A 108,031-nucleotide genomic window follows, 5' to 3' on the forward strand; every position below is an offset into this window, starting at 1 on the left:
CTCCCACACCTGAAGTGGGAGCGGGCTTGCCCCGCGATGCGATTCAAATCCCCGCGCGCATTACCGTCTCAGGCAAGGCCTCGCCCTTCTCCACACAAGCTTTTACCGCCGCGATCAATCCCTGCAACTGATACCCCTGCCCCGCCAGCCAGTCCTGGTCGTAATAACTGGTCGCGTAGCGATCGCCCCCATCGCACAAGATCGCCACAATCGAACCCGACTCTCCTGCGTTTTGCATCTGCAGCGCCGCCATCAGCGCGCCGATCAGGTTTGTCCCGCTCGAACCCCCTACCCGCCGCCCGAGGCATTCAGCCAGATAGTGCATGGCCGCCAGCGACAGCGCATCCGGCACCTTGATCATCGCATCGATCACTTGTGGCAGGAACGAGGCCTCAACCCGTGGCCGACCAATCCCCTCGATCCGTGAGCCACAGTCCAGGCGCAAGCTACGGTCACCACTTTGGTAACTGTCGAAGAACACCGAATGCTCTGCATCGGCACAGAGCACCCGGGTGGCATGCTGGCGATAGCGAACATAGCGCCCAAGGGTAGCCGTAGTGCCGCCGGTGCCTGGGCTGGAGATCAGCCAGGCAGGTTCCGGATGCCGCTCAAAGCGCATCTGGGTAAAGATCGATTCGGCAATATTGTTGTTGGCGCGCCAGTCGGTTGCGCGCTCGGCATAGGTGAACTGGTCCATGAAGTGACCACCTGTTTCCCGCGCCAGGCGCTCAGACTCCGCATAGAGCTGGGTCGGGTCCTCCACCAGGTGACTCTGGCCACCGTAGAACGCAATCTGGGCAATCTTCTCTTGCGAGGTACTGGCCGGCACCACGGCAATGAAGGGTATTCCGAGCAGACGGGCAAAGTAGGCCTCGGATATTGCCGTCGAACCGCTGGACGCCTCGATCACTGGCGCCCCCGGACGCAACCAGCCATTACACAAGGCATACAGAAACAGCGACCGGGCCAGGCGGTGCTTGAGGCTCCCGGTGGGGTGACTGGACTCATCCTTGAAATACAGCTCAACCTCGGGAAAACCCAGCATGGGTAGCGGGATCAGGTGCGTGTCGGCACTGCGTTGGAAGTCGGCTTCGATGATGCGGATAGCTTCACGTGCCCACTGGCGGTGATCGTTCATGGTCCAGTCCCGAAAAATTCGACATACAGGGGAGCATGTTAAGAAAGTCCCTACATACCCGACAGGTACAGCCAGACAAAATATTCCCACTCAACTGCTAGGCTGCGGTAGCCGGGATCGTCACAGCTTATAACAAAAAAGAATATAGTTTTTGTTTTAATGCATATCATCACAGGGTAGGGTGTGCCCTTATCAGAACCCTCAGGATGGAGAGCGCCCTTGCTGCGTAGCACTTTCACACGTTTCTTTCAGTTGGAAGCTGCCAGCGGTCTATTACTGATTGCTGCAGCCGCCCTGGCTTTGATCATCAACAACTCGCCCTTATCGTACCTGTACAACGGCCTGCTGGATGTTCCTGTGGTCGCCCAGATCGGCGCGCTGAAAATCGCCAAGCCGTTGCTGCTGTGGATCAACGATGGGCTGATGGCCCTGTTCTTCCTGCTGATCGGCCTTGAGGTCAAGCGCGAGATCATCGAAGGCCATTTGTCCAAACCTTCGCAAATCGTCCTGCCCGGTGCTGCGGCCATCGGCGGTATGGTGGTGCCTGCCCTGGTCTACTGGTTCTTCAACAAGGACAACCCTGCCGCCGTCGCTGGCTGGGCCATCCCCATGGCCACTGACATCGCCTTTGCCCTGGGCGTGCTGGCACTGCTGGGCACACGTATACCGGTGTCGCTCAAGTTGTTCCTGATGACCCTGGCGATCATCGATGACCTGGGCGCAATCATTGTCATTGCCCTGTTCTACTCGGGCGAGCTATCGAGCCTGTCGCTGATGCTGGCCGCTGCCTGCTTGCTGGCCCTGATTGCCATGAACCGGCTCGGCGTGGTCAAACTCGGCCCGTACATGGTAATCGGCCTGATCCTCTGGGTCTGTGTGCTCAAGAGCGGCGTGCACGCTACGCTTGCCGGGGTCACCCTGGCGCTGTGTATCCCGTTGCGCACACGCAATGCCGAGTCCTCTCCCCTGCTGAGCCTGGAGCATGCCCTGCACCCCTGGGTGGCTTACGGCATCCTGCCGCTTTTCGCGTTCGCCAACGCTGGCGTTTCACTGGCCGGGGTCAATCTGGAAAGCTTCACCCACCACGTGCCCATGGGCATTGCCATCGGCCTGCTGTTGGGCAAGACCGTGGGTGTGTTCGGCCTCACCTGGATCGCGATCAAGCTTGGCCTCGCCGCCCTGCCCGCCGGCGCCAACTGGGGCCAGGTGCTGGGTGTGGCGATCCTCTGCGGCATTGGCTTTACCATGAGCCTGTTCGTCGGCTCGCTGGCTTTTGTTCCTGGCAGCAGCGAGTACGCCGGTATGGACCGCATGGGTATTCTCACCGGTTCCATCCTCGCAGCAGTGATTGGCTATGGCATCACCGCACTGGCGAGCCGCAAGGCAGCCGTCGCCTGATCCAGCCCAGGCAGTAAAAAACCCCGACTGGCACTGCCGAGTCGGGGTTTTTTATTGATGCTGAAGTATCAGTGGGTGACCCGGCTGGTACCGTCAACGGTCATGATACGGACACGCTCGCCGACGCGGAAAATCTCGTTTTCCTGGACCGCCTGCACATAGGCACGCATGCTGCCGTCTTCTTCACGCACGGTAATCTCGACGCCTTGAGTGCGGGTCAGACCTTCTTCAGCAGCGGAACCCGCCAGGCCACCGGCCACGGCACCAATGACCGCGGCAACAATGCTGCCGCGTCCACCACCAATGGCACTGCCCGCTACACCACCGACAACGGCGCCAGCACCACCACCGATAGGCGTTTTAGTGCCTTCGATTTTCACCGGCCGCAACGACTCGATGGTCCCCATGCGCACGGTTTGTACGCGGCGAGCTTCGTCGCGCGAGTAGGAGTCACCGGTCAGGCTCGAGGCACAGCCACTGAGCAGCAGCGACATCGTGGTGAAGCTGGCAACCAGCAAAACAGATTTACGCATGGGATGATCTCCATAAGACAGGTGTTCATTAGACTCCGCGCATTGACGACTGTCACGACAGATGCGGGGTAAAATTGCTTCCATTCAGCTTCCATACAGCCTGTGTCATCGATGCAGCCTGAAAAACGTTTAGCGCAAGGATAGACATGGATTACTTCATCGTCGTCATTACGACTCTGGCAGGGCTGTATTTTCACGGGTGGCTGTACGTGCGCATCCGCCGCTGGATGGACCGCGACCTGGCGCTTTCACTGGCCGGCGCGGACGCAGGCAAGAAAGCCTACATGCTTGAATGTCTGGACAACGCCAAGGCGCAAAAGGTCAAACGCGCCGAGCTGGCGACCTGGTTGGAACGCCAGGCCGCCGGCTACCAGGCCGATTAAGGCGCCAGGCGCTCGCGCAACCAGGCACCTTGTTGCAGACGGTAATTGAGGCGGTCATGCAGGCGGCTGGCACGCCCTTGCCAGAACTCGATGCGCTCTGGCAACAGACGATAACCTCCCCAATGCTCCGGGCAATGCGGCTGGGTATCACTGAAACGCTGTTCGGTGGACTTGACCAATCCCTCCAGCTCAGCACGATCAGCAATCACCTGACTCTGCGGCGAAGCCCAAGCGCCCAGGCGGCTACCCAACGGACGTACCTGGTAGTACTCATCCGACTCCTCGGCCGTAACCTTGACTACCTTGCCTTCGATCCGCACCTGACGCTCCAGGGCCGGCCAGAAGAACGTCATGGCCGCAAACGGATTGACCTGCAGCTGCTGTCCCTTGGCACTGTCGTAGTTGGTGAAGAAGGTGAAACCTTGCTCATCAAGCCCCTTGAGCAAGAGGATCCGACAGTGCGGACGACCATCAGCATCCACCGTTGCCAAGGTCATGGCGTTAGCCTCCACCGGCGGCTGTTCGGTCTTCAGCGCATCATCGAACCATTGGCGAAACAACGCGAAAGGCTCGTCCGGGGCCTGGGCTTCTGCCAGGCCATCCCGGGTGTAATCGCGGCGCATATCAGCCAGGGTCTTGGTCATTGCTGCGTTCCTTGACGATCAGTTGGTCTTCGCAGGGCTAGCGTTAGCAGCCACTTTCTTGGCCGCTGGCGCAGGCTTTTTAGCCGCAGCTTTAGCTGCCGGGGCTTTCTTCTTGGCCGGGGCGGCTTTTTTGCTGGCGTTGGCTTTTTTCACCGGTGCCTTGGCGGCAGGCTTCACCGCTGCCTTGACCGGGGCTTTGGCATCTTGCACTGCGACCAGCTCGGCCGGGCTCGGCGTCGGCTGCTTGTACTTGGCGAGCAAGGCGACCATGGTGTTTTGCGGGGTCAGGACCAGTTCCACCCGACGATTCAGGGCACGCCCTTGCAGACTGTCATTGGCCGCACGCGGCATTTCCGAGCCCATGCCGCGCAGCATCAGGCGATCACGCTCCAGGCCGCTGAGGCGGAAGATCGCGGCAATCGACTGCGCACGCTCCTGGCTGAGTTTCTGGTTACCGGCGGCGGCGCCGCTGGTGTCGGCATGACCCAGAACCAAAACGGCGGTCTGCTTGTCGGTTTCTACCGCTTTGGCCACGCGGGTGATCGGCCCCAGCGTGACAGGCAGGAGCATGGCCGGACGATCAGGGTTATAGGAGCTGTCCACCGGCACGGTGACTACCAGCACGTCTTCACGGCGCTCCAGTTCGAACTTGCTGTCCTTGATGGCTTCACGCAGGCGCGGTTCGTAGCTGTCGAGCCAGGCCTGGGTGGCCTTGTGGTCAATCTTCGGCACGGCCGCTGTCTTTGCCTTGTCACTCTCGCCGAACGGCCACCACCAGCGGCTGCTACTGTCGGACTTGGCATCGGCCTTGGCGACTTTCTCGGCAACCACCTGCTTCACTTCCTGGTCGGCAACCTTGTCCGAACCGAAGGGCCACCAGTCGATCCCGCTGTCGGCTGCGCCTTTCTGAGAATGCTGCGCGCAACCGGTCATGGCCAGGCACAGGGCGAGGGCTAAGGTTTTATGTGAAGACATCAAGGATACACCATGAAAATGAAAGAAATTCTGCCCAATTGTGCTAATCGTTTGAATCCAGAATAGACAAAGGGTTCAGGTAACATCGGGGTTAACCGATCAAAGGCAAGTTGCCAGGACGCGCACAAGCTTCTGCGCGCGAGGGTCCATCAACACATAAGGGCCCAGAGTATTGGTGACAAATCCAAAGGCCACATCGTACTCCGGATCAGCAAAACCAACCGATCCTCCGGCGCCTGGATGACCAAAGGCCTTGCTGCCCAGACCAAAGGTGGCATTGGCCACTGTCGGCTGGTCGAGCATGCAACCCAAGCCGAAGCGGGTCTGGGTCAACAGTGTCCTGTCTTCGCCCAGGCTGTGTTCACGGGTCAGTTCATCGAGCAGTTCGGACTCCAGCAGGCTGCCGTCGAGCAAACCAGCATAGAAACCGGCCAGGCTACGGGCGTTGCCGTGACCGTTGGCTGCCGGTTGTTGCATTCGTCGCCACTCGGGTTTGTTGGTGCTGGTGAGCATTCCCGGCGGGTTGGTAAAGGCACGGGTGGACAGCGCCTGGGGCTCACGCAGGGTTACCTGGAGCAGACGCTGAGCGGCTTCATCGCCCATGTTGCCCTTGCCTCGGGCGATATGCGCAACCCGGTAAAACTCCTCATCGGCCAGGCCGATGTGAAAGTCCAGGCCCAAGGGGCGAGCCGTACGAGCGACGATGGCATCGCCAGGATTGCGACCGTCAGCACGACGAATCAACTCACCAATCAGCCAACCGTAGGTGATAGCCGCATAGCCATGTGCCGTGCCGGGCGTCCACCAGGGTGCCTCGGCAGCTAGTGCCTGGACCATGGTTTGCCAATCGTAAAAGGCTTCTGCGGGCATGAGCTGGCGAAGCGCGGGCACCCCGGCGCGATGGCTGAGCAACTGGCGCAGGGTAATCGTCTGCTTGTCAGCCTGGGCAAACTCCGGCCAATAACGCGCAACGGGAACATCCAGGGCCAGCTTGCCCTCTCCCACCAGTTGCAAGGCGGCCACGGCGGTGAGCATCTTGGTACAGGAAAACAGGTTGGCAATGGTGTCGCTGTGCCAAGCCTCGACACCGTCCTTGTCGGCGGTACCGGACCAGAGGTCCACGACAGTCTCCCCGCCGACCTGAATGCATAGCGCTGCGCCACGCTCCTGGGGATCGTCGAACAGCGCGGCAAAGGCTTCGCGCACGGCTTCGAACTTAAGCTCGTAATGACCCTGAATCTGCACCCAGCCGCTCCCCGCGCCCACCGCTATCGAAAATGGCGTGCATTGTTTCAGCCTGCGAAGGTTTTGGGAACAGACAGTGGTCAGGCAGTCGTCTCGCCCGGCAGCCTGGCGACCTGATGCTGTTATCGCGCATCAAGCCGCCAAGTCACTGCTACTGGGCTTTTGAGGACTTTTCAGTGACGAGTGTCTTAGCGATCTGCTCCTGGGTTTGCAGATTGCTCTTACGCACGCTGTCGACAAATCCCTGGAACGGCACGTCGGTGATTCCCACCAGACCAAAGTGACCGTTCTCTCCATCCAGCAAGCGGCCGCTGGCAGGCTGGTCCAGGTACTGGAACCAGTGCACGCCGACAATCGACGGTTCAGCCAGCGCCGCCTTGACGAAGGCAGCATAGGCCGGGCCCCGCGCTTCTTCCTTGGCCACTTCCATCGGGCCTGGCCAGAACGGCCCGCGGTCACGCGAACCGAACTGGAATTCCGATACCAGCACCGGCTTGTCCAAGGCATTGAGCTGGCTGAAGTCGTAGCCGTTCTGGGGTTTGGGTGTGTAGAAGTTGAAACTCAGGACATCACAGAACTCGGCACAGGCTGCCACCGCTTCAGGCGTGCTGACAGCGTAGCGGCCTCCCAACAACAAGTGATTGGGCGCATGCCACTTGAGCGAATCAGCGATGGTCTTGAAGTAGGTTTCGGCAAAGACCTTCTGGAAGTATTTGAAGTCGGCTTCGATCTCAGGATAGTCGGCGCTCGGCAGCGGCGGCTCGAAACCAGGATCTTCCATCAACTCCCAGGCTGGCAGGTCGATTCCCCAGGCTTTGGACAACCCGGCCTGGTTGCGGTATTTGTCGCGCAACTGCTTGAGAAAAGCGCGCTTGGCCGGCACGTCAGTGGTCAAGCGCAAGGTACCGTAGGCCAGGGCGTAACGGGCCTTGGGATCATCACCCGGAGCGGCCCAGGCCAGTTCGTTGTCGGCGAAATAGCCGATCAACCATGGATCATCACGGTGGTCACGGGTAGCGATGGCCACGGCACGCTCGGTGGCCATGGCAAAGCGCGGGTCGAACGGGTCGGGCATCCGGCCCCACCAGTCCATACCCGTGCTGATGCTGGCGTAGTCGCCGACAATCGACAAAGGCAGGGTGTAAGGCAGGCGGTTGGCCTGTCCCAAAGCGGGTTCGCTCCAGTTGCCCAGGGTATTGAAGCCCCAGGCCTGCAGACGGTCGAGGGTATGCCCCTGCCAACGCTGAAGGTCCAGAACCACTGCCGGGCATTCCACGGCCGCCATGGTGCTGGTCGCGGCGACCGGGATACAGGGTTTGCCATGGCTACGCTCAAGGTTGGCGGCATAGAAGTCGAACCAGCGCCCCTGCTTGAAATTACGACCACTGGACGAGCCATTGCCGTCGTTGTTGTTACCCTCGCCATAGAACTGCGCCAGTGGCTCGCCTGCTTGCGGCAGTGCAGTAAACATCGACTCGCGCCCGGCAACGTAGGTCCGGCCACCGTCGGCTGCCACGGTGTTGACGCCCAGCGAATAGAACGGATGGCCTTCAGGGGTGACCAGGTACCAGCGCCCGTCACGTTTTTCGGTACGGAAGAAGCCCTTGGCATCGAAACTTGGCCCTGTGGTCACACCGCCAAACTTGTCGCGCGGCAACTGGCTGCGCTCGGCCAACCAGCCCTTGAGTTGCTGTTGCTCACGGGTCGCAGCAGCCTTGAGCTGGTCATCGCTGACAATCTTTTCCGGCCAGCGGCCACGTGTGGACTGGCCATAGCCATCGATCAAGCCGGTATACACAGCCTTTTGCAACTGGTCGTCATCCTGGATGCCAACGCGTTCAATCATTAGACTCTGGGCGACATTGGGCTTGTTCATCGACAAGGTCACCGACACCACTTGCTTCAAGTCCACCTCACCGCTGCTGCTGGTCAGCACCCAGCGCTGGCCTTCATGCACCCAGGGCATCGGTGGCCCGGCACGCATGCCCTGGCTCAGCGGCGAGCTGGCCGTGAGCGGCACCAGCACCGTCTGCGCCGGTCCTGCTGGCAGGTCGATACGACTGCTGAGGGTCTTGCCGTCGCTGCTTAACACCGTGACATCCACGGTCAGGGGCCAGTCCATGCCACTTTGCAGGCGCAAGGTCATGGCCGTGGCTGCGGACCAGTCCCAGGTGCCGGTTTGCGGGCTCAATTGCAGGTTTGGCCGCTGCACCGGGTTGAACACCACACGACGCAATACCTCGCCCTCGGCCGTCTGTTCTGCGTTGTATTGCGGCAAGCTGGCATCTTCGGTCACCACGTTGACCACGGCGGCCGGGCGCACGAAGCTGAACAGCGTCTGTTGCCCGGCCAGCAGCGGTGTGCTGAACAACAGTGCGAAGACAGCAGGCAAGGTACGGCGAATCATAGGGCTGGAGCTCTCCTTGAGGGCCCTTGCGGGCCTTGAACTGAGTCATAGACAACGCCCCGGCGCATTGATCCCCGGGGGTCAGGAAATTTCCCGTCGAAACGGCGGCAACGCATTGAGAATAGCCTTGCCGTAGCGCTGGGTGACCACACGTCGATCCAGCAGGGTGATGGTGCCGCGGTCTTCTTCGGTACGCAGCAGGCGACCGCAGGCCTGGATCAGGCGCAAGGAGGCGTCCGGCACGGCGATTTCCATGAACGGATTGCCTCCACGCGCTTCGATCCACTCGGCCAGGGCCGCCTCGACCGGATCATCCGGCACCGCGAAGGGGATCTTGGCGATCACCACGTGCTCACAGTAGGCACCCGGCAAGTCAACCCCTTCGGCAAAGCTCGCCAGACCGAACAGTACGCTGGAATCGCCGCCATCGACTCTTGCCTTGTGCTTGTTCAGGGTTTCCTGCTTGGACAGGTTGCCCTGGATGAACACCTGCTTGCGCCAGTCCCGATCCAGACCATCGAACACGTCCTGCATCTGCTTACGCGAAGAGAACAGCACCAGAGAACCACGCGATCCCTCAACCAGGTCAGGCAGATCACGAATGATCGCCGCCGTGTGGGCAGCGGCATCCCGGGGATCGGCGCGCAGGTCCGGCACGCGCAACACGCCGGCATCGACATGATGGAAGGGGCTGGGCACAACACTGGTGACAGCCGTCTTGGGCAGCCCGGCGCGCATACGGAAACGATCGAACTTGCCCAGCGCGGTCAGCGTTGCCGAGGTAACCAGCGCGCCATGGGCAACGTTCCACAAATTGCGCCGTAACATCTCGGCCGCCAGGATCGGGCTTGCGTTGACCTCGATGTCGAACAGCGCCCCGCTCTCCGCCAGAGTCAACCAGCGGGCCATGGGTGGACTGTCCTCAGGATCTTCAGCAGTGAAGGCGGTCCACAATTCCCAGTTACCCTGGGCGCGCATCAACAGGCTGCCGAACAGCGGGTACCATTCTTCGGCCTGATGGCTGGCGATGCCGATATTCACCTCGGCATCCATACCTTCCTTGAGCAACTCGGTCAGGCGGGTGAACAGATCCGTCAGGCGTGAGAAGCCCTTTTTCAGCTCGACGCCCATCTCGCGCATGTGCTCGGGCACCACGCCGCCCTCGAAGCGGTGACGCGGCCGCTCGCGGCCTTCGGTATCTTCACCGGGACGGAAATCAGCCACCTGCTCACAGGCGCTGAACATGAACTGTTGTTGCGCCTTGATCTCCCGAGCCAGTTCCGGCACCTGCTCGATCAGCTTGCCCAGATCCCCTGGCAAGGGGTGCTGGGCCAGCAGCTTGGTCAGGTTCTTGGCGGTTTGCTCGAGCCAGTCGGCGGTAGAGCGCAGGCGAGTGTAGTGAGCGAAATGGCCAATGGCCTTGTCCGGCAGGTGATGGCCTTCGTCGAATACATAGATGGTGTCGCGCGGATCAGGCAATACTGCACCACCGCCCAGGGCCAGGTCGGCCAGGACCATATCGTGGTTGGTGACGATGACATCGACCTTGCCCATGCCCTCACGGGCCTTGTAGAAGGTGCACTGGCCAAAATTCGGGCAATGGCGCCCGGTGCACTGGCTATGGTCGGTGGTCAGACGAGCCCAGTCCTGGTCTTCCAGGGCCTGGGGCCAGCTGTCACGGTCGCCGTCCCAACGGTTGCCGGCGAGCTTCTCGATCATGCTGGTGAACAACTTCTGGCTGGCCTCGTCAACCTCGATCCTGAAGCCTTCCTCTTCGAACAACTGCGCGGTGGCCGATTGTGCGTGGCCTTCCTGCAGCAACAGGTCGAGCTTGGACAGGCACAAATAGCGACCACGGCCCTTGGCCAGGGCGAAGCTGAAATTCAGGCCGCTGTTGCGCATCAGGTCGGGCAGGTCCTTGAAGACGATCTGCTCCTGCAGGGCCACCGTGGCAGTGGCGATCACCAGCCGCTTGCCAGCGGCCTTGGCGGCTGGAATCGAGGCCAGGCTATAGGCAACCGTCTTGCCGGTACCGGTACCGGCCTCGACCGCCACCACGGCGGGCTCACCGGCACGTCGACCTTCATCGTCGCAGTCGATATCGCCAAGCACCTTGGCCACTTCGGCAATCATCAGGCGCTGGCCGTAGCGAGGCTTGAGGCTCTTGGCTTCGAGAAAACGCGAATAGGCGCCCTGAATCGTGGTTTTGAGTTCGTTGCTGATCATGGTGTCAGGGCGCCCGAAGGGCTGGATAAATTTTCAGTGTTTCGATTGGGTCGCTATCATACCCCGCTATTGCCCTTTGCGCCGAATGGAGATCCTGATGAGCGCCTTTGCCCTTCCTTATAGCCTGCACGTCCTGGCCGCCCTGGTATGGGTCGGCGGGATGTTCTTCGCCTGGCTGATCCTGCGGCCTGCGGCGGTTGCAGCCCTTCAAGGGCCTGACCGTCTACGCCTCTGGGTAGAAGTGTTTCAGCGTTTTTTCGTGTGGGTCTGGGTCGCGATCGCGGTCCTGGCGATCAGCGGCATAGGCATGCTGCACCTGCGTTTCGCCGGCTTCGACGCGGCGCCACGCTATGTGCAAGTGATGATGGGCGGCGCCATCGCCATGATCGCACTGTTCATTCGTGTCCAGTCATTGCTGCTGCCGGAACTGCGCAAAGCGGTGCAAGCGCAAGACTGGCCGACGGGCGCGGCGGTGCTGGGCAAGATTCGCCGCCTGGTGGGTATTAATTTGTTGCTCGGCATCTCAGTAGTGCTGGTAGCGACTACGCGCCTGATGATGTGATTACTAATACCCTGCAAGTTCGGGGTTGCCCGGATAGCGACCGCTTCGCAGTCGATCGCAGGCTATCGCCAGCGCCCACAGATCGACAGTTGCACCTACAAGCGCTGCAGAATCAGCTCACCTGTAGTCCCTGCCAACCCTGGCTGGCCGGGAACTCCAGGCTTCCCGGGCTTACCCGCCGCCGTACGATAAACCAGACAGCCTTTGCTTACGCCCCCCGCTCCCGGCTTGCCAGCAGCGCCGGCCACGCCTGGTGCCCCGCCGTCGAGCTGCACCTTGATCCGCTCAGCGGGAAAGCCTGCTGGCAACGCCAACCGAACCCGACCACCGGCCGCACCGTCATGCCCATCGCCACCATTGTCACCGTTGGCACCGCGACTTGCCTGGCCCCACGTGCATCCGCCGGCTTTGCCATTGGCACCATCGAGCCCGACATACCCCGGCGCACCGGCCCCTCCTCGGGCATCAATAGCCAGCAACGGCGCCTGTACGGCATGCAACTGCAAATCAAGATCACGTCCGGCCTTTGCAGCGCGCTCATACGTACCCGGAGCACCACGTGCGGCGATCTGGCTACCTTCCCCCAACTGCGCTCGCGCCACATCCACCCGCAACGTGCTCTCTGCAGGCGCAATCGCTATACGTGCTTCCTGCCCCAGCCGCAGCTCGTCCACCTTCAACTCGACCAGACTGGCCGGCAGCAACAGCGTTGCAGCATCAGCGACTTCAAGGCGCTGCAAGTGCACGACACTGGATTTGTTCGGCAAACGCAGCACCGAGTGCGGCGCAACACTGATCGACTCAGCCAACGCCAAGGGGCTGAACAACGCCACCAGCAAAACCAACTTACGCATGAGCACTCTCCTGGCGTGGCGCCGGAATCGAAAGGACATGAAAGATACCGACCAGCAGGATTTGCAAGCGGTCAAACCAGCGATGACTACGCCCGCGCAAGCAGCCATTGAAAAACAGCACTTCCAGCAGGTGCAAACCGAACAGCGCCGCACCGGCCAGACCGATCAAACGATTGAAGGGGAACTCCTGGGGAATCAGCAGATTCACTAGCACCACCCACCAGAACACCACCGTCAAAGCCTTGCCCAGCGCCAGTAAACCCTTCATGCGCGCCCCTGCTGTTATTGTTGGTAGGCGATGCCAACGCAATGACATCACCTGCAACAGTAACGGCTGGCACTGCTGCGCACCAGATGCTTGATCAATTGAGGTGCAGTTCTACCCTGCGGTTTTGCGCGCGCCCGGCGTCGGTCTCATTGTCGGCAATGGCTTCGCTCTCGCCGCGGCCCTGGCTGGTCACTTTCGACGGTGTCAGTCCCTGACTGATCAGGTATTCGGCGACGCTGCTGGCTCGCCGCTCGGAAAGCCCCTGGTTATAGGCATCGGTGCCTTGGCTATCGGTATGACCGATCACCTTGACGCTGACCACACTGGGCGCATTGAGCTTACTCATCAACGCCTGCAACTGGGTGTGGGCGCTGCTGGTCAGTTCGGCAGAGTCAAAGGCGAACATGACCAAGCCCTGGTCATTCAAGGTGATGACTTCAGACACGACCGCCGCTTTTTCTGCCACCGGATACTGAGGTAACGGGCAGCCCGTGTGGCTGACCGGCGTGTTGACCGGAGTGTCCGGACAACGATCGCGGCGATCAAATACGCTATCCTCATCCTCGTCACCATCCTGGGTATAGCAGATCAGGCCGCCGGCAATGGCCCCGGCAGCGCCGGCACCGGCCGCCCAGGCAGAACTTTCGATTGCCCCCAGTCCGCCCCCTACCAGACCACCAAGCAGGCTGCAGATAGGCCAGGTCCTTTGATTGAGTGTTGCACTGCCATCACTGTGGGTGGCGCAACCGGAGAGCAGGCTTGCAGCCACCAACACCGGCACTGCGGCCTTGGAGAGTACACTCATGGGAATTGCTCCTGTGTCACCGGCGTCTACCGGTCACACAGGAGTAAAGACTGGCCTGCGGCACTTCTCAAGCCGCAGGCCGCTTGTGCTTCAGCGCTCGATGCGAATCTCCACACGGCGGTTCATTGCCCGGCCTCCAGCGGTCGCATTGTCGGCTTCCGGCCGCGACTCGCCTGCTCCCTGCACCGAGACAAAACTGGCTTGCGGCACACCGCTGCTGATCAGGTAGTCGGTGACCGACTGGGCACGTTGCTCCGAGAGTTTCTGGTTATAGGCATCGCGGCCGACGCTGTCGGTGTGTCCGGTCACGCTCAGCCTGGCCGTTGACGCCTCGTTTTTCAGACGGGTCGCGATGGTGCTCAGGCGCTCCTTGTCTGCAGGTGTCAGCCTGGCAGAGTCGAACTCGAAGTGAACATCGCGAATCACGATGACCTCTTCCTTGACCACGACCACTTCTTCGACCACCGGCGCCGGCTCAGGTGGGCAGCCATTGGCATCGACCTGTACGCCACGCGGGGTACCCGGGCACTTGTCACGGCTGTCCGGCACGCCATCGCCGTCTTCATCGCCATCGCCATGGGCCCAGCAGTAGCCCGCCGCCATGCCCGCGCCAAGCAACGCGCCCCAGCCAGCCCAGCTCGAGCTTTCTATGGCGCCCAGGGCTGCGCCGCCTACACCCCCGACGGCAGCACATTTCGGCCAGTCGGTTTTTTGCAAACCTGCACAACCAGTCAACACACTGGTTAGCAGAACCAGAGGTAATGCTGTGCGTACTATGCTCATTTTGTTGCACCTCCTAGGGGGAATCGGTTCAAAACCGATGCTCTGGGAGTAAAGACCGCGCACACCATCTCCGCCAGCAATAAGCCATGATGCGGCCGTCAGCCACTATGCCTGAGGGCCCGAGATCGTTAGTCTTGACGCATCTGACCGAGGATTCCCGATGATTGACGGATTTTCCCAACGAACGCCACAACAAGCCCTGGCGGCGCTGCTTGAACGCTATACCCCGCAACGCCTGCTGCTGGTCGGTACGCGTTTCCCAGCCCTGGAAGCCTTTGCCCAGGCGCACCCGCAGGTCGAGATTGCCCAGGCCCAACCGGGTCCCCTGCCTGAGCATTTGGCAGCTCAGCGCTTTGACCTGGCCTTGCTGGTCGATTGCCTGGAGCATCTGCCCAAGCGCAAGGGCCTGGAATTGCTCGGTGGCATCCGCAACCTCAATGCCAGCCGCGTGGCGGTGCTGGCCGACCTGAGCGCCTGTGGCTGGCAAGACACCGATTTCTTCGCCTTGGCCCTGCAGGCCAACGAAAAGTTTCAGCGCGATGATCAGGTACTGAGCCTGTTCACCTATGATCTACGTGAATACAAACAGGTCCCGGACTGGCTGAATGCCAAGTTCTGGGCCAATCCGCAAAATTTTGGCAAGTACTGGTGGTGAAACAATGAGTGTCTCGGTTTGTCCCTGCGGCAGCGGTAACCTGCTCGACGCCTGTTGCGGACACTATCACGCCGGGCATCCGGCCCCCGACGCGCAGACCCTGATGCGTTCACGGTACAGCGCCTACGTGCTGGGGCTGATTGACTACCTGGTGCAAACCACCCTGCCCGTACAACAAGCCGGCCTTGACCGCGCCGCGATTGCCGCCTGGAGCGCGCAAAGCACCTGGCTGGGCCTTGAAGTGGAAAGCGCCGAAGTATTCGGCGGCAAGCCCGAGCATGCCTTCGTCACCTTCACTGCCCGCTGGCACGACAATGACGGCGAACATAGCCACCGTGAGCGTTCGGCCTTTGTGCAAAATGACGGGCACTGGTATTTCATCGACCCGACAGTCGGCCTGAAGGCCGGGCGCAACGATGCCTGCCCCTGCGCCAGCGGGCAGAAATTCAAGAAGTGCTGTGCCAGTTACCTGGGGAGCTAACGCCAATGACCCGTCTGTTGCTGTTCAGCTTTCTGATACTGCAACTGACCGGGTGTGCCAGTTGGTTGAGCAGTGACTACCGCGACCCCGAGGTTCACCTGGTCAAGGTCGAAGCGGTCAAGGTGCGTCTGCTGGAACAAGAATTCGTCCTTCATATACGCGTCGACAACCCCAACGACGGACGCTTGTTCATCCGCAACCTGAGTTATGCCGTGCGCCTGAACGATCTGTTACTGGCCGAGGGCGAGGAAAGCCTTTGGCGCAGTGTCGGCGGACATGCCCGGCGAACCTTCAAAATCCCCGTGCGCACCAACCTCTGGCAACAGCTCAAACCGCTGGCGAAAATGCTCAGAAACACCGATCGCCCCTTGCGCTACCGCCTCGATGGCGAGCTCAACAGCGGATTAATCTTCACCCGCGAACTGCACTTATCGCGCAGTGGTGAGATAATTCCCGGCGATCTTTTACCGGAGTAACCCGCAATGACCCAACAACCCCATGTCCATGGCCCTGACTGCAACCACGATCATGATCATCACGACCATGACCACGGCCATGTTCACGGTCCGCACTGCAACCACGGCCACCAGGAGCCGGTGCGCAACGCCCTGAAGGACGTCGGCCGCAACGATCCGTGCCCGTGCGGTAGCAACAAGAAGTTCAAGAAGTGCCACGGGGCCTGATAACCGCGTCTTAACAGCCTGGAAAATAAAGGCTGTGCCCCGCTTGCATGGCGTGGTCGGGCTCACTAACGTAGCGCCTTTTAGACGCCACGCCCTGCAGGAGCCCAACCATGGCCGCGCCAGCCTTTCCCCCTTTTCTCCCCCGGTTCGGCGTAGCCGCAGCGATGTTCGGCTTGCTTGCCCTGGGCGGCTGCCAGATGGGCGGCTATCGCGACAGCGTGCCACCGGTCAGCGGCGTGCAACCGCTCAAGGGCCTGGCCCAGAACGTGTCAGTAAGGCGCAATGCCCAAGGCATGCCGTTGATCGAAAGCAGCAACTTCCACGACGCCCTGTTCGCGCTGGGCTATGTGCATGCCGGCGACCGCATTGAGCAAATGGTCGGCATGCGCTTGTTGGCCCAGGGTCGTCTGGCCGAGATAGCGGGCCCTGATGTCCTGGAAGTCGACCGCCTGATGCGCGGCGCCAACCTGAAACAGACCGCCAACCAGCTCTACGCCGATGCCTCACCACGACTCAAGCGCTTCTTTGAAGTCTATGCCCGTGGCGTCAACGCCTACCTGTTCCGTTACCGCGACCGGCTACCGGCGCCCTTGGCTCAAACCGGCTACCGTGCGGAGTACTGGAAGCCTGAAGACTCGGCGTTGATCTTCACCCTGTACAACTTCAGCCAGTCGGTCAACCTGCAGGAAGAGCTCGCCGCCTTGACCCTGGCGCAGAAAGTCGGCAGCGACAAACTGCCCTGGCTGTTGCCCAGCTACCCCGACGAGCCCCTGCCAATGGCCGAGGCTGACAAGCTCAAGGGTCTGAACCTGGCTAGCCAACTGGCCGGGCTGGCACCCTTGACCGCTGCCAGCGAGCAACTGGCGGCCTTGAATCTGCTGGGCACAGCCGGTTCCAGCAACTGGGCCATTGCCCCGCAACGCAGCCGTAGCGGCAAGAGCCTGCTGGCCAGCGACACCCTGGGTGCCTGGGCCATGACCCCGGTGCAGATTCGGACGCCCAAGTACCAGGCCGCCGGTGTATCGATTGCCGGCCTACCGCTGCTGCTCTCCGGGTACAACGGCAAGCTGGCCTGGAGTGCCAGCGCGGTCATGGCCGATAACCAGGACCTGTACCTGGAGCGGCTCAAGCGTGAAGGCAGCCGCCTGATGTACCAGGCCGACGGCAAATGGCTACCGGCCCTGGCGCGCAACGAGACCTTCTTCATCAAGGGCCAGCGCCCACAGCGCGAAACCCTGTACGACACCCGTCATGGCACCTTGCTCGGACAGGCGCAGAACGCCAGCCTGGGCCTGGCCTTGCAATTGCCCCAGCTCAAGGGTGACAAAAGCCTGGACGCGTTCTTCAACCTGTCACGGGCGCAGAACGTCGAGCGCGCCTTCGACAACACCCGGGAGATCGGCGCCGCAGCGCTGAACTTGGTCTTCGCCGACGCCAGCAACATCGGCTGGCAGGTCAGCGGGCGCTTCCCCAATCGTCGCGAAGGCCAAGGGCTGTTGCCCTCGCCGGGCTGGGAGGGACGCTATGACTGGGATGGCTATGCCGACCCGATGCTCCACCCTTACGACCAGGATCCGCTCCAGGGCTGGCTCGGCAATGCCAACCAGCGCAGCGTGCCCAAAGGCTATGGCATGCAGTTATCCAACAGCTGGTACTACCCCGAGCGCGCCGAACGCCTGGGGCAGCTGGCTGCTAACGGCAAGCATGACAGCCGCAGCCTGATCACCATGCAAAACGATCAGACCACGCTGTTCGCCGGCAAACTCAAGCAGATGCTCGAAGCGCCCGGCATGGCCCAACCGCTCAAACAGGCAATCGAAGCCTTGCCAAGCGAGCAGCGTACCAAGGCCCGCGAAGCCTACACTCGCCTGATGGCCTTCGATGGTCGACTGAGCACCACCTCGGCCGACGCCGCCCTGTATGAACTGTTCCTGCAGGAAAGCGCGAAACAGACCTTCCTCGATGAGCTGGGCCCGGAAAACTCGGCGAGCTGGCAGGCCTTTGTCGGCAATGCGCGGTTGTCATACTCGGCTCAGGCCGACCATTTGCTGGGTCGTGAAGACAGCCCGTTCTGGGATGACCTGCGCACCGCGCAGAAAGAAGACAAACCGGCGATCCTCGCCCGCAGCCTGGCCGCTGCGGTCAGTGCCGGTGAAGCGCAACTGGGCAACGACCGTCGGGCCTGGCAATGGGGCAAGCTGCACCAGTTGCGCTGGCCGACGCCGACCTTCCATGGCCTGGGTGACGCCGTCAACCGTGGCCCCCAGGCCAGTGGCGGCGACCACAGCACCCTGAACCTTACAGCGTATGCCTGGGGCAAGGACTTCAACGCCCAACTGGCGCCATCCCTACGCATGGTGGTGGACTTCGGCCAGATCGAACCGCTGCAACTGCAGAGCAGCAGCGGCCAGTCCGGCAACCCGGCCAGCCCACACTTTGCCGATGGTCTGGATGCCTGGTTCAAGGGCCGTTACATGAGCTTGCCTCTGCAACCGCAGAACTTCGATCGCGCCTACGGTAGCAAGCGGCTGACGCTGGTACCTGGCAAGTAACCTCCACGCTCCCCGCAGCCGGTGCAATGCCGGCTGCGCTGATCCATATCAACTGTTGCCGCCAACAATTCCTCTACAACGAAACTGGGACGAGCTTCGTCCCCAGTGCTGCCTGATGAACCATAAAAACGATTGCAACCTGCGCCCAAGGGATCACCCAGGCCCGGTGACTAAAGGAATATGCAATGGCTTCTGTACTTTCACGCCTGGCCCTGTGCGCCACGACGTTGCTGCTGATCCCCGTCCTTCACGCCAGTGAGCCAACAACGGCAGCGGCTGAGCCTGCCAACAAGCCTCTGCTCGAACGTGGCCAATACGTTGCCCAACTCGGTGACTGCATTGCTTGCCACACAGCCCCGCAAGGTCCGCCCATGGCCGGTGGGCTACAGCTGAAGACGCCCATGGGCACCCTCTACTCAAGCAACATCACCCCCGACCCGGAGACCGGTATCGGTCGTTACAGCTTCGAACAGTTTGACAAGGCCATGCGCGAAGGGGTGAGTGCCGACGGCACCCATCTGTATCCAGCCATGCCTTACCCGTCCTACGCAAAAATGAGCGAAGAGGACATGCGCGCGCTCTACGCCTACCTGATGCAAGGGGTAACGCCAATCAGCCAGTCCAACCAGGCCGCCGACATGAGCTGGCCATTCAACATGCGCTGGGGACTGGCGTTGTGGAACTGGGCTTTTGTCGACAACCAGCCGTTCGACCCCGACCCGAACCGCGACCCGCTCATCAACCGCGGCGCTTATCTGGTGCAGGGTCTGGGCCACTGTGGCGCTTGTCATACCCCGCGAGGCCTCGCCTTTCAGGAAAAGGCCATGAGTGACGCCGGTAGCGGCGGCAAGCACTTCCTCGCCGGGGAAACCGTGGAGCACTGGCGCGCCCTGAGCCTGCGCAATCTGTGGACGGTTCCAGACACAGTTCAACTGCTCAAAACCGGGCAAAACCGCTTCGCCACGGTCTCCGGGAACATGGCTGCTGTGATTCACCACAGCACTCAGCACTTCAGCGATACCGACCTGACAGCCATCGCCAGCTACCTCAAATCCTTGCCACCGAGCGATAACGACCTGCCTATGCCAGCCGTTGCACTGACGCCGGCCGCGCCACCGGCCGATCTGTTCAGCAGCCGTGGTGGCCTGGGCTACACCCAGTTTTGCAGCGACTGCCACCGCAGCGATGGTGCAGGCGTGCCAGGCATTTTTCCACCACTGGCCGGCAATCCGAGCATTGCCTCCAGCGACCCGACGTCCCTCCTGCACATCACCCTGACCGGCTGGGAAACTGCGCAGACCGCCAGCCATTCGCGGGTCTACACCATGCCCGGTTTCGCGCGTTTAGCGGATCAGGAAATCGCCGAGATCCTCAGTTTCGTGCGCAGCCGCTGGGGCAACGACAGTTCGGCAGTCACCCCAGAGCAAGTGAAAAAACTGCGTGGCCAGCTCAACCCGCAGACCACCGACTCCACAGCCTTCGAGACCCCGCGTCTGGCCGACTTGCTCGCCGCCGCCAACGCCGACCAGGTAATCCGCGGCATGCGCCTGCACCTGCAGACCAAAGCACTGCTGCCGGACAACGTCGGCAATGCACTGAACTGCACCAGTTGTCACCTCAACGCCGGCACCGTCGCCGACGGTTCGCCCTTTGTTGGAGTGTCAGCCTTTTTCCCCGGCTACGCGCCGCGGGCCGGCAAGATCATTACTCTGGAAGAGCGCATCAACGGCTGCTTCCGGCGTTCCATGAATGGCAAACCGATTCCGCCGCAATCAGCAGACATGCAGGCCATGGTCGCCTACTTCGAGTGGATGAAGAACAACACCCAGCCCGGCGACAAGGTAGCCGGACGCGGAGTTGGCAAGATCGATCCAGCGATCAAGCCTGACCTTGCCAATGGCGAGCAGGTATATGTCAAGCAGTGCGCGGTGTGCCATGGCGCCAACGGCGAAGGTCTGAGTCGCGAGGATGGCAGCCTGGTGTTCCCCCCACTTTGGGGCGATCAATCCTTCAACATCGGCGCCGGCATGGCTCGCACCTACACCGCTGCGGCGTTCGTCAAACGCAACATGCCTATCGGTTTTCATGAACGCTTTCCCCTGGGTCAGGGCGGTCTGAGCGATCAGGAAGCGGTGGATGTTGCTGCCTGGTTCTCGCAACAACCACGGCCGGACTTCCCGGACAAGGTCAAGGACTGGCCCAACGGCGGCAAGCCGGTGGATGCGCGGTACTGACATCGCGGGGCAAGCCCGCTCCTACAACATGGTGTGAAAATTGCTGTCATTGTGATGTCGGGCACTGACCGGTAACGGCTCAGTGCCACCCTACTAGGTTGCGAATCCAGGGACACACAATGAAAAAAGCATGGCTGACGTTTTCTGCACTTGCGCTGTGTCTGGCTGCGGGCAATGCCCTGGCCAAGGAATACAAGGAACTGCGCTTCGGCGTCGATCCGTCGTATGCCCCGTTTGAATCCAAAGCTGCCGATGGCAGCCTGGTGGGCTTCGACATCGACCTGGGCAACGCCATCTGCGCCGAACTGAAGGTCAAATGCAAATGGGTCGAGAGCGATTTCGACGGCATGATCCCGGGGCTCAAAGCCAACAAGTTCGACGGGGTGATCTCATCCATGACCGTCACTCCAGCGCGCGAGAAGGTCATCGACTTCTCCAACGAACTGTTCTCCGGCCCGACTTCGCTGGTGTACAAAAAAGGTTCAGGGCTGAGCGCTGATCCGGCTTCGCTCAAGGGCAAGACGGTCGGCTATGAGCAAGGCACTATCCAGGAGGTCTACGCCAAAGCCGTGCTGGATAAGGCCGGGGTCAAGACCCAGGCCTACCAGAACCAGGACCAGGTCTATGCCGACCTGACCTCCGGCCGTCTGGACGCCTCGATCCAGGACATGCTCCAGGCTGAACTGGGCTTTCTCAAGTCGCCCCAGGGCGCAGGCTATGAAGTCAGCGCACCGGTAGAAAGCGAACTGCTACCGTCCAAGACCGCCGTGGGTATCAAAAAAGGTAACAAAGAGCTCCAGGACCTGATCAACAAAGGTATCAAAGCGTTACACGATGACGGCACCTACGCCCAGATCCAGAAAAAACACTTCGGTGCTCTGAACCTCTACAGCGGCAAGTAACGGGTAGGAGCGGCGGTGCGACTTGCCCCGCTCCCACAGTTCCTGGCATAGGTTGCTTACATGTTCGAAGACCTGCTGCAGTACCTGGGACTCTCGGCATTCAGCCTGAAGGGCTTCGGCCCCTTGCTACTGCAGGGCACCTGGATGACCATCAAATTATCCCTCATGTCGCTGCTGCTCAGCGTTGGCCTGGGCCTGCTCGGCGCCAGCGCCAAGCTTTCGCCAGCGCGCCCGCTGCGCCTGATCGCCCAGGCCTACACCACGCTGATTCGCGGCGTGCCCGACCTGGTGCTGATGTTGCTGATTTTCTACACCCTGCAAACCTGGCTGACCATTCTGACCGACTACATGGAATGGGAATACATCGAGATCGACCCGTTCGCCGCAGGTGTCATTACCCTGGGGTTCATCTACGGCGCCTACTTTACCGAGACCTTCCGCGGCGCGATCCTTGCCGTACCCCGCGGTCAGGTCGAGGCCGCCACCGCCTATGGCCTCAAACGCCTGCAGCGCTTTCGCTTCGTGGTCTTCCCGCAAATGATGCGCTACGCCCTGCCCGGCATCGGCAACAACTGGATGGTCATGCTCAAGGCCACTGCCCTGGTATCGATCATCGGCCTGGCCGACTTGGTCAAGGCCGCCCAGGACGCAGGCAAAAGCAGCTATCAACTGTTCTATTTCCTGATGGTCGCAGCGTTCATCTATCTGCTCATTACCAGCGCCTCGAACATCGCCCTGCGCTGGCTGGAACGACGCTATAACGTCGGCACCCGGGAGGCCGTCCGATGATCGAACTGCTGCAGGAATACTGGCGCGCGTTTCTCTATACCGATGGCACGCATATCACCGGCCTGGCCATGACCATGTGGCTGCTCAGCGCTGCGCTGGCGATCGGCTTCGTGGCCTCGATACCGCTGTCCATCGCCCGCGTCTCGCCGCGCTTCTGGATCCGCTGGCCAGTGCAGTTTTACACCTACCTGTTCCGCGGCACACCGCTGTATATCCAGCTGCTGATCTTCTACACCGGGATCTACAGCCTGGCTGCAGTGCGTGCACAACCGTTGCTCGACAGTTTCTTTCGTGACGCGATGAACTGCACCATCCTCGCCTTCGCCCTGAACACCTGTGCCTACACCACGGAAATCTTCGCCGGAGCGATCCGCAGCATGAACCATGGTGAAGTGGAGGCGGCCAAAGCTTATGGCCTGCGCGGCTGGAAACTTTATGCTTATCTCATCATGCCGTCGGCGCTGCGGCGCTCGTTGCCCTACTACAGCAACGAAGTGATCCTGATGCTGCACTCCACCACGGTTGCCTTCACCGCAACCGTGCCGGATGTTCTCAAGGTCGCCCGCGACGCCAACTCGGCCACGTTTCTGACCTTCCAGTCATTCGGTATCGCCGCACTGATCTACCTGTGCGTGACCTTTGCGCTGGTTGGCCTGTTCCGCCTCGCCGAACGGCGCTGGCTGGCTTTTCTAGGACCGACTCACTAGGACTGATATGCATCACTCGACCCACGACATTCTGGCACCGGTTCCCGGTATCGCCCGCCAGATCCACAGCTTTCATTTCGGCCCACGAGGCGCCGGCAAGATCTACATTCAGGCCTCGCTGCACGCCGACGAACTGCCCGGCATGCTGGTGGCCTGGCACCTCAAGCAACGCCTGGGCGACCTCGAAGCCCAGGGTTTGCTGCATCGCGAGATCGTACTGGTGCCGATTGCCAACCCGGTCGGCCTGGAACAGGTGCTGCTGGATATGCCGCTGGGCCGCTTCGAGCTGCAGAGCGGCGAGAATTTCAACCGCAACTTTGTCGACCTCAGCGACCTGATCGGCGACCAGATCGAAGCCCAGCTCAACCAGGACCCGGCGCACAATCTCACCCTGATCCGCGAATGCCTGCACCGCGCCCTGGACGCCCAACCGGCGCACACGCCGCTGCAGTCGCAACGCCTGACCCTGCAACGACTGGCCTGCGATGCCGAGATGGTGCTGGACCTGCATTGCGACTTCGAGGCCGTGGCCCACCTGTACACGACCCCCGAGGCCTGGCCGCAGGTCGAGCCGCTGTCGCGCTACCTCGGTGCCCAGGCCAGCCTGCTGGCCACCGATTCGGGCGGACAATCCTTCGACGAGTGCTTCACCCTGGTCTGGTGGCAGCTGCAGCAGCGTTTCGGCAAGCAGTTCCCGATCCCCCAGGGCAGCGTCTCGGTTACGGTCGAGTTGCGCGGCCAGGGCGATGTCAGCCACCCGCTGGCGGAGCAGGACTGCGCGGCGATTATCGCCTACCTGACCCATTACGGCGCCATCGAAGGCCAAGCAGCCACCCTTCCTGCGCTGGCATACCCGGCAACCCCGCTGGCGGGTGTGGAGCCTGTGAGCACACCGTTGGGCGGCCTACTGGTGTTTCACGTCAAACCGGGCCAGTACCTGGAGGCTGACCAGTTGATCGCCGAGGTCATCGACCCGCTCAGTGACCGGGTGACCCCGGTGCGCAACACCCAGGCCGGCCTCATGTATGCCCGCTCACTACGGCGCATGGCCACGGCCGGCATGGTTATCGCTCATGTGGCCGGCCGCCAGCCCTACCGCAGCGGCTATCTGTTATCGCCTTGAGTCGTCACCGTTGAGAACATGCGCATGTACAAACTGACCATCGAAGACCTGCACAAGCGCTACGGCGAGCACCATGTGCTCAAGGGTGTCTCGCTCAAGGCGAAGACGGGAGACGTGATCTGCCTGATCGGCGCCAGCGGCTCGGGCAAGAGTACCTTCCTGCGCTGTATAAACTTTCTCGAACAACCCAACGAGGGCAGCATGACCCTCGATGGCAAGCCGGTGCATATGACCCATGACCACCTCGGTCTGCGGGTCACCGACCCGGACGAACTGCAGCGCCTGCGCACGCGCCTGGCCATGGTCTTCCAGCACTTCAACCTGTGGAGTCACTTGAGCGTGCTGGACAACATCAGCATGGCGCCAAGACGGGTTCTGGGCGTCAGCAAGCAGGAAGCCGAAGCCCGCGCCCGGCGTTACCTGGACAAGGTCGGCCTGGCCGCCCGCGTGGCCGAGCAGTACCCGGCATTCCTCTCCGGTGGGCAGCAACAGCGCGTGGCCATTGCCCGGGCCCTGGCCATGGAACCGGAAGTCATGCTGTTCGACGAGCCGACCTCGGCGCTGGACCCGGAGCTGGTCGGGGAAGTGTTACGAGTGATTCAAGGCCTGGCCGAAGAAGGTCGGACCATGATCATGGTGACCCACGAAATGGCCTTCGCGCGCAAAGTTGCGACCCAGGTCATGTTCCTTCATCAGGGCCTGGTCGAGGAGCAAGGGCCACCCGCCGAAGTACTCGGAAATCCGAAAAGCGAACGCCTGCGTCAGTTCTTGAGCGGCAACCTGAAGTAATCCTCAGGCGACGGGCGCAGGAGGTGGTTCATCCGGCAAGGTCGGTTCACCCGGCTCCATGGGCTGGGTTTCGCCCGGTTGCGGACTATCGGGGGTGTCCGGATCGGGTTGACCGGGCACGCCACCGGCCTGGGCGATGTGCGGATGCGGATGGGCCAGCAGCGTCCAGGCCAGTACTCCGACGTGATTGGGCTGCAACACGGCCAGCTTGGCGCTGATGGTCGGGTCGAGTTTCATGGGCGGCTCCTTGGCAAAGTTCGCCAGGCCTGTTGCCTGGCGAAACAGTTCACTGCATTGGAGTCCGCAGGGAGCAAGGAATTCCCTCGCTTTGTCGGCTCAGGTGCGTGGCAGGGTGACGCCGCGCTGGCCCTGATACTTGCCACCACGGTCCTTGTAGGACACTTCGCACTCTTCATCGGATTCAAGGAAGAGCATCTGCGCCACGCCTTCATTGGCATAGATTTTCGCCGGCAAGGTGGTGGTGTTGGAGAACTCCAGGGTCACGTGCCCTTCCCACTCGGGTTCCAACGGGGTGACATTGACGATGATGCCGCAACGGGCGTAGGTGCTTTTACCCAGGCAGATGGTCAGGACGTTACGCGGAATACGGAAGTACTCCACGGTGCGGGCCAGGGCGAAGGAATTCGGCGGGATAATACAGACGTCGCTCTTGACGTCGACAAAGCTGCCGGCGTCGAAGTTCTTCGGATCGACGGTCGCCGAATTGATGTTGGTAAACACCTTGAACTCGTCGGCGCAGCGTACGTCGTAGCCGTAGCTGGAGACACCGAAGGAGATCAGCCGGTTGTCGCTCTCGCCGCGCACCTGGCGCTCGACGAACGGCTCGATCATGCCGTGTTCCTGCGCCATGCGGCGAATCCACTTGTCCGATTTGATGCTCATGGCGGGTGTCCTGAAGTAACGAGGTGAAGAAATTCTGTGGCGCATCTTACCGGGCCCGGCGCCCGGTTCAAAGTTTCATCCACCGTCAGGCGTCGAATCCCCGTGCGGCGGGCCCTTCAGGGAGGCTTGCCGCACCGTCAGTCATGATTTGCGCGAAAGCTGTACAAGACCATTGGCACGTTCTGGAAAAACGGTTAAGGTGACGCCACTGTGCTGCACGTGTCACTGAGAATATCTACCTGATGCAAGATTTCGATCAACCCATCTTCATGAATTTTCTGCCTCTTTGCACTCAGTCTCGGCCAGGGCGTTTCCTGAGTCGTAGTTAACTTTGTCCAAGGAGACAGACCATGTCCAATCGCCAAACCGGTACCGTTAAGTGGTTCAACGATGAAAAAGGCTTCGGCTTCATCACCCCACAATCCGGTGACGACCTGTTCGTACACTTCAAAGCCATCAAGGCTGACGGCTTCAAGAGCCTGAAAGAAGGCCAAGCGGTCTCTTTCATCGCTACCCGCGGTCAGAAAGGCATGCAGGCTGAAGAAGTAGAAGTTATCTAACTTCCGCTTTACAGCTTGAAAAAGCCCCGCCCTTAACCGGCGGGGTTTTTTTTGCCCTTGATTCGGGCCTCATCGCGGGGCAAGCCCGCTCCCACCGGTTCAGTGGGAGCGGGCTTGCCCCGCGATGCATTCAAATCAATCTTCGCTAATAGTGATATTCGGCATGGCAGGCGCCGCAGCCTCCTGCAACACGATCCGCGCACCGACCTGACGAGCCAGTTCCTGGTAAACCATGGCAATCTGGCTCTCCGGCTCGGCAATAGCCGTTGGCTTGCCACTGTCGGCTTGTTCACGAATCAGCATCGACAGCGGTAGCGAGGCCAGCAGCTCCACACCATATTGGCTGGCCAACTTCTCACCACCCCCTTCACCGAACAGATGCTCGGCATGGCCACAGTTGGAGCAGATATGCACGGCCATGTTCTCGACCACGCCCAGCACCGGGATATTGACCTTGCGGAACATTTCCACGCCTTTCTTGGCGTCGATCAGAGCCAGGTCTTGCGGGGTGGTGACGATCACAGAACCTGCAACCGGGACTTTCTGCGCCAGGGTCAACTGGATGTCGCCGGTGCCTGGTGGCATGTCGATCACCAGGTAGTCGAGGTTGTCCCAGGCGGTCTGGGTCACCAGTTGCAGTAAAGCGCCGGAGACCATCGGGCCACGCCAGACCATCGGCGTATTGTCATCCGTGAGGAAGGCCATGGACATGACTTCGACGCCATAGGCCTTGAGCGGAACGAACCACTTCTGGTCGCGGATCTGCGGCCGGGTACGCTCGGGGATGCCGAACATCACACCTTGGCTCGGGCCATAGATGTCGGCATCAAGAATACCCACTCGCGCCCCTTCACGGGCCAGGGCCAGGGCCAGGTTGGCGGCGGTCGTGGACTTGCCCACCCCACCCTTGCCCGAGGCCACGGCAATGATGTTCTTGACGTTGGCCATACCCGGAATCTGCGCCTGGGACTTATGCGCGGCGATCACGCAGTTGATTTCGACCTGTGCCGAGACGACCCCGTCGATACCTTCGATGGCGGTCTGCAGGACTTGCGCCCAGCCATTCTTGAACAGACCGGCAGCGTAACCCAGTTGCAACTGGACACTGACCCGCTCGCCCTGGATATCGATGGCCTGCACACAGCCGGCGCTGACCGGATCCTGGTTCAGGTAAGGGTCGGTGTACTGGCGAAGAACGGCTTCGACGGCTGCGCGAGTGACGGCACTCATGGAGACTCCCGTTAAAAAGACTGAGTAAAACAGACCACTATGCTAACCCGCGAAACATCCACAGACGTCCATGGGGTGAAATAAATTTCCCGGCGTTTTATAGTGGCCGATCACCGTTTCATCTCAAGTAGCCGAAAAAAGTAGCCGAGCCCCCATGTCCGAGCCACGTCAGATTCTCGTCACCAGCGCCCTGCCCTATGCCAACGGGTCGATCCACCTTGGCCACATGCTCGAGTACATCCAGACAGACATGTGGGTGCGCTTCCAGAAGCACCGCGGCAACCAGTGCACCTACGTCTGCGCTGACGATGCGCATGGTTCTGCCATCATGCTGCGCGCCGAGAAGGAAGGCATCACGCCGGAACAGCTGATCGCCGCCGTCCAGGCCGAACACAGCAGCGACTTCGCCGACTTCCTGGTGGAGTTCGACAACTTCCACTCGACCCACGCCGAAGAAAACCGCGAACTGTCGAGCCAGATCTACCTCAAGCTGCGTGACGCCGGGCACATCGCTACCCGTTCGATCACCCAGTATTTCGACCCGGACAAGCAGATGTTCCTGGCCGACCGCTTCATCAAGGGCACTTGCCCAAAATGTGCGGCCGACGACCAGTACGGCGACAACTGCGAAAAGTGCGGTGCCACCTACGCGCCCACCGAGCTGAAGAACCCCAAGTCGGCGATTTCCGGCGCGACCCCGGTACTCAAGGACTCCCAGCACTTCTTCTTCAAGCTGCCCGACTTCCAGGCCATGCTCCAGCAGTGGACCCGCAGCGGCACCCTGCAGGACGCCGTGGCCAACAAGATCGCCGAGTGGCTGGATGCCGGCCTGCAGGAATGGGACATCTCCCGTGACGCCCCGTATTTCGGTTTCGAAATCCCTGACGAGCCGGGCAAATACTTCTATGTCTGGCTGGACGCGCCGATCGGCTACATGGCCAGCTTCAAGAACCTCTGCGCCCGTCGCCCCGACCTGGACTTCGATGCGTTCTGGAACAAGGACTCCAAGGCCGAGCTGTACCATTTCATCGGCAAGGACATCGTCAACTTCCACGCCCTGTTCTGGCCAGCCATGCTCGAAGGCGCCGGCTACCGCAAGCCGACCGGCATCAATGTGCACGGCTACCTGACCGTCAACGGTTCGAAGATGTCCAAGTCGCGCGGCACCTTCATCAAGGCCCGCACCTACCTGGACCACCTGGCGCCGGAATACCTGCGTTACTACTACGCCTCCAAACTCGGCCGCGGCGTCGATGACCTCGACCTGAACCTCGAAGACTTCGTGCAGAAAGTCAATTCCGACCTGGTCGGCAAGGTCGTCAACATTGCCAGCCGTTGCGCCGGGTTCATTCAAAAGGGCAACGATGGCGTGATGGTGGCCGGCGATGCCGCTCCAGAGCTGACCGAAGCCTTCCTGGCCGCCGCACCGGGCATCGCCGAGGCCTATGAAGGTCGCGACTTCGCCCGTGCCATGCGTGAAATCATGGCCCTGGCCGACCGCGCCAACGCCTGGATCGCCGACAAGGCCCCATGGTCCCTGGCCAAGCAGGAAGGCAAGCAGGACGAAGTTCAAGCGATCTGCGCCCAGGGCATCAACCTGTTCCGCCAACTGGTGATCTTCCTCAAACCGGTACTGCCGTTGCTGGCCGCCGATGCAGAGGCGTTCCTCAATGTTGCGCCGCTGACCTGGGACGACCATCAGACCCGCCTGAGCAATCACCAGCTGAACCCGTTCAAGGCGCTGATGAGCCGTATCGACCCGGCCAAGGTCGAAGCCATGACCGCCGCCAGCAAGGAAGACCTGGCCGCCAGCCAGACCTCTGTTGTCAGCGGCAATGGCGAGCTGAGCAAAGACCCGCTGTCGGCCGAGATCGACTTCGATACCTTCGCTGCCGTAGACCTGCGTGTGGCCCTGATCCTCAAGGCCGAAGCCGTGGAGGGTGCCGACAAGCTGCTGCGCCTGACCCTGGACATCGGTGACGAGCAACGCAACGTGTTCTCCGGCATCAAGTCGGCCTACCCGGATCCGGCCAAGCTCGAGGGTCGTCTGACCATGATGATCGCCAACCTCAAGCCGCGCAAAATGCGCTTCGGTATCTCCGAAGGCATGGTTATGGCTGCAGGTCCCGGCGGTGAAGAAATCTACCTGCTCAGCCCCGACAGCGGCGCCAAGCCCGGTCAACGCATCAAGTAAGGCCCATGCCCCGGACGATTGCGTCCGGGGCGCTCTCATCCTCGCGTCATTGCCGGATAATGGCGAACAGCCCTGGCATTGTGCACCTCCATGAGCGAATTCATTCTGGCCCTGATCAGCACCGCGCTGGTCAACAACCTGATCCTGCATCAGGGGCTGGCCATCGACCCAGCCTTGCACCCTTCGGCTGGCCACGACCGCCGTCGACTGCATGCCCTGGGGCTGGCTACGCTGGCGTTGCTGGTATTGACCACCACGCTGGGGCAGCTGCTTTACCGCTTCGTCCTGCAACCCTTGCAGCTTGACTACCTGCGTCTGTTCGTCCTTTTACCCCTGTGTGTACTGCTGATTGAACCGCTGCTTGGACTGTTGTCTCGAGTACTGCCGACTCTGCCCTTCAATGGGCTGATGCCGTTACTGCTGGGTAATGTGGCACTGCTAGGCTTGAGCCTGCAGGTCACTGAAGGCGGCTACGGCGCACTGCAGACCCTGGCCTGGAGCCTGGGCGGCGGCCTGGGTTTCTGGTTGGCCTTGGGCCTGTTCGCCGACCTGCGTCAACGCAGCGACAACAAGGCTATACCCCGGAGCTTTCGCGGCCTGCCTGTAGAGCTGATCGGAGCTGGCGTGATGGCCTTGGCGTTTCTCGGCTTCAACGGATTATTTACATCATGAGCCTGATTCAACGCATCGACGCCCTGCTGCCGCAAACCCAATGCGGCAAGTGTGGTCACCCTGGCTGCAAGCCCTATGCAGAGGGCCTGGCCAAAGGCGAGGCGATCAACAAATGTCCGCCCGGGGGCAACGAAACCATCGCCGCCCTGGCCAACCTCTTGCAGGTGCCAATCATCGCCCTGGACCCGGAACGCGGCACCGCGCCGCCTCAGGTCGCCTTTATCCGCGAAGCCGAGTGCATTGGCTGCACCAAATGCATCCAGGCCTGCCCAGTGGATGCCATTGTCGGTGCAGCCAAGTTGATGCACACCGTCATCAGCGCCGAGTGCACAGGCTGCGACCTGTGCGTGGCACCCTGCCCGGTAGACTGCATCGATCTACTGCCCCTGAGCGCAACCAGCAACATCGTACCGATTGTCGGCGGGATGGCCCCAGACCGCGAGGCACTGGCGGCACGCAGCAACAAACGCAACCACGCACGCCGTCGCTTTGAATTGCGCAACAGCCGCCTGCAGCGCGAAGAGGCGCGCAAGCAAACCGAGCGTGCAGCTCGCAGTCAACGTACCGCAATGGCCAACAGCACAGACCAGCCCGCTGCGAGTGATGACCCGATCAAAGCTGCCATCGAGCGGATCAAGGCGCAGAAAGCCGCTGCTGCCGATGCAGCCCTGAAAAAGGCCAAAATCGCAGCGACCATGAGCCGGGCACAGCTGAACAAAGCCAGAAGCGCCTTCGGTGAGGCACCGAGCGATGCTCAGCGGGCTCAGCTGGCTGAGTTGGCGCAGGAGGCCGAACAGGCCCAGGCGCACCTGCAGGCCTTGCAAGCGGCCACCGTCCATGCCAGCCGTTGACACCAGCGACCGCCTGCGCAGCGCCATGATGCTGGTGCTACTGGCATGCCTGCCGGGTGTGCTGACGCTGCTCTGGCAGCACGGCTGGGGGCTACTGTTCAATCTGTTATTGTGTGCGGCTTCAGCCCTGGCGAGCGAAGCGCTGCTGCTCAAACTCCAGCAACGCCCTGTGCTGCCGTCACTCAATGACGGCAGCGCCCTGGTCAGCGCAACCCTGCTTGCCGTTGCCCTGCCTGCCTACGCGCCCTGGTGGGTACCGGTAATCGCCACGGCAAGCGCCATCACCCTCGGCAAGCAACTTTACGGCGGCGTCGGCAAAAACCCGTTCAACCCGGCCATGCTCGGCTATGCCGTGGTTTTGGTGGCCTTTCCGCTGCACATGACCCAATGGCCCGGCGTACAACTGTTGGACCTGGGGACCAGCCTGCAGCATGTCTTGGACATGAGCAGCAACGAACGACCCGACGCCTGGGCGCAGGCCACAATCCTTGATGGCCTGCGCAACAACCGCAGCCTGACCCTGGACGAACTGTTCAGCAGCCATCCAGGATTCGGTCATTTCGGGGGTGAGGGCAGCGAATGGGTCAATCTTGCCTTCCTGCTTGGCGGCTTGCTGCTGTTGCAACGCAAAGTCTTCAGTTGGCATGCCCCAGTCGGCTTGCTGGCGAGTCTGTCGGTAATCAGCCTGTTGTTCTGGAATGGATCTGGCTCGGACTCCAATGGCTCACCGCTACTCCATTTGTTCAGCGGCTCAACCATGCTGGCAGCATTCTTTATCGCCACAGAACCCGTTTCCGGCCCCAAGTCAGCGCAGGCAAGGTTGCTGTTTGGCATAGGTATGGGCTTGTTGATTTACCTGATCCGCACATGGGGCAGCTATCCCGATGGCACAGCGTTCGCAGTGCTGTTGATGAACCTCTGCGTACCGGCGCTGGAGCGCTTGGCCGATCGACGCCAAGCGGTGTCATCATGAACCACTCTTCGATACGCAGTGCCATGTTGCTCTTGCTCATTGCGCTGTTGAGCCTCGGTAGCAGCGTGATCTGGCAGCACTTCAGCGCCCGGGATATTGCCCTGGCGGAGCAGAAGCTCAAAGCGCAGACCTGGCTCAGTGTCCTGCCAGAAAAGATCTATGACAACCAGCCGTTGCAATCCCCCTTGGCATTGACCACGCCCACCCTCGCCCACAGCCAGTTGTTGGCAGGCTATCGCGCCACCCTTGCGGGCCGCCCCAGCGCGGTGGTGCTGCACAGTCAGGTCCAAGGCTACGCAGGCCAACTCGAACTGCTGATCGCCATCGATCCGCAGGGTCGCCTGATCGGCACCAAGGTACTACGCCAGCAGGAAACGCCAGGTTTGGGTGGCGAACTGGTAGAGCCGGGCAACCACTGGCTGCAGGCCTTTAGCGGCGCCAGTCGCCAAAGCACACCCGATGCAGCCTGGGCCCTCAAGCGCGACAGGGGTCAGTTCGATCAACTGGCAGGCGCCACGGTGACTTCGCGCGCAGTGATCCACGCCATGCATGACGCCCTGCGCTACTTCGACGAACATCGTCAGCTATTATTTGAGGAAGGTAGCGATGAGTAGACAATGGCTGGCCGCGGTGAGCCTGACGCCGTTACTGGGTGCCACCCAGACACTGCTCAACGCTTGCGCCATTGCCGGCTTCGGCGTGTTACTGATCGCCATGCATCACTTGCTCATGAGGCCGTTGCACCACTGGTTTACGGCCAGCAGCAGGATGCTGGCCAGCGTGCTGCTGGCAGCCGCGTTAGTCACCTGCCTGGAACTGACGCTGCGCGCTTGGGCCCTCCCCCTCTATCAGGCGTTGAGCCCCTATCCGGCGTTGATCGCCGTACAATGCCTGGTGTTCGAATACGCTCAAGGCGAGAACCGCCGCTGGCGGGACGTCGCTCTGTTGCTATGCGGATTCGCCGCTCTGTGCATTGCCCTGGGAGTTTGTCGCGAACTGTTGGCTGGATGGGTTGGATTGCGTCTGGCCGCACTGCTGCCTGGTGCGTTTTTTCTGTTGGGCCTGTTGTTGGCCCTGTACAACTGGGTTTGCCTGCGGCGAGCCCCCTCACGTCGTCAAGGAAAGCGTTGACCCCATGAATGCTGCCAAACGCCTGGAAATATTTCGCAGGCTGCACGAAGACAACCCTGAGCCCAAGACAGAACTGGCCTATACCTCCCCCTTCGAGTTGCTGATTGCGGTAATTCTTTCGGCCCAAGCCACCGACGTCAGCGTGAACAAGGCGACCGCCAAGCTGTACCCGGTCGCCAATACTCCCGAAACCATCTATGCCCTGGGCGTCGACGGGCTATCGCAATACATCAAGACCATTGGCCTGTACAACAGCAAGGCCCGCAACGTGATCGAGACCTGCCGCCTGCTGATCGAACAGCATGATAGTCAGGTACCGCAAACCCGCGAGGCACTCGAAGCATTGCCCGGCGTGGGTCGCAAGACCGCCAACGTGGTCCTCAACACAGCATTCCGGCAACTGGCAATGGCTGTGGATACGCATATCTTCCGGGTCAGCAACCGCACTGGGATCGCCCCCGGCAAGACGGTGCTTGAGGTTGAGAAGGCACTGATGAAGTTCGTGCCCAAGGCCTACCTGCTCGATGCCCACCACTGGCTGATCCTGCACGGACGCTATGTGTGTCTGGCACGCAAACCCCGTTGCGGAAGTTGTCGGATCGAAGACCTGTGTGAATACAAGCAGAAAACCTCCGACGATTGAGAGGATTGTGAGAAACGCGCCTTCTCGATTGAAAAAATCTTTTTTACCCACTCAAGAATTCTCGCTATAAGGTGCGCCAATGGCCTCTTGGCTGGGAGTGACATATGAGCACCGTAAAAGAAGACCTGGATGTAGATGAAGAACTCTCTCCTGTTGACTCAGACGATGTCGAGCCGGCTGTTGAAACAGCGAAGACCAACCTGAGCAAGCGCCGCACCATTGATAACCTGCTGGAAGAGCGTCGCTTGCAGAAACAATTGGCCGATTACGATTTCGACCTCTGACACCTCGACACCGGACAGCCGGACAACCCCTGGCTGTTCGGTACCGACTTCACTAACAAAGCCTCCTGAATGGAGGCTTTGTTGCTTTTGGCTTCATCAAACCAGAGCGTTGCGCTGGGCCAGCTCGATCAGGTCAACCAATGATCGCGCATTGAGCTTGAGCAGTAGACGGGTCTTGTAAGTACTGACGGTCTTGTTGCTCAGAAACATACCGTCCGCAATTTCCTTGTTGGTCTTGCCTCGCGCCAGTTGCTGCAGGACCATCATCTCTCGGCCCGACAGGCGCTCGACCATGTCGGCCTCGCTGACGCCACCCAGGTTGCTGCGCACCGAGTGCAACGCTTGATTCGGGAAATAACTGTAGCCAGACAGCACCGCCTTGATTGCACTGAGCAGCTCGGTAAGATCCTGCTGCTTGCAGACGTAACCGGCTGCACCTGCCTGCATGCAGCGCATCGAGAAGTGCCCGGGCGCCTGCGAAGTCAGGACCAGCACCTTGGCAGCCGGGCAGGTGGACGCGAGCCGGGCGATGACTTCGAGGCCGTCGAGCTTGGGGATACCGATGTCCAGAATGACGATATCAGGATCATACTCTCGTGCCAGTTGTAACGCGTCCACGCCATTATCCGTCTCCGCGATGACTTCATAACCATGCCGCTCCATCAGCATACGTACCGCCAGGCGAATGACCGGATGATCATCCACGATCAGCACTTTATTCATGGGCAGATCCAATTGTTCGCTGTTCGATTTTTTGAGCCCGCACAATAACCTAATTGTGCGACATATTGTATTTCGGTACCCGCGAGCAAATGCATATAAGGATGAAACCTACACACATGGAGGATTAGTCCTACAAAAAATTTGCGCCCACACACGCTCACACTTAAAACAGTGCCTCCGAGCAAAACAGCGCTAACCTCCACAACTAAAAGTAGCACCAGAGCGCATTGACAATCCAGCCAACATCACCTTAATAATTGCAGGAAAAATCCTATACTTCTGCTTGATATGTACCAACACCTATAAGACTTTATACAAAGTGCAAGGTAACAAGTTCCCCGATCAGAAATCCCACCCAGTGCCATCCAAGTTAATTACCCCGAACAATTACCACTCGACTGGGTGATACCGAAAGCGAGGACACGGCAATGAGCAACGCTGAGCCGAGAAGCCCATTGACCATCATCGCGATATTTGCCGGCATTATCGAGGCCTCGGCACTGGCTTCGTTGCCTTTTCTAAGCGAGGGCAGTCAGAACACCTACACATGGTTCCTGGTAGGCTTTCCATTTTTCCTGACAGTCTTGTTCTTCCTCACGCTGAACTTCAACTACAAATCTCTGTACTCACCCCCTGTAGTCGAATCCACAGCCGACTCCGATACCCCTACTTCGCCACAGTCATCCACAATAGTGGACACCTTGATAAGCGACGTAATACAGGCACCTGTAGAAGTGCAAGCCGGCAATGAGTTGGCCAACATCCCGACGGACTATGGCATTGCACCTACTCATACGCCTGGCAATCCATTGCAGAATGCACAAACAAGCGTAACCATTACCATGAGCGGAGCCCGCGCCAGCCAACTGCTCGAACACTTTGCTGTACACGCACTGAACCAGCCCCAGCCACTGTGCAACACTTGGATACTATACAACCTGGAGACAGGCACCCAGACAACCCTGGCAACCCAGCCGATCGACAAGTAAAAAAAACCCCGGACCAGGCCGGGGTTTTCATTCAAGACGCCGTTCAGATCAGCGAACGGCCCTTGTTTGCAGCAATACGCATACGCAGGGCATTGAGCTTGATGAAACCCGCAGCGTCGGCCTGGTTGTAAGCACCACCATCTTCCTCGAAGGTCGCGATGTTGGCGTCGAACAGCGAGTCATCGGATTTGCGGCCGGTGACGATCACGTTGCCCTTGTACAGCTTCAGGCGAACCACACCGTTCACATTGACCTGGGAGGCGTCGATCATCTGTTGCAGCATCAGACGCTCCGGGCTCCACCAGTAGCCGGTGTAGATCAGGCTGGCATACTTGACCATCAGCTCATCTTTCAGGTGAGCGACTTCACGATCCAGGGTGATCGACTCGATCGCCCGGTGGGCGCGCAGCATGATGGTGCCGCCCGGGGTCTCGTAGCAGCCACGGGACTTCATGCCGACATAGCGGTTCTCGACGATGTCCAGACGACCGATGCCATTTTCGCCGCCAATGCGGTTGAGGGTAGCCAGCACGGTGGCCGGCGACATTTCAACGCCGTCCAGGGCGACGATGTCACCGTTGCGGTAGGTCAGTTCCAGATAGGTAGGAACGTCCGGCGCGGTTTCCGGCGACTTGGTCCACTTCCACATGTCTTCTTCGTGTTCGGTCCAGGTATCCTCCAGCACGCCGCCCTCATAAGAGATGTGCAGCAGGTTGGCGTCCATCGAATAAGGCGACTTCTTCTTGCCGTGACGCTCGATCGGGATACCGTGTTTCTCGGCATAGTCCATGAGTTTTTCGCGGGACAGCAGGTCCCACTCACGCCATGGTGCGATAACCTTGACGCCTGGCTTGAGTGCGTACGCACCCAGTTCGAAACGCACCTGGTCGTTACCCTTGCCGGTTGCACCATGGGAAATGGCGTCGGCGCCGGTTTCATTGGCGATTTCGATCAAGCGCTTGGCGATCAGCGGACGAGCGATGGAAGTACCCAGCAGGTACTCGCCTTCGTAAACGGTGTTGGCGCGGAACATCGGGAATACGAAGTCGCGCACGAACTCTTCGCGCAGGTCATCGATGTAGATTTCTTTCACGCCCATGGCCTGAGCCTTGGCGCGGGCCGGTTCGACCTCCTCGCCCTGCCCCAGGTCGGCGGTGAAAGTCACCACTTCACAGTTGTAGGTATCCTGCAGCCACTTGAGAATCACCGAAGTATCAAGGCCGCCGGAATACGCCAGAACGACCTTTTTTACGTCCGCCATGCCATCACTCCACGGGGTTGTACGGAAAGCCGTTGATTCTACCGGCCTTGCGGCAAAAATTACAGTGGGGCGACAGCTTGTGACGACAAAGCGACAGGAACTGTCGAGAGCGCGACGGACGGTCGCAGCTCAGGACTTGACCAACGGTTGCTTGGTAGCCGTTTGTGCAGCAGGCGCTGGTGCCAATTCTGGCGCTTTCTCTACTGCTTTCTCTACCGGTGTTTCCACTGGCGTCACGCGGTCCAACTGAATATTCACCCGGCGATTGCGCGCGCGGTTGGCGGCCGAGTTGTTGGCGGCCAACGGATAGCGCTCACCGTGGAACCGCATGCTGATCCGATCTTCAGGAATGCCGTGAGCCTTGAAGTACTCCATCACCGCCAGGGCCCGGCGCCGGGACAGGTCACGGTTGGTCAGGCGATTGCCACTGTTGTCGGAGTGACCATCGAGTTCAATGTGATTGACCGTCGGATCGGCCTTGAGGAAGTCCAGAATCACATCTAGCCGCGCCTTGGCATCGGCGTCCAGATCGATGCCGCCACCGGGAAAGCCGACCCGCGCCTGGCGAACCTGGTCATAGTTCATTGGCAGCAGCTTGGCGGCGCAGACCTGATAATCCCCATAGGCCTTGCTGAATTTCACTGGCAACAGGCGCACTTCCATCGCCCGCCCGGCTTCGCCGGCATAGTTGCGAACCACGGTACTGCGGCCATCGAGCAGGCCATTGATCAGGCGGCTGGCCTGACCCTGGGAGCTGGTAAACAGCACGCCGCTGCGTGCCATGCGCACCGACCCCAGGTTGATATCCGCGCGGCCAGGCTGCCAAGGCGCCGCCGCGGCAAGCAGGGTCGCTGAACCATTGCCCAGGGCATTGCTGCTCGATCGCAATTGAAAGGTGGCCTGTTCACCGGCACGGCGCACAAACTCACCGCTGCCGAAATCGGCAATCGGCTGAACCAGGCGGCATTCGAACTGATCGCCTTCGACCTTCCACTCAATATTCTCCAGACGGGTCTGGAAGGTGAGTGCTGTCGCTGGCAGGCAGGCAAACACACTGAGCAGGGCTAGATAACGCTGGCGCACGGGCGGCTCCACAGATTTTCACGGTATACCCGCAGGCTATCGGTCAGGTACGGCAAAACTTGATAGCGAGTGCTAGGTCCCAGCTTTTCCGGTAGCATTTACCTTGAGTTCGACCCGCCTGGAATCCCCAATGTCCGACCACCTGACCCTCCTGCGTCCCGATGACTGGCACATCCATCTTCGTGATGGCGCCGTCCTGCCCCACACCGTTGGCGACGTTGCGCGCACCTTTGCTCGCGCAATCATCATGCCCAACCTGGTACCTCCAGTGCGCAATGCCGCCGAAGCTGGCGCCTATCGCGAGCGGATTCTGGCCGCACGTCCGGCCGGTAGCCGCTTCGAACCGCTGATGGTGCTGTACCTCACTGACCGCACCCAGCCCGAGGACGTCCGCGCAGCCAAGGCCACTGGCTTCGTGCATGCCGCCAAGCTGTATCCGGCCGGCGCCACGACCAACTCCGATTCCGGCGTCAGCAGCATCGACACTATTTTCCCGGTGCTTGAAGCCATGGCCGAAATCGGCATGCCGCTGCTGGTGCACGGTGAAGTGACCCGCAGCGAGATCGACGTGTTCGACCGCGAGAAGCTGTTCATCGACGAACACCTGCGCCGTGTCGTCGAGCGCTTCCCGACCCTGAAAGTGGTCTTCGAACACATCACCACCAGCGATGCCGTGCAGTTCGTCAACGAGGCCCCGGCCAACGTCGGCGCGACCATCACCGCCCAGCACCTGCTGTACAACCGCAACCACATGCTGGTTGGCGGTATTCGCCCGCACTTCTATTGCCTGCCGATCCTCAAGCGCAACACCCACCAGGTGGCCTTGCTGGACGCCGCCACCAGCGGCAGCAGCAAGTTCTTCCTCGGCACCGACTCGGCACCGCACGCCCGTCACGCCAAGGAAGCGGCCTGTGGTTGCGCCGGCTGCTACACCGCCTATGCGGCCATCGAGATGTACGCCGAGGCGTTCGAGCAGCGTAACGCCCTGGACAAGCTCGAGGGTTTTGCCAGCAAGCACGGCCCTGACTTCTATGGCCTGGCGCGCAACACCGACACTATTACCCTGGTTCGCGAAAGCTGGACCGCCCCAAGCAGCTTGCCGTTCGGCGAGCAGACCGTTATCCCGCTGCGCGCCGGTGAGCAAATGCGCTGGCGCCTGCTGGAGAAAACTGCGTGAGTGAAGATCTGTACGACGACCAGGACGGTCCAAGCGGTGGCCCTCGCCACCCAATGGCGGAACGATTTCGTGGCTACCTGCCGGTTGTAGTGGATGTAGAGACTGGCGGCTTCAACAGCGCTACCGATGCCCTGCTGGAAATCGCAGCGGTCACCATCGGCATGGATGAAAAGGGCTTTCTGTTCCCGGAGCACACCTACTTCTTCCGCGTCGAACCCTTCGAAGGCGCCAACATCGAGCAGGCGGCCCTGGAGTTCACCGGCATCAAGCTGGATCACCCGTTGCGCATGGCTGTCAGTGAAGAGTCGGCGTTGACCGATATCTTCCGTGGCGTACGCAAGGCACTGAAGGCCAATGGCTGCAAGCGGGCGATCCTGGTCGGCCACAACAGCAGCTTCGACCTGAGTTTCCTTAACGCGGCCGTGACCCGCAACGACATGAAGCGCAACCCGTTTCATCCGTTCTCCAGCTTCGACACCGCGACCCTGGCCGGTCTTGCTTACGGCCAGACCGTGTTGGCCCGGGCCTGCCAGAGTGCCGACATCGATTTCGACGGTCGTGAGGCCCACTCGGCCCGCTATGACACCGAAAAGACTGCCGAGCTGTTCTGCGGCATCGTCAACCGCTGGAAGGAAATGGGCGGCTGGCAGGACTTCAACGACTGAAACCTGGCTGTACCCAGAAAAAAACCGGCCATCAAGGCCGGTTTTTTTTGTGGCTAGCTATTACAGCTTGCCAGCGTTCTCGCTCAGGTATGCAGCAACGCCTTCTGGCGAAGCGGTCATGCCCTTGTCGCCTTTTTTCCAGTTGGCAGGGCAGACTTCGCCGTGCTCTTCAACGAATTGCAGGGCGTCGACCAGACGCAGCAACTCGTCCATGTTGCGGCCCAGTGGCAGGTCGTTGACGATCTGCGAACGGACAACGCCTTTGTCGTCGATCAGGAACGCGCCACGCAAAGCAACACCCCCTCCGGACTCGACATCGTAAGCCTTGGCAATTTCGTGCTTCATGTCAGCAGCCATGATGTACTGCACCTGACCAATGCCGCCGGCATTGATCGGGGTGTTGCGCCAGGCGTTGTGGGTGAAGTGCGAGTCGATCGAAACAGCGATCACTTCAACATTGCGGTCGCGGAATTCTGCCATGCGGTGATCCAGAGCGATCAGCTCGGACGGGCAGACGAAGGTGAAGTCCAGCGGGTAGAAGAACACCAGGCCGTACTTGCCCTTGATGGCCGCAGCCAGGTTGAAGCTGTCGACGATTTCGCCATTGCCCAGTACGGCTGGAACAGTGAAGTCCGGGGCAGTTTTGCCAACGAGTACGCTCATTCGATATCTCCTGATGGTTTGAAACACGCTGTACAGGCAGGCATAAGCCCCCTGACAGTGCAAAGGTCGGCCATGATACACCGCCAGACGCTGCTCGCCGAATTTCAGGTCCTCGACGCTCGACACCTGCCGTTGGTCGCTCGAACCCATGATCTGGAATATTGCGCTTTGACAAGCATTCTCATTAACATTAAGCTTCTTCGCATTGAGCCTTTACCAGCGATGGTCTGCCCTATGTATGTGTGTCTTTGTGTTGGTGTAACCGACGGACAGATCCGCGATGCGATCTATGAAGGATGCTGCAGCTACAAGGAAGTCAGAACCGCCACCAACGTGGCGAGCCAGTGTGGCAAATGTGCCTGCCTGGCCAAGCAGGTGGTGCGTGAAACACTGACCCAATTACAGGTCAGCCAGGCCGCCTTGCCCTACCCTGTGGAATTTACTGCAGCGTAAAAACAGCCGATTCCAAGAACCGGACCTCGCGTCCGGTTTTTTTATGCCTGTAATTCAACAAGTTAGGATTAAAACGCGGAACACAAACATTCTTATTCCGATTAATTTTCACTTACTATTCAATAACTTAGGTTTGACAGTCGAAGTTACGGGGCTCAAACTCTTGCTTATAGGCACACTTATAGGGCAGGACCCCATCATGAAAGGCGACGTTAGCGTCATCCAGCATCTCAACAAGATCCTCGGAAACGAGCTGGTCGCAATCAACCAATACTTCCTGCATGCGCGCATGTATGAAGACTGGGGTCTGGATAAGCTCGGCAAGCACGAGTACAAGGAATCCATCGATGAAATGAAACACGCTGACAAACTGATCAAGCGTATTCTTTTTCTCGAAGGCCTCCCCAACGTCCAGGACCTGGGCAAGCTGCTGATTGGTGAACACACCAAGGAAATGCTCGAATGTGACCTGAAGATCGAGCAAAAAGGCCTGATCGACCTCAAAGCCGCTATCGCCCACTGTGAAACGGTTGGCGACTTCGGTAGCCGTGAACTGCTCGAAGACATCCTCGAGTCCGAGGAAGAGCATATCGACTGGCTGGAAACCCAGCTGAGCCTGATCGACAAAGTCGGTCTGGAAAACTACCTGCAGTCGCAGATGGGCGAGTAATCTCGTCAATCACGCTGCACAAAAAAGCCCCGCACTGCGGGGCTTTTTATTGACCAAACCTGTAATCAGGCCTTGGTCGCCTCAGCCTTGGCTGCAGCGTCCTTGATCAGGGTCTGCAGTTCGCCGTTGGCAAACATCTCAGCCATGATGTCGGAACCGCCAACCAGCTCACCGGCAACCCACAGTTGTGGGAAGGTCGGCCAGTTCGCATATTTTGGCAGGTTGGCGCGGATTTCCGGATTCTGCAGGATATCCACGTAAGCGAATTTCTCGCCACACCCCATCACGGCTTGCGCCGCCTTGGCCGAAAAACCGCACTGCGGGGCATTCGGCGAGCCTTTCATGTAAAGCAGAATGGTGTTGTTGGCAATCTGCTCTTTGATTGTTTCAATGATATCCATGAAGCACCTCGCGGCTGAACTTTCCGACCTGGTTGTCGGCACGGTGACGCATTGTATCGGAAAGCCGAGCTTGACGCTCGGCCTTGCCGATATCAGGCCGCAACCACCTGCACTGGCACGCCATTGAGGGCAGCGTTGCCAGAAACCGCATCGCGATGAAGCTCATCAGTGAGGTCATTGGCACTGGCCCCGGGTAGGTCGCGGGCGATTTCCATATGCACCCCGGCACGGGCATGACCAAAGCCATGGGGCAGGCTGACCACCCCGGGCATCATGTCGCTGCAGGCCTGCACCTCGACCTCGATGCTGCCGACCCGCGAACTGACCCTTACCCGCTGCCCATCCTGCAACTGCCGCCCTGTCAGGTCATCGGGGTGCATGAGCAACTGATGGCGCGGCTTGCCCTTCACCAGGCGGTGATAGTTGTGCATCCAGGAGTTGTTACTGCGCACATGCCGACGACCGATCAGCAGCAGTTGCTCAGGACCGGCAGCCTGCTGGGCGGCAAATCGCTGCAAATCACCAAGAATCTCCGCCGGCGCAGTCTGGATGCGCTGGTTGGCGGTCTTCAGGCGTGCAGCGAGGTTCGGCTGCAGCGGCCCCAGGTCAATGCCGTGAGGGTGCTGAGCCAGTGTCTTTATCGACAGATTGAAGGAAGAGTTGTCGCCATAACGCCCCTGACGCAAGCCGAGGTCAATCATCTGCGCCGGAGATACAGTCGGCTTCAACGGTTTGTCGCTGAGCGCGGCGCAGGCCCTGGCCAAGCCAACAAAGATTTCCCAGTCGTGCAGGGCCCCTTGCGGCTTGGGCAGGATCGCCCGATTGAAACGGCTGACGTTGCGCACCGCCAAGAGGTTGAAGGTGGTGTCGTAGTGATCGTTCTCCAGCGCCGAGGTGGACGGCAGGATCAGGTCGGCGTAACGCGTAGTTTCGTTGATGTAGAGATCGATACTGAGCATGAACTCAAGCCCGTCCAGCGCACGCTCCAGCTGCCGTCCGTTGGGCGTGGACAGCACCGGGTTGCCGGCCACGGTCACCAGGGCGCGCACCTGCCCTTCCCCTTCGCACAGCATTTCTTCAGCCAGCGCCGCTACCGGCAGCTCGCCGCCGTATTCCGGCAAGCCAGAGACCCGACTCTGCCAGGCATTGAAATGCCCACCTGAAGTACTCGCGACAAGATCCACCGCCGGTTGCGTGCACAGCGCACCGCCAACCCGGTCAAGGTTGCCACTGACCAGGTTGATCAGTTGCACCAGCCAATGGCAAAGCGTGCCGAACGCCTGTGTCGAAACGCCCATTCGGCCGTAGCACACTGCTTTGTCGGCAGCAGCGAAATCACGCGCCAACTGACGGATGACAAGCCCATCGACGCCGCAAAGGGGCGCCATCAATTCAGCGGGGAACGGGGCAATGGCGCCACGCACCTGGTCCAGGCCATCGACCGGCAACCCCGACCCACGCTCCAGGCCTTCGCTGAACAAGGTGTTGAGCACGCCGCAAAGCAATGCGGCATCCCCTCCAGGGCGGACAAATACATGCTGGTCAGCCATGGCCGCGGTTTCGCTGCGCCGCGGGTCGACCACCACCAGTTTACCGCCCCGGGCCTGGATCGCCTTAAGGCGTTTTTCGACATCCGGCACGGTCATGATGCTGCCATTGGAAGCCAAGGGATTGCCGCCCAGGATCAGCATGAAGTCGGTGTGGTCGATGTCCGGAATCGGTAGCAACAAGCCATGGCCATACATCAGGTAGCTGGTCAGGTGCTGGGGCAGTTGGTCGACCGAGGTGGCGGAAAAACGATTGCGGGTCTTGAGTAGGCCGAGGAAGTAGTTGCTGTGGGTCATCAACCCGTAATTGTGCACGCTGGGGTTGCCTTGATAGACCGCCACGGCGTCCTGCCCATGGGCCTGCTGGATAGCCCAGAGCTTGCGGGCGGCCAGCGCGAAGGCTTCGTCCCAGCCAATCGCCTGCCAACTGTCACCAACCCGTTTGTGCGGCGCGCGCAGGCGGTCAGGGTCATTCTGGATGTCTTGCAGGGCCACAGCCTTGGGGCAGATATGGCCGCGGCTGAAGCTGTCCTGGGGGTCCCCCTTGATCGAGCTGATCTGCGGCCCAGCACCAGGCTCCTGTGTAGTTTCGATGGTCAAGCCACAGATGGCTTCGCACAGGTGACAGGCACGGTGATGCAAGGTCTTGCTCATGGCCACCTCTTTCGGGTGTCTGGTAATCAGCCTGACTATGGGCCTGTGCTTGCGTGGCGACCAGCGAGTTTCGCCCTGTGAATCTACCGGCATCAGGCACAGCGATTCACTCGGGTGTTTGCCAAGGCGCCAGCAGGCAGTGTAAAACCTTGTGCAGCAAACAAAAAAAGCAGCCGCCCAATGGGTTACGACACTGCCTGCACGACAGACTGTGCACGCCCCACTTGGTATGACGCGACATTTAATTATAGTATTGCGTCTCCCCTTATTTCGTCGCCCCGTGCGGCTTTCGCCGCAGGTCACCTCCGTTGTTTCTGAAAACCGGCATTGTTGACCTGTGGTCTGTTGCAAAAAGGTAGTCAAACATGAGCGCTAGGCACTTTCTCTCCCTGATGGACTTCACACCCGACGAACTGCTCAGTGTGATCCGTCGAGGTATCGAGCTGAAGGACCTGCGTAACCGCGGCGTACTGTTCGAGCCCCTGAAGAATCGCGTACTGGGGATGATCTTCGAAAAATCCTCGACCCGTACCCGGCTGTCGTTCGAAGCCGGCATGATCCAGCTCGGCGGCCAGGCCATCTTCCTGTCCCCGCGCGACACCCAGCTGGGACGCGGCGAGCCGATCGGCGACTGCGCCATTGTCATGTCGCGCATGCTCGATGCGGTGATGATCCGTACCTTTGCCCATAGCACCCTGACCGAATTCGCCGCCAACTCCCGCGTGCCGGTGATCAATGGCCTGTCGGACGACCTGCACCCCTGCCAGCTGCTGGCCGACATGCAAACCTTCCTTGAGCATCGCGGTGCGATCCAGGGCAAGACCGTGGCCTGGATCGGTGATGGCAACAATATGTGCAACAGCTATATAGAAGCGGCGATCCGTTTCGACTTCCAGCTGCGTATCGCCTGCCCGGCCGAATTCGAGCCCAACCCACAGTTCCTGGCCAAGGCCGGCGACCGCGTGCAGATCTTCCGCGAACCCAAAGATGCAGTGCGCGGAGCGCACCTGGTGAGCACCGATGTCTGGACTTCCATGGGTCAGGAGGAGGAAACTGCACGGCGTCTGGCCTTGTTCGCGCCTTACCAGGTAACGCGCGAACTGCTCGACCTGGCAGCACCCGATGCCCTGTTCATGCACTGCCTGCCCGCCCACCGTGGCGAGGAGATCAGCCTGGACCTGCTCGACGACCCACGCTCGGTCGCCTGGGATCAAGCTGAAAACCGTCTGCATGCACAGAAGGCACTTCTCGAATTTCTTGTTGAACCGGCCTATCACCACGCATGAGTCAGCCTTTACTGCTTAACCTGCGCAACCTCGCCTGCGGCTATGGCGAGCAGCGCATCGTCCAGAAACTCAACCTGCACCTCAACGCCGGCGACATCGGTTGCCTGCTGGGCTCGTCGGGGTGCGGCAAAACCACTACCTTGCGAGCGATCGCCGGTTTCGAGCCGGTGCACGAAGGTGAGATCCAGTTGGGCGGCGCAGTCATCTCCAAGGCCGGGTTTACCCTGGCTCCGGAAAAACGCCGGATCGGCATGGTGTTCCAGGACTACGCGCTGTTCCCGCATCTGACCGTGGCCGAGAACATCGCCTTCGGTATCGGCAAGCACCCACAGCAGCAACACGTCGTGGCGGAGATGCTCGAACTGGTCAAGCTTGGCGGGCTCGGCAAACGCTACCCGCACGAGCTCTCCGGCGGCCAGCAGCAGCGTGTGGCCTTGGCCCGCGCATTAGCCCCCGAGCCGCAACTACTGCTGCTCGACGAGCCCTTCTCCAACCTCGACGTAGAACTGCGCCGGCGCCTGAGCCATGAGGTCCGCGATATTCTCAAAAGCCGTGGCACCAGTGCCATTCTGGTCACCCACGACCAGGAAGAAGCCTTTGCCGTCAGTGATCACGTCGGCGTCTTCAAAGAAGGCCGCCTGGAGCAATGGGATACCCCCTACAACCTCTATCACGAACCCCTGACGCCATTCGTAGCCAGCTTCATTGGCCAGGGCTACTTCATTCGTGGCCAGTTGACCAGCCCGGAGTCGGTGCAAACCGAACTGGGCGAGCTGCGTGGCAACCGCGCCTATACCTTCACCCCTGGCTGCGCGGTCGATGTCCTGCTGCGTCCGGACGACATCATTCATGCACCACACAGCGCACTCAAGGCGCTGATCATCGGCAAGAGTTTCCTCGGTGCATCGACCCTCTATCGCCTGCAACTGCCGACCGGCAGCCAGCTCGAAGCGATTTTCCCTAGCCATATCGACCATCAGGTCGGCGCTGAGGTAGGCATCGAAGTGGCCGCGGATCATCTGGTGCTGTTTGCAGTACCGGGCAGTGTTGCTGCGCAGTTGCCAGTACCGGAGAACGGTGTTCGGCGCTATAGCTCGGCGGTCTGACACGCCCATCGCGGGCTTACACCCGCGATGCTTTCAGCTACGGGCAATTTCGGCGAACTTCGCCTGAGTGTGCTCAGCCAGCACGGCCGCAGACAACTCAACTTCCAGCCCACGCCGGCCAGCGCTGACAAAAATAGTTCCAAAAGATCGAGCTGACTGATCAATAAACGTGCGCAGACGCTTCTTCTGCCCCAGTGGGCTGATCCCGCCCAATAGATACCCCGTCGAACGCTGGGCTGCAGCCGGATCGGCCATTTCGCACTTTTTCACCCCAGCGGCATGGGCCAGCCCCTTCAGATCCAGACTACCGACCACCGGGACCACGGCCACTAGCAACTCGCCTTTTTCGCTGCTCGCCAACAAGGTCTTGAACACCCGCACCGGCTCAAGGTCGAGTTTCTCAGCCGCTTCGAGCCCGTAGGACGCAGCTTTGGGATCATGTTCATAACTGTGGATGTGATGTTCGGCGCGAACCTTCTTCAGCAGATCCAGGGCAGGGGTCATGCAGGACTCCAAACAGAAAGTGAATGCCATTTCGCCAGCTACTTTAGGGCAAAACCCCAGCAGCAACCAATACCCACAACCGCCACCAATAGTCAGTTTGTGAACGCCGGTTCACTTTCGACCTTTGACATAAGCGTTTCTTGTCTATATTTTTTCGAATATGAATATAGCAATGCCCCGATAAGGTGCATTCTTTGCAGCCTGCCCGACCGAAATGGGGATTTCTGTCGGGCTTTTGTCGAGCGCTGACTGCGCCTCACAACAACAAAAACCGAGGTAACCGATGACGACAGCTCTGCAACAACCAACATTATCCAGCCAATGCCTGGCCGAGTTTCTCGGCACCGCCCTGCTGATATTTTTCGGCACTGGCTGCGTGGCTGCGCTCAAAGTCGCAGGTGCCAGCTTTGGCCTGTGGGAAATCAGCATCATCTGGGGCGTCGGCGTAAGCATGGCGATCTACCTGACCGCCGGGGTTTCCGGCGCTCACCTGAACCCTGCAGTAAGCATCGCCTTGTGGTTGTTCGCCGGATTCGAGAAGCACAAACTGCCGTTCTATATCGTCGCCCAGATTGCCGGGGCCTTCTGTGGCGCCGCCCTGGTCTATACGCTGTACAGCAACCTGTTCTTCGATTACGAACAAGCCCATGAAATGATTCGCGGCAGCCAGGCCAGCCTCGAGTTGGCTTCGGTGTTCTCCACCTACCCACACCCGGCGCTGTCCACCGGCCAGGCATTCCTGGTCGAGGTGATCATCACCGCCGTACTGATGGCGGTGATCATGGCCCTGACCGACGACAACAACGGTCTGCCCCGCGGAGCCATGGCACCGTTGCTGATCGGCCTGCTGATCGCCGTGATCGGTAGCGCCATGGGCCCGCTGACCGGCTTTGCGATGAACCCGGCCCGCGACTTGGGGCCCAAGCTGATGACATTCCTCGCCGGATGGGGCGAAGTCGCCTTTACTGGCGGTCGTGATATTCCCTATTTCCTGATTCCGATTTTTGCGCCGATCATAGGGGCGAGCCTTGGTGCCGCCCTGTACCGCGGCGTGATCGCCCGCAACCTGCCGGTTGCCGAGAGCGAGAACGCCCAGACCGACGCCAACCCTCAGGGCAAGACCCAGGCATCCTGATGCCGAACTGGCGAGCCAGGCTCGCCCTGCCCTGATAACTACCCTATTGAGTGCAAGGCCAACGACATGACAGACACGCAGAACAAGAACTACATCATTGCCCTGGACCAGGGCACGACCAGTTCGCGGGCCATCATTTTCGACCGCGATGCCAACGTGGTAGGCACCTCGCAGCGTGAATTCGCACAACACTACCCGCAAGCGGGCTGGGTCGAGCACGACCCCATGGAAATCTTCGCCACCCAGAGCGCAACCATGGTCGAGGCCCTGGCCCAGGCAGGCCTGAGCCATGACCAGGTGGCTGCCATCGGCATCACCAACCAGCGTGAAACCACCGTGGTCTGGGACAAGGAAACCGGCCGTCCGGTGTACAACGCCATCGTCTGGCAATGCCGACGCAGTACCGAGATCTGCGAACAGCTCAAGCGCGAAGGCCTGCAGGACTACATTCGCGAAACCACCGGCCTGGTCACTGACCCGTACTTCTCCGGCACCAAGCTCAAGTGGATCCTCGACAACGTCGAAGGCGCCCGTGAGCGCGCAGAGCGCGGTGAGCTGCTCTTCGGCACCGTCGACAGCTGGCTGATCTGGAAATTCTCCGGCGGCAAAGTGCATGTCACTGACTACACCAACGCCTCGCGGACCATGCTCTTCAACATCCATTCCCTAGAGTGGGATGAGAAGATGCTGCAGGTCCTGAACATCCCGCGGCAGATGCTGCCCGAGGTGCGCAGCTCTTCGGAAGTCTACGGCTACAGCAAGAGCGGTATCGCCATTGCCGGTATTGCTGGCGACCAGCAAGCCGCCCTGTTCGGCCAGATGTGCGTTGAGCCGGGCCAGGCCAAAAACACCTACGGTACTGGCTGCTTCCTGCTGATGAACACCGGCGACAAAGCGGTGAAATCGTCCCATGGCCTGCTCACCACTATCGCCTGCGGCCCCCGTGGCGAAGTGGCTTACGCTCTGGAGGGCGCTGTATTCAACGGCGGCTCCACCGTGCAATGGCTGCGTGACGAACTGAAAATCGTCAATGACGCCCATGACACTGAGTACTTCGCCAGCAAGGTCAAGGACAGCAACGGCGTCTACCTGGTACCGGCCTTCACTGGCCTCGGCGCTCCCTACTGGGATCCTTACGCCCGTGGCGCACTGTTTGGCCTGACCCGCGGGGTCAAGGTCGATCACATCATCCGCGCCGCTCTGGAATCGATCGCCTATCAGACCCGTGACGTCCTCGACGCCATGCAGCAAGACTGCGGCCAGCGCCTGAGCGAACTGCGCGTGGACGGCGGCGCGGTGGCCAACAACTTCCTCATGCAGTTCCAGGCTGACATCCTCGGCACCTGTGTCGAGCGTCCGCAGATGCGCGAAACCACCGCCCTGGGCGCCGCCTACCTGGCAGGCCTGGCGTGCGGCTTCTGGAGCAGCCTGGATGAGCTGCGTGGCAAGGCAATCATCGAACGCGAGTTCACTCCGCAACTGGATGAAGCGGCCAAAGAGAAGCTTTATGCCGGCTGGTTGAAGGCGGTGGACCGTACGCGAGATTGGGAGCCGCACGAGGAGTAAACGGTAGTAGCAAGCTGCAAGCTGCAAGTGCTTGGGGCGCCGATCATTTTGTGGCTTGCAGCTTGTAGCTTGAGCTGCTTTCATGGCGCAATTTGCCCGGCAGCCCAAAAGGACCGCCCATGAACCTGCCTCCCCGCCAACAACAAATCCTCGAACTGGTCCGCGAACGCGGCTACGTCAGTATCGAGGAAATGGCGCAGCTATTCGTCGTCACCCCGCAAACCATCCGCCGTGATATCAATCAGCTTGCGGAGGTCAATCTGCTTCGCCGCTATCACGGTGGCGCCGCCTACGACTCGAGCATCGAGAACACCGCCTACGCAATGCGCGCCGATCAGATGCGCGACGAGAAGCAGCGGATTGCCGAGGCCATCGCTGCGCAGATTCCCGACCATGCCTCGCTGTTCATCAACATCGGCACCACCACCGAATCCATCGCTCGCGCCCTGCTCAACCACAACCACCTGAAAATCATCACCAACAACCTGCACGTGGCCTCGATCCTCAGCGCCAAGGATGACTTCGAAGTGTTGCTCGCCGGTGGCAATGTGCGCCGCGATGGCGGTGTGGTCGGCCAGGCCAGTGTCGACTTCATCAACCAGTTCAAGGTCGACTTCGCCCTTGTCGGTATCAGCGGTATCGACGAAGACGGCAGCCTGCTGGATTTCGACTATCAGGAAGTACGGGTTTCCCAGGCGATCATCGCCAATGCCCGCCAGGTAATCCTCGCCGCCGACTCCAGCAAGTTCGGCCGCAACGCCATGGTTCGCCTGGGCTCGATCAGCCTGATCAATTGCCTGGTCACCGACCAGGCACCGGTGCCGGCCCTCACTCAACTGCTCAACCAGTACAAAATTCGCCTGGAAGTGGTTTGAGTCAGCAGCTGCCACCGCAATGGTGGCAGCACAAATGTTCGTTATTTTTCATTTAATTGTCATCCGATCAGTATTTTCTATGGAAAGCGACTGGCAGGCAGCATTCTGTTGCGCTAGTATTTTCGAAAATGAACATCAATGTTCAAATTCGATGTTAGAAAGTCTTTGAGGAAGCCACCTGTGCCGCAATCCAGCCTGTCATCGCCCGCCCTTGCCGTTATCTATGACCTCGCCGTAATCGGCGGCGGCATCAACGGCGTGGGCATCGCCGCCGATGCGGCCGGACGCGGCCTGTCGGTGTTCCTCTGCGAAAAAGACGACCTGGCCAGCCACACCTCTTCAGCCAGCAGCAAATTGATCCACGGCGGCCTGCGCTACCTGGAGCACTACGAATTCCGCCTGGTGCGAGAAGCCCTGGCCGAGCGTGAAGTACTGCTGGCCAAGGCTCCACATATTGTCAAGCCTATGCGTTTCGTCCTGCCGCACCGCCCACACCTGCGCCCAGCCTGGATGATCCGTGCCGGCCTGTTTCTTTACGATCACCTGGGCAAACGCAAGCAGCTCGGCGCCTCACGCAGCCTGCGCTTCGGTCCGGGGAACCCGCTCAAACCTGTGATCACCCGCGGTTTCGAATACGCCGACTGCGCTGTGGATGACGCCCGCCTGGTGGTACTCAACGCCATGGCCGCCCGAGAACAAGGTGCCGACATCCGTACCCGTACCCGTTGCGTCAGCGCGCAACGGGTCGATGGCGTGTGGAACGTGGAGCTGGAACACGCCGACGGCAGCCAACAGACGATCCAGGCCCGCGCCCTGGTCAATGCGGCCGGCCCCTGGGTGGCCAAGTTCATTGAAGATGACCTCAAGCTCGACGCGCCATACGGCATTCGCCTGATTCAAGGCAGCCACCTGATCGTGCCGAAGCTGTATGACGGCGACCATGCCTACATCCTGCAGAACGAAGACCAGCGGATCGTGTTCGCGATTCCGTACCTGGAGCGTTTCACCCTGATCGGTACCACTGACCGCGAGTACACCGGTGACCCGGCCAAGGTGGCGATCACTGAAGGCGAGACCGACTACCTGCTCAACGTGGTCAACGAGCATTTCAACCATCAGCTCAGCCGCGCCGATATCCTGCATACCTACGCCGGTGTGCGCCCACTGTGCAATGACGAATCCGATAACCCGTCGGCGGTGACCCGCGACTACACCCTGGCACTCTCCTCCAGTTCAGGCGAGGCCCCGTTGCTGTCGGTATTCGGCGGCAAGCTGACCACCTACCGCAAGCTGGCCGAGTCGGCCATGGCCCAGCTCGCCCCTTTCTTCACCCAGATGCGCGGAAGCTGGACTGCCAGCGCAACGCTACCGGGCGGAGAAGACATGACCACCCCGCAAGCCCTGGCGGATGCCATCCTGGCGCGTTGCGGCTGGCTGCCGGCGGAAATTGCCAAGCGTTGGGCCCTCACTTACGGCAGTCGCGTGTGGCGCTTGCTCGAAGGCGTACAGGGTCCTGCGGACTTGGGCGAAGCCATTGGCGGGGGCTTGTTCACCCGCGAGGTGGATTATCTGTGTAGCGAAGAGTGGGCAGTCAGTGCCGATGACATCCTGTGGCGTCGCAGCAAGCTGGGGTTGTTCACCACGGCGGCGGAACAGCAGGCACTGCGGGACTATCTTCAGCGCCTGGAATTGAATCGAGCCCGCGTTCAGGCTGCCTGAGGCCTGATCCACATCGCAGAGCAAGCCAGCGCCATCTGTCGGAGCGGGCTTGCTCTGCGATCGCACACTCATTCATTCGGTTTTCCGAACAGCGCACACCCACTCATTCGGCAAGCCGGACGAATCACCCCACCAGCAAAGCGTCAAAAAAGTTTAATACCCAGTCTTTTCACGGCGTTATGATCAAAGTCAGGGCTTGGCACGACTCATGCTCTACACTCAGTACCCGAATGCGCAAACCGCTTCATTGCAGTGTTCGCTGAACGAAAGAGCCGGCCAACGGCTCCATAAAAAAAACAACGTCGAGGAAATTTTGATGCGTATCGTTCCCCACCTGTTGGGCGCAGCCATCACGGCCGCTTTGATCAGCACGCCAGTCACCGCCGCAGAGCTGACCGGCACCCTGAAGAAAATCAACGACTCGGGCACCATTACTCTGGGGCACCGCGACGCTTCCATCCCGTTCTCCTACATCGCCGACGCTTCGGGTAAACCCGTCGGTTACTCCCATGACATCCAGTTGGCCATCGTCGAGGCCTTGAAAAAGGACCTGAACAAGCCGGACCTGAAGGTCAAATACAACCTGGTCACCTCCCAGACCCGTATTCCGCTGGTACAGAACGGCACCGTTGACGTCGAATGTGGTTCGACCACCAACAACGTCGAGCGCCAGCAGCAAGTGGCTTTCTCGGTCGGTATCTTTGAAGTGGGTACTCGCCTGCTGACCAAAGCACAAGACGGCAAGCCCGAAAACGCCAAGTACAAGGACTTCCCTGACCTGGCAGGCAAGAACGTGGTGACCACCGCGGGTACCACTTCCGAGCGCATCCTCAAGTCGATGAACGCCGACAAGCAGATGAAGATGAACGTCATCTCGGCCAAGGACCACGGTGAATCCTTCCAGATGCTAGAGTCCGGCCGCGCCGTGGCCTTCATGATGGACGACGCCCTGCTCGCCGGCGAAATGGCCAAGGCCAAGGATCCAAAAGGCTGGGCGATCGTCGGCACGCCGCAGTCCTATGAAATCTACGGCTGCATGGTCCGCAAGGACGACGCGCCATTCAAGGCAGCCGTCGACAAAGCCATCGTGGCCCTCTACAAGTCGGGCGAGATCAACAAGATCTACGACAAGTGGTTCAATCAGCCTGTCCCGCCAAAGGGCCTGAACCTGATGTTCCCGATGAGCGACGAGCTCAAGGCGCTGATCGCCAATCCTACCGACAAAGCTGCAGACGAAAAGAAGTCCTGATCCCCAGCTAGTTAGTGTCTAACCTTTCATCCGAGGGCGCTTTGCGCCCCCGGATGCTCGAAGGTGCCCGTGAAACAACCGATCTGAGGGGAGATCCCGATGAATTACAACTGGGACTGGGGCGTATTCTTCAAGTCCACTGGCGTAGGCAGCGAAACCTATCTGGACTGGTACTTTACCGGCCTGGGCTGGACCATCGCCATTGCTATCGCCGCCTGGATCATCGCACTGCTGCTGGGCTCCGTGCTCGGTGTCATGCGTACTGTCCCGAACCGCCTGGTATCGGGCTTTGCCACATGCTATGTGGAACTGTTTCGTAATGTACCGCTGCTGGTGCAGCTGTTCATCTGGTACTTCCTGGTCCCTGACCTGCTGCCTGAAGGCTTGCAGGAATGGTTCAAACAGGACCTGAATCCAACGACCTCGGCATTGATCAGCGTGGTCATCTGCCTGGGTCTGTTCACCGCCGCGCGTGTCTGCGAACAAGTGCGCACCGGTATCCAGGCGCTGCCGCGCGGCCAGGAAGCCGCCGCCCGCGCCATGGGCTTCAGCCTGCCGCAGGTGTACTGGAACGTGCTGCTGCCGCAAGCCTACCGGATCATCATTCCGCCACTGACCTCGGAATTTTTGAACGTGTTCAAGAACTCCTCGGTGGCCTCGCTGATCGGCCTGATGGAGCTGCTGGCACAGACCAAACAGACCGCCGAGTTTTCGGCCAACCTGTTTGAAGCCTTCACCCTGGCGACACTGATCTACTTCACCCTGAACATGGGTCTGATGTTGCTGATGCGCATGGTCGAGAAGAAAGTCGCGGTACCCGGCCTGATCTCCGTGGGGGGCAAATAATAATGGACTTCAGTGGAATCATTCCCGCCCTGCCGGGCCTGTGGAACGGCATGGTGATGACCCTGCAACTGATGGTCATGGGCGTTGTCGGCGGTATCATCCTCGGCACCCTCCTGGCCTTGATGCGGCTGTCGTCGAACAAGCTGCTGGCGAACTTCGCCGGCGCCTACGTCAACTACTTCCGCTCCATCCCGTTGCTGCTGGTAATCACCTGGTTCTACCTGGCGGTGCCGTTCGTACTGCGCTGGATCACTGGCGAAGATACCCCGATCGGCGCTTTCACCTCCTGCGTCGTGGCCTTCATGATGTTTGAGGCGGCCTACTTCTGCGAAATCGTCCGGGCTGGCGTACAGTCGATCTCCAAGGGCCAGATGGGCGCGGCACAAGCCCTGGGCATGACCTACGGTCAGACCATGCGCCTGATCATCCTGCCCCAGGCGTTTCGCAAGATGACCCCGCTGCTGCTGCAGCAGAGCATCATCCTGTTCCAGGACACCTCGCTGGTCTACACCGTCGGCCTGGTCGACTTCCTCAACTCGGCACGTGCCAGTGGTGACATCATCGGACGCTCTAATGAGTTCCTGGTGTTCGCCGGCGTCGTCTACTTCATCATCAGCTTCTCCGCTTCCTGGCTGGTCAAGCGTCTGCAGAAAAGGATAACCGTATGATTTCCATCAAGAACGTCAACAAGTGGTACGGCGACTTCCAGGTTCTGACCGACTGCAACACCGAAGTCAAGAAAGGCGAAGTGGTGGTCGTTTGTGGCCCGTCCGGCTCGGGCAAGTCGACCCTGATCAAGTGCGTCAACGCCCTGGAGCCTTTCCAGAAGGGTGACATCGTTGTTGACGGCACGTCGATCGCCGATCCGAAAACCAACCTGCCCAAGTTGCGCTCGCGGGTCGGCATGGTGTTCCAGCACTTCGAGCTGTTCCCGCACCTGACCATTACCGAGAACCTGACCATTGCCCAGCGCAAAGTGCTCGGCCGCAGTGAAGCGGAAGCGACCAAAAAAGGCCTGGCCCTGCTCGAGCGTGTAGGCCTCAGCGCCCACGCCAAGAAGCACCCGGGGCAACTCTCCGGTGGTCAGCAACAGCGTGTGGCCATCGCCCGCGCCCTGTCGATGGACCCGATCGTCATGCTGTTCGACGAACCGACCTCGGCACTGGACCCGGAAATGGTCAACGAAGTACTGGATGTAATGGTCGAACTGGCTCATGAAGGCATGACCATGATGTGTGTGACCCACGAAATGGGCTTTGCCCGCAAGGTCGCCAACCGAGTGATTTTCATGGACCAGGGCAAGATCATCGAGGACTGTCAGAAGGAAGCCTTCTTCGGCGACCCAAGCGCGCGCCATGAGCGTACCCAGCACTTCCTCGGCAAAATCCTGCAACACTGAGGTGATGATCAGCACCCTCTGTCCGCTATACGCCGGGCAGAGGATGCTGGTCGTACCAAGGCCACTGTGATGAAATGCGATCCCACGCTCTTTCGCCCAGCCAAGCCTGCCCTTGCCGTGAAACCCCGTCTGATCCGCCAACTGCTGATGCCGCCCTTGATCATCCTGTTGATGATCGGCCTGGGTGTGGCCGGCTTCATGATCAGCGAGCACAACGGCATTCGCACCTTGAGCGAATCCGGCGAGCGCCAGCTCGAGTTGCACGCGCGCGGCGTCGAGAGCGAAATCAGCAAGTACACCTACCTGCCCAGCTTGCTGGAACTGGAAAACAGCGTCTCCAGCCTGCTGACCGAAACCGACGGTGAACATCGCCAGACGGTCAACGAATACCTCGAAGGCCTGAACCGGCGCAGCCGCAGCCGGGCGATCTTCGTCCTCGATACCAGCGGCCGGGTCCAGGCCACCAGCAACTGGCGCGATGTCGACAGCTTCCTCGGTGAGGACCTGTCGTTCCGTGCCTACTTCCAGCACGCCGTACGCGGCCAGCCTGGACGCTTCTATGGTATCGGCAGCACCACCGGCGAGCCTGGCTACTACCTTGCACATGGGCTGGAAGAACACGGCAAGATCATCGGCGTGGCGGTGATCAAGGTGCGTCTGGAAAACATGGAAGAGCGCTGGCAACGGGCACGCCTGGAAGCCTTCGTCAGTGACGAGAATGGCATCATCATCCTCTCCAGTGATCCGGCGCGGCGGCTCAAGTCGGTGCGCCCGCTGACCCCGGAAATCAAGGAACGCCTGGCCCGCAGCCTGCAGTACTACTGGTGGCCGCTCAACGAGCTGCAACCCTTGTCGCGGGAAAAGCTCGCCGACGGTGTCGAGAAACTCAGCTTCCCGGCCAACGCCGAGCTGGGCGACGGTCGCCGCGAAGTTGCCTACCTGGCTCAGACCCGACGCCTGAGCGATACGCCGTGGCATTTCACCCTGCTCACGCCATTGCAGGACCTGCGCCGCGAGTCGATCATCCAGGGCGTGCTGGTCGCCGTGGCCTTCGCCCTGCTGGCCATTGTGCTGATAGCCTGGAACGAACGGCGCAAGGTCATCGCCACGCGCCTGGCTGCCCGAGAGGCGCTTGAAGAAGCCAACAGCCAACTGGAGCGCAAGATCACCGAACGCACCGCCGACCTGCGCGCCAGCAACGATCGTCTCAAGGGCCAGATCCGTGAGCGCCGGCAGGCCGAGCAGACCCTGCGCCATGCCCAGGACGAACTGGTCCAGGCCGGAAAACTCGCGGCCATCGGCCAGATGTCCACCAGTATCGCCCATGAACTGAACCAGCCGCTGGCGGCGCTGCGTACGCTGTCGGGTAACACCGTGCGCTTTCTCGAGCGCGGCGCCCTCGAAACCGCCAGTACCAACCTGCGTACCATGAACGACCTGATCGACCGCATGGGCCGGATCACCGCCAGTCTGCGCTCCTTTGCCCGCCGTGGTGACGACAGCGGCCAGGCCTCGCTGGCCAAGGCGGTGGACGCCAGCCTGCAGGTGCTCGGCAACCGTATTGCCGGCTGCCACCTGAAACTGAACAGCCAGTTCGACGACCAACAACTGGCTATCGACCAGACCCGCCTGGAACAGATCCTGGTCAACCTGATTGGCAACGCCCTCGACGCCATGGCGGCGCAACCCATGCCCGAGCTGTGGCTGGAAGGCGAGCTGCAAGGCGACAAGTATCGCCTGCGGGTGCGCGACAATGGCCATGGCATCGACGACGAAGCCCGCAAACACCTGTTCGAACCGTTTTTCACCACCAAGCCGGGCGAGCATGGCCTGGGCCTGGGCCTGACCCTGTCCGCCAGCCTCGCCGCCGCGGCCAAGGGCAGTTTGAGTGTCGAACACCCTGCCAGTGGCGGCACGGCGTTCGTCCTCGCCCTGCCCCTGGTCAATGCCCCTATTGAATCTGCCGAGTCCCTATGAACCAAGCGCCCCTTTCCGTCCTGATCGTCGAAGACGACCCGCATGTGCTGCTCGGCTGCCAGCAGGCCCTGGCGCTGGAAGACATCGCCTGCGAAGGTGTCGGCAGCGCCGAAGAAGCCCTGCAACGTATCGGTGATGATTTTGCCGGGATCGTGGTCAGCGACATTCGCCTGCCCGGCATCGATGGCCTGGAGCTGCTGAGCCGGCTCAAGGCGCGCGACAGCAGCCTGCCCGTGGTGCTGATCACCGGCCACGGCGACATCGACATGGCCGTCGGCGCCATGCGCAACGGCGCCTACGATTTCATGGAAAAGCCTTTCGCCCCGGAACGCCTGGTCGAAGTAGTGCGCCGCGCCCTGGAACAACGCGGATTGTCCCGGGAGGTCTTCGCCTTGCGCCGGCAACTGGCCGAGCAAAGTACCCTGGAAGGCCGGATCATTGGCCGCTCGCCAGCCATGCAAAATCTGCGTGAATTGATCGCCAACGTTGCTGACACCTCGGCCAATGTCCTGATCGAAGGCGAGACCGGTACTGGCAAAGAGCTGGTTGCCCGCTGCCTGCACGATTTCAGCCGCCGTCAGGGCAAACCTTTTGTCGCCCTGAACTGCGGCGGCCTGCCAGAGAACCTGTTCGAAAGCGAAATCTTCGGCCACGAGGCCAACGCCTTTACCGGCGCGGGCAAGCGCCGCATCGGCAAGATCGAGCACGCCAATGGTGGCACGCTGTTCCTCGACGAAGTCGAAAGCATGCCGATCAACCTGCAGATCAAACTGCTGCGCGTCTTGCAGGAGCGGACCCTGGAACGTCTGGGCTCGAACCAGAGCATTGCCGTGGACTGCCGGGTGATCGCTGCAACCAAATCCGACCTCGACGCCCTGGGCCAGAGCGGACAGTTCCGCAGTGACTTGTACTACCGCCTCAACGTGGTCACCCTGGAGCTGCCGCCGTTGCGCGAGCGCCGTGAAGACATCCTGCAACTGTTCGAGCACTTCCTGCAGTTGTCGTCATTGCGCTTCGACCGCGAAGTCCCACAACTGGACAGCCAGACCCTGTCGCGCCTGATGGCTCACGACTGGCCGGGCAACGTGCGTGAGCTGCGCAACGTTGCCGAACGTTACGCCCTGGGCCTGCCGGCCTTCAAGAAGGCCGGCGCCAGTGCCAACCAGGGCCTGGGTTTTGCCGAAGCGGTCGAGGCCTTCGAGCGCAACCTGCTCAGCGACGCCTTGCAACGCACTGGCGGCAACCTCAGCCAGGCCAGCCAGGAACTGGGCATGGCCAAGACCACCCTGTTTGACAAAGTGAAGAAATATGGCCTGGGTTGACCGGCTGATCAAACGAGAATGCACGTGGATCTGATACTCAAAGCCTGCCTGGGGGCGGCCGTGGTAGTGATCCTTGCTGCCCTGGCGAAAACTCGTAATTACTACATCGCAGGGCTGGTCCCGCTGTTTCCGACCTTTGCCCTGATTGCCCACTACATCGTCGGTAAAGGCCGCTCACTGGAGGACTTGAAGACCACCATCCTCTTCGGCATGTGGTCGATCATCCCCTACTTCGTCTATCTGGCAGCGTTGTATGTACTGGTGGACCGCATGCGCCTGGAGCTGTCGTTGGCGCTTGCGGCAGTGGCGTGGCTTGTGGCGGCGACGGTGCTGGTCAGTGTCTGGCTGAAGTTGCACTGACGCTCGACTTGCTCCGCGATCAATACACCGCCAGGTGGGTATCGGTCAGCCGTTGTGTCGCCAAATAGGGCAGCACCGCCGCCAGCAAGGGCGCCTTGAATTGCTCCTGAAAGCGATGGGCCAGCCCCGGAATCAATCGCAGCTGACTGCCCTGGATGTGCGCAGCCAGATGCACACCATGCATCACTGGCAACAACGGATCGGCGGTGCCATGTACGACCAGCGTCGGCAGACGCAGGTTGTTGAGCAACTCGACCCGGCTCGGCTCGGCAACAATCGCCATGATCTGGCGCTTTACACCTTCCGGATTGAAGGCCCGGTCATAGGATTGCGCCGCCTGCTGCAACAGCGCCTGACGATCATCCTTGACCTGTGGGCTGCCCAACGCTGCCAGCAGGTCAGCCTGCTGCTCCAGGGCCGCTTCGCGATTTGCGGCCTCGCGCCTTGCCAGCAACTGCACCAAGGCAGGACTCGGTGTCGGCAGGCCCTGAGCGCCAGAGCTGGACATGATCAAAGTCAGGCTTTCGACCCGCTTCGGGGCCAAGGCTGCCAGATGCTGGGCAATCATCCCACCCATGCTCACCCCGAGGACATGGAAGCGTTCGACGCGCAGGGCGTCCATCAGCCCCAGGCCATCTTCGGCCATATCGTTGAGGGTATAGGGTGCGGCCACCGACAGCCCGAGCTTGTAACGCAGCAATTGGTAGGTCAGGTTGGCGCTGGCCGGTGCCTGGCGCCAACGGCTCAGGCCAACGTCGCGGTTGTCGTAGCGAATCACCCGAAAACCTTGTTGGCACAATGCAACCACCACTTCATCGGGCCAATGGATCAACTGGCCACCGAGGCCCATGACCAACAGCAGCACCGGGTCCGAGTCACGACCGATGCTCTGGTACGCCAGGTTCAGCTGTGCGATCTCGACGTGTTCGATGGCCACGTTGACGTCGCAACGCGAGGCCGCAAAAGAAGGTAAAGCGCTGATCAGCGCAAGAAAAAACAAAAACGCCCGCATGAAAGAAACACCAGAATGCAAATCCCCAGTAGAGCGGGAGTCTGATGACTTTCATGCGAGCGCGCTGCCACAAAACCGTGACCGTTTGATGACACTCGCTAAGCGGTAGGCGCCATGATGCTCAATCATGGCACCCGCTTGCCTCAGGTCAGTTCGCTGCGCAGTTGCCGAGCAGCGGCGACCATGTTCACCAGCGCAGCTTCGGTCTCCGGCCAAGCCCGGGTCTTCAGGCCGCAGTCGGGGTTGACCCACAGGCGCTCGGCCGGGATGCGCTTGACCGCCTTGCTCATCAACTTGACCATTTCAGCGGTGTCCGGCACCCGCGGTGAGTGGATGTCATACACGCCCGGACCGATATCGTTGGGATAATCAAAGGCTTTGAACGCCTCCAGCAGCTCCATGTCCGAGCGCGAAGTCTCGATTGTGATCACGTCGGCATCCATCGCCGCGATGGCCTCGATCACGTCGTTGAACTCGCTGTAGCACATGTGCGTATGAATCTGGGTTTCATCGCGCACGCCACTGGAACACAGACGGAAGGCCTCAACAGCCCAGTCCAGATACGCCTGCCATTGCGCCCGGCGTAGCGGCAAGCCTTCGCGGAACGCCGCTTCGTCAATCTGCACGATCTTGATTCCAGCCATTTCCAGGTCTTGCACTTCGTCACGAATGGCCAGGGCCAACTGCTCAGCCTGCACCTTGCGCGACACGTCCTCTCGGGGGAACGACCACATCAGCATGGTCACAGGGCCCGTGAGCATGCCTTTCATGACCTTGTTGGTCAGGCGCTGGGCATACTCGATCCAGGCCACGGTCATTGGCTGTGGACGACTCAGATCACCGTAGATGATCGCTGGCTTGACGCAACGCGAACCATAGCTCTGCACCCAGCCGAAACGGGTGAAGATGTAACCTTCCAGTTGCTCGGCAAAGTACTCGACCATATCGTTGCGCTCAGCCTCACCGTGCACCAGCACATCCAGGCCAAGACGCTCCTGCACCTGCACGGCGTGGCGGATCTCGCTGTGCATCGCGTCGGTGTAGTCATTGGCCGACAGTTTGCCCTGCTTGTAGGCCTGGCGTGCCAGGCGGATTGCCGAGGTTTGTGGGAACGAACCAATGGTCGTGGTCGGGAATGCCGGCAGTTGCAGGCGCTTGCGCTGGGCTTCAATACGTTGGGCAAAGGCCGACTGGCGTTGGCTGTCCACGGTGGTGACCGCTGCCAGACGCGCCTGGACTTGCGGTTTATGGATGCGCGGCGAGTGGCAACGGCTGTGCTGCACGGCCCGGCTATTGGCCAGCGCGTTTTGTACTTCGGCCAGGTGCGGAGCCTCCAGGGCCTTGGCCAGTACTGCAATTTCTTCGCACTTCTGCGCAGCGAAAGCCAGCCAGCTTTTCAGTTCGGCATCGAGCTTGTCTTCCCGCGCCAGGTCTACCGGGCTGTGCAGCAACGAGCAGGAACCGGCGACCCAGAGATTGGCACCGAAACGTTGTTTGGCCTGCTGCAATTGCTCCAGGGCCTGGTCCAGGTCACAACGCCAGACGTTGCGGCCGTTGACCACGCCCAGGGAGAGCACTTTGTACGTTGGCAGACGGTCGAGCACCGCCGGCAATTGCTCCGGAGCACGTACGAGGTCGACGTGCAGGCCATCCACCGGCAAGCCGACAGCCAAGCCGAGGTTGTCTTCCAGGCCACTGAAGTAGGTCGCCACCAGCTTCTTCAACGGCGAGTACTGAAGGATGTGATAGGCGCGCTCGAAAGCGTTCTTCCAGTCTTGCGGCAGATCCAGGCCGAGGATCGGCTCATCGATCTGCACCCACTCCACTCCCTGGCGCGCCAGGCGGCTGAGGATCTCGCCATACACCGGCAACAGACGCTCCAGCAAGTCGAGCTTGTCGAACTCATCGCCCTTGACCTTGCCCAGCCACAGATAGGTCAGTGGTCCGATCAATACGGGTTTGACCGCGTGGCCCAGGGCCTGCGCTTCGGCAACTTCGTCGAACAACTGTTCCCAACTGAGCAGGAAGCGCTGGTCGGCGCTGAACTCCGGCACCAGATAGTGATAGTTGGTGTCGAACCACTTGGTCAGTTCTTGTGCATATTGCGCCTGGCCGTGTTCACCAGCACAGCAGGTGGTGGCGCCACGGGCCATGGCGAACAGGGTTTCGAGGGTTGGCAAGCCATTGCTGGCCAGGGTCTTAGCGAAGCGCTCGGGGATCGCGCCGAAGGCCAGGGAGTGGCTCAGGACCTGGTCATACCAGGCAAAATCACCTACCGGCAGCAACTCGATACCCGCGTCCTTTTGCAACTGCCAGTGACGAGCACGCAACTCACGTCCCACCGCATGCAGGCCAGCTTGGTCGATATCGCCCTTCCAGTAGGCTTCTTGTGCTTTTTTCAGTTCGCGGTCAGCGCCAATGCGCGGAAAACCGAGGTTGTGGGCCAATGCCATGACAGTCGTGCTCCCTCTAAAAGATGGCGCTATTGTCGACAGACAGGGCAACATGAGACAAACTCAATAAATTCGTGTTCATCTCAAAATTTACTCATGGAGCACCCAGTGCTGGAAATTCGCCATCTCAAAACCCTGCACGCCCTGCGCGAAGCCGACAGCCTGGTAGAAGCCGCTGAACGTCTGCACCTGACCCAATCGGCACTGTCCCATCAGTTCAAGGAGCTGGAAGAACGCTTGGGGATGCAGCTGTTCATGCGCAAGACCAAGCCGATCCGCTTCACCAGCGCCGGCCTGCGCTTGCTGCAACTGGCCGATGCCACCCTGCCCCTGCTCCGTGGCGCCGAACGCGACATCGCCCGCCTGGCGGGTGGCACGGCCGGCCGCTTGCACATGGCCATCGAATGTCACAGCTGCTTCCAGTGGCTGATGCCGACCATCGACCAGTTCCGCGACGCCTGGCCCGAGGTCGAGCTGGACCTGGCCTCAGGTTTTGCCTTTGCCCCGCTGCCGGCCCTGGCCCGCGGTGACCTGGACCTGGTGGTAACCTCCGACCCCCTGGAGCTGGCCGGCCTCACCTATGTACCGCTGTTCACTTACGAAGCCATGCTCGCGGTAGCCAACCAGCACCCCTTGGCCAGCAAGCCCTACATTGTGCCGGACGATCTGGCCTGCGAGACGCTGATCACCTATCCGGTGGAACGTGACCGCCTGGATATCTTCACCCGTTTCCTGGAGCCCGCCGATGTGGAACCTGCGCAGGTACGCACGGCGGAACTGACTGTGATGATGATGCAGTTGGTGGCCAGCGGTCGCGGCGTCTGCGGCATGCCGCACTGGGCCCTGCACGAGTACAGCTCGCGGGGTTATGTGAAGGGTAAACGCCTGGGCGAGAAAGGCTTGTTCGCCACCCTGTATGCGGCAGTGCGCACCGATATGCTCGATGCGCCCTATATGCGCGATTTCCTGCTGACGGCCAAGGACACCTCGTTCTCCACCCTTGAAGGTGTCAGCGCGGTCCGTTGAGCCTCACGCCAGTTTGCGCTGCTCCTGCACCAGGCGCAGCGCAAGGCCCGCGAGGACGAACCCCATTACATAGCGCTGCACCATCAACCACAACGGATAACGCACGAACCAGGCCGACAGCCCGGCGGCGAACAACGCGATCAACAGGTTGACCGAGAAGCTCACGGTAATCTGGGTCAGCCCCAGCGTCAGGCTCTGGGCCAGTAGCGAGCCATGCTCCGGAGAGATGAACTGCGGCAGGATCGACAGGTAGAACATCGCCACCTTGGGGTTCAGCACACTGGTCAGAAAGCCCATCATCACCAGCTTCGCCGGTGAGTCCGGCGTCAGCTCGCGGGCTTCAAACGGCGAACGCGCTCCGGGTTTGACCGCTTGCCAGGCCATCCACAACAGGTAAGCGGCACCCGCCCACTTGAGCAGGTCATAACCCAGTGGCACTGCCATGAACAAAGCGGTAAGCCCTACTGCCGCCGCGCTCATGTGCACCAGAAACCCACCGACCACGCCCACCAGCGAAGTGATCCCGGCCATGCGACCCTGGCAAATCGAACGTGAAATCAGATAGATCATGTTGGGTCCCGGTGTGAGGACCATCAACAATGCGGCACCGGTGAACAGCAACCATTCTTGAGCGGGGATCATTGGCATTCCTTTGCAAATAGAGGTTCAGGCGGGTTGGCTAGTTAATTGCCGGTACAGGGGCAGAATCAAGTCTCGCGTCAGCGGCGCCAGCTCAAGCGTCAGTTGCTTGCGCGCCGAGACCCAGACCACTTCTTCGATCTCTGCGGCGGGCTCGACGGGCATCGAGGTGTGCACCTGAAACAGCTCGGCCTGGACCTCAAAACCCGGCTCGTTGGCCGCCGGGGCACTGAATTGGCCGAGATAGTCGGCGTCCTGCGGATCGATCTGCAGCCCCAGCTCTTCGAACAATTCACGGGCCAGGGCACTGACCGGTTGCTCGTCGGCCTCGATCTTGCCGCCAGGTTGCATGAAGGCCTGGGTACCGCGCTTGCGCACCAGCAGGGTTCGGCCTTGGGGATCGAGCAGGAGCGCGGCGGCGATGCGTATGGTTTTGCTCATTGGAGACTCGTCGCTGAGGAAGCGCGCTAGGATCACATGTTGAGGATGGCTGGACAACCCTGTGGGAGCCTGACGAATGTACCTTGCAAGCTGCTGCTGTTAGCCGCATAAACAGGCCATGAACCTACCTGCCCTGAACCACCCGCAACTGGCTGCTTTCCACCCTGCCGTGCGCACCTGGTTCCAGCATCGCTTCCCGACCGTGACCGCCGCTCAAGCGCAAGCCTGGCCGCTGATTCGTCGCGGCCAATCGCTGCTGGTGGCTGCCCCCACAGGTTCCGGCAAGACCCTCACCGCCTTCCTGGCAATCCTCGACGAACTGTTCGAGCAGGGCCTGGTCAGCGGACATCTGCCAGACCAGACCCAGGTGGTTTACGTCTCGCCCCTCAAGGCGCTGTCCAACGATATCCAGATCAACCTGCAAGCACCGCTGGCGGGCATCAATGCGGTCCTGACCGAACAAGGCAATAAACCGCTGGCAATACGCACAGCGGTACGCAGTGGCGATACCCCGCAGAAGGAGCGCAGCGCCATGCGCCGCCAGGCGCCGCATATTCTGGTGACCACGCCCGAATCGCTGTATGTACTGCTCGGCTCCGAATCCGGGCGTCAGGGCCTTGCCAACGTGCACACAGTGATCGTCGACGAGATCCATGCCCTGGCCGGCAATAAACGCGGCAGCCACCTGGCACTGAGCCTTGAACGTCTGCAAGCTTTGTGCGCTCGGCCCTTGCGCCGTATTGGCCTGTCAGCCACCCAACGTCCAGTGCAACGGGTGGCCGACTTTCTGGTTGGCAAAGGCCGGGACTGTGCCATTGTCGACATCGGCCATGCCCGTACCCGCGACCTGGCCCTGGAGGTGCCGCCGGTACCTCTGGGCGCTGTTATGGCTAGCGATGTCTGGGACCTGGTGTATGACCGCCTGGCCGCTCTGGCCCGGGAACACCGCACCACCTTGGTATTCGTCAACACCCGCCGCCTGGCCGAGCGCTTGACCCGGCACCTGAGCGAACGCCTGGGCGCGCACGCGGTAGCCGCGCATCACGGCAGCCTGGCCAAGGAGCATCGTCTGGATGCCGAGCAACGCCTCAAGCGCGGCGAGTTACAGGTGCTGGTAGCTACTGCCTCGTTGGAACTGGGGATCGATATCGGCGAGGTCGAACTGGTCTGCCAGATCGGTTCGCCCGGCTCGATTGCGGCCTTTTTGCAGCGGGTCGGACGCGCCGGGCACCAGGTCGAGGGCACCCCCAAAGGCCGTCTGTTTGCGCTATCGCGGGACGATCTGATCGAATGCGCAGCCTTGCTCGACTGTGTACGCCGCGGCGAACTGGATCTGCTGCAGATTCCCCGGGCACCGCTGGATGTGCTGGCTCAGCAGATCGTTGCCGAGGTCAGCTGCCAGCCCTGGCAGGAGCAGGCGCTGTACGATTGCCTGCGCCAGGCCACGCCCTACGCCGAACTGGACCCGGCGCATTACCAGGCCCTGCTGCGCATGCTCGCCGAAGGCTTCAATGGTCGTCAGGGGGTGCGCAGCGCCTACCTGCATCGCGATGCCGTCAACAGCAGCCTGCGCGGGCGACGCGGCAGCCAGCTGACCGCCCTGACCAGCGGCGGCACCATCCCCGACAACGCCGACTATGCGGTGCTGCTCGAACCCCAAGGGTTGAACATCGGCAGCGTCAACGAAGATTTTGCAGTGGAAAGCATCGCCGGCGACATCTTTCAGCTGGGCAATAGCGCTTATCGCATCCTGCGGGTGGAAAGTGGCAAGGTACGCGTCGAGGATGCCAAAGGCTTGCCGCCGAGTATCCCGTTCTGGCTGGGTGAAGCACCAGGGCGCAGTGATGAATTGTCGTTCGCTGTCGCCCGCCTGCAAGACGAGATTGACCGGCGCCTGGGTGAGTCTGCCGGTCAATTGCAGGGCGCGCTCGCCTGGTTGCAGGGAGAGATCGGCCTGACCCCTGACAGCGCTGAACAATTACTCGATTATCTGGCCCGTACTCGCCAGGTATTGGGGGCCCTGCCATCACAACAAACGTTGATCATGGAGCGTTTTTTCGACGAGTCCGGCGGCACCCAGTTGATCATTCACAGTCCTTTTGGCAGCCGCATCAACCGTGCCTGGGGCCTGGCATTGCGCAAGCGCTTCTGCCGCACCTTCAATTTCGAGCTGCAGGCCGCTGCCAGCGAAGATGCCATCGTGCTGTCGCTGTCCGCCAGCCACAGCTTCGCCCTGGACGAGGTGTGGCGCTACCTGCCCAGTAAAAACGCCGAGTCGATCCTGGTCCAGGCCCTGCTCGATGCGCCATTGTTCGGCGTACGCTGGCGCTGGAATGCCGGCATTGCGCTGGCCTTGCCGCGCTTTGTCGGCGGCCGCAAGGTGGCGCCACAAATCCAGCGGATGAAAAGCGAGGATCTTATAGCCGCGGTATTTCCCGACCAGATCGCCTGCCTGGAAAACATCGTCGGCGAACGGCAGATCCCCGATCACCCGCTGGTCGAGCAGACCCTCGACGACTGCCTGCACCAAGCCATGGATTGTGAAGGCTGGCTGGCCTTGCTGCGGCGCATCGAACAAGGGCAGATCACCCTGATCAGCCGTGACCTGCCGGCGCCATCGCCGCTGGCCGCGGCGATTCTCAATGCCCGACCTTACACCTTTCTCGATGATGCACCACTGGAAGAACGGCGCACCCAGGCGGTACAAAGTCGACGCTGGAGTGATGTGCAACACAGTGATGATCTCGGCGCCCTGGATGTTGAGGCCATTCGTGCGGTGCAAGTCGAAACCTGGCCAACGCCTGCGCGCGGCGATGAAATGCACGAGGCGCTGATGAGCCTGGCCGGCATCAGCCAGGATGAAGTGACGGCCAACCCTGGCTGGCAGGCGTGGCTTGAGGAACTGCGTGCGGCAGGTCGGGCCTGCTGCCTGCAACTCGACGCCGGACAGTGCCTTTGGTTGGCCCGCGAGCGCCAGGTGCTCCTGCGCGCAATCTATCCCACTGCGCAGATGACACCGGACCTTGTGGCGCTTGCAGGATTCGACCAGCCCATCGAGCGTGAGGCCGCACTGGTGGAAGTGCTGCGCGCACGCCTGAGCGGATTCGGGCCACAGACCCTGGAGCAGATCGCCGAGCCGTTGCACTTGTCCACTGGTGATCTCGAACTAGCCTTGGTGCGGCTTGAGGCAGAAGGCTATGTGATGCGCGGCTATTTCTGTCCCGGCCAACAACATCTGCAATGGTGCGAGCGCCACCTGCTGGCACGCATCCATCGCTACACGGTCAAACGCCTGCGGCGGGAGATCGAGCCGGTCAGCCTGCAGGATTTCATGCGTTTTCTGTTCGACTGGCAGCACCTTGCGCCGGGCACTCACCTGCAAGGTCCGGCAGCGCTCAGCGTCGTATTGGTGCAGTTCGAGGGTTATCCGGCAGCGGCCGGCGCCTGGGAGAGCGATCTGCTGCCCAGCCGCATCAGCGACTACAGCCCGCGCTGGCTGGACGAAAGCTGTCGCGCCGGCAAGCATGTGTGGGCGCGCCTGGCCCCCGGCACAGCCAGCACTACCCTGCGCAGTACACCGCTGGTGCTGCTGCCACGCACGCAACTGAACTTGTGGCGCACATTCGGCCCCGCCCTCGACAGCAGCGAACTGAGCCTGCGCGCGCAACGGGTATACACGGCGTTGAGCGAGCACGGTGCGTTGTTTTTCGATGAGCTGGTCAACGATGCCCACCTGCTCCCCAGCGAACTGGAAAACGCCTTGCAGGAGCTGGTGGCCGCCGGCCTGGTCAGCGCCGACAGTTTCGCCGGCCTGCGTGCGCTGATCACCCCGGCAAGCAAGCGTCAGAACCGTAGCCATCGTCGCGGTCGCGGCGCGCTGTTCGGTGGCATGGACGATGCCGGGCGCTGGGCGCTGCTGCGCAAAACCCCGGCAGCCGGCAACCGTGATGACAGCCTGGAACACGTCGCCCGCACCCTGCTGCGCCGTTACGGTGTGATCTGCTGGCGGCTGCTGGAGCGTGAGGCCGACTGGCTGCCGAACTGGCGCGAACTGTTGCGTTGCTACCATCGCCTGGAAGCCCGCGGCGAAATCCGTGGCGGGCGGTTCATCAGCGGCCTGGCAGGCGAACAGTTCGCCCTGCCCGAAGCCGTAGCTCTGTTGCGCGAAGTTCGCAGACGACCAGTGGACGGCGGCCTGGTCGCCATCAGCGCCAGCGATCCGTTGAACCTGATCGGCACCCTGCTACCGGGCAACAAGGTGCCAGCGCTGAGCGGCAATCGGCTGCTCTTTCGCGATGGCCTGCCGGTCGCCACGCTGATTGCTGGCAACGTCCAACTGCTCATTGCGCTGGAACTGGCGCAGCAAGGCGAACTGCGCGAGCGCTTGATCCGCGAGCCAAGACGCCAGCGCTGACAACGCTTGCGCGAATGATTTTCACTCCACAAGACCAGGCGCAAACCTTCATGTTTGTAGGCTGGCGCTAGCGCGTCCAACCGGGCTAAGGTCGAAGATTGTCCAGGCCCTGAGCCTGACCGTGCCATCGCAAGGAACCCGTATGAGCCTGTCACTTCTCAGCCGCTATGCCTTTTTCGCCGCCTGCGTACTGTTCACCCTGGCGAGCCTGCCTTTCCTGCACCATGAATGGCTCTGGCCCTTCACCCTGAGCACCGCTGTGCTCAGCCTGATCGGCCTGTTCGACCTGCTGCAAAGCCGCCACGCCGTACGCCGCAATTACCCGATCCTGGGCAACATCCGCTACCTGGTCGAAGGCATTCGTCCGGAAATCCGCCAGTACCTGCTCGAAGCCGACAGCGACGCCCTGCCCTTCTCCCGGGCCCAGCGTTCACTGGTTTACGCCCGGGCCAAGAACGAAGCGTCCGACAAACCCTTCGGCACCTTGATCGATGTCTACCAGTCCGGCTTCGAGTTCATCGGCCACTCCATGCGCCCGGCGCCCTTGAGCGATCCGGCCAGCTTTCGGGTGATGGTCGGCGGCCCGCAATGCACTCAGCCCTATTCGGCCTCGGTCTTCAACATCTCGGCCATGAGCTTCGGCTCGCTCAGCGCCAATGCCATCCGCGCCCTGAACCAGGGCGCCAAACTGGGTAATTTCGCCCATGACACCGGTGAAGGCAGCATCAGCCCCTATCACCGCGAACACGGCGGTGACCTGACCTGGGAGCTGGGCAGCGGCTACTTCGGCTGTCGGACTTCGGACGGGCGCTTCGACCCCGAACGCTTCGCCGAGCAGGCCCGCAACCCGCAGGTACGCATGATCGAGATAAAGATGAGCCAGGGCGCCAAGCCCGGCCATGGCGGCATCCTGCCCAAGCACAAGGTCACCCGTGAGATCGCCGAGACTCGTGGCGTGATGATGGGTGAAGACTGCATATCGCCCTCGTGCCACAGCGCCTTTTCCACACCGATCGAAATGATGCAGTTCATTGCGCAGTTGCGTGAGCTATCAGGCGGCAAGCCGGTAGGTTTCAAGTTCTGCCTGGGTCACCCCTGGGAGTTTATGGGTATTGCCAAGGCGATGCTACACACCGGGATCCTGCCGGACTTCATCGTCGTCGATGGCAAAGAGGGTGGTACCGGTGCAGCGCCCGTGGAATTCACCGACCATATCGGCGTCCCCCTGCGTGAAGGCCTGCTGTTCGTGCACAACACCCTGGTTGGGTTGAACCTGCGCGACAAAATCAAACTGGGGGCCAGCGGCAAGATCGTCAGCGCCTTCGACATTGCCAGCGTCCTGGCCATCGGCGCCGACTGGGCCAACTCGGCACGGGGCTTCATGTTCGCCATCGGCTGCATCCAGTCACAGAGCTGCCACACCAACAAATGCCCCACCGGCGTCGCCACCCAGGATGCCCTGCGCCAACGTGCCCTGGTGGTGCCGGACAAGGCCCAGCGGGTATTCAACTTCCACCACAGCACCCTCAAGGCCCTGGCCGAAATGCTCGCTGCCGCAGGTCTCGAACATCCGTCGCAACTGGCGGCCAAGCATCTGGTTCGACGGATTTCAGCCACCGAGATCAAGCTGTTCTCGCAGATGCATGTGTTCCTCAAGCCTGGCGAACTGCTCAGCGGCGAAATCAGTGGCGAGTTCTATTCGCGGATGTGGCAGATGGCCAGGGCGGACAGCTTTGAACCTCAGGACCTGGCAGTCGCCTGAGGATCAAGCGCGGTATTGAGACATCAAGTAATAGGCAACTTTTGCAATTGCTTGCCAATACCGCCACCCTGCCCCCCGCCCGACGTGTGGCGCGTGAGAATGCCGACGTCGGCCTGTCACTATTTAATCCACTGCTCAAGAGCCCGCTGCCATGTTTAACGGACGCGACCCGCGCATCGATTTTTTTCGGGGCCTGGCGCTGATCTTCATCTTCTGGGATCACATCCCGCACAACCCTCTGGGCCAGATCACCCTGCGTAACATCGGTTTCAGCGATGCTGCGGAAGTCTTCGTATTCCTCGCCGGCTACGCGGCGGTACTGGCCTACGGCAAGGTCTTGCAACGCGATGGTTACCTAATCGCGTGTGTAAAGATCCTCAGGCGTACCTGGGTGCTGTATGTAGTGCATATCTTCCTGTTGGCGATGCTGATGGGCATCGTCTTCTACGCCAACAGCCATGTGCAAACCCGCGACCTGGTCGAGGAAATGGGCCTGACGCATTTCATCACCAACCCCCAGCAAGCGCTGACCGATGAACTGCTGCTGCGCTTCAAACCCAACCTGATGGATCCGCTGCCGCTGTACATCGTACTGTTGGCCGGGCTGGCCATAGTCCTGCCACTGTTGATGCGCCATACCTGGGCGGTGGTGGGTGTGTCGATGGCGGTGTATCTGCTGGCGCCGAGGCTAGGCTGGAATCTGGCGAATTTTTCCGACGGTGTCTGGTACTTCAACCCGGTCACCTGGCAATTTCTGTTTGTACTCGGTGGCGCAGCGGCGATACACGGACAGCGGCCACGTGCGCCGCAAACCCTGCCGTTGCTTCACCAACCGCTGTTTCTGGCAGCGGCCGCCTATTCACTGCTGGCTTGCCTGATCACTGTTTCCTGGCGCTGGCCAGAGATTCACGATGCACTGATGCCGGCAGCAATCAGCGAGCTGTTGTACCCCATCAGCAAGACTGACCTGTCGCCGGTACGTCTGCTGCACTTCCTGGCGCTGGCCTACGTTACCGCCAAACTGCTGCCTGGCAGCCGCTGGACGCAAAACTGGCTAGCCCAGCAAACCTGTCGCATGGGGCGCTATTCGCTGGAAGTATTCTGTTTTGGCGTACTGCTCGCGCCCTTGGCGGACATGGTCAATGCCCTGGCGGATGAACACTGGTCGATGCAGTTGCTGACCGCACTGGTAGGGGTGGGGTTGATGGCGTTGCTGGCGGCCTGGCTTGATCTGAACAAGCGCTTGGGTCGGCCGGTGCAGGTGCCGGCGACTTGAAGCTTCATCGCGGGGCAAGCCCCCCACAGGTATGTGTGGACTTGCCCCACGATGTTTCTACATCACGACGCTGAACGCGCCAACTGCACGTTGTCAGCTTTAGGCGACAACTTGAACACGTAGTACAGCACTGTCAGCATCACCAGGAACGCCGGGCCGATATACAGCGCCACACGGGTCTCCTCGAAGTAAGCCATCAGGCCGACCACCAGGATCAGGAACGCCAGCGCCAGGTAGGAGCTCAGCGGCCACAGCCACATGCGGTATTTCAGTGCAGCGCGTTCGGCATTGCTCAGACCGGCACGGAACTTCAGCTGCGCCAGCAGGATCATCACCCAGGTCCAGATTGCCCCGAAGGTGGCAATGGCGGTTACCCAGACGAAGACTTTTTCCGGCACCAGGTAGTTGGCCAACACACCCAGCAGCAAAGCGGCGATGGACAGCAGCAAAGCGTTACGCGGCACGCCATTGCTTGAGGTCCGCGCGAAAGTCGCCGGTGCCTGACCGTTCTGCGCCAGGCTGTAAAGCATGCGCCCGGTGCTGAAGATGCCGCCGTTGCACGACGACAGCGCAGCGGTAATCACCACGAAGTTGATGATACCGGCGGCAGTCTTGATGCCCAGACGCTCGAACGTCATCACGAACGGGCTGCCCTGGCTGCCAATCTCGTTCCAGGGATAGATCGACAGGATCACGAACAGCGCACCGACATAGAACAACAGGATGCGCCAGAACACCGAGCCGATGGCCTGGGGAATGGTCTTTTGCGGGTTGCGTGCTTCACCGGCGGTCAGGCCGATCATTTCTACGCCCAGGTAGGCGAACATCACCATCTGCAGCGACATCAACACACCGGTCACGCCATTGGGCATGAAGCCGCCGTTGCTCCAGAGGTTGGAAATGCCCATCGCCACGCCGTCGTTGCCGAAGCCAAAGGCGATGACGCCGATACCGCCGAGGACCATGGCGATAATGGTGACAATCTTGATCAGGGCAAACCAGAACTCGAACTCACCGAAGGCCTTGACCGCGATCAGGTTGATCGCGCCCATGCTGCCCAGGGCCGCCAGAGCCCAGATCCAGCGCGGTACTTCAGGGAACCAGATGCCCATGTAGATGGCCACCGCGGTGATTTCCGCCACACAGGTCACCAGCCACAGGAACCAGTAGTTCCAGCCGGTCAGGAAGCCCGCCAGCGGGCCCAGGTAATCTTGAGCGTAACGGCTGAAGGAGCCTGCGACCGGGTTGTGCACGGCCATTTCACCAAGGGCGCGCATGATCACCAGGATCGCCAGGCCACCAATGATGTAGGACAGCATGATTGCCGGTCCGGCCATTTCAATGGCTTTGGCCGAGCCCAGGAACAGGCCGACACCGATACAGGCGCCAAGCGCCATCAGGCGAATATGTCGCTCGCCGAGTTCTCGCTTGAGTGGGCCGCCCTGAGCGGTCTCAGCGTGAGAAGGATGGTTGCCGACTGGCATAGAAATACAACCTCATTTTGTTATTGGATATAGACCCTTCGTGCAGGCCTGGTACCGCCGATAGGCTGGATACGCTGCCTTGCCGGGCGCCACCTTGTGAGCGGCCCCGTCTACCGACACGCAAATTGCCGGCAAAGCGAAAGGGGCGAGCAGTATAGAAAGGCCCCTGCAGGGCATTTCACTATAAAGAGCAGGATATTTGGCGAGAACTCTCGGCCAAAACCGCATCCACGGAGGGGCATTCCCCGTGTTTTCTCCAGCGTGACAAACAGGGCGGCTAACATAGCACCAAAATAGGGCATTACAACCTCCACCAAAGGCGCATGCCCTACCCTTTTTTGGGAAGCGCCTTACAAGGCTTACAAATTTTTCACCAAACCCGCTCACCGTCTAAGCTTCAGGCAAGCAAGACGAAAATACGTAGCCGGGCTGAACACTATGGGCGCATTGTGGCAATCGGAACCAACGAGTAAGGAAACTCCCACTGAATCCCATGAAGAATCGCCATTGCCGAAAAGCCCTCGCCAACGTCGTCTGTGGTGGCGGCTGCTGTGGCTGGTGCTGCTGCTTGCCCTGATTGCGCTGGGAATGGCCATCGCCAATGAAATGCACACCTCGCGCCTGCAATCACGCGAGCTCAGTCAACTCGCCTCAACCTTGACCTACTCCCTGCAGCCGGGGCCCAGCGATGCGATCATTTATCCGGGTGACGGCCCCTTCGACAAACGCCTGGGCTATAGCGCGTTGGGGGAATTCCTGCCACGTCTGCTGAAACGTGATTATGTGATCAGCGAACAGGTACATTTCTCCCCGGCGTTGATGGACTACACCGAGCACGGACTCTTCGTGCCCTATAAAGAGAAAATTCAGACTGGCCTGTCGATCACCGACTGCAAGGGCGATGTGCTCTACCAGTACCACTACCCGCAGTACCTGTACCCGGACTTCGACGCCATCCCCCCGGTCATCGTCAACAGCCTGCTGTTCATCGAAAACCGCGACCTGCTCGCCGCCAACGACCCCAACGCCAACCCCGCCGTGGACTGGCCACGTTTTGCCAAGGCCGCCTACAGCCAGGTCGCCAGGTACCTGGCCCTGCCCGGCCAGTCCGCCGGTGGCAGCACCCTGGCCACCCAGCTGGAAAAGTACCGTCACTCCCCCGACGGCTTGACCGTCTCGGGCAGCGAGAAAATCCGCCAGATGATTTCCGCCAGCGTGCGTGCCTACCAGGGCGGCCCGCAAACGATCGAAGCACGGCAGCGCATCGTGCGTGACTACCTCAACAGCGTGCCGCTTTCGGCGGTGCCCGGGCATGGTGAAGTACATGGCATGGCTGAGGGCCTGCGGGTCTGGTACGGCGCCGACTTCGCCCAGGTCAACCGGGCCCTGACCTCGACCGAGAGCGACCCTGCAAGTATGGCTGCACGCGGCCTGGCCCTGCGTCAGGTACTGTCGCTGATGATTGCCCAGCGCCGCCCCTCGCATTTTCTGTCCAAGGGCCGCAACGAACTGGCCGAGTTGACCGACAGCCACATTCGAATTCTGGCTGCCAGCAACATCGTCGACCGGCCCCTGGCCGACGCCGCGCTGGCCAGCAAGACGATCTACCGCGACTGGGTTGCCCAGCCGACCATCCAGCCGATCGTCACCAACAAGGGCATCAGCGTAGCCCGCAGTCGGCTCTCCCTGGCCCTGGCCCGACCGCTGTACGACCTTGACCGTCTCGACATGTCGGCCACCAGCACCTTGCAATCTGACCTGCAAGGCCAGGTCAGCCAGTACCTCAAGGACCTCGCCGATCCAGCCATCGCCGAGAAGATCGGCCTGTTTGGCGAGCGCTTGCTGACCCCGACCAGCACCACCCAGGTGCGCTACAGCTTTACCCTGCTCGAACGCACTGCCAACGGTTCGCGGGTACGGGTGCAAACCGACAGCACCGACCAGCCTTTCGACATCAACGAGGGCAGCAAGCTGGAACTGGGCTCCACTGCCAAGCTGCGGGTGCTGACCAGCTACCTGGAAATCATCGCCGAACTGCATGACAAGTACGCCGCTACCCCCGCCGCCGACCTGAAGAAAGTCGAAGTCGCCGAGCTTGACTTCATTACCCGCTGGGCCATCGACTACCTGATCCAGAACAAGGACCGCAACATCACCGCGATGCTCGATGCCGCGCTTAATCGCAAGTATTCGGCCAGCCCCGGTGAGGCCTTCTTCACTGGGGGCGGCATGCATGTGTTCAATAACTTTCGCAAGGAAGATAACAGCCGAATTACCACGCTCAAGGACGCCTTGCGCGAGTCGATCAACTTGCCGTTTATCCGCTTGATGCGTGACCTGGTGCGCTACAGCACCTACCAGACGCCGGGTAGCAGCATCAGACTGCTCAAGGACGATGCTGAACCGCGACGCCAGGAGTACCTGGCCCGTTTTGCCGACAAGGAAGGCACCGACTACTTGCGCAGGTTCTGGAAAAAGTACCAGCGCAAGACCTCGCAACAGCGCCTGGACACCTTCCTCGACGGTTTGCGGATCACCCCGATCCGCCTGGCTGCCGTACACCGCTATCTGTTCCCCGAAGCCGACCAGGCCACCTTCAACGCCTTCGTCCGTGCTCACCTGAAAAAGGACTTGCAGGACACCAAGCGCAAGCCCACCAAGCAAGACATTTTGACCGATGAGCGCCTGGACAATTTGTACTATGCCTACGGTCCCGGCAAATTCGACCTGCCCGACCAGGGCTTTGTCGCCAAGGTCCACCCTTTGGACCTGTGGCTGCTGGGCTACCTGCTGAACAATCCCACCGCCAACTTCCAGGACGCCGCGCAGGGCAGCCAGTTCGAGCGCCAGGAAGTCTACAGCTGGCTATTCAAGAGCCGGCACAAAGGCGCGCGTGACAGTCGTATTCGTACCCTGGTGGAAATCGAGGCCTTCCTCGATATCCACCAGCGCTGGAAACGCGTCGGCTATCCCTTTGATCACCTGGTGCCCTCGCTGGCCACCGCCATCGGCAGCTCCGGCGACCGCCCGGCAGCCCTGGCCGAGCTGATCGGCATCATCCAGAACGATGGTATTCGCCTGCCGACCTTGCGTATCGATACCTTGCACTTTGCCGCCGATACGCCTTATGAGACTCGCCTGGCGGGTGATCCGGACCTGGGTCAGCGGGTGCTGTCAGTGGAAGTCGCCCGGGCCTTGCGCGGCGCCCTCTCGCAGGTGGTCGATGCCGGGACCGCACGACGGGTGTCCGGCAGCTTCAAACTCGACGACGGTACGCCAATGGTCATGGGCGGCAAGACCGGTACCGGTGACAACCGTCTCGAAAGCTGGGGAGCCGGTGGCCGTCTGCTGGGTTCAAAGGCGATCAACCGCACGGCGACCTTTGTGTTCTTCCTTGGCGACAACCACTTTGGCACCCTCACCGCCTTCGTACCCGGTCGCGCCGCCGAGTCCTTCAAGTTCACCTCGGCCCTGCCGGTACAGGTGCTCAAGGGCATGGCACCGATCCTGACCCCCTACCTGCAACCCGGTAACCATACCCTGTGCAAGACGCCACAGGTGGCGCACCAGTAACCCCTTGAACCAACGCTCAGGCGGGTGACAGACGCCTGGGCATTGGTTTTTCAACGGCACCGTTCATCTCCTCACCCTTTTCATGAGAAATACTCTCAATCTCATACTTGCTTTAAGATATATCTTGAGTAATATCTAAAGATACATCTAACGCAAACGGAGCCCTCCATGCGTGAACATCATCCTCACCGTGAACATGGCGAACGCCATGACGGTTTCGAACGTCGCCACAGCCACAGCCGCGAGCGTGGCGACCGCGGCCCACGGGTCTTCGCCCCTGGCGATCTGAAATTGCTGCTGTTATCGATGCTGGCCGAGCAGCCCTGCCACGGCTATGACCTGATTCGCCAGATCGAAAGCCTGTTTGGCGGCAACTACAGCCCAAGCCCAGGCGTTATCTACCCAACCCTGACCTTCCTTGAAGAAAGCGAGCTGATCGTCGGCCAGACCCATGGCAGCAAGAAGCGCTACAGCGTCACCCCTGCCGGCCTTGATTCCCTGGCCGAGCAATCGATCGCCCTGGACGGTGTGCGCATGCGTATCGAAGTCAGTAAACGTTCGCTGTGCGGGCACGACCGGCCCCAGGAGATCCACGAAGCGGTGCACAACCTGCGGCATGCCCTGCAGATGCACAGTGGCCGCTGGAACCCGGAAGAAATCGAGCGGGTACGAACCCTGCTCAACAACACCGCCAAAGCCATCGTCGCAGGGCCCACTGCGACCGTTACGGAGGACCCGGAATGAGTGTCAGCGAAAACAGCGCGATTCATCGCGTCAACCATGAGATCAAACACCGTCGCCTGGACGTACTGCGGGTCACCGAGCTGACCCCGCGCATGCGCCGCATCACCTTGGGCGGACCACAGTTGCAAGGTTTCACCAGCGTCGGCAGCGACGATCACGTCAAATTGATGTTCGCCTGTTCGCAAGAGGAACAAGCTGCCCTGGACAACCTCGACTTCAGTCGCGAAGGCCTGCGCCCGACCATGCGCGAATACACCCCGCGGCGTATCGACCTGGCAGCCGGTGAACTGGATATTGACTTTGTCCTGCACGGCGACGGTCCTGCCTCAACCTGGGCTGCCCAGGCCGAGGTCGGACAGGTGCTGAACATTGCCGGACCGCGCAGTTCAATGGTGGTGCCGAATATCTTCGACAGCTATCTGCTGATCGGTGACGAAACGGCGATCCCGGCCATTGCCCGACGCCTGGAAGAACTGCCATCCACGCGCAAAGTGCTGGCGGTCATCGAGATCGAAGATGCGCAGGAACAACAGGTCCTGGAAAGTCAGGCGCAGCTGCAAGTGATCTGGGTACAGCGCCAGCAGCAAGATCTGCTGAAGGTGGTGAAGGATCTGGCCCTGCCTGAAGGTCAGCTCTATACCTGGGTTGCCCTGGAGAAAGCATTGACGCGCAAGACCAAGCGTCTGCTGATTGACGAAAAGGGCGTCAAGGAAGACCTGATCAAGGCCGCCGCCTACTGGCGTCTCGACCCGCACGACGACGAGTAACAGGCACCATCAGGGTTGCGTCCTGGCCTTGGCCAGGCGCCCGCCCTGCCAATGATCCAAACCCAGTATCAGCAGGCTGATGGCAATGAAGCCGATCAGGATCGCCAGGGCATTGAGCAGTACCTGCCCATAGCCAAGGCTTGCGACATCGATGAACGGATAGGGATAAACCCCTATCGACTGCCCGCGCAGCAGCGCATAGGCAAAATACCCCAACGGATACAGCAGCCAGGCGCACACGTGCTTGAGCCGCAGGCTGCCTTTTTCCACGCAGCACAACCAATAGGTGACGAACAGCAATGGCATGACATCATGCAGCAGTTCATCGGCCAACCACTGCCAACCTTGCGGGTGCCACAGATGGCGCAATAACAGGCTGTAGGCCAGCCCGACCAACACGATACTGGCGGCCACAGCCGAGCTGACCGAAGGGGCGAGAAACAAACGCCGTGCAGCGCCCGGCCTGCCGAAGGCCGCCTGACTCAGCACCACTGCCACCAGGGTATTGGTCAATACCGTGAAGTAACTGAAAAAAGTCACCAGACCGCCGATCAAGCTGGCCTGTTCCTGCCAGCGCGCCAATAGCACCAGGTACAGCTGGATCGCCAGAGCGCTCCAACCCAGGCAGGCTGCCAGGCCGATCACGGCCTCGCGGCGGGTCATGGGGTTAGCGGCCACGTTGCAGCTTCAGGTACAGCCGCTCGACTTTCTCCCGGGCCCAAGGCGTGCGGCGCAGGAAGGCCAGACTCGACTTGATGCTCGGATCGCTCTTGAAGCAGCGGATATCAATGCGCTCGGCCAGCCCTTGCCATTGGTAGTGCGCCACCAGCGCGGTGAGGATCTGCTCCAGGGTCACGCCATGCAGCGGATTGGGGTTGGCGGTGGTCATGCCTGTGCTCCAGCGAATCAAAAGTGCGCACCTTAGCCCAGGGGCGGGCTGCAAGTCTTCAGACTTTTCATATTCAAGGTGCTGCCAACAGACATTCTAGTGGGTGCAAAGGCTCTAGCCAGCGCGTGGGCGTTTAATTATTAATAGTAATGTTATATTGTATCAACAATATAACACAGCCTAGGAACCCCGCTACCCATGCGTCGCTTACCCCTTCGACTCTCCCCTCTCGCCGCCGCCGTATGGCTCGCTTCGCCGCTGAGCCAGGCCGTGGAGTTGCAGCCCCAAGTCATCACCGCCAACCCGCTGGGCAACAGCGAACTGGCCGCGCCCACCACCGTGCTCGAAGGTGACAACCTGGCCCTGCAGCAAAAAGGCAGCCTCGGTCAGACCCTGAACAACCAGCCCGGCGTCGCCGCGACCTGGTTCGGCCCCGGTGCCAGCCGTCCGGTGATTCGTGGTCTGGACGGCGATCGCATTCGCATTCTGCGCAATGGCGTCGGCGCCCTGGACGCATCTTCGCTGTCCTATGATCACGCCGTACCGCTGGACCCGGCCACCGTAGAACGCATCGAAATCGTCCGCGGCCCGGCCGCCCTGCTCTATGGTGGCAACGCCATCGGTGGGGTGGTCAACAGTTTCGACAACCGCATTCCCACCGCCCCTATCGACGGCATTCATGGCGCGGGCGAGTTGCGCTATGGCGGCGCCGACACCACGCGCAGCAGCGCCGGCAAGCTGGAAGCCGGTGACGGCCGCTTTGCCTTGCACCTGGATGCCAACAGCCGGCAGTTCAACGACCTGCGCATCCCCGGCTACGCCCGCAGTTCCAAGGTCCGCGACGCCGGCGATCCGGGCAGCCGCCATAAACTGGATAACAGCGACGGTCGCCAGGACGGCGGCGCCATCGGCGGTTCTTACCATTGGGATCACGGCTATACCGGCCTGTCCTACAGCCGCTACGACTCGAACTATGGTTCCGTAGCCGAACCCGGCGTGCGCCTGGACATGCAACAGGATCACTACGGTTTCGCCTCCGAGCTGCGCGACCTTGAGGGTCCCTTCAGTTCGCTGAAGTTCGACGTCGGCTACACCGATTACCAGCACCGCGAACTGGAAGGTGGTGAAGTGCACACCACCTTCAAGAACAAAGGTTACGAAGCGCGGGTCGAAGCCCGGCATCAGCCATGGGGGCCGGTCGAAGGGGTGATCGGCGCCCAGGTCAGCCGCAACGAATTTTCCGCCCTCGGTGAAGAAGCCTTCGTCCCGCAAAGCGATACCAATAGCCTGGCGCTGTTCATGCTCGAACAATGGCAAGCCAGCGAACGCCTCAACCTGAACCTGGGCGGGCGCCTGGAACACACCCGGATCGATCCCGACAGCCAGGGCAGTGAGCGCTTCGCCCATGCCGACAGCGCCAGCAGCTTTACCGCCGCCAGCCTGTCATCGGGTGCTGTGTATGAGCTGACACCGATCTGGTCCCTGGCCGCAACCCTGGGCTACACCGAACGCGCACCGACCTTCTACGAGCTGTATGCCAATGGCGCCCACGTCGCCACCGGCACCTTTGAGGTCGGCGATCCAGGCCTGAGCAAGGAGAAAGCAATTTCCAGCGACCTGGCCCTGCGCTTCGACAACGGCGTGCACAAAGGTAGCGTCGGCGTGTTCTACAGTCATTTCCGCAACTACATCGGTCTGCTGGCCAGCGGTAACATGCGCGAAGGCCATGACCACGATCATGACCATGGCGATGAAGACCACGATCACGACCATGACCACGCCGGTGACGTGCCCGAGTACCTGTACAAAGGTGTGCGTGCCCGCTTTTATGGCATCGAGGCCCAGGAGCGCTGGCAACTGGCGCAGAACCACTTGGGCAGCTTTGCCCTGGAACTGTCCGGCGACTACACTCGGGCCAAGAACCTGGACAACGGGGAAGACCTGCCACGCATTGCCCCGCTGCGCCTGAACAGTGGCCTGCTGTGGGAACTGGATCGCTGGCAGGCACGGGTCGACGTGCAACATGCCAGCGACCAACAGCGCAAACCGGACAATGAAACCAGTACCGATGGCTACACCACCCTCGGCGCCAGCCTCGGTTATCGCTTCGACATCGGCCAGAGCCAGTGGCTGGCCTTTGTTCGCGGTGAAAACCTCACCGACCAGACCGTGCGCTATGCCAGTTCCATTCTGCGTGACATCGCGCCGGCGCCTGGACGGAGTGTCGAAGTAGGCTTGCGTACCAGCTTCTGATCCCTGATACAGGAGCGGGCTTGCCCCACAATTACGTGTTGTCAGCCACATCGCATTGCGCGGCAAGCTCGCTCCCACCCTGCCGGACTATTACCGATCCAACAACGGTCCCTCTCGTTGAATTAACTTTTTTTCTTACAAATTCAGCTATATCCTCTCCGCCGCAAGCTGAATCGCTTCAGTTAACCACCCAGCAGCTTTATCGCCGACGATCACCAGGACCCGGCGCACTTTACGTACTTTCAACAATCAAAAGATAGCGCTATCTCATGCCTCAGATTGATCGTTTCCGCCTTTTCCCCGCCACCCGGACGCTGCTTTCGGGTCTGGCCTTCGCCAGCCTGGCCCCCTATGCCCAGGCCACCGCGATGCTCGCCAACGACTCGCCATGGATGCTCGGCGATTGGAGCGGCACCCGCACGGAGCTGGCTGAACGCGGCTACGACTTCAGCCTCGACTACACCGGCGAGATGGGTGCCAACCTGCACGGCGGCTACGACGACGACAAAACCGCGCGCTACAGCGATCAGTTCGCCCTCGGCACCCACCTGGATCTGCAGAAGATCCTCGGCTGGCACGACGCCGAGTTCCAGTTGACCGTCACCGAGCGCCACGGCAACAACATCAGCAACGACCGCATCAACGACCCACGGGTCGGCGGCTTCACTTCGGCCCAGGAAGTCTGGGGCCGCGGCCAGACCTGGCGCCTGACCCAAATGTGGATCAAGCAGAAGTACTTCGACGGTGCCCTGGATGTGAAATTCGGCCGTTTCGGTCAGGGCGAAGACTTCAACAGCTTCCCTTGCGACTTCCAGAACCTGGCCTTCTGCGGCTCGCAGGTGGGCAACTGGGTCGGCGACATCTGGTACAACTGGCCGGTCAGCCAATGGGCCCTGCGGGTCAAGTACAACCTCACGCCCAAGCTGTACGCGCAGATCGGCGCCTACGAGCAAAACCCTTCCAACCTGGACCGCGGCAACGGCTTCAAGCTCAGCGGCAGCGGCAGCCAGGGTGCGGTAATACCGGTCGAACTGGTGTGGAGCCCGGCGGTCAATGGCCTGCCAGGGGAATATCGCGCTGGTTACTACTACAGTAATGCCAAGGCAGCCGATGTCTACAAGGACAGCAACGACCAGGCGGCAGCGCTGAGCGGCCAGGCTTACCGCAGCAGTTCGAGCAAGCACGGCTTCTGGCTCGGTGCCCAGCAGCAGCTGACGTCGCAGGCTGCAGACCACTCCCGTGGCCTGAGCGTGTTCGCCAACGCCACGTTGCACGACAAGAAGACCAATGCCATCGACAACTATGTTCAGGCAGGTGTGGTGTACAAGGGCCCGTTCGATGCTCGCGCCAAGGACGACATCGGCTTCGCCCTGGCCCGCGTGCACGTCAACCCTGCCTACCGCAAGAACACCAAAGCGCTCAATCAAGCCAACGGCGTCAGCGACTACAACGATCCCCTGTTCCGTCCGATCCAGGACACCGAGTACAGCGCCGAGCTGTACTACGGCATTCACCTGGCCGACTGGCTGACCGTGCGCCCGAACTTGCAATACATCCGCCACCCCGGTGGCGTGAGCCGGGTCGACGACGCGCTGATCGGCGGGATCAAGATTCAAAGCCATTTTTAATCGCCCTTTTCACCTACCGGAGAACACACGATGAGCACAGAAGGTGCCTTGAGTAGAACCCGCTGGCTGCCGCGCCTGGTTGGCGTGCTGTTGCTGCTGATGGGCCTGGCCCTGCTGGCGGGCGGCATCAAGCTGAGCCAGCTCGGCGGCTCGCTGTATTACCTGATCGCCGGTATCGGCTTCGCCCTGTCCGGCATCCTCCTGTTGGCCCTGCGCCGCCACGCCCTGGGCCTGTACGGCGTGATGCTGCTCGGCAGCACCCTGTGGGCGCTGTGGGAAGTGGGCCTTGACTGGTGGCAACTGGTGCCGCGTCTGGCCCTGTGGTTCGCCCTGGGCGTAGTCCTGCTGCTGCCATGGGCGCGGCGTCCGCTGCTCGGCAATCCGTCGAAGATCAACCTGGCGCTGCTGAGCGTGGCTGTGGGCCTGTCCGGCGCCATCGCCGTGGCCAGCCAGTTCACTCATCCCGGTGAAATCAAGGGCAAGCTGGGCCGCGACAGCACCGGACTGAGCAGCACCGCGCCGCAGATCCCCGATGGCGAATGGCAGGCCTACGGCCGCACCGAGTTCGGCGACCGCTATTCGCCGCTGCGCCAGATCACCCCGGACAACGTGCACAAGCTGCAGGAAGCCTGGCGTATCCGTACCGGTGACCTGCCAACCGACGACGACCCGGTGGAGCTGACCAACCAGAACACCCCGCTCAAAGTCAACGGCATGCTCTACGCCTGCACCGCCCACAGCAAGGTGCTGGCTCTGGACCCGGACACCGGTGCCGAGATCTGGCGCTACGACCCGCAGATCAAGAGCCCGGTAGGTTTCAAGGGTTTCGCCCACATGACCTGCCGCGGTGTCTCGTATTACGACGAGAACAACTACATCAGTGTTGACGGCAGCCCGGCGCCGAAGATCTCCGACGCCGGCCAGGTTGTGGCCCGCGCCTGTCCGCGCCGCCTCTACCTGCCCACCGCCGACGCCCGCCTGATTGCCCTGAACGCCGACACCGGCAAGGTCTGCGAAGGCTTCGGCAACCAGGGTGTGATTGACCTGACCACGGGTATTGGCCCGTTCACCGCCGGCGGTTACTACTCCACCTCGCCTGCGGCGATCACCCGTGAACTGGTGATCATCGGCGGCCATGTGACCGACAACGAGTCGACCAATGAGCCGTCCGGGGTAATTCGTGCCTATGACGTTCACGATGGCCGCCTGGTGTGGAACTGGGACAGCAACACCCCGGATGACACCGCACCCTTGGCCCCAGGCAAGACCTACAGCCGCAACTCGGCGAACATGTGGTCGCTGGCCAGTGTCGACGAGAAACTGGGCATGGTCTTTCTGCCCCTGGGCAACCAGACGCCTGACCAGTGGGGCGCCGACCGCACCCCAGGCGCCGAGAAGTTCAGCGCCGGCATCGTCGCCCTGAACCTGGCTAACGGCAAGGTACGCTGGAACTACCAGTTCACCCACCACGACCTGTGGGACATGGACGTCGGCAGCCAGCCAACCCTGCTGGACCTGAAGACTGCCGATGGCGTCAAGCCTGCGCTGATCGCCCCGACCAAACAGGGCAGCCTGTATGTGCTGGACCGTCGTGACGGTACCCCGATCGTGCCAATCCACGAGATACCGGCTCCGCAAGGTGCGGTCGAAGGCGACCATACCGCCCCGACCCAAGCCCGCTCGGACCTCAACCTGCTTGGCCCGGACCTGACCGAACAAGCCATGTGGGGCGCCAGCCCGTTCGACCAGATGCTCTGCCGCATCCAGTTCCGTGAGCTGCGCTACGAAGGCCAGTACACCCCACCGTCGCTCCAGGGCAGCCTGGTGTATCCAGGCAACGTGGGAGTGTTCAACTGGGGCAGCGTCTCGGTCGATCCGGTGCGCCAACTGCTGTTCACCTCGCCAAACTACATGGCCTTTGTCTCGAAGATGGTGCCGCGGGAACAAGTCGCCGCCGGCAGCAAGCGCGAGAGCGAGACCAGCGGCGTGCAGCCGAACACCGGCGCCCCGTACGCAGTGATCATGCACCCGTTCATGTCGCCCCTGGGCGTGCCTTGCCAGGCACCGGCCTGGGGCTATGTGGCCGGTATCGACCTGACTACCAACCAAGTGGTGTGGAAGCACAAGAACGGCACCAGCCGTGACAGCTCGCCGATCCCGATTGGCCTGCCGATTGGTGTACCAAGCATGGGTGGCTCGATCGTCACTGCAGGCGGCCTGGGCTTCTTGAGCGGCACCCTGGACCAGTACCTGCGCGCCTACGATAGCAACACCGGCAAGGAACTGTGGAAATCACGCCTGCCCGCTGGCGGCCAGGCTACACCGATGACCTACACCGGCAAGGATGGCAAGCAGTACGTGCTGGTGACTGCCGGTGGTCACGGTTCGCTGGGGACCAAGATGGGCGATTACGTAATCGCTTACAAATTGGCTGAGTAGGCTTTAGCTGCAAGTTGCAAGCTGCAAGCACCGCGATCCCTACTTGCGGCTTGTAGCTTGAAGCTTGGTGCTTAAGTCCCCATCTAAGCACCATAGCCATTTACGCAGGTGCCCCATGAGCGATCAGCAGGATCTACCCGAACATCCCGAGGAACACGCCGAAGTCGAGCATCCTGAAGCCTCCCGACACACCGGCCACAACCTCGCCCTGCCCGGTCAGCAACTGCCGGAAAGGGTCTATGTGATCCCGATCCACAACCGCCCGTTCTTCCCGGCGCAAGTACTGCCGGTCATCGTCAATGAAGAACCCTGGGCCGAAACCCTGGACCTGGTGGCCAAAACCCCGCACCACTCCCTGGCACTGTTCTTCATGGACACCCCGCCAGAAGATCACCGGCATTTCGACACCTCGGCGCTGCCGCTGTACGGCACCCTGGTCAAGGTTCACCACGCCAGCCGCGAGAACGGCAAGCTGCAGTTCGTCGCCCAGGGCCTGACCCGGGTACGCATCCGCACCTGGCTCAAGCACCATCGTCCACCCTACCTGGTCGAGGTCGAATACCCGCATCAGCCGAATGAGCCAACCGACGAGGTCAAGGCCTACGGCATGGCCCTGATCAACGCAATCAAAGAACTTCTGCCACTCAACCCGCTGTACAGCGAAGAGCTGAAGAACTACCTCAACCGCTTCAGCCCCAACGATCCGTCGCCACTGACGGACTTCGCCGCCGCGCTGACGTCGGCCACCGGTAACCAGCTGCAGGAAGTGCTCGACTGCGTACCCATGCTCAAGCGCATGGAAAAGGTCCTGCCGATGCTGCGCAAGGAGGTCGAGGTCGCTCACCTGCAGAACGAGATCTCCGCCGAAGTGAACCGGCAGATCGGCGAGCATCAACGCGAATTCTTCCTCAAGGAACAGCTCAAGGTCATCCAGCAGGAGCTGGGCCTGACCAAAGACGACCGCAGTGCCGACCTGGAGCAGTTCGAACAGCGCCTGCAGGGCAAGACATTGCCGGCAGCCACGAAAAAACGCATCGACGAAGAGATGGGCAAGCTGTCGATCCTTGAGACCGGCTCCCCCGAGTACGCTGTCACCCGCAATTACCTGGACTGGGCCACCGCTCTGCCCTGGGGCATGTACGGCAAGGACAAACTCGACCTCAAACACGCGCGCAAAGTCCTCGACCAGCACCATGCCGGGCTCGACGATATCAAGGAGCGGATCCTCGAATTCCTCGCCATTGGCGCCTGGAAAGGTGAAATCAGCGGTTCCATCGTCCTGCTGGTAGGCCCGCCCGGTGTCGGCAAAACCAGCATCGGCAAATCCATCGCCCAATCCCTGGGCCGACCGTTCTATCGTTTCAGCGTCGGCGGCATGCGCGACGAGGCTGAGATCAAGGGCCATCGGCGCACCTACATCGGTGCCCAGCCGGGCAAGCTGGTGCAAGCGCTCAAGGACGTCGAGGTGATGAACCCGGTAATCATGCTCGATGAGATCGACAAGATGGGCCAGAGCTACCAGGGCGATCCCGCCTCGGCACTGCTGGAAACCCTCGATCCCGAGCAGAACGTCGACTTCCTCGATCATTACCTGGACCTGCGCCTGGACCTGTCCAAGGTGCTGTTCGTGTGCACCGCCAACACCCTGGACTCGATCCCCGGGCCATTGCTCGACCGCATGGAAGTGATTCGCCTGTCCGGCTACATCACCGAAGAAAAGCTCGCCATTGCCAAGCGCCACCTGTGGCCCAAGCAGCTGGATAAGGCCGGTGTGAGCAAGGGCAGCCTGAGCATCAGTGACAGCGCGCTGCGCATCGTCATCGAAGGCTATGCCCGCGAGGCGGGTGTGCGCCAGCTGGAGAAACAGCTGGGTAAGCTTGTGCGCAAGGCGGTGATGCAACTGCTGGACAATCCCCAGGCGAAGATCAAGATCGGCCCCAAGGACCTGGAAGCCTCCCTGGGCATGCCGGTGTTTCGTAGCGAGCAGGTATTGTCGGGTAAAGGCGTGATCACCGGCCTTGCCTGGACCAGCATGGGAGGGGCTACCCTGCCGATCGAGGCGACCCGCATCCACACCCTCAACCGCGGCTTCAAGCTGACCGGCCAACTGGGCGATGTCATGAAGGAGTCGGCGGAAATCGCCTACAGCTATGTCAGCGCCAACCTCAAGAAGTACGGCGGTGAACCGGCCTACTTCAACGAAGCCTACATTCACCTGCATGTACCCGAAGGCGCCACGCCCAAGGACGGCCCCAGTGCAGGCGTGACCATGGCCAGCGCCCTGCTGTCCCTGGCCCGTGACCAGGCGCCGAAAAAGGGCGTGGCCATGACTGGCGAGCTGACCTTGACCGGGCAAGTCCTGCCCATTGGTGGGGTACGTGAGAAGGTGATTGCGGCGCGGCGGCAGAAGATCTTCGAATTGATCCTGCCGGAAGCCAACCGCGGTGATTTCGAAGAACTGCCTGATTACCTCAAGGAAGGTCTGAGCGTGCACTTCGCCAAGCGCTTCAGCGATGTGGCCAAGGTGCTGTTCTGAGGCCCTGAAAAGTATCGCGGGACAAGTCGACGCCTCGGCTTGCTCCGCGAGCATCTTCGGTTATGCTGCGCCTTCGTCGTCCATCCGGAGCCAACATGACTGCCATTCGCCTGCTCGCTCCCCTGAGCCTTGCCCTGCTCACCGCCTGCGTCCAGCAGCCACGCCACAACGTCGAGCTGGAAAAGCAGGCCGATTGCCCGGTACAACTGCAAACCGGCCAGCACCTGATCCTGACCCTGCCCAGCAACCCCAGCACCGGCTACCGCTGGCTGCTGCACAACCCCGCCAGCGGAATCCTGCGCAGCCTCGGCCCCGAGGTCTACAGCCATCCGGAAGATGCCGGCGTCGTAGGCAGCGCCGGTCAATCGGTATGGCGCTTCCAGGCCCAGGCCGCAGGCGAGGGACATTTGCTGCTGGTCTACCAACAACCCTGGGCTCCGGAAGTGCGTCCGGTGCAGACCTTTGACTGCGCTATCAGCGTGAAGTGACGGCGCTGGTCAGCCAGGCCATGCATCTGGCGGCCAGTTTGGCTAAAATGCCCGCTTTTTTACCGCCCAACGCCTGGATTGCCCCCGTGAGCAAAGAACCCGACCGCCTATTCGCCCAGCCGCTTGGCCAGGTGCCCGACTTCGCCTTCAACGAAGACGTGGTGCGGGTGTTCCCGGACATGATCAAGCGCTCAGTGCCGGGTTACCCGACCATTGTCGAGAACCTCGGCGTACTGGCAGCCCAATTCGCCCAGCCGAACACCGCACTGTATGACCTGGGCTGCTCGCTGGGCGCCGTGACCCAGGCGCTGCGTCGGCATGTACGCAGCGACGGTTGCCGGGTTATCGCGGTAGACAATTCCGCGGCCATGGTCGAACGATGCCGGCAATACCTCAACGCCCAGGATTCGATGTTCCAGGAGCTGCTGCCGGTGGAGGTGATCGAGGGCGACATCCTCGCACTTCAATTCCAGCCAGCCTCGGTGGTGGCAATGAACTTCACGCTGCAGTTCATCGCCCCCGAACAGCGCCAGGAACTGCTTGCGCGCATCCGCACGTCGCTGTTGCCGGGCGGCGCACTGATCCTCTCGGAAAAGTTGCGCTTCAACGACCCGCAAGAACACGCCCTGCTCACCGACCTGCATGTCGCCTTCAAACGCGCCAATGGCTACAGCGAACTGGAGATCGCCCAGAAGCGCAGCGCCATCGAGAACGTGATGAAACCCGACAGCCTTGAAGAACACCGCGAGCGCCTGCTCGCAGCCGGTTTCTCCAAGGTCGTGCCCTGGTTCCAATGCCTTAACTTTGCCTCGTTGATTGCCCTGCCATGATTGATCTTTCCCCTCTGGTCCGCCGTCTGGCGGGCACCCCCCTGGCGCAATGGTCACAAGGCCTGCAAGCGCAACTCGACGCCAAGATGGAGAAAGGCCACGGCGACCTGGAGCGCTGGCAGAATGCCCTGGACGCACTGCCGACACTGGTGCCGAGCCAGATCGACCTGGTCAACGGCCTGAACCTTGATTGCCACTGCGACCCGGCCACCCGCGAACGCATGCGCCAGGCCCTGATGGGCTTGTCGCCCTGGCGCAAGGGTCCGTTCGACCTGTTCGGCGTGCACGTCGATACCGAGTGGCGCTCGGACTGGAAATGGTCGCGGGTCGCCCCGCACCTGGATCTCAAGGGCAAACGCATTCTCGATGTCGGCTGCGGCAACGGCTACTACCAGTGGCGCATGCTCGGAGCCGGTGCCGACAGCGTGATCGGCGTCGACCCTAACTGGCTGTTCTTCTGCCAGTTCCAGGCCGTTCAACGCTACCTGCCAGAACTACCTGCCTGGCACCTGCCCTTCGCCCTGGAAGACCTGCCGGCCAACCTCGAAGGCTTCGACACGGTGTTCTCCATGGGCGTGTTCTACCACCGCCGCTCACCTATCGAGCACTTGCTGGCGCTCAAGGACTGCCTGGTCAAGGGCGGCGAACTGGTGCTGGAAACACTGGTGATCGAGGGCAACGAACATCAGGTGCTGGTGCCCGAAGATCGCTACGCGCAGATGCGTAATGTCTGGTTCCTGCCTTCGGTGCCGGCCCTGGAGCGCTGGCTGCGCCGCGCAGGCTTCAGTGATGTGCGCTGTGTCGATGTCAGTGTCACCAGCATCGAGGAGCAACGCAGCACCGAGTGGATGCGCTACCAGTCGCTCAGCGACTTCCTCGACCCGGCCGACCACAGCCGCACCATCGAAGGCCTGCCTGCGCCACGTCGCGCGGTATTGGTTGCACGCAAATAAAAATGGCGCCCGTGTGGGCGCCAAAAATTCACCTTTTCCAAAGGAGCGGGGAGCTTCCAAGGTGAATGGAGCTACTCTTCGACCACCTGCTGCTGAGCATTTTTGCGCTTCTGCGCGTCGGACGTGGCAAGCGCCTGATCCTTCTTGCCGTGGATCTGCTCCTGGCTCAGGCGAAAGTTCTCCCAGAACTGTTTCGAACGTTCCGCGCCGCCTTCGGCCAGCGCGGCACCACTACCCAGGGCCAGAACGCCCATCAGCGCATACTTGATCAGGCTCATGTTGCTCACCTCGTGATTGAATTTCAGTACAGTTCAATCTTACGAAGGGCAAGCTAACGACAAGGTGAGCCGGACATTACAGTGTTGCAAGAAAGGCCCTACAACAGACTCAGTGGGTACTCTACGATCAGGCGCACCTCGTCCAGGTCTGACTCGAACGCCGTGGCTCGGGTCGTGGCCTGACGCATGCGCAGTGACAAGTCTTTGAACGTGCCCGACTGCACGACATACTTCGCTTCGATATCCCGCTCCCAGCGCTTCTGCTCCGTCAATGGATTACCCTCGGCGTCACGCCGCATATACACCCCGTTGGCATCGGAGTAGTCGATGTCACTGCCACGGCCGTATCGCGTCATGAAGCTCAACCCGGGTACGCCGTAGCTGGCCATGTCGAGGTCGTAGCGCAGCATCCACGAACGCTCCTTGGGTGAGTTGAAGTCGCTGTACTGGATCGAGTTATCCAGGTAGATCGAGTCGGCCTGACGCAAGTAGTCGAAGTCGTTGTCGCCCTGGTTGCGCTGATGGGACAGCGCCAGGGTATGGGCGCCATAGCTGAAGCCGACCCGCGCACTCCAGATGTCGTTGTCGAAGCTGCCGAGCAATTGCTGGCCCTGGTCCTTGGCCTTGTAGTAATTGAAACCGGTAAAAACGCTGAGCTGCTCAGAGATCGGGTACTGATAGCTGACGCCAGCGTAGTACTGGTCCCAGGCATCCTTCAGGCGACTGCTGTAGAGACTCAGGCTGAGGTTGTCTGTGGCCTGGTAGTCGCCGCCGAAGTAGCCCAGCCAGGGCGAGTCGACAGGGCCGGCATAAAAGGTCTCGAAGCCGTCACGGTTGTTGCTCGAGAGCGGCTGGCTCATGGCATGCAGGCGTCCACCCTGCAAGGTGAGGTTTTCCAGGGTGGTGTTTTCCAGGGTCCAGCCGGTGAAACTCTCCGGCAGCAAGCGCGAGTCGCCAAAGTGCACCACCGGCGTGGTCGGGAACACATCGCCGACTTTAATTTCAGTGTCGAACAGGCGCGCTTTGAGTGCGCCGCCCAGCTTGCTGAAATTGTTCGCCGTGTCACCGTTGTTATCGACTGGCAACATGTCGAATGAGCTGCGCCCGCCACTGCGGCCATCGCCACTGTCGAGCTTGAGCGCCAGCATGGCATGGGCGTCCAGACCAAAGCCAACTGTGCCCTGGGTGTAGCCCGATTCGAATCGGGCGATAAAAGCCTGGGCCCAGGCCTCGGCATAACCGGCCTTGCCGGTAGGTGATTCGCCGCCCTTGCGATAGTCGCGATTGAAATAGAAATTGCGACTGAGCACCGTGAGGCTACTGTCCTCGACAAAGCCCTGGGCCTGAACGGATGCATTGCTGACTGAGCAACTGGCCAGGGCCAGAACGCCGGTAACACAGGCTGTGGTTTTATTCCCCATCTTCAACTCCTGATTATTCGCCGTAATACGCACGACGGCCGCTGATGCGGCCGCCGTGGTTATCCTGACAAGGGCTGAATAACTCGAAGATGAGCGTGAAATTACAGTTTCGTCACTTCACCGGCGCCTTCCTCTTCGTCCTTGCGGTGGGCCCGGTAGTACAACGCCGGCAGCACCAGCAGAGTCAACGCGGTGGATGACAAAATCCCACCGATCACCACAGTCGCCAGCGGTCGCTGCACCTCGGCGCCAGTGCCGGTGGCCAGGGCCATGGGAATAAAACCCAGGGAGGCCACCAGCGCGGTCATCAGCACAGGTCGCAGACGGGTCAGCGCCCCTTCGTCGATAGCCTCGCGCAGTGTCCGCCCTTGCTCGCGCAAGCCGCGGATAAAAGCAATCATCACCAGGCCGTTGAGCACCGCTACACCGGACAAGGCAATGAACCCCACCCCGGCCGAGATCGACAGCGGAATATCCCGCAACCACAGCGCCACCACGCCACCGGTCAGGGCAAAGGGAATGCCGGTGAACACCAGCAAGCCGTCCTTGAGGTTGTTGAACATCATGAACAGCAGGCCGAACACCAGCAGCAAGGCGACCGGAACCACCACCTGAAGGCGTTGTGCTGCCGACTGCAACTGCTCGAACTGCCCGCCCCAGCGAATCCAATAGCCCGCCGGGATACTGACCTGGCTGTCGATGCGCTCGCCGGCTTCCTCGACAAAGGAGCCGATATCACGACCCCGCACATTGGCACTGACCACCACCAGCCGCTTGCCGTCCTCGCGACTGATCTGGTTGGGCCCCTGGACAAGCTGCAGGCTGGCGACATCGGCCAGGGTGATAAAGCCGATCTGGCCATTGCCGGCAGTACCCGCCGGCACCGGGATCAGCAACTGTGACAGTCCGTCGATGTCGGTTCGCAGGTTGTCGGACAGACGCACCACCATGTCAAATCGGCGGTCGCCCTGGTACAAGGTACCTGCCTGTCGACCGCCAACGGCCACGGCGATAGTGTCTTGCACATCACCGACATTGAGCCCATAACGCGCAGCCTTGTCGCGGTCGACCTCAATGGTCAGTACCGGCAATCCCGAGGTCTGCTCGACCTTGACCTCCGACGCCCCCGGCACCGCCTGCAACGTCGCCGCGATCTGCCCCGCAGTACGATTGAGCTGATCCATATCGTCGCCGAAGACCTTCACTGCGACATCACTGCGCACCCCGGAAATCAGCTCGTTGAAACGCAACTGGATCGGTTGCGACAACTCGTAGTTGCTGCCCGGCACCCGCGCACTGGCGCGCTGGATATCGGCGATCAACTGCTCCCGCGACTTGTTCGGGTCCGGCCACTGCTCCTGCGGCTTGAGCATCACATAGCTATCGGAAATGTTCGGTGGCATCGGGTCCGAGGCGATTTCGGCCGTGCCGGTACGCGCAAACACCCGCTCGACCTCCGGCACCTGGCTCAGCACGCTCTGCTCCAGCTTCTGCTGCAAGGCCACTGACTGGCTCAGGCTGGTGCCGGGCACCCGCAACGCCTGCAGGGCGAAGTCACCTTCACTCAAGCTCGGCACGAACTCACTGCCCATGCGACTGGCCAACACACCGGACAACAGCACCATCACCGCGGCCAGACTGAACGCCAGCGGCCGATGGCCCATGACCCACTGCAACAGCGGTGCGTAGCCACGCTTGGCGCTACGCATCAGCAGATTCTCGTCCTCCTTGACCTTGCCGGTGACAAACAGGGCAATCGCCGCTGGTACGAAGGTCACCGACAACAGCATGGCACCGAGCAAGGCAATCACCACGGTGAACGCCATGGGGTGGAACATCTTGCCCTCGACGCCGCTCAAGGCAAAGATCGGCAAGTACACCACCATGATGATCAACTGCCCATAGATCAGCGGCCGACGCGCTTCGCGGGCAGCATTGAAGACTTCATGGAAGCGTTCGGAGCGGGTCAGCAAGCGGCCATGATGCTGCTGAGCGTGGGCCAGGCGGCGGATCGCATTCTCGACGATCACTACTGCGCCATCGACGATGATGCCGAAGTCCAGCGCGCCGAGGCTCATCAGATTGGCACTGACCTTGTTGCTGAACATGCCAGTGAAGGTGAACAGCATCGACAGCGGAATGATCATCGCCGTGATCAACGCAGCACGGATGTTGCCGAGGAACAGGAACAGAATCACGATCACCAGGATCGCGCCTTCGATCAGGTTCTTCTTCACCGTAGCAATGGCTTTATCGACCAGATTGGTGCGGTCATAGACCGTTACCGCGCTGACACCCGCAGGCAGCGAGCGGTTGATTTCCACCAGTTTCTGCGCCACTGCCTGGGACACCGTGCGGCTGTTCTCGCCAATCAGCATGAACACTGTGCCCAGCACCACTTCCCGGCCGTTCTCGGTGGCCGCACCGCTGCGCAGCTCTTTACCGATACCGACTTCAGCGACATTGCGCACGCGGATGGGCGTGCCGTCGATGTTGGCCAGGACAATATTGGCGATATCCTCGATCCCGGCCAGTTGCCCCGGCGCGCGGATCAGCAACTGCTCGCCTCGACGCTCAATGTAGCCAGCACCGACGTTGGCATTGTTGCGTTCCAGGGCGGTGAGCAGATCGCCCAAGGTCAGCTTGTAGGAAGCCAGGCGCTTGGGATCGGGGGCAATCTGGTACTCCTTGGCGAAGCCGCCAATGGTGTTGATCTCCGCTACACCACGTACATTGCGCAGTTGCGGCTTGATGATCCAGTCCTGGAGCTCGCGCAAGTCGGTGGGGGTATAAGGGCTACCGTCCTCCTTGCGCGCATCCTCGGCGGCCTCCACCGTCCACAGGAAAATCTCGCCCAGGCCGGTGGAGATCGGTCCCATCGCTGACTCGACGCCTTCTGGCAGTTGCTCGCGAGCTTGTTGCAAGCGCTCGTTGACCAGTTGCCGGGCGAAGAACAGGTCGGTGCCTTCCTCGAAGATCACCGTCACCTGCGACAGGCCCGAACGTGACAGCGAACGGGTCTGCTCAAGGCCTGGCAAGCCAGCCATGGCCGTCTCGATGGCGAAGGTGATGCGTTGCTCGGTTTCCAGCGGTGAGAAGCCCGCTGCCTGAGTATTGATCTGGACCTGGACGTTGGTAATGTCCGGGACGGCATCGATCGGCAGCTTCTGGTAGCTGGCCACACCCAGCCCGGCCATCAGCAGCACTGCCAGCAGCACCATCAGACGCTGCTCGATGGCAAATTGAATAAGGCGTTCGAACATAAGAGGTACTCGCGCAGGTCAGTGGGCGTGCTCGGCGCTGGCCTTGCCCAGCTCCGACTTGAGAACGAAGCTGCCCAACACCGCCACCTGCTGACCGGCTTGCAGGCCCTTGCGGATTTCGACATAGCCATTGGCACTGGCGCCCAGCTCCACCGCCTGGGCGATGAAGCCCTCGGTGGTGCGCACGAACACTGTGGGTCTTTCTTCGAGACTCTGGATCGCCTGATCGGGTACGGCCAGGCTGGCGGCAAAGGTTTCGGTCGGCACCTGAACAGCTACGAACAGGCCAGGGCGCCAGGCACCACGCGGGTTGTCGAGGGTGACGCGGACGCTGGCGGTGCGCGTCTGCTCACCAAGCAGGCTGCCTACATGACTGATCCGCCCTTCAACCTGCTCACCCAGCTCGCTGGCAATAATGCTCACCGCCATGCCGGCGCGGACCTTGCCCAGGTCGCGCGGCGCCACACCAAAGGTCGCCCAGACCCGCGACAGGTCGGACAGGGTGAAGGCTGCGCTGGTTTCGTTGACGACTTCGCCCGGCACCAGGTGCTTCTCGACGATCTGCCCGGCAAACGGTGCGCGCAGTTCGTAACGGTTGCCGCCGGCCAGCACCGTGGTACCGCTCAGGGCGCTGATTTTCTGCCGGGCATTGGCCTGGGCAATTTCAGCCTCCTGCAGGGCCTGGCGGGCTTGCAGGTAGTCCTGCTCGGCGGAAATACCTTCCTGCCACAGGTCCTTTTCGCGCTGATAGGTGCTGCGCGCCAGCTCCAGGCGACGCTGGCTCGCGGCCAACTCGCTACGCTGTTCGGATATCTGCGGGCTGGCGATCACTGCCAGCAGATCGCCAGCCTTGACCTGTTGGCCTAGTACCACGGCGACCGATTCGACCACCCCGGCGGCTCTGGGCACCATATGCGCGGTGCGGTCCTCGTCGAAGCGGATCTCACCCGGCAGCGACAGGTTGCGTTGCAATTGCCGAGGGGCCGCAGCGGCCAGCTCGATACCGGCCAGGTCGATCTGTTCCTGACTGAGCTTGATCGCGCCCTCTTCCTCATCATGGCCCTGCTCGGACTCGGCATGCCCATGCTCGCCTTGTTCTTCCTCATCGTGATCACCTTCAGCATGATCGTGGGCCGCCGCTGGCGCTGCGCCCCCCTGTAGCGGACCGGCCTGGCGCGCCAGCAGCGCGCCCAACCCCAGGCCCAGCAACAAGGCTGCGATCAGCAGCGTTGTGGACTTCTTGTTCATGCAGACTCCTTAGCACTCACCGCTGAGCGCGGTGACGATCAAAAGTGGAGAGAAACGATCAGGACTCAGCGACTGGCCAGGCTCAGGTCGCCGAAAATCCGCTCCAGGCGCACCCGCGCTTCGCTACGCTGGGCCTGGGCCTGGAGGTACTGCAGGCGCGCGGCAACCAGGGTGCGCTGGGCATCGAGGACATCGAGAAAAGCAAACTTGCCGCGCTCGAAGCCGCGCGTGGCGGCGTCCACCGCCTGTTGCGCCGAAGGCAGGATCGAGCGGTCGAAGTCCTGCACTTCCTGGGCAGCAGTGCCCCACTGGGCCAGCGCCTGGACCACTTCACTGCGCAGACGCAGTTCGGCGCCGTTGCGCTGGTCACGGGCCTGATCGGCGCGACGGGCTGCGGCCAGGACATTGCCCTGGTTGCGGTCGAACAGCGGAATCGGCAAGGACACCCCAACCACATTGATGCGCTCGCGATCGGTTTCGCTGTACTGGCTGCCGACGCTCACTGTCAGGTCGGGAATTCGCTGCGTGCGTGCCAGGTCCAAGGCAGCGTCACGTTGATCGATCTGTGCCCGGGCCAGGCGCATGTCCGGCGTTTGCTCCAGACGTTCGAGTAGCAGGGTGCGGCTCGGCAAGCTCATGTCCTCGTTGCCCGTGCCTTCGACCCGGCTGAAATCAGCCATAGGTGCACCGGTTGCCGCCGCCAGCTGCTGGTAGGCAACGGTCAGGGCCTGCTCGGCGCGCCCTTGCTCCAGGCGCACCTCCGACAGCTGCACCTGTGCCCGGGTTGCCTCCACCGGCGAGGCGCTGCCGGCCTTGACCCGCCCTTGCACCACATGCAAGGCCCGCTCACTCAAGCGCAGTGACTGTTCGGCCAGCTGCAGACCTTCCTGGGCCTGCACCGCCGCCTGGAAGGCGCCGATCACTTCGGCACGCAGGGCATTGCGCTGGCGCTCAAGTTCAAGTCCGGCCAATTCCGAATCACGCCCGGCCACGCCCAGCCGCGCACCGCGCTTGCCGCCCAACTCGAACATCTGGCTGACGCTGAGCGTGGTGGTCTGCGAGCCTTTGCGAGTGTCTTCAACCTCCCAGCTCAGCTCGGGGTTGGGCAACACCCCGGCCTGGCGCCGCTCACCTTCGGCGATATCAATGCCCCAACGCGCTGCCGCCAGCTCAGGATTGTTGGCCTGGGCTGTTTGCAAGGCGTTGTCGAGGGTCAGCACAGGGCCTTGGGCCAACGCCAGCGATGGCAAGGCCAGCAGTACCAGCGTCAGCAGAATGCGGCCACGGTGTGTGCCGGGCCTGTCCAGGGTGCAAAACATGGCGGACTCCTGCGCCTTTTTTGGAGCCCGCACTGTAGTAATCGGGGTTTATCCCCAAGATGACTCGAAGATTACAAATCTGTAATCCAGCCGCTGCCAGACAAAAGATGCCTTAGTATCCGCCGCTCGACGCCTTCCACTCCTTGACCTTGCAGCCACTTCAGGGTTGAGAATCACCGCCTATCTCACCACCGAGTCATTTCATGCGCTTACTGATTATCGAGGACGAGCTTCGCACCGCCGATTACCTGCAGCAGGGGCTGAGCGAGAACGGCTACATCGTCGATTGCGCCCACAGCGGTGCCGACGGCCTGCACCTGGCCCGCCAGCAGGCCTACGACCTGATCATTCTCGACGTCAACCTGCCCGAACTCGATGGCTGGACCGTGCTGCAGCGCCTGCGCACCGAATCCAGCACACGGATCATGATGCTCACCGCCCACGGTCGGCTCTCGGACCGGGTCAAAGGCCTGGACCTGGGCGCCGACGACTACCTGCTCAAGCCCTTCGAGTTTCCCGAGTTGCTGGCGCGCATCCGCAGCCTGTTGCGGCGCAATGACCAGGCCCTGCAACCGAATACCCTGAAAGTCGCCGACCTGGAGCTGGACCCGGGCCGTCACCGTGCTTACCGCGGTGGCCAGCGTATCGACCTGACGGCCAAGGAGTTTGCCCTGCTGCACCTGCTGATGCGCCAGAGCGGCGAAGTGTTGTCGCGCACGCAGATCATTTCACTGGTCTGGGACATGAACTTCGATTGCGACACCAATGTGGTTGAAGTCTCGATCCGCCGCTTACGGGCCAAGATCGATGATCCCTTCGAGGACAAACTGATCCACACCCTGCGCGGCGTCGGCTATGTGCTTGAGGCGCGCGAATGAAACCGGCGCGGCTTTCGCTGCGCCTGGGCCTGAGTGTCAGCCTGATGGGTGCTGCGCTGGTCCTGCTCATGGCGTGCCTTGCGGTGCTTGCCCTCGACCATGAGCTGGACAGCCGTGCGCGAAAAAGCCTGACAGCCAAGATGGCGCAGATCGAACACGGCCTGAGCATCGACCTCAAAGCCGGTGACCTGCAAACGTCTGCGCATCCACTGCTGGATGTAGTCATGGGCCATGACAACCTGAGCTTGAGCGTGATAGCCCTGACAGGGCGGCATTCGGCCCTGTTGACCCTGGGCCCGGGGCTCGACGCCGAAGCCCTGATGCAGATTCCCGGCAGCACGCAGCTAGCCTTCCAGCAATGGCGCGACAGCGATGACAATCACCTGCTGACCGCCTCACGGCTGATGCGTTTGCAGGACGGCACCGAGGTTCGTGTACTGCTCACCATTAACCTCGCCGACGACCATAGCCTGTTACAGGCTTACTTGCGCTCGACGGTGGTGGCTCTGCCGCTGCTCGTGCTGTTGATCGGTTTTGCTGCCTGGAAGCTGGTGCAGCGCGGCCTCAAGCCGCTACGCAGGTTCAGCCAGATCGCCGAACAGGTTTCCGCCCAGCAACTGGCCTTGCGCTTGCCACTGGATGACTTGCCCCAAGAGCTCAATGAGCTGGCCCATGCCATGAATGTCATGCTCGACCGTCTCGATGGCGGCGTGCAGCAACTCTCGCAGTTCTCCGACGACCTGGCCCATGAACTGCGCACGCCGATCGGCAACCTGATGGGCAAGGCCCAGGTGACTCTGAGCCGGGAGCGCCCCGTCGAGCAATACAAGGACGTGCTGGAAGCCAGTATCGAGGAGTTGACCCGGCTCAACCGGATCATCAATGACATGCTGTTTCTTGCCCAGGTCAGCCAGCCTCACACCCAGCTGCCGCTCAAACCGGTGAACCTGGCTGATGAAGCCAAGCGTGTCAGTGAGCTGTTCGAGTTCAACAGCGAGCAGAAAGGCATCAGCCTGCGCTTGCATGGCTGGGGTTCGATCATGGCTGATCGCCTGATGGTGCAGCGAGCGTTGTCGAATCTGTTGAGCAATGCCATTCGCCATAGCCCTGAGGGGCTGCCGATTGATATTGCCATCGAGCGCTGCGGGGATGAGGTCTGGCTGTGGGTGGAGAACCAGGGCCCGGGTATTGAGCAGGCACATCTGCCTCATCTGTTCGAACGCTTTTACCGGGCAGGATCAGGGCGTTCGCGGCTGGAGGGCGGGACCGGATTGGGATTGGCGATTGTGAAGTCGATCATGCAAGTGCATGGGGGGCGGGTTGAGGTGAGCAGTGAACTGAATGGTTTGACCCGGTTCAGTCTGGTCTTTACCCAAACCTCTTGACCGTAGGAGCGGATTCATCCGCGATGGACTGCGTAGCAGTCCCATTCTCCAGGGCCGCTGCGCGCCCCTTCGCGGATGAATCCGCTCCTACAACAGGCTTATCAGTGCCGGCTAGCAGCCATGATCAGTGCCTTCATCTCCGCCACCGCCGACTTGAAGCCAACGAACAGCGCATGAGCTACCAGCGCATGACCAATGTTCAGCTCGTTGATGCCCTTGATCGCAGCAACGGCTTCAACGTTGTGGTAATGCAGACCATGGCCGGCATTGACGATCAAGCCCTGGGCCAGGCCAAAGGCTACGCCGTCGGCGACACGCTTGAGCTCTTCGGCAACATCTGTCGGGGTTTCGGCGTCGGCATAGCGACCAGTGTGCAGTTCAATCGCCGGTGCGCCGACGCGGCGCGAGGCTTCGATCTGGCGCTCGTCGGCATCGATGAACAGGGACACCTCCGAGCCCATGCGCGACAAGCGTTCAACCGCCGCCTTGATCCGCGCTTCCTGACCGGCCACGTCCAGGCCACCTTCGGTGGTCAGTTCCTGGCGGGTTTCCGGTACCAGGCAGATGTGCGCCGGACGGATACGCTCGGCGAAGGCCATCATTTCTTCGGTGACACCCATTTCGAAGTTCATGCGCGTCTGCAGCACGTCCTTGAGCACCAGCACATCGCGCTCCTGGATATGCCGGCGGTCTTCGCGCAGGTGCACAGTGATGCCGTCGGCGCCCGCCTCTTCGGCGTCCAGCGCGGCCTTGACCGGATCGGGGTAGCGCGTGCCACGCGCCTGGCGCAGGGTCGCCACGTGGTCGATGTTCACGCCGAGGAGCATGCGGTTGCTTTGAGTCACGAAGAGGCTCTCCTGAAGATTGAGCCTGACAGCATACGACGTGCTCAGCGCTTGCGAAACAGTTCCCGACTGACCAGTGGCCGTCCGCCCAGGTGCACAGCCAGGGCCTGGCGCATCAGACGCTTGGCTGCACTCAAGGCGCCAGGAACATTCCAGTCGGCGTCGGCCATGGCAACAAGCTCGTCGCCCCGGAACAATCCGGGTTGCAGCAGGTAGACCCGTTCAAGCCCGGCGTCCACCTGCAGACGGTACAGACCATCGACCACCAGCGGCTCACCATTGATATCCCGGTCCAGGGCAAAGGCATAACCCAGTTCATCCAGCAAACGCCATTCGAAGGCCCGCAGCAGCGGTTCCAGCGGCCGCCCGGCGGCCAGTGCCTGCAATGTTGCCGCGTAGTGCTCGAACAGGACGGGATGCGGATCTTCCGCGGGCAACAGGCGAACCAGCAGTTCGTTGAGGTACAGGCCACTGAACAAAGCATCGCCATTGAGCCAGGCGGCCACACCGACGCTGTCCAGGCGGCCGACCGTCTTCAGCTCGCCGCGTCCACGAAACTCGACTTCCAGAGGTACGAAAGGCCGGGCCTGGCTGCCGCCCTTGCCACGCGCACGGCGCAGCACAGCGCGCAGGCGCCCTTGCGGGGTGAGGAAGTCCACCAGCGCGCTGGTTTCACGGTAGGCCCGGCTGTGCAGCACGTAGGCCGGTTGGCCAACTGGCAGTTCCATGAGCAGCGCTTCAGAAGAGGTTCTGACCCGACAGCGGACGCTGCCGGGCCTGATGCGATCAGAGGTCGCCGTAGCCCAGCGAACGCAGGGCGCGTTCGTCGTCGGACCAGCCACCCTTGACCTTGACCCAGAGGTTGAGCATGACCTTGGCGTCGAACAGCACTTCCATGTCCTTGCGCGCCTCGGAGCCGATACGCTTGATGCGCTCACCCTTGTCGCCAATGATGATCTTCTTCTGGCCGTCACGCTCGACCAGGATCAGCGCATGGATATGCAGGATCTTGCCCTGCTGCTTGAACTCTTCGATTTCCACAGTGATCTGGTACGGCAGCTCGGCGCCGAGCTGGCGCATGATCTTTTCGCGTACCAGTTCAGCGGCCAGGAAGCGGCTGCTGCGGTCAGTGATCTGGTCTTCCGGGAAGAAGTGATCGTTTTCCGGCAGGTGCTTGGCGATCAGGCCTTCCAGGGCTTCGAGGTTGTGCCCCTGTTGCGCGGAGATCGGTACGATCTCGGCGTTCGGCAGTTGCTCCTGCAGCCATTGCAGGTGCGGGATCAACTCGGCTTTCTCTTCGATCCGGTCGGTCTTGTTGATCGCCAGGATCACCGGGCCCTGCACGTACTGCACGCGTTCCAGCACCAACTGGTCTTCGTCGGTCCACTTGGTGCGGTCAACCACGAAGATCACCACATCGACGTCCTTGAGGGCAGCCGAGGCGGTCTTGTTCATGTAGCGGTTGAGCGCCTTTTCGTTGCTCTTGTGCATACCCGGGGTATCGACGTAGATCGCCTGGATATCACCCTCGGTCTTGATCCCGAGCATGTTGTGGCGGGTGGTCTGCGGCTTGCGCGAGGTGATCGCCAGCTTCTGGCCGAGGATGTGGTTGAGCAGGGTCGACTTGCCGACGTTCGGGCGGCCGACAATGGCGACATAGCCGCAGCGGGTAGTATTCGTATCAGTCATTGCCATTCTCCACGCCCAGGGCGATCAGTGCTGCGGCGGCCGCTACTTGCTCGGCGATACGCCGGCTGACGCCCTGCCCTCGGCTTTTTTCAGTCAAAAGGGTCACTTCGCATTCGACGAAAAACGTCCGGCAATGGGGTTCACCTTGAATGTCCACCACTTCGTAGCGCGGCAGTTCGCAGGCCCGCGACTGCAAAAACTCTTGCAGACGGGTTTTCGGGTCCTTGTTGGTATCGACCAGGGTCAGGCTCTCGAACTCGCCGGTCAGCCAGGCCAGTACGCGCTCGCGGGCGGTCTGCATGTCCGAGTCGAGGTAGATCGCGCCGATCAAAGCCTCCAGGGCGTCAGCCAGGATCGATTCGCGGCGAAAACCTCCGCTTTTCAGCTCACCGGAGCCCAAACGCAGGTACTCGCCCAGGTCGAAACCACGGGCCAGTACAGCCAGGGTCTCGCCCTTGACCAGACGCGCGCGCAAGCGCGACAACTGGCCTTCACGGGCCTGGGGAAAGCGCTCGAACAGCGCTTCGCCAGCGACGAAGTTGAGGATCGCATCGCCGAGAAACTCGAGGCGTTCGTTGTTGCGCCCGGCAAAACTGCGGTGCGTCAGGGCCAGCAGCATCAGCTCCTGGTTCTTGAAGGTGTAACCGAGCTGGCGCTCGAGGCGGCTCAAGGAAACGCTCACAGTGTACCCACGCGCAGTTCGTGGTCGATATTCAACACTTTGTTCAAATCAACATCCTGAAAGACTATTTGGCTCATGCCCCCGGCGCTGGCGGCCCAGGCGGATCCGTAGATCCCTCTGAACACAGCCTATGCCAGAAATGCATTCGGCGCTGTCCCAGGACAGCGCCGTTGTGGTGTTACTTGATCAGACCGACTCGCGAAAGGTTCGGGAAGTGGCTGAGTTTGGGCTCTGGCCAGCTCATCCAGACCGCGAAGGCCTTGCCGACGATGTTCTGGTCCGGGACCATGCCATGCAGCGCCTTGGGAATATTGGGGTCATCCCAGTAACGACTGTCGTTGGAGTTGTCGCGGTTATCGCCCATCATGAAGTAATGGCCGGCCGGGACTGTCCATTGCTGGTCAGGCGGCATGCGATAGCGGCTCATTTCCTTGCGGATCAGGTGCTCGGCTTCACCGAGCTTTTCCTTGTACAGCTCGGCGCTGCCCAGGGTGCCCGGCTCGCTGCCCACCAGTTGCTCGGCAATCGGCTGACCGTTGACGAACAGCTTCTTGTCGCTGGTGTAACGAATCTGGTCGCCCGGCAAGCCAACTACACGTTTGATGTAGTTGACGTTCGGGTCGCTCGGATAGCGGAACACCATGACGTCGCCGCGCTGTGGGTCACCGACTTCGATGACCTTTTTGTCGATCACCGGCAGACGAATCCCGTAGGAGAACTTGTTCACCAGGATGAAATCACCCACTTCCAGGGTCGGCTTCATCGATCCCGACGGGATCTGGAAAGGCTCGACCAGGAACGAACGCAGCACCAGGACAATGAACAGCACCGGGAAGAACGACTTGCCGTACTCAACCAGCAACGGCTCCTTGTTCAACTGCTCGACCACTGTCATTTCGGGCTGGCTGACGCTGCCCTGATAGTTGGCGATCGCCGAACGCCGGCGCGGCGCCAGGAACAGCAGATCGACCAGGGCCAACAGACCGCAGACGGCAACGGCAACGACTAGCAACAGCGGGAAATTTAGCGACATAGGACCTAACTATCCAACCTGAGCACGGCGAGGAAGGCTTCTTGTGGAATTTCCACGTTGCCGACCTGTTTCATGCGTTTCTTACCGGCCTTCTGCTTCTCCAACAGCTTGCGCTTACGGCTCACGTCACCACCGTAGCATTTGGCCAGTACGTTCTTTCTGAGCGCCTTGACAGTGGTTCGCGCCACAATCTGCCCGCCAATGGCAGCCTGGATTGCCACGTCGAACATCTGCCGAGGAATCAGTTCCTTCATCTTCTCGGTCAATGCCCGACCTTTGTAATGCGCATTGTCGCGGTGCACGATCAGCGCCAGGGCGTCGACCTTGTCACCGTTGATCAGTACATCGAGCTTGACCAGGTTGGCCGACTGGTAGCGGTCGAAATGGTAGTCCAGCGAAGCGTAGCCACGGCTGGTGGACTTCAGGCGGTCGAAGAAGTCCAGCACCACTTCGTTCATCGGCAGGTCGTAGCGCACTTGCACCTGCGAGCCGAGGAACTGCATGTCGCGCTGTACGCCGCGCTTCTCGATGCACAGGGTAATGACGTTGCCCAGGTGTTCCTGAGGTACAAGGATGGTCGCGGCGACGATCGGCTCGCGGAAGTCCTCTACCGAAGACACGTCCGGAAGTTTCGACGGGTTGTCGACATAAATGGTCTCGCCAGTCTTGAGCTTGACCTCGAAGATTACGCTTGGCGCCGTGGTGATCAGGTCCAGGTCGTATTCGCGCTCCAGGCGCTCCTGGATGATTTCCATGTGCAGCATGCCGAGGAAGCCGCAACGGAAGCCGAAGCCCAGGGCGTCGGAGCTTTCCGGCAGGTACTGCAGCGACGAGTCGTTCAGGGTCAGTTTCTGCAAAGCATCACGAAAATCTTCGAAATCTTCGGAACTGACCGGGAACAGCCCGGCATAAACCTGTGGCTGGATACGTTTGAAGCCTGGCAGCACTTCAACTTCAGGGGTGGAGCTGAGGGTCAGGGTGTCACCGACCGGAGCACCATGAATTTCCTTGATGCTGGCGATAATGAAGCCCACTTCACCGGCCTTCAAATCAGCGGTTTGAGTGTGTTTCGGAGTGAATACACCGACACTGTCGACCAGGTGAACTTTACCGGTGGACTTGACCAGGATCTTGTCGCCCTTCTTCACGCGGCCATGACGCACGCGCACCAGGGAGACAACGCCCAGGTAGTTGTCGAACCAGGAGTCGATGATCAGCGCCTGCAGGGGCGCCTCGATGTCACCGGTCGGCGCCGGGATGGTCTGTACCAGGCGCTCGAGCACCTCGTCCACGCCCATGCCGCTCTTGGCGCTGCAGGCCACGGCGTCGGTGGCATCGATGCCGATGATCTTCTCGATCTCTTCCTTGACCTTGTCCGGATCAGCCTGGGGCAGGTCCATCTTGTTCAGCACCGGCATGACCTCCAGGCCCTGCTCGATGGCGGTGTAGCAGTTGGCGACCGACTGGGCCTCGACGCCCTGACCGGCATCGACCACCAGCAACGCACCCTCGCACGCGGCCAGGGAGCGGCTGACTTCATAGGTGAAGTCGACGTGACCCGGCGTGTCGATGAAGTTCAACTGGTAGGTTTTGCCGTCCTGCGCCTTGTAATGCAAGGTGACACTGTGGGCCTTGATGGTGATACCGCGCTCACGCTCCAGGTCCATGGAATCGAGTACCTGGGCCTCCATTTCACGCGCAGACAGGCCACCGCACATCTGGATGAAACGGTCAGCCAGGGTCGACTTGCCATGGTCAATGTGGGCGATGATGGAGAAATTGCGGATATGACTCAAATCACTCACGGGTCAACACTCAAAAAGGCTGCGGGCCGGACGCCCACCGAAAAATAGCCGGGAATTGTACCTGAAGCTGAAAGGATATGGGAGATTCCATGTTGTCCCGCGATAAGGCCCCGCCAAACAAAAAAGGTTCTTCACGGAATCCCGGGGACTATGATCCTTGGGTTGGGTTGGGATGTTGAGGCTGCGAGCTTATCCATTCAATGCGGCGACGCTGCCGGCCCCTTCCGCCTTTACGGCGCCCTACTTTCTCTTGGGAAAAGTAGGCAAAACCGCTTGCTCCTGCATACGGCCCTACGCTGCGCTCCGGGTCCCCTCGCTACGGCGCCTTCCGGGGCCACGCGGCCTACGACTTGCTACGCCAAGTCTACGGC

At 61.0% G+C, this 108,031-nt stretch carries 95 protein-coding genes and 1 pseudogene; 57 read left to right on the forward strand and 39 right to left on the reverse strand.

Annotated elements, in window-relative coordinates; genetic code table 11:
* Positions 1-43 precede the first annotated feature (43 nt).
* Complete coding sequence (locus ACRESH_RS08730) at positions 44-1,138, reverse strand: PLP-dependent cysteine synthase family protein (protein ID WP_431741609.1); 1,095 nt, start codon at positions 1,136-1,138, stop codon at positions 44-46.
* Between the two features lie 219 nt (positions 1,139-1,357).
* On the opposite strand from ACRESH_RS08730, the gene nhaA reads away from it, so the two are divergent.
* A complete protein-coding gene (gene nhaA / locus ACRESH_RS08735) occupies positions 1,358-2,536 on the forward strand; it encodes a Na+/H+ antiporter NhaA (RefSeq protein ID WP_431741610.1) in 1,179 nt (392 codons plus the stop codon).
* 68 nt (positions 2,537-2,604) lie between these two features.
* Here the strand turns inward: nhaA and ACRESH_RS08740 are convergent, their stop codons facing one another.
* Positions 2,605-3,069: a glycine zipper 2TM domain-containing protein gene (locus tag ACRESH_RS08740; RefSeq protein WP_431741611.1), complete on the reverse strand. Its 465-nt coding sequence runs from the start codon at positions 3,067-3,069 to the stop codon at positions 2,605-2,607.
* A 146-nt stretch (positions 3,070-3,215) separates the two neighbouring features.
* Here ACRESH_RS08740 and ACRESH_RS08745 point away from each other — a divergent pair, with 146 nt between their 5' ends.
* Positions 3,216-3,452: a hypothetical protein gene (locus ACRESH_RS08745; protein WP_431741612.1), complete on the forward strand. Its 237-nt coding sequence runs from the start codon at positions 3,216-3,218 to the stop codon at positions 3,450-3,452.
* Here ACRESH_RS08745 and pdxH read toward each other — a convergent pair.
* From pdxH to dinG, 5 genes are all read right to left on the reverse strand, one after another.
* Entirely contained in the window at positions 3,449-4,096 is a 648-nt protein-coding gene (gene pdxH / locus ACRESH_RS08750) for a pyridoxamine 5'-phosphate oxidase (protein ID WP_431741613.1), read from the reverse strand. The genes ACRESH_RS08745 and pdxH overlap by 4 nt on opposite strands.
* 18 nt (positions 4,097-4,114) lie before the next feature.
* Positions 4,115-5,071 carry an OmpA family protein gene (locus ACRESH_RS08755; RefSeq protein WP_431741614.1) on the reverse strand — a complete coding sequence of 319 codons (957 nt, stop codon included), beginning with the start codon at positions 5,069-5,071 and terminating at the stop codon, positions 4,115-4,117.
* A gap of 99 nt (positions 5,072-5,170) precedes the next feature.
* Positions 5,171-6,316: a serine hydrolase domain-containing protein gene (locus tag ACRESH_RS08760; RefSeq protein ID WP_431741615.1), complete on the reverse strand. Its 1,146-nt coding sequence runs from the start codon at positions 6,314-6,316 to the stop codon at positions 5,171-5,173.
* A 151-nt stretch (positions 6,317-6,467) separates the two neighbouring features.
* Positions 6,468-8,723 (reverse strand): beta-agarase, encoded by a 2,256-nt coding sequence (locus ACRESH_RS08765; RefSeq protein WP_431741616.1) that lies wholly within the window; start codon positions 8,721-8,723, stop codon positions 6,468-6,470.
* An 81-nt stretch (positions 8,724-8,804) separates the two neighbouring features.
* Positions 8,805-10,949, reverse strand: a complete 2,145-nt coding sequence (dinG, locus tag ACRESH_RS08770; RefSeq protein ID WP_431741617.1) for an ATP-dependent DNA helicase DinG — start codon at positions 10,947-10,949, stop codon at positions 8,805-8,807.
* A 97-nt stretch (positions 10,950-11,046) separates the two neighbouring features.
* Between dinG and ACRESH_RS08775 the strand changes: the two genes are divergently transcribed.
* Entirely contained in the window at positions 11,047-11,511 is a 465-nt protein-coding gene (locus tag ACRESH_RS08775; protein ID WP_431741618.1) for a CopD family protein, read from the forward strand.
* A gap of 95 nt (positions 11,512-11,606) precedes the next feature.
* Here ACRESH_RS08775 and ACRESH_RS08780 read toward each other — a convergent pair whose 3' ends face one another.
* The 4 genes from ACRESH_RS08780 to ACRESH_RS08795 all read right to left on the reverse strand — a co-directional run bounded on the left by ACRESH_RS08780 (position 11,607) and on the right by ACRESH_RS08795 (position 14,221).
* Complete coding sequence (locus tag ACRESH_RS08780) at positions 11,607-12,365, reverse strand: collagen-like protein (RefSeq protein ID WP_431741619.1); 759 nt, start codon at positions 12,363-12,365, stop codon at positions 11,607-11,609.
* Positions 12,358-12,633: a DUF1145 domain-containing protein gene (locus ACRESH_RS08785; RefSeq protein ID WP_431741620.1), complete on the reverse strand. Its 276-nt coding sequence runs from the start codon at positions 12,631-12,633 to the stop codon at positions 12,358-12,360. Before ACRESH_RS08785 ends, ACRESH_RS08780 begins: the two co-directional genes overlap by 8 nt.
* 94 nt (positions 12,634-12,727) lie before the next feature.
* A complete protein-coding gene (locus ACRESH_RS08790) occupies positions 12,728-13,438 on the reverse strand; it encodes an OmpA family protein (RefSeq protein WP_431741621.1) in 711 nt (236 codons plus the stop codon).
* Between the two features lie 90 nt (positions 13,439-13,528).
* Positions 13,529-14,221, reverse strand: a complete 693-nt coding sequence (locus ACRESH_RS08795) for an OmpA family protein (RefSeq protein ID WP_431741622.1) — start codon at positions 14,219-14,221, stop codon at positions 13,529-13,531.
* A 160-nt stretch (positions 14,222-14,381) separates the two neighbouring features.
* Here ACRESH_RS08795 and ACRESH_RS08800 point away from each other — a divergent pair, with 160 nt between their 5' ends.
* The 11 genes from ACRESH_RS08800 to ACRESH_RS08850 all read left to right on the forward strand — a co-directional run bounded on the left by ACRESH_RS08800 (position 14,382) and on the right by ACRESH_RS08850 (position 25,136).
* Positions 14,382-14,876, forward strand: coding sequence for a DUF6231 family protein (locus tag ACRESH_RS08800; RefSeq protein WP_431741623.1), 495 nt, complete (start codon positions 14,382-14,384; stop codon positions 14,874-14,876).
* 4 nt (positions 14,877-14,880) lie between these two features.
* Positions 14,881-15,357 carry a YchJ family protein gene (locus ACRESH_RS08805; RefSeq protein ID WP_431741624.1) on the forward strand — a complete coding sequence of 159 codons (477 nt, stop codon included), beginning with the start codon at positions 14,881-14,883 and terminating at the stop codon, positions 15,355-15,357.
* Positions 15,358-15,362: 5 nt separating this feature from the next.
* The gene (locus ACRESH_RS08810; RefSeq protein WP_431741625.1) at positions 15,363-15,833 is read left to right on the forward strand and encodes an LEA type 2 family protein; all 471 of its coding nucleotides are present in this window, start codon (positions 15,363-15,365) and stop codon (positions 15,831-15,833) included.
* Positions 15,834-15,839: 6 nt separating this feature from the next.
* Positions 15,840-16,040 carry an SEC-C metal-binding domain-containing protein gene (locus tag ACRESH_RS08815; RefSeq protein WP_038607838.1) on the forward strand — a complete coding sequence of 67 codons (201 nt, stop codon included), beginning with the start codon at positions 15,840-15,842 and terminating at the stop codon, positions 16,038-16,040.
* 110 nt (positions 16,041-16,150) lie between these two features.
* Positions 16,151-18,592 carry a penicillin acylase family protein gene (locus tag ACRESH_RS08820; RefSeq protein ID WP_431741626.1) on the forward strand — a complete coding sequence of 814 codons (2,442 nt, stop codon included), beginning with the start codon at positions 16,151-16,153 and terminating at the stop codon, positions 18,590-18,592.
* A gap of 185 nt (positions 18,593-18,777) precedes the next feature.
* On the forward strand, positions 18,778-20,826 hold the full coding sequence (locus tag ACRESH_RS08825) for a c-type cytochrome (protein WP_431741627.1): 2,049 nt from the start codon (positions 18,778-18,780) through the stop codon (positions 20,824-20,826).
* Positions 20,827-20,945: 119 nt separating this feature from the next.
* On the forward strand, positions 20,946-21,728 hold the full coding sequence (locus tag ACRESH_RS08830; RefSeq protein WP_431741628.1) for a transporter substrate-binding domain-containing protein: 783 nt from the start codon (positions 20,946-20,948) through the stop codon (positions 21,726-21,728).
* Between the two features lie 60 nt (positions 21,729-21,788).
* Positions 21,789-22,517 carry an ABC transporter permease gene (locus ACRESH_RS08835; protein ID WP_431741629.1) on the forward strand — a complete coding sequence of 243 codons (729 nt, stop codon included), beginning with the start codon at positions 21,789-21,791 and terminating at the stop codon, positions 22,515-22,517.
* Complete coding sequence (locus tag ACRESH_RS08840) at positions 22,514-23,224, forward strand: ABC transporter permease (RefSeq protein ID WP_431741630.1); 711 nt, start codon at positions 22,514-22,516, stop codon at positions 23,222-23,224. Before ACRESH_RS08835 ends, ACRESH_RS08840 begins: the two co-directional genes overlap by 4 nt.
* Positions 23,225-23,231: 7 nt before the next feature.
* Positions 23,232-24,347, forward strand: coding sequence for a succinylglutamate desuccinylase/aspartoacylase family protein (locus ACRESH_RS08845; RefSeq protein WP_431741631.1), 1,116 nt, complete (start codon positions 23,232-23,234; stop codon positions 24,345-24,347).
* 24 nt (positions 24,348-24,371) lie between these two features.
* Positions 24,372-25,136 (forward strand): ABC transporter ATP-binding protein, encoded by a 765-nt coding sequence (locus ACRESH_RS08850; RefSeq protein WP_431741632.1) that lies wholly within the window; start codon positions 24,372-24,374, stop codon positions 25,134-25,136.
* 3 nt (positions 25,137-25,139) lie between these two features.
* On the opposite strand, the gene ACRESH_RS08855 is transcribed toward ACRESH_RS08850, so the two are convergent.
* Together ACRESH_RS08855 and dcd are read right to left on the reverse strand one after the other, a co-directional pair.
* Positions 25,140-25,373, reverse strand: a complete 234-nt coding sequence (locus ACRESH_RS08855; RefSeq protein ID WP_431741633.1) for a hypothetical protein — start codon at positions 25,371-25,373, stop codon at positions 25,140-25,142.
* Positions 25,374-25,472: 99 nt separating this feature from the next.
* Positions 25,473-26,039, reverse strand: coding sequence for a dCTP deaminase (gene dcd / locus ACRESH_RS08860; protein ID WP_028943496.1), 567 nt, complete (start codon positions 26,037-26,039; stop codon positions 25,473-25,475).
* Between the two features lie 350 nt (positions 26,040-26,389).
* On the opposite strand from dcd, the gene ACRESH_RS08865 reads away from it, so the two are divergent.
* A complete protein-coding gene (locus tag ACRESH_RS08865) occupies positions 26,390-26,599 on the forward strand; it encodes a cold-shock protein (protein ID WP_010221054.1) in 210 nt (69 codons plus the stop codon).
* 135 nt (positions 26,600-26,734) lie between these two features.
* Here the strand turns inward: ACRESH_RS08865 and apbC are convergent, their stop codons facing one another.
* Positions 26,735-27,829: an iron-sulfur cluster carrier protein ApbC gene (gene apbC, locus ACRESH_RS08870; protein WP_431741634.1), complete on the reverse strand. Its 1,095-nt coding sequence runs from the start codon at positions 27,827-27,829 to the stop codon at positions 26,735-26,737.
* Between the two features lie 154 nt (positions 27,830-27,983).
* On the opposite strand from apbC, the gene metG reads away from it, so the two are divergent.
* The 8 genes and pseudogenes from metG (at position 27,984) to ACRESH_RS08910 (ending at position 34,577) form a co-directional block, all read left to right on the forward strand.
* A complete protein-coding gene (metG, locus tag ACRESH_RS08875; protein ID WP_431741635.1) occupies positions 27,984-30,023 on the forward strand; it encodes a methionine--tRNA ligase in 2,040 nt (679 codons plus the stop codon).
* Between the two features lie 90 nt (positions 30,024-30,113).
* Entirely contained in the window at positions 30,114-30,695 is a 582-nt protein-coding gene (locus ACRESH_RS08880) for an Rnf-Nqr domain containing protein (protein WP_431741636.1), read from the forward strand.
* Positions 30,692-31,528, forward strand: a pseudogene (gene rsxB, locus ACRESH_RS08885) (electron transport complex subunit RsxB); the annotation flags it as partial. The gene ACRESH_RS08880 and the pseudogene rsxB, both read left to right, overlap by 4 nt.
* Positions 31,529-31,532: 4 nt before the next feature.
* Positions 31,533-32,519 (forward strand): RnfABCDGE type electron transport complex subunit D, encoded by a 987-nt coding sequence (locus tag ACRESH_RS08890; RefSeq protein WP_431741637.1) that lies wholly within the window; start codon positions 31,533-31,535, stop codon positions 32,517-32,519.
* Positions 32,516-33,133 carry an RnfABCDGE type electron transport complex subunit G gene (locus tag ACRESH_RS08895; RefSeq protein WP_431741638.1) on the forward strand — a complete coding sequence of 206 codons (618 nt, stop codon included), beginning with the start codon at positions 32,516-32,518 and terminating at the stop codon, positions 33,131-33,133. The genes ACRESH_RS08890 and ACRESH_RS08895 overlap by 4 nt, the downstream gene beginning before the upstream one ends.
* Positions 33,126-33,650, forward strand: coding sequence for an Rnf-Nqr domain containing protein (locus ACRESH_RS08900; protein WP_431741639.1), 525 nt, complete (start codon positions 33,126-33,128; stop codon positions 33,648-33,650). Before ACRESH_RS08895 ends, ACRESH_RS08900 begins: the two co-directional genes overlap by 8 nt.
* A 4-nt stretch (positions 33,651-33,654) precedes the next feature.
* On the forward strand, positions 33,655-34,293 hold the full coding sequence (nth, locus tag ACRESH_RS08905) for an endonuclease III (protein ID WP_431741640.1): 639 nt from the start codon (positions 33,655-33,657) through the stop codon (positions 34,291-34,293).
* A gap of 104 nt (positions 34,294-34,397) precedes the next feature.
* Positions 34,398-34,577 (forward strand): PA3496 family putative envelope integrity protein, encoded by a 180-nt coding sequence (locus tag ACRESH_RS08910; protein ID WP_431741641.1) that lies wholly within the window; start codon positions 34,398-34,400, stop codon positions 34,575-34,577.
* Between the two features lie 96 nt (positions 34,578-34,673).
* Here ACRESH_RS08910 and ACRESH_RS08915 read toward each other — a convergent pair whose 3' ends face one another.
* Positions 34,674-35,300 carry a response regulator gene (locus tag ACRESH_RS08915; RefSeq protein ID WP_431741642.1) on the reverse strand — a complete coding sequence of 209 codons (627 nt, stop codon included), beginning with the start codon at positions 35,298-35,300 and terminating at the stop codon, positions 34,674-34,676.
* A gap of 428 nt (positions 35,301-35,728) precedes the next feature.
* Between ACRESH_RS08915 and ACRESH_RS08920 the strand changes: the two genes are divergently transcribed.
* Entirely contained in the window at positions 35,729-36,289 is a 561-nt protein-coding gene (locus ACRESH_RS08920) for a hypothetical protein (protein WP_431741643.1), read from the forward strand.
* A gap of 43 nt (positions 36,290-36,332) precedes the next feature.
* On the opposite strand, the gene ACRESH_RS08925 is transcribed toward ACRESH_RS08920, so the two are convergent.
* Together ACRESH_RS08925 and ACRESH_RS08930 are read right to left on the reverse strand one after the other, a co-directional pair.
* Positions 36,333-37,550 carry an argininosuccinate synthase gene (locus tag ACRESH_RS08925; protein ID WP_045185748.1) on the reverse strand — a complete coding sequence of 406 codons (1,218 nt, stop codon included), beginning with the start codon at positions 37,548-37,550 and terminating at the stop codon, positions 36,333-36,335.
* A 129-nt stretch (positions 37,551-37,679) separates the two neighbouring features.
* A complete protein-coding gene (locus ACRESH_RS08930; RefSeq protein WP_431741644.1) occupies positions 37,680-38,633 on the reverse strand; it encodes a flagellar protein MotY in 954 nt (317 codons plus the stop codon).
* Positions 38,634-38,763: 130 nt separating this feature from the next.
* Here ACRESH_RS08930 and pyrC point away from each other — a divergent pair, with 130 nt between their 5' ends.
* Together pyrC and rnt are read left to right on the forward strand one after the other, a co-directional pair.
* Complete coding sequence (gene pyrC / locus ACRESH_RS08935) at positions 38,764-39,810, forward strand: dihydroorotase (RefSeq protein WP_431741645.1); 1,047 nt, start codon at positions 38,764-38,766, stop codon at positions 39,808-39,810.
* Positions 39,807-40,475 carry a ribonuclease T gene (rnt, locus tag ACRESH_RS08940; protein WP_431741646.1) on the forward strand — a complete coding sequence of 223 codons (669 nt, stop codon included), beginning with the start codon at positions 39,807-39,809 and terminating at the stop codon, positions 40,473-40,475. Before pyrC ends, rnt begins: the two co-directional genes overlap by 4 nt.
* 60 nt (positions 40,476-40,535) lie before the next feature.
* Here the strand turns inward: rnt and ACRESH_RS08945 are convergent, their stop codons facing one another.
* Positions 40,536-41,138, reverse strand: a complete 603-nt coding sequence (locus ACRESH_RS08945; RefSeq protein ID WP_431741647.1) for a peroxiredoxin — start codon at positions 41,136-41,138, stop codon at positions 40,536-40,538.
* Between the two features lie 234 nt (positions 41,139-41,372).
* Here ACRESH_RS08945 and ACRESH_RS08950 point away from each other — a divergent pair, with 234 nt between their 5' ends.
* The gene (locus ACRESH_RS08950; protein ID WP_431741693.1) at positions 41,373-41,591 is read left to right on the forward strand and encodes a bacterioferritin-associated ferredoxin; all 219 of its coding nucleotides are present in this window, start codon (positions 41,373-41,375) and stop codon (positions 41,589-41,591) included.
* Between the two features lie 199 nt (positions 41,592-41,790).
* Positions 41,791-42,261, forward strand: coding sequence for a bacterioferritin (gene bfr, locus ACRESH_RS08955; protein ID WP_431741648.1), 471 nt, complete (start codon positions 41,791-41,793; stop codon positions 42,259-42,261).
* 65 nt (positions 42,262-42,326) lie between these two features.
* Here bfr and grxD read toward each other — a convergent pair whose 3' ends face one another.
* A complete protein-coding gene (grxD, locus tag ACRESH_RS08960; RefSeq protein ID WP_431741649.1) occupies positions 42,327-42,662 on the reverse strand; it encodes a Grx4 family monothiol glutaredoxin in 336 nt (111 codons plus the stop codon).
* A 92-nt stretch (positions 42,663-42,754) separates the two neighbouring features.
* On the reverse strand, positions 42,755-44,863 hold the full coding sequence (locus ACRESH_RS08965) for a molybdopterin oxidoreductase family protein (RefSeq protein ID WP_431741650.1): 2,109 nt from the start codon (positions 44,861-44,863) through the stop codon (positions 42,755-42,757).
* A gap of 365 nt (positions 44,864-45,228) precedes the next feature.
* On the opposite strand from ACRESH_RS08965, the gene argF reads away from it, so the two are divergent.
* Together argF and ACRESH_RS08975 are read left to right on the forward strand one after the other, a co-directional pair.
* The gene (gene argF / locus ACRESH_RS08970; protein ID WP_431741651.1) at positions 45,229-46,149 is read left to right on the forward strand and encodes an ornithine carbamoyltransferase; all 921 of its coding nucleotides are present in this window, start codon (positions 45,229-45,231) and stop codon (positions 46,147-46,149) included.
* Positions 46,146-47,255 carry an ABC transporter ATP-binding protein gene (locus ACRESH_RS08975; protein WP_431741652.1) on the forward strand — a complete coding sequence of 370 codons (1,110 nt, stop codon included), beginning with the start codon at positions 46,146-46,148 and terminating at the stop codon, positions 47,253-47,255. The genes argF and ACRESH_RS08975 overlap by 4 nt, the downstream gene beginning before the upstream one ends.
* Positions 47,256-47,288: 33 nt before the next feature.
* Here ACRESH_RS08975 and ybaK read toward each other — a convergent pair whose 3' ends face one another.
* Positions 47,289-47,759 carry a Cys-tRNA(Pro) deacylase gene (gene ybaK, locus ACRESH_RS08980; protein ID WP_431741653.1) on the reverse strand — a complete coding sequence of 157 codons (471 nt, stop codon included), beginning with the start codon at positions 47,757-47,759 and terminating at the stop codon, positions 47,289-47,291.
* Positions 47,760-48,042: 283 nt separating this feature from the next.
* Between ybaK and ACRESH_RS08985 the strand changes: the two genes are divergently transcribed.
* From ACRESH_RS08985 to ACRESH_RS09035, 11 genes are all read left to right on the forward strand, one after another.
* On the forward strand, positions 48,043-48,894 hold the full coding sequence (locus tag ACRESH_RS08985) for an MIP/aquaporin family protein (protein WP_431741654.1): 852 nt from the start codon (positions 48,043-48,045) through the stop codon (positions 48,892-48,894).
* A 66-nt stretch (positions 48,895-48,960) separates the two neighbouring features.
* Complete coding sequence (gene glpK / locus ACRESH_RS08990) at positions 48,961-50,460, forward strand: glycerol kinase GlpK (protein WP_431741655.1); 1,500 nt, start codon at positions 48,961-48,963, stop codon at positions 50,458-50,460.
* A 119-nt stretch (positions 50,461-50,579) separates the two neighbouring features.
* Positions 50,580-51,335 (forward strand): DeoR/GlpR family transcriptional regulator, encoded by a 756-nt coding sequence (locus ACRESH_RS08995; RefSeq protein ID WP_431741656.1) that lies wholly within the window; start codon positions 50,580-50,582, stop codon positions 51,333-51,335.
* Between the two features lie 180 nt (positions 51,336-51,515).
* Positions 51,516-53,054, forward strand: a complete 1,539-nt coding sequence (gene glpD, locus ACRESH_RS09000; protein WP_431741657.1) for a glycerol-3-phosphate dehydrogenase — start codon at positions 51,516-51,518, stop codon at positions 53,052-53,054.
* A gap of 316 nt (positions 53,055-53,370) precedes the next feature.
* Entirely contained in the window at positions 53,371-54,303 is a 933-nt protein-coding gene (locus tag ACRESH_RS09005; protein ID WP_431741658.1) for a glutamate/aspartate ABC transporter substrate-binding protein, read from the forward strand.
* A 99-nt stretch (positions 54,304-54,402) separates the two neighbouring features.
* The gene (locus tag ACRESH_RS09010) at positions 54,403-55,149 is read left to right on the forward strand and encodes an amino acid ABC transporter permease (protein ID WP_431741659.1); all 747 of its coding nucleotides are present in this window, start codon (positions 54,403-54,405) and stop codon (positions 55,147-55,149) included.
* The gene (locus tag ACRESH_RS09015; protein WP_431741694.1) at positions 55,149-55,817 is read left to right on the forward strand and encodes an amino acid ABC transporter permease; all 669 of its coding nucleotides are present in this window, start codon (positions 55,149-55,151) and stop codon (positions 55,815-55,817) included. The genes ACRESH_RS09010 and ACRESH_RS09015 overlap by 1 nt, the downstream gene beginning before the upstream one ends.
* Positions 55,814-56,548, forward strand: a complete 735-nt coding sequence (locus ACRESH_RS09020; RefSeq protein WP_431741660.1) for an amino acid ABC transporter ATP-binding protein — start codon at positions 55,814-55,816, stop codon at positions 56,546-56,548. Before ACRESH_RS09015 ends, ACRESH_RS09020 begins: the two co-directional genes overlap by 4 nt.
* Positions 56,549-56,617: 69 nt before the next feature.
* Positions 56,618-58,525 carry a sensor histidine kinase gene (locus tag ACRESH_RS09025; protein WP_431741661.1) on the forward strand — a complete coding sequence of 636 codons (1,908 nt, stop codon included), beginning with the start codon at positions 56,618-56,620 and terminating at the stop codon, positions 58,523-58,525.
* Positions 58,522-59,847, forward strand: coding sequence for a sigma-54-dependent transcriptional regulator (locus ACRESH_RS09030; protein ID WP_431741662.1), 1,326 nt, complete (start codon positions 58,522-58,524; stop codon positions 59,845-59,847). The genes ACRESH_RS09025 and ACRESH_RS09030 overlap by 4 nt, the downstream gene beginning before the upstream one ends.
* Positions 59,848-59,880: 33 nt before the next feature.
* The gene (locus ACRESH_RS09035; RefSeq protein ID WP_431741695.1) at positions 59,881-60,207 is read left to right on the forward strand and encodes a GlpM family protein; all 327 of its coding nucleotides are present in this window, start codon (positions 59,881-59,883) and stop codon (positions 60,205-60,207) included.
* Between the two features lie 19 nt (positions 60,208-60,226).
* On the opposite strand, the gene ACRESH_RS09040 is transcribed toward ACRESH_RS09035, so the two are convergent.
* Both ACRESH_RS09040 and metE read right to left on the reverse strand, forming a co-directional pair.
* Entirely contained in the window at positions 60,227-61,219 is a 993-nt protein-coding gene (locus ACRESH_RS09040) for an alpha/beta fold hydrolase (protein WP_431741663.1), read from the reverse strand.
* Positions 61,220-61,362: 143 nt separating this feature from the next.
* Positions 61,363-63,672 carry a 5-methyltetrahydropteroyltriglutamate--homocysteine S-methyltransferase gene (metE, locus tag ACRESH_RS09045; protein WP_431741664.1) on the reverse strand — a complete coding sequence of 770 codons (2,310 nt, stop codon included), beginning with the start codon at positions 63,670-63,672 and terminating at the stop codon, positions 61,363-61,365.
* A 108-nt stretch (positions 63,673-63,780) separates the two neighbouring features.
* On the opposite strand from metE, the gene metR reads away from it, so the two are divergent.
* Positions 63,781-64,698, forward strand: coding sequence for a transcriptional regulator MetR (metR, locus tag ACRESH_RS09050; protein ID WP_431741665.1), 918 nt, complete (start codon positions 63,781-63,783; stop codon positions 64,696-64,698).
* Positions 64,699-64,701: 3 nt separating this feature from the next.
* On the opposite strand, the gene ACRESH_RS09055 is transcribed toward metR, so the two are convergent.
* Positions 64,702-65,340 (reverse strand): LysE family translocator, encoded by a 639-nt coding sequence (locus tag ACRESH_RS09055; protein ID WP_431741666.1) that lies wholly within the window; start codon positions 65,338-65,340, stop codon positions 64,702-64,704.
* Between the two features lie 24 nt (positions 65,341-65,364).
* Entirely contained in the window at positions 65,365-65,778 is a 414-nt protein-coding gene (locus ACRESH_RS09060) for an NUDIX hydrolase (RefSeq protein WP_431741667.1), read from the reverse strand.
* Between the two features lie 118 nt (positions 65,779-65,896).
* Here ACRESH_RS09060 and ACRESH_RS09065 point away from each other — a divergent pair, with 118 nt between their 5' ends.
* The 3 genes from ACRESH_RS09065 (at position 65,897) to ACRESH_RS09075 (ending at position 73,230) form a co-directional block, all read left to right on the forward strand.
* On the forward strand, positions 65,897-70,192 hold the full coding sequence (locus tag ACRESH_RS09065) for a DEAD/DEAH box helicase (RefSeq protein WP_431741668.1): 4,296 nt from the start codon (positions 65,897-65,899) through the stop codon (positions 70,190-70,192).
* A 142-nt stretch (positions 70,193-70,334) separates the two neighbouring features.
* A complete protein-coding gene (locus ACRESH_RS09070) occupies positions 70,335-71,954 on the forward strand; it encodes an FMN-binding glutamate synthase family protein (protein WP_431741669.1) in 1,620 nt (539 codons plus the stop codon).
* A gap of 151 nt (positions 71,955-72,105) precedes the next feature.
* Positions 72,106-73,230, forward strand: a complete 1,125-nt coding sequence (locus ACRESH_RS09075) for an OpgC family protein (RefSeq protein WP_431741670.1) — start codon at positions 72,106-72,108, stop codon at positions 73,228-73,230.
* A 62-nt stretch (positions 73,231-73,292) separates the two neighbouring features.
* On the opposite strand, the gene ACRESH_RS09080 is transcribed toward ACRESH_RS09075, so the two are convergent.
* On the reverse strand, positions 73,293-74,714 hold the full coding sequence (locus ACRESH_RS09080; protein WP_431741671.1) for an amino acid permease: 1,422 nt from the start codon (positions 74,712-74,714) through the stop codon (positions 73,293-73,295).
* Positions 74,715-75,152: 438 nt separating this feature from the next.
* On the opposite strand from ACRESH_RS09080, the gene ACRESH_RS09085 reads away from it, so the two are divergent.
* The 3 genes from ACRESH_RS09085 to ACRESH_RS09095 all read left to right on the forward strand — a co-directional run bounded on the left by ACRESH_RS09085 (position 75,153) and on the right by ACRESH_RS09095 (position 79,798).
* Complete coding sequence (locus ACRESH_RS09085) at positions 75,153-78,287, forward strand: transglycosylase domain-containing protein (protein ID WP_431741672.1); 3,135 nt, start codon at positions 75,153-75,155, stop codon at positions 78,285-78,287.
* Between the two features lie 168 nt (positions 78,288-78,455).
* On the forward strand, positions 78,456-79,031 hold the full coding sequence (locus ACRESH_RS09090; protein ID WP_431741673.1) for a PadR family transcriptional regulator: 576 nt from the start codon (positions 78,456-78,458) through the stop codon (positions 79,029-79,031).
* Positions 79,028-79,798 carry a siderophore-interacting protein gene (locus ACRESH_RS09095; protein WP_431741674.1) on the forward strand — a complete coding sequence of 257 codons (771 nt, stop codon included), beginning with the start codon at positions 79,028-79,030 and terminating at the stop codon, positions 79,796-79,798. The genes ACRESH_RS09090 and ACRESH_RS09095 overlap by 4 nt, the downstream gene beginning before the upstream one ends.
* 9 nt (positions 79,799-79,807) lie before the next feature.
* On the opposite strand, the gene ACRESH_RS09100 is transcribed toward ACRESH_RS09095, so the two are convergent.
* Both ACRESH_RS09100 and ACRESH_RS09105 read right to left on the reverse strand, forming a co-directional pair.
* A complete protein-coding gene (locus ACRESH_RS09100) occupies positions 79,808-80,461 on the reverse strand; it encodes a Pr6Pr family membrane protein (RefSeq protein ID WP_431741696.1) in 654 nt (217 codons plus the stop codon).
* Positions 80,462-80,465: 4 nt separating this feature from the next.
* The gene (locus ACRESH_RS09105) at positions 80,466-80,687 is read right to left on the reverse strand and encodes a VF530 family DNA-binding protein (RefSeq protein WP_431741675.1); all 222 of its coding nucleotides are present in this window, start codon (positions 80,685-80,687) and stop codon (positions 80,466-80,468) included.
* A 198-nt stretch (positions 80,688-80,885) separates the two neighbouring features.
* Between ACRESH_RS09105 and ACRESH_RS09110 the strand changes: the two genes are divergently transcribed.
* The 7 genes from ACRESH_RS09110 (at position 80,886) to cmoB (ending at position 91,814) form a co-directional block, all read left to right on the forward strand.
* Positions 80,886-82,940, forward strand: a complete 2,055-nt coding sequence (locus ACRESH_RS09110; RefSeq protein ID WP_431741676.1) for a TonB-dependent receptor — start codon at positions 80,886-80,888, stop codon at positions 82,938-82,940.
* A gap of 269 nt (positions 82,941-83,209) precedes the next feature.
* On the forward strand, positions 83,210-84,568 hold the full coding sequence (locus tag ACRESH_RS09115) for a carbohydrate porin (protein WP_431741677.1): 1,359 nt from the start codon (positions 83,210-83,212) through the stop codon (positions 84,566-84,568).
* Positions 84,569-84,598: 30 nt separating this feature from the next.
* Complete coding sequence (locus tag ACRESH_RS09120; RefSeq protein WP_431741678.1) at positions 84,599-87,007, forward strand: glucose/quinate/shikimate family membrane-bound PQQ-dependent dehydrogenase; 2,409 nt, start codon at positions 84,599-84,601, stop codon at positions 87,005-87,007.
* Positions 87,008-87,122: 115 nt separating this feature from the next.
* Positions 87,123-89,543, forward strand: a complete 2,421-nt coding sequence (lon, locus tag ACRESH_RS09125) for an endopeptidase La (RefSeq protein ID WP_431741679.1) — start codon at positions 87,123-87,125, stop codon at positions 89,541-89,543.
* A gap of 95 nt (positions 89,544-89,638) precedes the next feature.
* Positions 89,639-90,031 (forward strand): protease inhibitor I42 family protein, encoded by a 393-nt coding sequence (locus ACRESH_RS09130; protein WP_431741680.1) that lies wholly within the window; start codon positions 89,639-89,641, stop codon positions 90,029-90,031.
* 86 nt (positions 90,032-90,117) lie between these two features.
* Positions 90,118-90,861 (forward strand): carboxy-S-adenosyl-L-methionine synthase CmoA, encoded by a 744-nt coding sequence (cmoA, locus tag ACRESH_RS09135; protein ID WP_431741681.1) that lies wholly within the window; start codon positions 90,118-90,120, stop codon positions 90,859-90,861.
* Positions 90,858-91,814: a tRNA 5-methoxyuridine(34)/uridine 5-oxyacetic acid(34) synthase CmoB gene (cmoB, locus tag ACRESH_RS09140; RefSeq protein ID WP_431741682.1), complete on the forward strand. Its 957-nt coding sequence runs from the start codon at positions 90,858-90,860 to the stop codon at positions 91,812-91,814. Before cmoA ends, cmoB begins: the two co-directional genes overlap by 4 nt.
* A gap of 71 nt (positions 91,815-91,885) precedes the next feature.
* Here the strand turns inward: cmoB and ACRESH_RS09145 are convergent, their stop codons facing one another.
* From ACRESH_RS09145 to ACRESH_RS09165, 5 genes are all read right to left on the reverse strand, one after another.
* The gene (locus ACRESH_RS09145) at positions 91,886-92,092 is read right to left on the reverse strand and encodes a hypothetical protein (protein ID WP_431741683.1); all 207 of its coding nucleotides are present in this window, start codon (positions 92,090-92,092) and stop codon (positions 91,886-91,888) included.
* Positions 92,093-92,190: 98 nt separating this feature from the next.
* The gene (locus ACRESH_RS09150) at positions 92,191-93,513 is read right to left on the reverse strand and encodes an OprD family porin (RefSeq protein WP_431741684.1); all 1,323 of its coding nucleotides are present in this window, start codon (positions 93,511-93,513) and stop codon (positions 92,191-92,193) included.
* 101 nt (positions 93,514-93,614) lie between these two features.
* Entirely contained in the window at positions 93,615-96,776 is a 3,162-nt protein-coding gene (locus tag ACRESH_RS09155; RefSeq protein ID WP_431741685.1) for a CusA/CzcA family heavy metal efflux RND transporter, read from the reverse strand.
* 18 nt (positions 96,777-96,794) lie between these two features.
* Positions 96,795-98,024 (reverse strand): efflux RND transporter periplasmic adaptor subunit, encoded by a 1,230-nt coding sequence (locus ACRESH_RS09160; protein ID WP_431741686.1) that lies wholly within the window; start codon positions 98,022-98,024, stop codon positions 96,795-96,797.
* Between the two features lie 65 nt (positions 98,025-98,089).
* A complete protein-coding gene (locus ACRESH_RS09165) occupies positions 98,090-99,343 on the reverse strand; it encodes a TolC family protein (RefSeq protein ID WP_431741687.1) in 1,254 nt (417 codons plus the stop codon).
* A gap of 203 nt (positions 99,344-99,546) precedes the next feature.
* On the opposite strand from ACRESH_RS09165, the gene ACRESH_RS09170 reads away from it, so the two are divergent.
* Entirely contained in the window at positions 99,547-100,221 is a 675-nt protein-coding gene (locus ACRESH_RS09170; RefSeq protein WP_431741688.1) for a heavy metal response regulator transcription factor, read from the forward strand.
* Complete coding sequence (locus ACRESH_RS09175) at positions 100,218-101,606, forward strand: heavy metal sensor histidine kinase (protein WP_431741689.1); 1,389 nt, start codon at positions 100,218-100,220, stop codon at positions 101,604-101,606. The genes ACRESH_RS09170 and ACRESH_RS09175 overlap by 4 nt, the downstream gene beginning before the upstream one ends.
* A gap of 101 nt (positions 101,607-101,707) precedes the next feature.
* Here ACRESH_RS09175 and pdxJ read toward each other — a convergent pair whose 3' ends face one another.
* The 6 genes from pdxJ to lepA all read right to left on the reverse strand — a co-directional run bounded on the left by pdxJ (position 101,708) and on the right by lepA (position 107,660).
* Positions 101,708-102,433 (reverse strand): pyridoxine 5'-phosphate synthase, encoded by a 726-nt coding sequence (pdxJ, locus tag ACRESH_RS09180; RefSeq protein WP_431741697.1) that lies wholly within the window; start codon positions 102,431-102,433, stop codon positions 101,708-101,710.
* 62 nt (positions 102,434-102,495) lie between these two features.
* Positions 102,496-103,179, reverse strand: a complete 684-nt coding sequence (gene recO / locus ACRESH_RS09185) for a DNA repair protein RecO (RefSeq protein WP_431741690.1) — start codon at positions 103,177-103,179, stop codon at positions 102,496-102,498.
* Positions 103,180-103,237: 58 nt separating this feature from the next.
* Positions 103,238-104,140 (reverse strand): GTPase Era, encoded by a 903-nt coding sequence (era, locus tag ACRESH_RS09190; RefSeq protein WP_038607646.1) that lies wholly within the window; start codon positions 104,138-104,140, stop codon positions 103,238-103,240.
* The gene (gene rnc / locus ACRESH_RS09195) at positions 104,133-104,822 is read right to left on the reverse strand and encodes a ribonuclease III (RefSeq protein WP_028943430.1); all 690 of its coding nucleotides are present in this window, start codon (positions 104,820-104,822) and stop codon (positions 104,133-104,135) included. The genes era and rnc overlap by 8 nt, the downstream gene beginning before the upstream one ends.
* Positions 104,823-105,000: 178 nt before the next feature.
* Positions 105,001-105,855, reverse strand: coding sequence for a signal peptidase I (gene lepB / locus ACRESH_RS09200; RefSeq protein WP_431741691.1), 855 nt, complete (start codon positions 105,853-105,855; stop codon positions 105,001-105,003).
* Between the two features lie 5 nt (positions 105,856-105,860).
* Positions 105,861-107,660: a translation elongation factor 4 gene (lepA, locus tag ACRESH_RS09205; protein ID WP_431741692.1), complete on the reverse strand. Its 1,800-nt coding sequence runs from the start codon at positions 107,658-107,660 to the stop codon at positions 105,861-105,863.
* Positions 107,661-108,031: the final 371 nt, after the last annotated feature.

Origin of the sequence: Pseudomonas sp. (assembly GCF_050739775.1) — a bacterium.
GTDB lineage: Bacteria > Pseudomonadota > Gammaproteobacteria > Pseudomonadales > Pseudomonadaceae > Aquipseudomonas.

Coding starts and splice junctions, on each gene's coding strand:
- ACRESH_RS08730 (WP_431741609.1), bottom strand. CDS start 1,138: ATGAACGATCACCGCCAGTGGGCACGTGAAGCTATCCGCATCATCGAA.
- ACRESH_RS08740 (WP_431741611.1), bottom strand. CDS start 3,069: ATGCGTAAATCTGTTTTGCTGGTTGCCAGCTTCACCACGATGTCGCTG.
- ACRESH_RS08745 (WP_431741612.1), top strand. CDS start 3,216: ATGGATTACTTCATCGTCGTCATTACGACTCTGGCAGGGCTGTATTTT.
- pdxH (WP_431741613.1), bottom strand. CDS start 4,096: ATGACCAAGACCCTGGCTGATATGCGCCGCGATTACACCCGGGATGGC.
- ACRESH_RS08755 (WP_431741614.1), bottom strand. CDS start 5,071: ATGTCTTCACATAAAACCTTAGCCCTCGCCCTGTGCCTGGCCATGACC.
- ACRESH_RS08765 (WP_431741616.1), bottom strand. CDS start 8,723: ATGATTCGCCGTACCTTGCCTGCTGTCTTCGCACTGTTGTTCAGCACA.
- dinG (WP_431741617.1), bottom strand. CDS start 10,949: ATGATCAGCAACGAACTCAAAACCACGATTCAGGGCGCCTATTCGCGT.
- ACRESH_RS08775 (WP_431741618.1), top strand. CDS start 11,047: ATGAGCGCCTTTGCCCTTCCTTATAGCCTGCACGTCCTGGCCGCCCTG.
- ACRESH_RS08780 (WP_431741619.1), bottom strand. CDS start 12,365: ATGCGTAAGTTGGTTTTGCTGGTGGCGTTGTTCAGCCCCTTGGCGTTG.
- ACRESH_RS08785 (WP_431741620.1), bottom strand. CDS start 12,633: ATGAAGGGTTTACTGGCGCTGGGCAAGGCTTTGACGGTGGTGTTCTGG.
- ACRESH_RS08790 (WP_431741621.1), bottom strand. CDS start 13,438: ATGAGTGTACTCTCCAAGGCCGCAGTGCCGGTGTTGGTGGCTGCAAGC.
- ACRESH_RS08795 (WP_431741622.1), bottom strand. CDS start 14,221: ATGAGCATAGTACGCACAGCATTACCTCTGGTTCTGCTAACCAGTGTG.
- ACRESH_RS08800 (WP_431741623.1), top strand. CDS start 14,382: ATGATTGACGGATTTTCCCAACGAACGCCACAACAAGCCCTGGCGGCG.
- ACRESH_RS08805 (WP_431741624.1), top strand. CDS start 14,881: ATGAGTGTCTCGGTTTGTCCCTGCGGCAGCGGTAACCTGCTCGACGCC.
- ACRESH_RS08810 (WP_431741625.1), top strand. CDS start 15,363: ATGACCCGTCTGTTGCTGTTCAGCTTTCTGATACTGCAACTGACCGGG.
- ACRESH_RS08815 (WP_038607838.1), top strand. CDS start 15,840: ATGACCCAACAACCCCATGTCCATGGCCCTGACTGCAACCACGATCAT.
- ACRESH_RS08820 (WP_431741626.1), top strand. CDS start 16,151: ATGGCCGCGCCAGCCTTTCCCCCTTTTCTCCCCCGGTTCGGCGTAGCC.
- ACRESH_RS08825 (WP_431741627.1), top strand. CDS start 18,778: ATGGCTTCTGTACTTTCACGCCTGGCCCTGTGCGCCACGACGTTGCTG.
- ACRESH_RS08830 (WP_431741628.1), top strand. CDS start 20,946: ATGAAAAAAGCATGGCTGACGTTTTCTGCACTTGCGCTGTGTCTGGCT.
- ACRESH_RS08835 (WP_431741629.1), top strand. CDS start 21,789: ATGTTCGAAGACCTGCTGCAGTACCTGGGACTCTCGGCATTCAGCCTG.
- ACRESH_RS08840 (WP_431741630.1), top strand. CDS start 22,514: ATGATCGAACTGCTGCAGGAATACTGGCGCGCGTTTCTCTATACCGAT.
- ACRESH_RS08845 (WP_431741631.1), top strand. CDS start 23,232: ATGCATCACTCGACCCACGACATTCTGGCACCGGTTCCCGGTATCGCC.
- ACRESH_RS08850 (WP_431741632.1), top strand. CDS start 24,372: ATGTACAAACTGACCATCGAAGACCTGCACAAGCGCTACGGCGAGCAC.
- ACRESH_RS08855 (WP_431741633.1), bottom strand. CDS start 25,373: ATGAAACTCGACCCGACCATCAGCGCCAAGCTGGCCGTGTTGCAGCCC.
- dcd (WP_028943496.1), bottom strand. CDS start 26,039: ATGAGCATCAAATCGGACAAGTGGATTCGCCGCATGGCGCAGGAACAC.
- ACRESH_RS08865 (WP_010221054.1), top strand. CDS start 26,390: ATGTCCAATCGCCAAACCGGTACCGTTAAGTGGTTCAACGATGAAAAA.
- apbC (WP_431741634.1), bottom strand. CDS start 27,829: ATGAGTGCCGTCACTCGCGCAGCCGTCGAAGCCGTTCTTCGCCAGTAC.
- metG (WP_431741635.1), top strand. CDS start 27,984: ATGTCCGAGCCACGTCAGATTCTCGTCACCAGCGCCCTGCCCTATGCC.
- ACRESH_RS08880 (WP_431741636.1), top strand. CDS start 30,114: ATGAGCGAATTCATTCTGGCCCTGATCAGCACCGCGCTGGTCAACAAC.
- ACRESH_RS08890 (WP_431741637.1), top strand. CDS start 31,533: ATGCCAGCCGTTGACACCAGCGACCGCCTGCGCAGCGCCATGATGCTG.
- ACRESH_RS08895 (WP_431741638.1), top strand. CDS start 32,516: ATGAACCACTCTTCGATACGCAGTGCCATGTTGCTCTTGCTCATTGCG.
- ACRESH_RS08900 (WP_431741639.1), top strand. CDS start 33,126: ATGAGTAGACAATGGCTGGCCGCGGTGAGCCTGACGCCGTTACTGGGT.
- nth (WP_431741640.1), top strand. CDS start 33,655: ATGAATGCTGCCAAACGCCTGGAAATATTTCGCAGGCTGCACGAAGAC.
- ACRESH_RS08910 (WP_431741641.1), top strand. CDS start 34,398: ATGAGCACCGTAAAAGAAGACCTGGATGTAGATGAAGAACTCTCTCCT.
- ACRESH_RS08915 (WP_431741642.1), bottom strand. CDS start 35,300: ATGAATAAAGTGCTGATCGTGGATGATCATCCGGTCATTCGCCTGGCG.
- ACRESH_RS08920 (WP_431741643.1), top strand. CDS start 35,729: ATGAGCAACGCTGAGCCGAGAAGCCCATTGACCATCATCGCGATATTT.
- ACRESH_RS08925 (WP_045185748.1), bottom strand. CDS start 37,550: ATGGCGGACGTAAAAAAGGTCGTTCTGGCGTATTCCGGCGGCCTTGAT.
- pyrC (WP_431741645.1), top strand. CDS start 38,764: ATGTCCGACCACCTGACCCTCCTGCGTCCCGATGACTGGCACATCCAT.
- ACRESH_RS08945 (WP_431741647.1), bottom strand. CDS start 41,138: ATGAGCGTACTCGTTGGCAAAACTGCCCCGGACTTCACTGTTCCAGCC.
- ACRESH_RS08950 (WP_431741693.1), top strand. CDS start 41,373: ATGTATGTGTGTCTTTGTGTTGGTGTAACCGACGGACAGATCCGCGAT.
- bfr (WP_431741648.1), top strand. CDS start 41,791: ATGAAAGGCGACGTTAGCGTCATCCAGCATCTCAACAAGATCCTCGGA.
- grxD (WP_431741649.1), bottom strand. CDS start 42,662: ATGGATATCATTGAAACAATCAAAGAGCAGATTGCCAACAACACCATT.
- ACRESH_RS08965 (WP_431741650.1), bottom strand. CDS start 44,863: ATGAGCAAGACCTTGCATCACCGTGCCTGTCACCTGTGCGAAGCCATC.
- argF (WP_431741651.1), top strand. CDS start 45,229: ATGAGCGCTAGGCACTTTCTCTCCCTGATGGACTTCACACCCGACGAA.
- ACRESH_RS08975 (WP_431741652.1), top strand. CDS start 46,146: ATGAGTCAGCCTTTACTGCTTAACCTGCGCAACCTCGCCTGCGGCTAT.
- ybaK (WP_431741653.1), bottom strand. CDS start 47,759: ATGACCCCTGCCCTGGATCTGCTGAAGAAGGTTCGCGCCGAACATCAC.
- ACRESH_RS08985 (WP_431741654.1), top strand. CDS start 48,043: ATGACGACAGCTCTGCAACAACCAACATTATCCAGCCAATGCCTGGCC.
- glpK (WP_431741655.1), top strand. CDS start 48,961: ATGACAGACACGCAGAACAAGAACTACATCATTGCCCTGGACCAGGGC.
- ACRESH_RS08995 (WP_431741656.1), top strand. CDS start 50,580: ATGAACCTGCCTCCCCGCCAACAACAAATCCTCGAACTGGTCCGCGAA.
- ACRESH_RS09005 (WP_431741658.1), top strand. CDS start 53,371: ATGCGTATCGTTCCCCACCTGTTGGGCGCAGCCATCACGGCCGCTTTG.
- ACRESH_RS09010 (WP_431741659.1), top strand. CDS start 54,403: ATGAATTACAACTGGGACTGGGGCGTATTCTTCAAGTCCACTGGCGTA.
- ACRESH_RS09020 (WP_431741660.1), top strand. CDS start 55,814: ATGATTTCCATCAAGAACGTCAACAAGTGGTACGGCGACTTCCAGGTT.
- ACRESH_RS09025 (WP_431741661.1), top strand. CDS start 56,618: ATGAAATGCGATCCCACGCTCTTTCGCCCAGCCAAGCCTGCCCTTGCC.
- ACRESH_RS09030 (WP_431741662.1), top strand. CDS start 58,522: ATGAACCAAGCGCCCCTTTCCGTCCTGATCGTCGAAGACGACCCGCAT.
- ACRESH_RS09040 (WP_431741663.1), bottom strand. CDS start 61,219: ATGCGGGCGTTTTTGTTTTTTCTTGCGCTGATCAGCGCTTTACCTTCT.
- metE (WP_431741664.1), bottom strand. CDS start 63,672: ATGGCATTGGCCCACAACCTCGGTTTTCCGCGCATTGGCGCTGACCGC.
- ACRESH_RS09055 (WP_431741666.1), bottom strand. CDS start 65,340: ATGATCCCCGCTCAAGAATGGTTGCTGTTCACCGGTGCCGCATTGTTG.
- ACRESH_RS09060 (WP_431741667.1), bottom strand. CDS start 65,778: ATGAGCAAAACCATACGCATCGCCGCCGCGCTCCTGCTCGATCCCCAA.
- ACRESH_RS09065 (WP_431741668.1), top strand. CDS start 65,897: ATGAACCTACCTGCCCTGAACCACCCGCAACTGGCTGCTTTCCACCCT.
- ACRESH_RS09070 (WP_431741669.1), top strand. CDS start 70,335: ATGAGCCTGTCACTTCTCAGCCGCTATGCCTTTTTCGCCGCCTGCGTA.
- ACRESH_RS09075 (WP_431741670.1), top strand. CDS start 72,106: ATGTTTAACGGACGCGACCCGCGCATCGATTTTTTTCGGGGCCTGGCG.
- ACRESH_RS09080 (WP_431741671.1), bottom strand. CDS start 74,714: ATGCCAGTCGGCAACCATCCTTCTCACGCTGAGACCGCTCAGGGCGGC.
- ACRESH_RS09085 (WP_431741672.1), top strand. CDS start 75,153: ATGGGCGCATTGTGGCAATCGGAACCAACGAGTAAGGAAACTCCCACT.
- ACRESH_RS09090 (WP_431741673.1), top strand. CDS start 78,456: ATGCGTGAACATCATCCTCACCGTGAACATGGCGAACGCCATGACGGT.
- ACRESH_RS09095 (WP_431741674.1), top strand. CDS start 79,028: ATGAGTGTCAGCGAAAACAGCGCGATTCATCGCGTCAACCATGAGATC.
- ACRESH_RS09100 (WP_431741696.1), bottom strand. CDS start 80,461: ATGACCCGCCGCGAGGCCGTGATCGGCCTGGCAGCCTGCCTGGGTTGG.
- ACRESH_RS09105 (WP_431741675.1), bottom strand. CDS start 80,687: ATGACCACCGCCAACCCCAATCCGCTGCATGGCGTGACCCTGGAGCAG.
- ACRESH_RS09110 (WP_431741676.1), top strand. CDS start 80,886: ATGCGTCGCTTACCCCTTCGACTCTCCCCTCTCGCCGCCGCCGTATGG.
- ACRESH_RS09115 (WP_431741677.1), top strand. CDS start 83,210: ATGCCTCAGATTGATCGTTTCCGCCTTTTCCCCGCCACCCGGACGCTG.
- ACRESH_RS09120 (WP_431741678.1), top strand. CDS start 84,599: ATGAGCACAGAAGGTGCCTTGAGTAGAACCCGCTGGCTGCCGCGCCTG.
- lon (WP_431741679.1), top strand. CDS start 87,123: ATGAGCGATCAGCAGGATCTACCCGAACATCCCGAGGAACACGCCGAA.
- ACRESH_RS09130 (WP_431741680.1), top strand. CDS start 89,639: ATGACTGCCATTCGCCTGCTCGCTCCCCTGAGCCTTGCCCTGCTCACC.
- cmoB (WP_431741682.1), top strand. CDS start 90,858: ATGATTGATCTTTCCCCTCTGGTCCGCCGTCTGGCGGGCACCCCCCTG.
- ACRESH_RS09145 (WP_431741683.1), bottom strand. CDS start 92,092: ATGAGCCTGATCAAGTATGCGCTGATGGGCGTTCTGGCCCTGGGTAGT.
- ACRESH_RS09150 (WP_431741684.1), bottom strand. CDS start 93,513: ATGGGGAATAAAACCACAGCCTGTGTTACCGGCGTTCTGGCCCTGGCC.
- ACRESH_RS09155 (WP_431741685.1), bottom strand. CDS start 96,776: ATGTTCGAACGCCTTATTCAATTTGCCATCGAGCAGCGTCTGATGGTG.
- ACRESH_RS09160 (WP_431741686.1), bottom strand. CDS start 98,024: ATGAACAAGAAGTCCACAACGCTGCTGATCGCAGCCTTGTTGCTGGGC.
- ACRESH_RS09165 (WP_431741687.1), bottom strand. CDS start 99,343: ATGTTTTGCACCCTGGACAGGCCCGGCACACACCGTGGCCGCATTCTG.
- ACRESH_RS09170 (WP_431741688.1), top strand. CDS start 99,547: ATGCGCTTACTGATTATCGAGGACGAGCTTCGCACCGCCGATTACCTG.
- ACRESH_RS09175 (WP_431741689.1), top strand. CDS start 100,218: ATGAAACCGGCGCGGCTTTCGCTGCGCCTGGGCCTGAGTGTCAGCCTG.
- pdxJ (WP_431741697.1), bottom strand. CDS start 102,433: ATGCTCCTCGGCGTGAACATCGACCACGTGGCGACCCTGCGCCAGGCG.
- recO (WP_431741690.1), bottom strand. CDS start 103,179: ATGGAACTGCCAGTTGGCCAACCGGCCTACGTGCTGCACAGCCGGGCC.
- era (WP_038607646.1), bottom strand. CDS start 104,140: ATGACTGATACGAATACTACCCGCTGCGGCTATGTCGCCATTGTCGGC.
- lepB (WP_431741691.1), bottom strand. CDS start 105,855: ATGTCGCTAAATTTCCCGCTGTTGCTAGTCGTTGCCGTTGCCGTCTGC.